Below are 114,448 nucleotides of genomic sequence, written 5' to 3' on the forward strand. Positions count from 1 at the left end.
TCGCGGCCCACTCCGACTCGTGCTGGACCTTGACCTCGTGAAACATCCGAACCGCGCGTTCCCTCAGCTCGGCGGGATAACGGCGTGTAGTCGCTCGTGCCATGACTTACCTTCCCAAGAAGCAAAGTCTCCAGACACACCAGGGCGATTCACTGTCCGTGATCTTGTGGGTGGTGGGTGATCTTGACGATGCTGGAGGGGTTGCTCCGGTGGAAAGGGTTCAAGGTTGACAAGCGAGGACACGGCGGCTGGTTCGGCCACCAACGCGACCCCGGGCGGGGATGATCTCGATGTTCGGGTCGCGCGGGAGTTGATCGATATAGCCCGCGAGGGTGGGGTATCGCTGGCCGGGCCGAACGGTCTGCTGCGACAGCTGACGAGAACCGTGCTCGAAACCGCGTTGAATGCCGAGATGGACGAGCATCTCGGCTACGAGAAAGGCGACCGGGCCGGTAAGTTCGGGCTCGACGAACGAAACGGGTCGTCGGCGAAAACGGTGCGTACCGATGTGGGCGAGGTGCGTATTGAGGTGCCGCGGGACCGGGAGGGCACGTTCACGCCGCAGATCGTGCCGAAATACGCCCGCCGGGTGGAGGGTTTCGACGACACGGTCATTTCTCTCTACGCAAAGGGACTTACAACCGGGGAGATCCAGGCACACACCTATCCGACATATATAATTCGAAGGTATCCCGTGAGCTGATCTCGAAGATCACGGACAGGGTGGTCGAGGACCTGAATTCGTGGCAGGCTCGACCATTGGACCGCGTCCATCCCGTTGTGTTGATTGACGCTATTCACGTCAAAATTCGCGACGGCGCGGTGGCGAACCGGCCGATTTACGTCGCAGTCGACATCACCCTTGCCGGCGAGCGTGACGTGCTGGGCATGTGGGTCGGGACCGGCGGTGAGGGCGCCAAGGGCTGGATGAACCACCTGTCAGACCTCAAGAACCGCAGCGTCGAGGACATCCTGATCGTGGCCACGCGGTCACGGCCCTGTGGCCGCGGGCGGAGGTGCAATTGTGCGTGGTGCACCTCGTGCGAGCAAGTCTGCGTTATGCGTCGAAGAAGTACTGGCAGGCGATCACGAAACAACTCAAGCTCATCTACACCGCCCCCGACTTGGAGGTCGCGGAAGCCGAATTCAGCGACTTCTGTGCGGAGTGGGAGGACAAATACCCGGCCATGATCCGGCTCTGGCGAACCAGCTGGGAACAGTTCACGCCGTTCCTGGCCTACCCGCCGGAGTTACGCAGGCTGGTCTACACGACGAACGCCATCGAAAGCTTGAATTCCCGATTTCGGCAAGCCACCCGACGTCGTGGCCATTTCCCTAACGAACAGGCCGCACTGAAAGTGCTCTATCTCGTGATCCAAAACCCACTCAAAAACCGTTCCAATATCACCGGGAAAGTAGTAGGGTGGAAACACGCGTTGAACACACTCGCCATGCACTACGGCGACCGACTCGACGCGCCGCACTAACGAGAGTGATCACGCTGCCGCCCACAAGATCGCTGACAGTCCCCAGTCCCGGGAATCAAACCCGGGGCGGTTCACTCTTCGGCCAGGGTCCGGCTGTAGCGTTCGACTTTGCCGTTGTGGCGTGGGGTGTGGGGCGTGATCGGCTGGTGGCGGGCGCCACGCAGGACGGTGGCGAAGTCGTTCGCGCGGTAGCAGGCGCCGTTGTCGGTGACGATGCGGTGGATGTGGGTGATGCCGTGACGGGCGAAGAACGCCCGCGCGCGGTGGGTGAAGGCGATCGTGGTCCGGGCTTTCTCATCGGGTAGGGCTTCGGTGTAGGCCAGCCGGGAGTAGCCGTCGACGGCGGAGTGCAGGTAGGTGTGGCGGGCCCGTTCGCCACGACGTTTGCCGCGGCGGGCGCGTTGGTCCTGGGTACTGCCTTTGCCGTGGCTCCGCCAGCCACCGCCGTCGGGGATCTGGCCGGTCTTCTTCACGTCCAGGTGGATCAGGTGCCCAGGCCAGCGGGCGATGATCGGTCGTGGTTGCCGGTTGGTGGCTCCAGTGGGGCCGAGGAAGCGGCGCCGGTCCAGGCCGAGGTGGAGCAGGTGGCGGCTGACGGTGCGCAGGGAGATCGTGATGCCTTCAGCGGCCAGTTCGGTGGCGATGCGGCGGGCAGAGTACTTTCGGGCCCGGCGCAGTTGCTCGATCCGGGCCACGACCTCGGCGGGGGTGGCGGTGGGCTGGTGGTGCGGGACGCTCGGGTGGTCGAGCAGGCCGGTCTCGTCGTGGCGTCGGTAGCGGTTGACCCACTTGGAGGCGCATTGGCGTGAGATGCCCATCTCGGCGGCGACGTGGGCGATCGGGCGGGTCTGGCATCGTGCGACGAGCCGGCGACGACCCTCGACGGACAGCGGAGCGTTACGGTGGTGCATGGACGGGTCTTTCTACTCGGTGGACGAGTTGGTCGCACTTCTCATCCTGCCGTCGAAAGACCCGTCCCTCAGTCTCAGACCTTCGCGGCCGACACCAACGTCATGCCCCGCAACATGCTCGTTGTGCCGGAAGCAGGGCGAGCGGGTTGACGCCCCCGGGTCCGGTGGATGAGCCTCGCGCGGTCGACGGGAGGTATCGATGTTGACTATTTTGGTCATATCATTCTAAACTGTGAATAGTTGGTTCAAAGTCTCGTCCGGGCGGAGCGAGTAAGCCGATGTCGCAGCTAGCCACTATCACACGAGCAGGTTCACCACGTCGAGCCGTCACGCAAAGCCGGCCATGGCCACGTGTTCGCAGACCGGCTGTCGGTGGCTTTGGACGATCGGGCTGCGCCGGTCACGTCCTGCTCGTGCGGCATTGATTGTCGGCTCGTCCACCATGGCGGACATGCAGCCGATCAGCCTACCCGAGGCTGCGAGTGTTGATTCGGAGTGAAACCGGACCATCGGAGAGTCCTGAGTAGACTCTGCATGGTTTCGGCGTCATCGGCGATGGCGGGCAGGCCGAGTCGGTACCCTCCCGATTTCGAGGCGGACTTCCCGGCCTGACGCCGTAATCCGGTGACGGAACGCCGCCGCAGATCGAGCTGAAGAAAGAGGATGGACAAAGTGGTCCAGAATCGTCGAGAAGAAGCTGGTGATCCGTTGCCGGGCGGTCGGTCGGTCGCCGCTACCGCGGACACAGTGGCCGAACGGGACGTCGAACGGGTTCTTGATCTGTTGGCGACAGTCGAGAAGGTTCTGAAAGACGACGTCGCCTACAGCAAACTGTCCGAGCGTGATCCCGCCACCCTGGAGGCGACGGTCGGCGCCGCGGAGCAGGCTCTGGCCGTCGGCTGGGCGCGCTGGAGGAGCGGTGACAGCGACATCCATGCGGCCAGGATGACGGCGGTACTGCTGCAGCTGGGCATGGCGCGTGCGGCGTTCAGGCAGTCTTCGGCGGCGCAGCGGGACAAGCGGATTTTCGGGTTGTCCACGTTCCTGCACAACCTCCGGTCGTACGCGACGGTGCCCGACCTGATCGACCGCGTCCCGACCGAGGTGAACAAGCTCGGGTTGTCCCGGGTACTGGTCTCGCGAGTCTTGGGTGGACAGTGGATCGCGCGGTCGGCGGCGGTCGTCGACGAGATGGAGCTCGCGCGGGACATGGTTCGGGTGGGCACCGAACATCCCGGAACCTTGACCGGAGCGATGGTCGAGACCGAAATGGTGCGGCGGCGCGTTCCCATTCTCGTGCACGAGGCGGAGGGCCACCCGCGGGTTCATCCGCAACTTCGATCGCTGATCGACTGCCATGCCTACGTGTCAGCGCCCATCATGGTCTCGGGCAAGGCCGCGGGCCTGGTGCATGCGGACCAGAACGTAGACACCGGGACGGTTGACGAGGCCGACCGGGACCTGATCGGGACGGTCGCGGAAGGTCTCGGTTTCGCCATTGAGCGCACCGTGTTCCAAGAACGGCTGATGGGCCTGCGCAAGCAGCTGGACGACCACCACCGGGCGGTGAACGAGCTCATCGATGAGTTCACAGAGGCCGACGGGGAACTGTGGCCCGGAAACGGCTCTCCTGTCGCGGCGCCCACGTCCTCGCCGCACGTGGCTCCGAGAAGTGACGACGGGATCTGCTTGACACCGCGTGAGGTCGAGGTGCTCCGACACATGGCGTTGGGACAGACGAACGCGCAGATAGCGAGTAACCTGTTCGTCTCCGAGGGGACAGTGAAGACGCACGCGAAGCACATCCTGCGCAAACTCGGAGCAGCCAACAGAGCCGAGGCCGTGTCCCGGTACCACATGATGACGCGCAGGGCTTTGAACCAGGCGGTGTGAGGGAGTTACATCCTCCCGTCGGGAGAGGGGAAACACCTCTGGCGAGTGACGACTCGTACGCGGTGTCCTCTTACCTTTGGAGACAGCCGCCGTCGAGGCGGCGTCGTTCCGCGAGGTAGGTGGAGAACCCATGAAAATCACTGTGGACCGGACCAAGTGCACCGCACTGGGCATCTGCGAGTCACTTGCGCCCGATTTGTTCGAGGTGCAGGAGGACGGCTCACTGACCATTTTGGACGAAAGCCCCGCGGGCGACCTCCGTGACGCCGCCCGTGAGGCGGTCGCGGGGTGTCCGACGGAAGCGCTCTTCCTCGAAGAGGACTGATGGGGCCGGACAGCTTCGGCGTCGTAGGCGCGTCCCTCGCCGGGTTACGCGCCGTGGAGGCAGCCCGCAAAGCGGGGTACTCCGGCCGCATCACGCTTATCGGCGCCGAGGAACACCTTCCCTACGACCGGCCGCCGCTGTCGAAGCAGTACCTCGGCGGGAAGGCGGAAGAGCCGGTGTTCCGCGACGAGCGCGCCCTGCGCGACGAGCTCGGTGTCGAGCTCCGGCTGGGTCGGCCGGCAACCGGCATCGACACCGCACGGCGCGTCGTCAGTGTCGGCGGGGACGAAGTGCCTTACGGCGCATTGGTTATCGCGACCGGAGCGCGGGCGCGCACGCTGCCCGGCGCAGACGGGCTGGAGGGGGTGTGCACGCTGCGCACGCTCGATGACGCTCGGATGGTTCGGCGTTCCCTCGAGGCCGGTGCCCGCACAGTCGTGATCGGGGCGGGATTCATCGGGTCCGAGGTCGCGTCCTCCGCTCGTGCGCGCGGGCTGCCGGTCACTGTCGTCGAAGCCGCACCGGTACCACTCACGCGATCGGTCGGCTCCGAGATGGGCAAGCTGCTCGCGGACCTGCATCTGCGGGCGGGGACCGATCTCCGCCTTGGAGTGGGCGTGGAGCGCATCACCGGGAATGGCGCGGTGGACGGGGTGGTGCTCACCGACGGCACCGAGCTGCCCGCGGACCTGGTGGTGGTCGGCATCGGGGCAGCACCGAGCACGGAATGGTTGCGGCACAGTGCGATCCGGCTGGACGACCGGGACGGTGGCGTGCTGTGCGACCGCACGCTCGCGACCTCGATGCCGGGCGTCTACGCCGCGGGCGACGTCTGCCATTGGATCAGCGACCTTTTCGGCAGCAGGCTGCGCCTCGAGCACTGGACCAGCGCCGCTGAGCAGGGTGCGCTGGCGGCGCGTAACGCGCTCGAACCGGAGTTGGCGAAGCCCTACGACACCGTGCCCTACTTTTGGTCCGACTGGTACAGCAGCAGGATCCAGTTCGTCGGCGAACCGGCCGCCGACGAGATCGCGGTGGTCGACCGGCACTGGGAAGAGGGCAAACTCCTTGCCCTGTACCGGAAAGCGGACCGGGTTGTCGGCGCACTGACGGTGGACCGGCCGACGCTCATCATGAAGTTCCGCCGGATGATCGCCAATCGGGTGACCTGGGCGGAGGCGGTCGAGTTCGGCCGCGGAAAGACGGGCAACTGAACGATCGCGAAGAGGCGGCCCCGGGAATCGGAATTCCCGGGGCCGCCTCTTCGCGTTACGGCCTCAGGCCTTGGTGAACTTCACCGGCACGCTCTTGAAGCTGGACACGAAGTTCGTCTTGATCGGCTTCGGCTCGCCGGCCAGCTCGATCTTCTTGATCTTCGGGGCGAGTTCCTCGAAGAGGATCTCCATCTCTATTCGTGCGATGTGCTGTCCGATGCACATGTGCCCGCCGAACCCGAAACCCAGGTGCTTGTTCGGCGACCGGTCCAGGTCGAACGTGTCCGCGTCGGCGAAGTAGTCCTCGTCACGGTTGCCGGACGGGTAGTTCAGCATCAACCGGTCACCCTTACGGATCTGCACCCCGTGCAGCACTGTGTCCTCCGACGCGCTGCGCATGAAGTGCTTGACCGGTGAGGTCCAGCGCACGGCTTCGTTGACCATGTTCGAGATCAGCGAATGGTCCTCGCGCACGCGCTGCCACTGGTCGGGCTGCTGTGCCATGGCTATCGCCACGCCGGAGACGGTCGAGGACGTGGTGTCGTGCCCCGCGGTGGCCACCTGCAGGTAGCTCCCGTTGACCGTGGCCTGGCCGAGGAACTTGCCGTCGATCTTGGCGTTGGCGATGACCGACATGAGATCGTCGCGCGGGTTCGTGCGGCGGTCCTCGGTGAACTGGTCGAAGTAGGCGAAGAAGTCGGCGAACGCGGCCTGGAACTGTCGTGCCGCCGCCTCGGGACTCACTTCGACGTCATCGCGCTTCTCGTCCGGATCGTTCGCGCCGAAGAACTCCTGCGTCAGCTTCAGCATCAGCGGCAGGTCGTCTTGCGGAATTCCGAACAGACCGAGGATCACGCGCAATGGGTAATACAAGGCGAAATCAGTCGCCCAGTCGCATTCACCGTCGAAACTCAGTAGCTTCTCGACGTCCTCCCGGGCGATGGCGCGAATCCGGTCCGCGAATTTCGCGACGTTCTTCGGTGTGAACCAGTTGCTGGTCGCGGCCTTGATCTGGGTGTGCTCCGGCGGGTCGAGGAACGGCAGCGCGTCCAGGTAGCGGATCGACCCGTCGGGCGTGAGCGAGCGCAGGAACGCGTCGCCGGCTTGCGTGTTCAGGATGGGGTTGTTCATGCTCGCGTTGAACAACGAGTGGTTCTTTTCGACCGTCATGATGTCGTCGAACTTCGTGATGAGCCACAACGGATCGTAGCCGTCCACAAAGGCCTGGCCGACCGGCAGGTTCTGCCGGAGCCAGGAAAACGCGGGGTAGGTGACGTTTTTCTCGTCTCCATAGGACTCCGGCAGCACTACCGCTCGCGCTATGTCGTCCGGTATCCGGGTGGTTTGCTCCGCCGAGGGGGCGCTGGTCATCATTCCTCCTGTGTGATCGGCCGATCGACTTCTGCCCGAGCCTAGGACCGGTGGCGGCCCGTGCCATCTACCGAACGAGAGGCGTTGTCTCCCTCTTCCGTCCTTCCGGTCGGTTATCCCCCGGCGGGATGTGAAACTACCCCGCAAGGAAGATGCCTCCCTCCCGCTCCGCCGTGAACTATGAGTCCGCAGTAGACGCCCTGGCGAGAAGGAGAACCCCGCGATGAAAACCAAGGCCGCGGTCATTTGGGGGCCGAACGAGAAATGGCAGATCGACGAGGTCGAACTCGACGGTCCCCGTGAGCGTGAGGTACTCGTCAAGCTGACGGCGAGCGGTCTGTGCCATTCCGATTATCACCTCGTGACCGGGGACATGCCGATGCCCTATCCGGTGGTCGGTGGGCACGAAGGAGCCGGCGTCGTCGCGGGCCTCGGGCCCGGCGTGACCGGACTGGAAGAGGGCGACTCCGTCGTGCTCAGCTTCCTCCCGGCGTGTGGCCAGTGCGCCTATTGCGCCCGCGGCATGACCAACCTCTGCGACCTCGGCGGCGCGGTGATCCTCGGGCCGCAACTGGATGGCACCCATCGGTTCCACGCGCGTGGCCAGGGCATCGGGCAGATGTGCCTGCTCGGCACCTTTTCGGAATACACGGTCGTACCTCAGGCATCCGTGGTCAAGGTGGACAACGGCACCGCCCTGGACAAGGCGGCCCTGGTCGGTTGCGGTGTGCCCACGGGTTACGGCAGCGCGGTCAACGCCGGCGAGATCCGGCATGGCGACTGCGCCGTGATCATGGGGGCAGGCGGTATCGGCGTCAACGCGATCCAGGGGGCGCGCAACGCGGGTGCGAGCTACGTCGTCGCTGTCGACCCGAAGGAGTTCAAGCGGGACAAGGCCAAGGAGTTCGGCGCGACCCACACGTTCGCTTCGGCGGAGGAGGCGCTGCCTGCGATCAGCGAGCTTACCCGCGGCAGGCTCGCCGACGCCTGCATCGTCACGACCGACAACGCCGAGGGACACCAGGTGGGCGAGGCACTGACGCTGGTCGGCAAGGGCGGTCGGGTGGTCGTCACGGCTCTTGGTCACCCTGCGGACACATCCGTGACAGCGTCACTGTTCGAGCTGACCTTGTTCGAAAAGTCCATCAAGGGTGCCCTTTTCGGCTCGTCCAACCCCCGGTTCGACATTCCGCGGTACCTCGAGATGTACAACGCGGGCCTGCTGAAGCTGGACGAGCTGATCACCACCGAGTACCGGCTCGAGGACATCAACGAGGGCTACGATGACCTGCTCTCCGGCCGCAATATCCGCGGTCTCATCCGGTACTGAGACCGTGACCGGCTCCGGTGGGGATGCCGACTCGTGGCTGCTGCTGGCCGCCGCGAGAAGGGGCGACCCAGAGTCACTGGCCGCGCTGTACCGGATGCACGCGACGGACGTGCGGCGCTATATCCAGACGCGGGTGGCCAATCGGCACCTCGCCGAGGACCTCACCAGCGAGGTGTTCGTGCGGATGCTGCGTTCGCTGGGCTCGGTGTCCCACCAGGCAGGCAAGTTCCGCGGCTGGCTGATCACCATCAGCCGCAACATCGTGATCGATCACTTCAAGTCCTGGTCCAACCGGTCCGAGATTCCGGTCAGCGTCCTGCCGGAGCTGGGGTGCTTCGAGGTGAGCGCGGAGCAAGCGGTGTTGCGGCGGCAGCTGTGCGAGCTGGTGTGGGACGGCCTCGCCAGGCTGGTTCCCGATCAGCGTGACTGCCTTCGCATGCGGTTCATCGAGGGACGCACAGTCGCGGAGACGGCGGCCGTGCTCGGCCGCAGCGAGGCCGCTGTTCGCCAGCTTCAGCACAGGGCGATGCGGAGACTTGAGACTTTCTTGGAACCACAGGAAATCTCGGCGTGAAGGAGGGAGAAAGCCTGATGCGAACGGACAATCCGGCTCGGCCACGAGCCACACTCTGGGACGGGCTCGACGGTGCGGCACTGGTTCGCGGATGTTCGAGCGGGTTCACCGTCCTGGTGCTCGGTGGGCTGGTGGCACCGGCGGCGGCGCGACTTCCTGTGTTCGGGCCGTACTGGCTCGTCGTCGTCGCGGTGGTCGCGTTCGCCGTCGCCGGGATGCGCACCGGGCACGCGGTCCGGCAGGCGACGCAGGGGATGTGCGCCGCCGTCGGGTCCTACGTCTTGGTACTGCCATTGGTGCTGGCCGGGGGAGCGAGTTCCGCGAGTGTCTGGCAGGTCGCCGCGACGCTCGCGACCGCTGCGGTGGTGGGCGGCGCGGGCGGAGCGATCGCCGGACTGCGACGGCGCGGGAAGGCGCGGGCGTGACCACGACGACAAACCCGGCCCCGGCAGGGGCGAGGAAGGCGGCGGGCAAGGCCGCAACGCGTGCCGCCTCGCCGTTCGCCCAGGCCGGGGAGATGCTGCAACTGGCCGGAGTCGTGCTGTGGTCGGCGGTGCGCCATCCCGTCGGCTACTGGGGTTCGGTGCGCGACCAGATGTTCAGCGTGCTGAAGCTGTGCTGGCTGCCCATGGCGGTCTCGACGACGGCGTTCGGGCTGGGCGCCCCCGGCCTCCAGGGCGGCAATATCTTCCTGTTGTTCGGGATTCCCGAACGGCTCGGGTCCTTCTTCATCATGGCCAGCGTGCGCGAGTTCGCGCCCTGGATCAACGCGATGGTCGTCGCCGGGGTGGTGGGTACCGCGGTGACAGCGGACCTGGGCGCGCGGCGGATCCGGGAGGAGATCGACGCGATGGAAGTGCTCGGCGTCGATCCCATCCGTGACTTGGTCCTGCCCCGTGTCCTCGCGGTGACCTTCATGACCGGGTTGATGGATCTGGTTGCTCTGGTGTTCGGCGTCGTCGGCGGGTACATCGCTGGCGTCGGCGTCCTCGGCGCGAACCAGGCGTCGTTCTTCGCGAGCTTCTTCGACAACGCCACCACGACCGACATCTGGGGCAGCGTCGCGAAGACGACGGTGTTCGGTTTCATCATTGGGATTGTCTGCTGTTACAAGGGAATCCACGTCAAGGGCGGGCCGATCGGCGTAGGTCGCGCGGTGAATCAGGCGGTGGTGAGCGCGTTCGCCGCGATCTGGATCGTCAACTACGTCTTCACGACCATCCTGCTCGGGCTCAACCCGCAGATGCAGGTCTACAAGTAGGGACTGAAGATGTCGACGGAACAGGACACCGGGCCGGCGCGCGTCTCGCGCGCGCCGAAGCCGCCCGACGTGCGGATCTCCGCGCGACACATCGGCGGGAAGATCAGGGACGCGGTCGCCACCGGCGGCGACATCGCGCGGTTCTCCGGGCAGACCGCCCGTGCGCTGCCTCAGGTCCGCCGCTACTTTTCGGAGATCTTCCACCAGGCGGGGATTCTCATCATCTCCAGCGGTCTGATCATCTGGATGATGCAGTTCGTGATGGGCTCCGTGTGCGGGCTCGAGGCGAGCTACACGTTGAAGCAGATCGGCGCCCCGCTCTACAGCGGCATCTTCAACACCTATTGCGGTACAAGGGAAATGGCCCCGTACATGTGGGGCTACATCTTTGCCGCGAAGGTGGGCTGCGGGCTGGTGGCCGAGATCGGGTCGATGCGTATCGCCGAGGAGATCGACGCGATGGAGGTCATGGGAATCCGATCACGTAGCTACCTGGTGGGCACGCGCGTGGTCGCCACCTGGATAGCGATGCCGCTGTTGTTCACCGTCGGGCTCGGCCTGATGTACCTGTCGATGTACCTGGTGACCGTCGTGCAGCTAGCCGGGGTTTCCTCCGGTGGCTATCTCTACACGTTCTGGCTGTTCCAGAACCCCCTGGACTTCCTCTACGCACTGGCCAAGGCGCTGGCGATGGGGACGGTGGTCGTGTTCGTCGGCTGCTACTACGGATACACCGCTAGCGGTGGTCCCGTCGGCGTCGGCCGGAACACGGCGAAATCGATGATGCTGTCCATGGTGCTGATCCACGTTGTGGGGCTGCTCGGCACCCAACTGTTCTGGGGCCTCAGTCCCAACGCCCCCATCGCGAACTAGGAGGTCCGGTGATGCCAGGAATTGCGAAGACCACGACAGCCGAGCAGCCCCACGATCCCGAGTCGACCGTGCAGTTCGCCCGCGCGGCTGGCCGGCCCGCGCACACGATGCAGGTGCGCGACGTGCACAAGGCGTTCGGCGACTTTCGTGTCCTCAATGGACTGAATCTCGAGTTCGCCAACGACGCGATCACGACCGTGCTCGGCCCCTCGGGTACCGGCAAGAGCGTGCTGATCAAGCATCTCGTCGGATTGCTCGAGCCGGACGCCGGCGAGATCCTGATCTTCGGGCAGGACATCTGGCGGATCAGTGAGCACGAACGATACGAGCTGCGTAAGCGGTTCGGCGTCCTGTTCCAGGATGGGGCCCTGTTCGGTTCCATGAACGTCTACGACAACGTGGCCTTCCCGCTGCGCAAGCACACCGACCTCGCGGAGTCCGACATCGAGGAAATCGTGATGGAGCGGTTGATCGAGGTGGGATTGGAAGCCGCGCTGACCAAGCATCCGAGCGAGGTCTCCGGCGGTATGCGCAAGCGCGCCGGGTTCGCCAGGGCGCTGGTGATGAACCCCGAGATCGTGCTGTTCGACGAGCCGGACTCCGGGCTCGATCCGGTGCGCACCAGCCTGCTGTGTGACCTGATCCTCGAAATGCACGAGCGGCACAAGGGCACCTACCTCGTGGTCACCCACGACATTCGCAGCGCCCGCAAGGTCAGCGACTACGTGGGGCTGATCTGGAAGGGCAAGGTCGTTCACTACGGCGAGGCCGAGGAGGCCTTCGCGTCACAGGACCCGTTCGTGCGGCAGTTTCTCGCCGGCGACTCGGCGGGCCCACTGGGAATGGACTGATCTCCGATGCGACGTGTGTTGATCATCGCCGTAGTGGTGGTGGCCGTGATCGCGGGCACAGTCTGGGCCATGCCCGACAAGAAGTATTACGTCGGCGTCGTTCTCGGCTCGGCGACGAACCTCCACGCGGGCGGCGCGGTGACGATGAACGGCTTCCCGGCCGGGACGATCGACTCGATCTCGGTCCAGGACGGCAAGGCGATGATACGGCTGGCGCTCGAGACCGACAGCCGGCCGCTGCACGACGGAGCCCAGGTGACGGTCGAGTGGAAGGCGCTGCTGGGCGAACGCTGGATCGAAATCAAGGACGGGCCGTCGGGCAACGCCCCGATTCCCGACGGGGGCCTGATCCCCGGCAAACAGGCGGACCCGATGAACCTCGACCAGGTCCTGGCCGCATTGGACAAGCCGACCCGCGACCACCTGTCGTCGCTCGTCGAGCAGCTCAACACCACGGTGGCCGGCCACGAGCAGGATGCCAACGCGACGTTGCGTTCGGCCGGTCCGGCATTGTCGGCGCTGGGCCAGGTGCTCGGCGCGGTCGGCAGCGACGGCCCGGCGATCCGCGGCCTGGTCACCCAGCTCGACACCATGGTGGGGACGCTGTCGCGGCGAGACGCCGACGTGCGGACCATCATCGACGCGCTGTCGAAGACGACGTCGGCGACCGTCCAACAGCGACAGCAGCTCGCGACCGCGCTGCAGATGTTGCCGGGAACGCTGGACACGGCGAACAAGACGCTGGGCGACGTGCCCGGTACCGCGGACAAGGCCGTGCCGTTGTTGAAGGACCTGCGTCCGGCGACGCAGCAGCTACCCGCGGTGGCCCAGCGGCTTTCGCCGGTGCTTCAGCAGGTGCCACCGCTGGTGGACAAGCTCGGGCCGACACTCGCGAGCGCGGCACAGTTGCTGGATTACACACCCGGGCTGCTGGATGCGCTGCACCAGACCGTGCCGGGGCTCGGCCAGACGACGGGCTACCTGGGCCCGGTCCTCAATTACCTGCGTCCCTACACGCCCGAGCTGGCCGGCTGGTTCTCCGAGTGGTCGTCCAACGGCGGGAACTACGACTCCAACGGGCACTTCGTGCGGTTCTACCTCCAGGAAGGCGCGACCATGTTCTCCGACAACCCGGGGGTGCTCCCACCCGGTACCCAGAACGAGCCGTATCCGCTGCCCGGAGCGAACGCGAACCAGCCGTGGCAGGACGCGTGGGGGAGCGGTGTGCGATGAGCGGAATCCGGGCCCGGCTGCGCGTAACGAGCGTCGTGGTCGTCGCACTCGTCGGCCTCGGCTGGTCGATCGTGGGAGCGGGCACGTCGGACGAGCACGCATCGCAGACGGTCGTGGCACAGTTCGCGGACGCGAGCCCGTTGCTGGCCGGCAACGACGTGAAGGTCAACGGCGTCGTCGTCGGGCAGGTGACCGCGATGTCCGTTGTGGACGGTCATGCCGACGTGTCGTTCACCGTCGACCCCCGCGCGCTTCCGCTGCACACGGACGCGACCGCGACCGTCCGTCCGGTGAGCCTGCTCGGTGAGCGCTTCCTCGACCTCGGACGGGGCACCCCGTCGGCACCCGTGCTGCCGCCCGGCGGCGTGATCCCGCTGGCGCACACTCACCAGAACGCCGACCTCGACCAGGTGCTCGACGTTCTCGACAACGACACCGGCGACGCACTCGCCGCGCTGGTGACGATGCTCGGCCAGGGTATGCAGGGCAACGGAACCAACGTTGCCGACACGGTGAAGGCGCTGGCACCCGCGATGACCGACGCGAGCGGTCTCGCGCAGATCCTCAACCAGCAGAACGCGACGCTGAACCAACTGGTGGACAACGTGGAACCCGTCGCGCAGTCGCTGGCCCAGGACGGCGGCCGCACGCTGGATTCCGTCGTGGGGTCCGCGCACGATCTGCTGAGCACGACGGCGAGCAGGCAGCAGCAGCTCCAGGCCACCCTGGCACAGCTACCCGCGACCCTGACCGAGGCGCGAACGACGCTGTCCGAGCTTGCCGGCACGGCGAATGCCGCTGTCCCGGTACTGGGCGACATCCGCCCGGTTACCGACAACTTGCAGGCCATCAGCGACGAGATCAGCCGTTTCACCGAGAGCGCCGACCCGGCGCTGACCCATGCGCAGCCCGTGCTCGACAAGGCACAGGTACTGCTCGACGCGGCTCGGCCGGTGACCCAGGAACTGCTGGCGGCGGGCCCGGCGCTGCGCGGCGACGCGGCGTCGCTGCGGGCGCTCGCCACGACGCTGGCCGGAAACATCGGCGACGTAATGAACTTCGTTCGCGGCTGGGCATTGAGCACCAACGGCACCGATGGGCTCGCGCACTACTTCCGCGCGCTCGTCGTCGTCGACCCGCGGATTCTCACCGGAATCCTGCCCGGCAACCCGGTCAGCGGCGTCGCGCAGTCCGTGACGGGCGGCACGCCCGCGCCGTCCGACGGGCCGGGCGCACCGGCGGGTGGACCTGCCGGTGCGCTCGGACTTCTGTCCCCACAGGCCGCTCCGGACGGCGGAGTCACTGGGCTTTCACAGATCCAAGAGAGCGGCGCTCTGCAATTCCTGCTGGGAGGGAACTGACCGATGGCCACGCGAAGCGGGAAATGGGCGCGCAGGCGCGCGGTCGTGCTGGGCACGGCGATTGCGGTCGTGTTCGCCGGCGCCCTGTACATCGCCCTCACCGCGAGTACGGGGTTACCCGGTCAGTCCGGGACGGTCGTGCGCGCGGCCTTCGACGACGTCGGGGCGCTGCGCACGGGCGACGACGTGCGGATCGCCAATGTCCGGGTCGGCCAGGTGAGCGCGATCGACCTGGTCGACGGCAAACCCCAGGTCACCATGCGGCTCGACGACAACCGTCCGGTCTACCGCAACGCCTCGGCGGTGACAGCGTCGGTCGGGGCGCGCTCGGCACTGGGACAGAAGTACGTCGAGTTCGACCCGGGGGCGCCGGAGGCGGGCCACCTCGATCCCGAAAGCGTGATTCCGGCGACGAAAACCGTTGGCGCGCAGGAACTCTCGGACGTGCTGGCGGTGCTCGACGCGCCGACCCGGCAGGCGCTTGGTTCCACCATCCGGCAGGTCGGCGGCGGAGCGGTCGGGCACGTGCAGGACTTCTCCGACGCCGCCGGTGCCCTGCCCACCCTGCTACCGGACCTCGGCACCGTGGCGCGGGCGCTGAGCGCCGATGGCGGGCAGGACCTGACCCGGTTACTGCAGGCCACCAACCGGTTCGCCACTGCGTTCGACGGGCGCCAGCAACAACTCGGCGAACTCGCCGGACGCCTCGACACCACGCTGCAGGCCGTGAACGCCGATGACGGGAAACCGTTGGGGGAGGCGCTGGACCGGGCTCCCGACACGCTGACGAAGGTCCGTGGCGCGCTTCAGGACCTGCAGCAGCCCCTGGCGAACACGCAAGACGCACTCACCACGCTAGGACCCGGCGCGAACTCGCTCGGCGTGGCGACCCCCGATCTCCGGGGCGTGCTGCGGGAAGGCATCCCGCCGCTGCAACACCTCACAGGCGTCGCCGACCAGGCACAGCCCGCCGTCGGGGCCCTCACCACCACGCTCACCGACGCGCGGCCACTGGCGCCGATGTTGACCCGGGCGGTCACCACAGCGCAGCAACCGCTCGCGCAGATCGCCCCGTACTCCCCGGAGATCTCCATGTTCTTCTCCGACTTCGCCGACGCCCTGCAGTACGGCGACGCGGCCGGTCACTACCTGCGCATCTACCCCCCGATCGACACCGAGTCGGCGACCGGCCTGGTCGGGCTGAAGGACCCGACGGTGGCGCGTGACCCCTATGCGCCGCCCGGGGTGGCGCGTACCGAGCAACGCACCTCACTGCTCGGTGGACAGGGGGCGGGCAAGTGATCGTGTTGCGCAGGCTGTTCGGTCGTAAGGGTGTCGACGGCCGGTACCAGGGCATCTCCGCCTTCAAGCTCGGGATCGCGCTCATCGTGCTGATCCTCGTTGCCGGTACCGCTCTGTTCGACAAGGCCCGCATCATGGCGACGCTCGAGCCGGGGGACACGATCACCGCGCACTTTGCCCGGGACTACCGCCTCGAGCCGTACCAGTCCCAGGTCAAGATCGCGTTCGCGCCGGTCGGCCTCGTCACCGGCATCGACAAGCAGAGCGACGGCAGCGAGCTGGTGAGTCTGAAGCTCGACAAGGGCACGCTGCCCAAGCTGCGTTCGCAGCCCACGGCCGTGATCCGGCCGACGACGCTGCTCAGCGGCAGCTACTTTGTCGACCTGCAGCCGGGCGGCGCCCCGGGGGAGCCGGCCGGGCGCACCATCCCGGTCGAACGCACCAAGCTGCCGGTGGAGCTGGGACAAGTGGCCAACACGCTGCAGCCGGACGCCCTGACAGGCCTGCAGCACAGCGTCGGCGACCTCGACCAGACGTTGCGAAACGGCGGGCAACCGGCGGTCGACCAATTGCTGGCCGATGCGCCGAATCTGCTCGGACCGGCCGGTGACGTGTTCGACGCTGCGCGCGGGCAGAACCCCGGCACTGACCTGCCCAACCTGGTCACGGGGCTGGAATCCACCTCGGCCCGGCTATCCGAGCAACAGGGCCGGCTCGACTCGATCGTGACGAACCTGAGCTCGACGGTCGGCACACTGGGCGCGGACTCGACTCAGCTGGCGTCGACCATCGGCGACCTGCCCGGGACGTTGCGCTCGGCCGACGCCGGATTGCAGCGCCTTGACACCACCCTCGGCAAGCTGCGCAACACCTCCGACGACGCGCGGCCGGTAGCCCGGCAGCTGGCGGACACGCTGTCCCACCTCAATCCGGTGCTGGCGAAGACTGATCCGTTCGTCCGGCAGACCAACGCACTGCTGGATGACGCCGAGCCCCTCGTGCAGCAGCTGACACCGGTGAGCAGACAGACCACGGACGTGCTCGGCGACCTTCGCGGACCGGTGCTCGACCGATTGAACGGGCCGGTGCGGACATTCCTTTACGCCCCGTACAAGGGAACCGGCGAGTACGCACAGTCCACTTCGGACGTCCCGATGTATCAGGAGATCGCCGGTGCGGTCACCAACCTCGACAAGGTGTCGTCGTTGTTCGACCCCAACGGCAGCGCGATCGCCATCCAGATCGGGTTCGGGCTGGGCAGCGCGGGCGGGCTGCCGGTCAACCTGCAGCACTTCCTCGACCAGCTCAACCAGCAGATCCATCGCAACCAGCAGGAGGGACGATGAGCACGCGACTGGGCCGGGCCGGCCGCGCCTGGCAGCGAGTCCGCACGGAACCGGGCCTGCTGCGCAACGTCGTGGTGCTGGCCGCCCTGATCGTGGTCGCCGCACTCGTCGGCGGAACCATCCTGGCCAACCAGCGGGTCACCTGGCCCTGGGATGACCGGTTCACCTTCTCCGCGACTTTCGAGGACAGTCCGGGCGTCAGCCCGGGGCACGGCCAGGAGGTGCGTATCGCCGGGGTCAAGGTGGGCGAGATCGACAAGGCCGACGTCGACGACGACGGCCACGCGCGGCTGCAGCTTTCCATCGACGCGAAATACCCGGTCTACCAGAACGCCACCGTGGTGCTGCGCCCCAAGAGCCCGCTGAACGAGATGTACATCGCACTCAGCCCCGGCGGCCCGCCCGCACCGCGCCTGAGCTCCGGCGGTGTGCTGCCGGTCGGGCAGTCGCAACGGCCCATTCAGATCGACGAAGCGCTGGGGCATCTGGACGAGAACACAAGGCAGGCGCTGGCCAGCCTGCTCCAGGAATCCGACGTCGCGCTTGCCGCCGCGCCGCAGAACCTGCCCGGCGGACTGCGGATGACCGACGAGGTCGCGCGGCGCCTGCAGCCGGTGGTCCAGTCCTTGCAGACCCGACGGGACACCCTCCAGCGGCTGGTGACCGCCTTGTCCCAGATCTCGACGGCGGTCGGCGGGGACGGTGACCGGCTGGGCCGGCTCGCGGGCGATTTGAACACCACGCTGCAAGCGCTCGGCGCGCACAACGGCGACCTGAAGGCGGTGCTGGACCAATTGCCGGACTTCACCAGCCAGCTCAAGTCCGCCACGGACGCCGTACAGGCGCTGAGCGGTCAACTCGATCCCGCGCTGGACAACCTCCGCAACGCCGCGGGCACGCTGCCGGGAGCCCTCAACAAACTGAGCAACACCGTCGACACGCTGGGCACCACCGTCGACAAAGGACTGCCCGTGGTGCAGAAGGCCGAGCCGGTGGTGCAGGACCTGCGGCCGTTCGCGAGCGACCTGGACGCGACGCTGCCGGATCTGAAGGCCGTCGCCGGGCAGCTCGACGGAGTCACCAACGCGGCGGTGCTGAGCCTGTCCGACCTGGGCGCGTTCTTCGTCAACACCCGGTCGCTGACCAGCCTCAAGGACGGCAACGGCGGCATCCTCCGCGGTTTCGCCGTGGTGGCGCCGCAGACGCTCGGCACCAACGCACTCCAACCACTGTCCACCCCGGCCGACAAGTACCGGTTCCCGCACTCTCCGCGCTAGGTGGTCCGAATGAACATCCCCCATGCCGCGCTGCCGAAGATCCGGCTCGTCATCCTGACGATCTTCGTCCTGCTCTGCGCGTTGATCTTCGGCTACCTGTGGGTCAGCTCCGGCGGACGTCTTCCGTTGGTCAGCAAGGACGGGTACCGGGTCAGTCTCGACATCCCGAAGGTGTCGAACCTGGTCGACAACTCCGACGTCACGATGGCGGGCGTCACCGTCGGCAAGGTCGCAGCCATTTCCGTGACCGGCAACACCGCGCACGTGACGATGCAGCTGGATAGCAACGCGCCGCTGCACGAGGGCGCGACCGTGCAGGTCCGGGAGAAGACGCTCGTCGACGAGACGTTCCTGGAGATCACCGAGGGCAAGGGCGCGGTTTTGCCCGACGGCGCGACACTGCCCGCCGGATCGGCCAAGCCGGCCGTCGAACTCAACGACGTCCTGGTCAGCCTGGACGCCGGTACCCGCAACGCACTCGGGTCCAGCCTGCGCTCGCTCGGTGTCGCCACCGACGGCAGCAGGCAGGACATCAGTCAAGCGCTGACCGGGCTCGGCGAGCTGGGCCGTAACGGCAAGACCGCGCTCGACGCGCTGGCCGCGCAGTCGGACGACCTGCGGCACCTGACGGGCAGCGCGGCCACCCTGCTCGCCGCGCTCGACACCCGGCAGGGCGAGATCGCCGACCTGGTCGACAACGCCAACCAGCTCGCGGCGGCGACGGCGGACAACGGAGCGAGTCTGCAAGCCGTCATGCGCAAACTGCCGGGTGTCCTCGATACGGCGCGTGGCGCGACGTCGAGTGTGTCGCAGCTGTCCGCCGCGCTCACCCCGGTGGCGGCGGACCTGCGCGCCGCGGGACCGGACCTCAACACGGCGCTCGAGCAGCTTCCGAAGGCGGTGGCCGGCCTGCGCGGTATCTTGCCGGCGCTGGACGCGGTGCTGGGCAAGGCGCCCGCGACGCTGGACCGGGTACCGCCCGCCGCGAGCGACCTCACGGCGCTCTTTCCGTCGCTGCAGAACGATCTGCTGCAGCTGAACCCGATGTTGACCTACCTGGAGCCCTACGGCCAGGACATCGCGCACCTGTTCGTGAACTGGGGCGCTTCGCTGAACACCGGGAATCAGCAGGGTCAGGCGTTGCGGCTGCTCCCGGTGCTCAACCGGCAGGCTGTGACGGGCGTGCCGCTCAACACCAACATCGGCCCGCTCAACGAACGCAACCCCTATCCGGCGCCCGGCGCCGTCAATCCCGTCCCGTTCACCGGCCAGTACCCGCAGGTGCAGCAGGACCCGGCGCCGCGATGAGGATCCCGGGACTGGTGAAGCGAAACTGGAGCGCGCGTGGCGCCTGCGTGGTCCTCGCGGTGGCATGCCTCGTGGGCCTGGCGGCCGGGGGCCTGTCCCGGCTACGGGTCGAGACGACGGTCGGCTCGTTCCTGCCCGCCGGTGATCCCACTGTCACTCAGCTCGACGAGCAAGCACGGTCCTACGGCGGTGATCCCGTCGTCGTGCTTCTCGAAGCCGATACCCCCAAGAGCCTGCTGGCCGGGCACAACCTGACCGCGCTGCTCGACCTCGAAGGACGGCTCGCGCGGCTGCCCGACGTCGCGAGCGTCTACGGGCCGGGCACGGTGCTCAACCAGCTCGCGGGGCGCGCCCAGGATCTGCTCGCCGAGCTGACCGGCAGGCGGGACGCGATGCGGGCACAAGCCATCGCCGACGCGCAGGCGAAGGGCGCCAGCGCCGCGCAAGCCGACGCGGCGGGGCAGCGCGCCCTCGACGACTTCGACCAGCGCTACGGCCCGCTGCTCGTACAGGGCATGCCCGCCGGACTGCCCACACTGAGCAACCAGCGCTTCGTGGACTCGGTCATGTACTCCCCCGACGGTGGAGTACGGGCGCAGTGGCATTTCGTCGTCCCGTCGCAGAACTCGGTCGCGGTGCTGGTGCGTCCGCGTCAAGGTATGGACCAGTCGGCCACCGCTCGCCTGGTCGCCGCGGTGCGGCAGACCGTCGGCGCCGCCCCGGCCGGGGCGAGCCGGGTCACGATCTCCGGGGTACCGGTGATCGCGTCGTCCATCGGCGACCAGGTGTTCCGCGAGATCCCGCTGATCGGGGGGATCTCGCTGGCCGCCGTGGGGCTGGCGTTGTGGCTCGTGCCGTGGACCCGGCGGCGGCACCGGCTGCCGCCGCTGCTGATCACGCTGGTGTCGATACTGCTGACGCTCGCCGTGTTCGGCTGGGCAGGCAGGCCGCTGTCGCTGGGCGTCGTGGCGTTCCTGTCGGTTTTGCTGGGCGTGGGCTGTTACTACCCGACCTACTTCACGCAACGGGCCCGCCGTCGGACGGTGCTTGTCGTGGCGTGCGCGAGCGCGGCCAGCTTCGCGATGCTGGTGTTCTCGCCGTTACCTTTCGTGCGGGACCTCGGCATGACGTTGTCGGTGGGCGTGCTCGTGTCCGCGGCGGCCGGTGCGGTGCTGCTGCGCCAGATCTCCCTGCCCGGCCCCGTGTTTACTCCGCCGAAGCCACCCGGCCGGCGTGGCTGGGCGTTCGCGGCGCCTGCCGCCGCCCTGGCGGTGGCAGGCTGGTGTGTGCTGCCCGCCCTGCCGTTGCAGTCCGATGTGGACAATTTCGCGGCCGGCCTGCCGTCACTCCAGGACGCCGCGCGCGTCGAACGGACGCTGGGCTCCGCGGGAGAGGTCGACCTGGTGCTGCGCGGGCCGGATGTCACCACGCCCCAGGCGATGGACTGGATGCGGCAGGCGCAGGACGCGATCGTCACCGCGCACGGCGACCAGCTGCGCCCGGCCATCTCACTGCCGTCGCTGCTGACCTTCCTCGGCGGTGGCGCGACCGCCGAGCAGATCGATGCCGGGATGCGTTTGCTGCCGCCCTATCTCAGCTCCGCCGTCGTGCGCCAGGACCACCAGAGTTCGGTGCTCGTCTTCGGCGCCAAGACGACCGACCTCAGCACCCTGCGAAACCTGCGCGACGACGTGCTGCGCGTGCTGCCGGTGCCGCCCGCCGGATACCACGCCGAGCTCACCGGGCTGCCGATGGCGGCGGTGCGGGGCGACGAGCTGATCTCGGGCGACCGGGTCTGGTCCAACGTGCTCGGCATCGTCGCCGCGGGCACGGTGCTGGCCGTGGGCTTGCGCCGCCGGTCCGACGCGCTGCGTGCGGTGCTGGCGGCGGCGATGGCGACCGGGCTCGGCCTGTTCGCACTGTGGCTCACAGGCACACCGCTGAGCCCGATCACCGTTGCGCTCGGGTCACTGACCGCCGCGGTCGGGGCCGAGTTCACGGTCGTGCTCGCGACGTCGGTGCGGACCGGGAACCCGGCGCTGCGCCGGTCGATGTTGCTCGCGACCGTCACGTCCGCGCTGGGCTACGCGGCGCTTGCCGCGTCGCAGCTGGCCGTGATCCGGCAGTTCGGGCTGCTGCTGGCCGGGTCCGTGGTCTTGGCCTGCGTGTCCGCGTGGTGCGTCGTCTCGGTCACCAGCCGTGTCAGACCGCCCGTGCCAGAGAAACAGCCCGTGCTCAAGACACTCGAGGAGGTGCGTTGACCATGCCGACGGACGACGAGACCGAGGACGTGACCCCTGGCGCTGTCGCCACACTGGCGGAGTCCGAGGACGGCGCCGACGAGGTCGAGGAGAACACCGAACCGGAGCGGACGTCCCGGCCGCGTGCCCTGGCGGCGCGAATCCGGCGCCTGCCGCGCTTTCCGCGCAGCCGCAAGGGCCGGGCGCTGCTGGTGGTCGTGCTCGTGCTGATCGCGGGAGGGGGTACCGGCGGCTATCTGTGGTGGAACGCCGGGCGGTTACCCGACGGCGCTGCCTTCCGCGTCGGGGACCAGGTCGTGACCGTCGACGAACTCAACGCCGAAGCAGACCGGCTGCACGCGCTCTACGGGGTGCAGGCGCCGACCGATCCCGCTCAACTGGATGCCTTCCGTCGCGCCATGGCCAAGGCTGACGCTGTGCGGATCATCCTCGACCGGCAGGCACAGCAACGGAACATCGTGATCGCCGACAAGACCGCGGAAGACGTCCTCAGCCGCTACATCTCTCAGCAGGCGGGCGACGGCGCGGACGCGCATGCGAGCTTCGTGCAGGGGCTCGGCGCGGCGGGCACGTCGGAGCAGGCGGTGCTCGACGAGATCAAGCACATGCTCGCCGTCAACCAGCTGTTCGGGCAGCAGACGCAGGGGGTCACGGTGACCGACCAGCAGGTGCGCGACGCCTTCCCAGCGCGGCAGGCGGCCCTGGGTACCCCGGAGAAGCGGTCGATCCACAACATCGTCGTGCGAACCCAGGACGAGGCCAATCAGGTGCTCGCCAAGGTCACGTCGGGAGCGTCCTTCGAGGACATCGCCAAGCAGTCCAGTTTGGACGATCAGACCAGGAACTCCGGCGGTGACCTCGGCCTGGTGACCGCGGCGCAACTCGATGACGCCTACGCCAAGGCGGCGTTCGCGGCCCCCGCGGGCGGGGTGTTCGGGCCGGTGCAGACCCAGTACGGCTGGAACGTCGGCAAGGTGGTGTCGGTCGTGCCGGCGGTGCCCGCCCAGTTCGATGCCGTGCAGGCGCAGCTGAAGCAGCAACTGATCGACGAGCAGGCGATGAACCGCTGGCAGGACTGGCTGACCCAGCAGATCCGTGCCGCCGACGTGCGCTACGCCGACGATTACCGGCCCCAGGACCCGGACGCGCCGCCGCCGTCCGCCCTCAACAGCCAGCCGTCCGCGGTGCCCGCGCCTGCGGGCAAGTGAGCACAGTCTCATGTGGACGATGGTGGTTTTCCAGCTGGCGCTGGGTATCGCACTGGCGCTGATCGGCTGGTGGGGCAGGCGCAACGCACCGGCGCTCGCCCGGGCCGGACCCGGTCACCAGCACCGGACGACCGTGCTCCGGCGCGGGGCGCTCGCCTGCCAGGTCGTGGCGCTGCTGTTCGTGTTGACCGCGGTTCCCTCGCTGATCTGACGGAAGTTCACACGTGAAAGGAGATTTCGATGAGTTTGCGGTACGAGAAGCTCTACATCGGCGGACAGTGGGTGCGCCCGCACGGCAGTGACGTGATCACCGCCGTATCCGCTTCGACCGAACAGGAGCTGGGGTCGGTCCCACTGGGCGTCGAGGCCGATATCGACGACGCGGTGACTGCCGCGCGGAACGCGTTCGACGAGCCCCGGGGCTGGGCCACCTGGGAGCCCGCGAAGCGCGCGGAGGTGATGGAGCGTCTTGCCGACGCGATTGACGCGCGCAAGGACGAAATGGTGCGGCGGATCAGCTCCCAGAACGGCATGCCGATCGTGATCGCGGAGCAGCTCGAAGGTGGGTTCCCCAGCATGCTGCTGCGTTACTACGCCGGCCTGGCCCGCCAGGCGGCTACCGAGGAGGAACGGCCCGGCTTGCTCGGCGGCACGACCTTGGTGCGCCGGAGGCCGGTAGGTGTCGTCGCGGCCATCGTGCCGTGGAACTTCCCGCAGGCGCTGACCTTCTTCAAGGTGGCGCCCGCGATGGCCGCCGGCTGCACGGTCGTCGTCAAGCCGTCACCCGAGACCGTGCTCGACACGTTCCTGCTCGCGGAGGCCGCCGAGGAAGCCGGCGTGCCTGCCGGCGTGCTCAGTTTCGTGCCTGCGGGCCGTGAGGTCGGGGCCTATCTGGTGTCCCACCCGGGAGTCGACAAGGTCGCGTTCACCGGCTCGACCGCGGCCGGCCGGTCGATCGCCGAGGCGTGCGGCAAGCTCCTGCGCCCGGTGACCCTGGAACTGGGCGGCAAGTCGGCCGTGATCGTGCTCGACGACGCCGACCTGTCCACCAGCATCGAGCAGCTGTTCGCGACGTCGTTCATCAACAACGGGCAGACCTGCTACCTCGGCAGCCGGATCCTGGCGCCGCGCGCCAAATACGACCAGGTCGTGGACGTGTTCAGCGGGCTCGCGAGCGGTGTTGCGATCGGCGATCCGCTGGAGCCCACCACGCAGATCGGCCCGATGGTCAGCGCGCGGCATCGCGAGCGCGTCGAGTCCTACATCGCCAAGGGCAAGGCGGAAGGCGCCCGGGTCACCGTTGGCGGCGGGCGGCCCGAGCACCTCGACCGCGGATGGTATGTGCAGCCGACCGTGTTCGCCGACGTGGACAACAACTTCACCATCGCGCAGGAGGAGATCTTCGGCCCGGTGCTGTCCGTCATCGCCTACGACGACGTCGACCACGCGATCCGGATCGCCAACGACTCCGACTACGGGCTGGGCGGTTCGGTGTGGACGGCCGATCCCGAACGGGGCGCTGAGGTCGCCAAGCGTGTCCACACGGGAACGATCGGGATCAACGCCTACCTACCCGACCCCACCGCGCCGTTCGGTGGCGTGAAGGCCAGCGGACTCGGCCGCGAGCTCGGGCCGGAGGGATTGGCGGCGTACCAGCAGCTGCAATCGGTCTATCTCGACCGCAGCTAGGGGGCAACGGTTGGCCGGGCCTTCGCGTCCGGGCCCGGCCACCGCCTTATCTCCCGCGGTGCAGAGCGACAAATCACCAACGATGGCCGAGAGGGCAGGCTGATGTCGCAGACAACGACGGTGTGGGACCGGTATGGCGAGGATGAGGTCCCCGCGTTCCACGCGGCCGGATTCTGGCGCGAGGAAGGCCTGTTCGACTTGGTGGACGCCAAGGCGCGGCACTATGGCGAAAGGTTTTCGCTATCGACGGCACGACCTCACTGACCTACTCCGACCTGCGCGAACGTGGTGAGCGGCTGGCGGCCGGGCTGGCCGGGATCGGCGTTGCGAAGGGGGACAGGGTCGCGGTCGAGCTGCCGAACTGGACTGAGTTCCTGCCGACTGCGGTGGCGCTGGGACGTCTCGGCGCGGTGCTCGTCCCGATCATGCCGATCTACCGCACCGATGAGGTCGGCTATGTGATGTGCCACTCCGGTGCTGAGGTCGCGATCACGTGCGAGGAGTTCAAGGGCTTCCGGTATGCCGATATGTTCGCCGCGCTGCGCGAGTCACTTCCCGAACTCGTGTCGCTGGTGGCTGTGCGCGCGGCCGATGCGGGGCGTGCCGTGCGGTTCGAGGACTTGACCACCACCTCGGTGGGCAATCTCGGCGGCTTGCCCTCACCCGACGATCCGTTCTTGATCCTCTATACCTCCGGTACCACTTCGCGGCCGAAGGGTTGCTTTCACACGTTCAACACGGTGCGTGCACGGGCGGTCTCGCGGCGATCCGCGAGCTGTCGTTCCCCGTCATCGCCGCCGCGCACGGGGCCGCGGCGGGTGGCGGTCTCGCACTGGCGCTGGCCGCCGATATCCGGCTCGCCGCGCCCACCGTGAAGTTCAACGCGGCGTTCATCCGCATTGGACTGTCGGCGGACGAGCTCGGGACGTCGTGGCTGCTCACCCGGCTGGTCGGGCCGGGACGCGCGGCGGAGATCGCCTACACGGCACGGGTCGTCGAGGCCGCGGAGGCCGAGCGGATCGGCTTGCTCAACCGCGTGGTGCCGGCGAGCGGCTGCTCGACAGGGCGCTGGAGATGAGCCGCCGGATCGCGGGCAACTCACCCGGCGGCGTGAAGCTGTCGAAACGGGCGCTGCAACGCAACCATCACCTGCCGCGTGCGCGTCGCCGCCTACAGAAGCTGATCGATCGTGCCGACCACAAGGCCACTCAGCAATCCCCGGTTACGGCCGAAAAACCACTCCGCCGGCGCCCGCCGTTCACCGAACCCGGCCGCGGCCACACCATAGGGATCATCCAGAGCGATGCTCCGGAACCGGGCATCCGGCGCGTCACCCGCGTCGGCCAGCAACTCGCGCCATTTGGTGTTGAACCGCCGCTTCCCGTGCAACAGCGCGACCTGACCGGCCACACCAGGCCCGAACGCGTCTGCCCACACGCGAACTTGGGAAAACATCGGATCGCTCGTTGCCTGTGTCGGCATTCCCACGAAAACGCCATCAGCGCCGAAGCGGGCGGCCAGGACCTCGGCCGCGGCCAGTGCGCCCTTGGTTTTGCCCTCACCCGTCGGTGCCTCAACGATTGTCAAACCCGGTGCCGGCATCTCCCGCGCGAGTTCGACCATCACGCTCTGAAAAGGCCGTGCCCGCGCACCGAACCGCACCTCGAAAAATTCACTGTCCGGAACGGGCAGCTGGCCCCAGCCGCCGCGCACGCCCAGACGATCCCACGCCGGGCGCGCCCGGTCACGAGCCGTCGCCAGGCACACGTCGTCCAACCGGTCGAGGCCGGGGAAATCCTCGTGCGCACTCGCGATCCAGTCCGCCATCACGATCAGACCCGACAACATCAGCTGCTCAGCCTTATTCGGCGCGCGCTCCGGCTCGACCTCGCCCAGATCCCGGTACCGCAACGCGCGGGTCAACATGGTCACCACGGCCCGCTGCACCTGCCGCCACGCCGGGCCACGGCCGTGATCCTCACCCTCGTCCTGCCGCCCGAATTCCTTCTTCGACGGGAAGCTCCCGTGATGGCCCGCGACCAACGGCCACACCCACTCCACGTTCCCGCGATCCCAGATACCGGCAAGAAGATCAGCCAGCACCTTGCCGCCGGCGATCCCGTGCCGCCACACCGGCTTCTGGAACCGTGCCGCACGCCAATCAAGCCCCGCAGCCCGAACGCGTTCCGCCGACACCGGATCCATCGCCTGAAACGCCGGAGTCGCCTTGCCGCAGTCATGCACCCCGCACAACCACATCAACAACCGCAACCCCTGACCATCTCCAAGATCATCCAGCAAAGCACGCGTCCGGGGCGCGAGATACCGCGACCACATCAACTCCGCCACCGCAGCCGTATCCAGCAAATGACACAACAACAAACTCATCCGCCCGCCACCCCTGGAAGCGGACTCCCCCACAACACCCCCAACTGGCCAACCACATCACGGCCATAACCCAAATCCCGGGCAACCAGATTCAAGGAGCGGAGGTGGCGTGCCTCTCACTTTCCGGACAGCGGACCTAATAGGGTTCGATACGGAATGGAGGGTGATCGATGCCGGAGCGGCGCAGGAAGTTTTCTCCTGAGTTTCGGGATGAGGAAGTGAAGATGGCGGTGGGGAGTGATCGTCCGATTGCCCAGATAGCTCGGGAATTGGGGATCAATTCGGGCACCCTGGGGAACTGGGTTGCGGCGTAGCGGAAGGCGCATCCGGTCAAGGCCAGGAGTATCGGTGAGCGCGAAGTTCGCGTTTATCGACGGCGAGAAGGGCAACTACCCGATCAGCAAGATGTGCGTATGGCTGGACGTGTCCACCTCGGGTTACTACGAGTGGAAGGACCGGCCGGCCTCGCCGGCGACCCAGCGCCGCCGGCGGCTCGCCGCGACGATCACCGCGGTGTTCGAGGCCAACCACGGGACCTACGGCTACCGGCGCATCCACGCCGTGCTGCGACGCTCAGGCGAGCAGGTGTCCGGCGAGCTGGTCCGCCACCTCATGCGCCAGCTGGGCCTGGTGCCCCGCCAACCGCGGCCGTGGCGACCGGCCACCACCGAAGCAGACCTGGCACACCGCATCCCCGACCTGGTCTGCCGGGACTTCACACAGCCTCTCGGCCTCCGCACGTTTACCGGGCGACGTCGCGAGTCGCGTCCGTAAACGTGTCACCGGCGCGGCCGGTTTCGATCCGCTCAGCCAGGCGGTTGGACCACCAGTTCGCGGTCCAGCTCGTTGAGGGCCGTCTCTGCCTCGGCACCGAGGCCACGCACGCACTGGCATCCGGCGGGATGCGCGTCGCGGTGCCAGGCGATCAGGAACTGCAGCGAGATCTGGTTGACCTGGTAGTCGTGCTCGGCCTTGATGCGGTCGCGTTCGGCCTGCCTGTTCTGCGACAACAGCAACAGCGGTGCGGCGTATGCGGCCTGTGTGGAGAACAGCAGATTCAGCAGGATGAAGGGGTAAGGATCCCACCGCAGCCAGAAGGCTGCCAGGTTCGCCCCGATCCACACGACGACGACCACACTCTGTGCACAAATGAACGTCCACGACCCGAACCGGGCCGTGACCTGGTCAGCAAGCCGTTCGCCGACGCTCCGGTGGTCGTAGCGGCGCTGGTTCGCCGGATGCCGGTGGCGGCGCATCCTCAGCGCGTTCCGCGGGACCATCACGCCCACCGGGGGCCTCGGTGGTGCCGTGTCCGCTCACCGAGTCGCGGGCACACGGCTGCCTTCGGTTTTCCGAGGTTCAGCCGGCGCGTGATCATCTCGACGCTCCCGCCTTCCGGCCGGAGTGTCCCGGTCGGAGATCAGCTGTGCACCCAAGGCGGCCTCGACGCGATCGTGAATGCTGATACGCCCTCGGTAGGTCCACGTTACGCCGGTGACGATGCGGCGATCGGGCAAGCCGACCAGCCGGAGGTGGGCATAACAGCCGGGACAGATCAACCGGGTGTCGTGTTCCTGAGTGGCGACGAGAGCACTGTCGTCACATCTTTCGCACATCAGGCACCGGAAGCGGACAACGGCGACGAGGCTATGGAGAGCCAGCCCTCGGGAGAGCGGATATGAGCCGAGAACCGGCAGACCGTCGAGTGTGACGGCCGTACGTTCGCCTGGCGATCCCAGAGCCCTCGGCGTTGTGGAACCGGAACTGCTCGCCAATGTTGTCGTCATGAGAACTCCCTGTCGTGTGAAGGGGATACCGCCAGGGGCTGGAGCAGCATCCGCGAACATCTGGTTACGACGGTCGCGGTGAACAGATTTGGCCGGGTGTCCACGTCGGCCGCGCTACGGCGCAGGATGAGGGCGGGCGCTGCCCCCGCGCACGCGCGAGCCATTTCGGACGGCCGGTCGCCCCACCCGTGAGGCTTCGTCGGTGGCTGGGTGCTGACCTCGTCCGCGTACGAGGTCAGCGTGGAAGGAATGGTCTCTACCGCAGCCGACGTCGCGGGGACGCCGGATCCGAGTTCCCGGCTGTCCGGATTACCGGTGGCGCCGGTGTGCGGTGTGCCGGAGCTGGAAGATGCGGGCGGAGCCGATCAGGGCGATCAGTAGGGCCCCGGCGACGGCGGCGAGGAGCATGGCCACCCCGACGGGCAGGGTTCCGGTGGCGCCGAGGAATGTCAGTTCGGTGCGGGTGAGGTTCTGCAGGATGAAGATCAGCAAGACGACCAGGACGAGCACGGCGATGATCATCGCGACCCAGGTGCCGCTGATCCTGGTCCGCGCCACCCGGGTGTTGCGCGGGCGCGACGTCGGCGTGGTCTGTGCCGGTGCGGGTTCGCCGGTGGCGGCCTGCGGTGTCGCCGGGGCCGTGGCAATCGGGGTTGGTGGTGCGGGGTCAGCCGCTGTGTCGGGCCGCGTCTCCGGTGGGACAGCGGGGGTGCCGGTGCTGTAGCGGGCGTGGCGAGCACGGTGCAAGAGGTTCGACATGACATGCCTCGTTCGTAGTCCCGGTGCGGGCTGGCACCACAGAACGCAATGTCGTCGTGGCCGGATGTGTTCAGTCTACGCGCTCCGTACCCGGCCGGCTATTGCCGGTGACGGTTTCCGGTGGCCCTGTTGGTCACCCGTGGCCGCAAGCTTCCAGCGGATTCTGATCATGCTGCGCAACGACCCGTAGCCGGCTTCTGCCCGTCGAGAACAGGTCGCGAGACGACTTTGGTCGAGGAACCGGGTGCGGACGCGTCGGCCGCCGTGAACGTTCCGGGTCAAACCTGTCCCCTCGCCCAAGGAGTCCAGACTTCCGGCGAGAGCCGAGCCATGCGCTCGCGGTCCGTCCAATACAGACGCTGGACACACTGCCAGGCAACGATAACCGGCCGAATTCGGCGTAAGATGGCTGTTGCCGGGAGCATTTCGTACGCGAAGCGATCAAGCGCGCGTCGTCCCCGGCATTCCAGGTCGGCCGCCTCCGCGGCCGAGGACGGGAGCATCGACATGACGTCGAGCCCGCACACACTGATCACCGCCCCACCGGCCGCTACGGTCATCGAGCAGTCTCGGCGATCTCTGCGTTTGCAGTTGAAGCCCGAGGCGCCCAGCACGGGCTATGTCGACGGTGCGTGGTGGCCCCGGTCCCGGGACCTGGCCGCCGAACTGCCCGCGCTGCTTGCTGTGCTGGCAGGTCGGCCGGGCCGGATCGAGCGGGTGACCTACAACCTGACGAGCTGGCAGGCGGCCGGACGCCGGCTCTCGATGGCTGGCGGGGCCGACGTCCGGCTGGAGGGGTTCCGTTCGCAGCACGCCGACACTGTGACGATCAGTGGGCAGGGACGCCAACGGCTGACCCTCCTTGTGGTGCCACCGGAAACCCCGGCGGCCGTCGCGCACCGTGTGTTGTCGCAGGCTGCCCACTGGGGCAATACCGCCACTGTCGCGTCGCTTCTGGCGCCCATTCCTACCGCGTCGACGCCTCCCGACGTGGTAGTCACCATGGATTTGGCCACCGACCGCTGGGAGGTCGACGGCGGCCGGATCCCTTGACGGAGCACGCGGACGGACCTCCTTCAGCCCGCCTCCCAGGCCCGTCCGCCGACGGGAGTTCTGTCCCGGTCCGGTAAGGAAAACGAGTTCCGGCTGCCGATCCACCTACCTCGAACACGGTTATGGCGCACGGTTCGGTGTGTCTGATGAGAAGTCCCGCGAGCAGTTGATCGCCGACTGCGAGGTGATCCTGCCGGCCGAATCACTGCCGGAAGACCTCGCGCGGCTGTGTCCAGAACCGCGAACTCACCCAGTTGGCGGGCTATTGCTCAGTGTTGCATGCGCTGGCGCCGCGGCGGTGGCGAACGCGACCCGGTGCCCGGTCTGACAGGTTCGGATCCCGAGTCCGATGGACAGGTGGGTCTTGCCGGTTCCTGGCGGGCCGAGGAACACCGCATTCTCTTTGCCCGCATTGAAGTTCAGCGTGCCGAGGTGTGTGATCGTCTCGCGCTTGAGAGAGCGCCGCCCTTGGTGTTCGTGGTCTTGACAGTCGTCAGGCGATCTCCTCGCTGCTGGGCAGGGTCTCGTCGCCCTGCAAGGTGATGACCACCTGCTCGAGATCAGCGACGATCTCGAGCCTGCGGCCGACGTAGTGATCGCGCGGCCCTTGGCCTCCGGATCGGCCGGACGACACTGGATGACCCTTGCTGCCGAGCGTCCCGCGGAAGGCGTTCATCGACTCGGTCAGCTGCGGCCGACCCGCCCGCCACTGCCCGACCCCAGACTCGTTGTCCCTCACCAGCGCCCAACGCCCGGCCGGCAGATCCGGGCTCTGCCGCGACGGGATCATCCGCGAGTAGCCCGACACCATCACCAGCACGGGCGGCGGCCCGGCCTGCTCGAACCCGAGCGGAATGTCGACCGGCGGGAACCACAAGTCGCACTGCGCAAGCTCGCCAGGCTGGTACTCGGGCCGGCTGGCCGGGGCCGGCGAGGTGAAAAGCGGCCGCACCCGATCCTTGAGCACGGTCATCGACCCGCTCCAGCCGATCTGTTCCGCGATCACGGTCGCAGGCATGGCCCGGCCACTGCCCCAGCAACTGCCGGATCCGAGGCTCGACCGCATCCACAACCGAGCCCCACCGAACTGAGCGATGATCGCCCTGATCGGCATCCCCTCAACTCGGCGAAGACGGCGAATCTCCGCCCATACCTCCACATTGGACACTCCCCACTGTCCACAAGGGTCCGCCTTCACCCGTCGGCAGGGGGTCAGCTTTCCCGCATCCCTGACACGATCAGCGCAGCACGGTTTTCGGGTCACCCGAGAGCCGCCCCGCGCTGACGTTGTTCGGCTGATGAGGAGCGACTTCGAGCTGACTCTGGCGAATACGGCGAGTCACGGCATACAAATTCGGGTGAATATTCACGACCCGTCCGGGTGCTATTCCCCACGCGCCTGGTGGTGTCCACCCCGGCCGGTTAGCGTCCACCGAAGTGGCGGTTGTCCCCAGAAGACACTTGGCGGCCGCTGGACACGTTCTCGTTTCTGCGTGTCCTGTGCGTGACGAACACATCTCCGGTCCAGACCTTGCCGGCCGTGGTTATCGAATCGGCGGAAGGCAAGGCGAATGGACGGCGATCCTGCCAGAGTCAACTCAAAGAGCGGATCGCGGCGTGCCCTTTGGTGCGCGGTCGTGGGCCTCGTGTCGGTGACGAGCATCCTGGTTCTGGTGGGTGCCCTGCCGACGCCACAGGCATCCGCCGCCGAAGCCCCGGTCGGGCTGGGCACTGCCGGGTCCTATTCCGTGTTGGGTGGGCAGGCGGTGACCAACACCGGTCCCAGCACGTTGGCCGGGGACCTCGGAGTAAGCCCTGGCACTGCGATCACCGGCTTCCCGCCCGGTATCACGGCTGGTGCCACGCACGCGGCCGACGCCCCCGCCGCCCAGGCCCAGTCCGATCTCGTCATCGCCTACAACGACGCGGCGGGCCGTGCTCCGACCGCGAGCGTCGCCGGGGACCTGGTCGGCCAGACGCTGACCGGGGGCGTTTACCACTCCACCGGTCCGCTCGCACTCAGCGGAACCCTTACCCTCGACGGCCGGGGCGACCCGGGCACAGTGTGGATCTTCCAGGTGGCGTCCACTTTGATCACAGCGTCGGCGAGCCACGTCAACCTCATCAACGGTGCCCAGGCGTGTCATGTGTATTGGCAGGTCGGTAGCTCGGCGACGCTGGGCACGACGTCGAACTTCGTCGGCACGATCATGGCGTTGACCTCGATCACGGTAGCGACGGGCACGGTTGTGGACGGTCGCGCGCTGGCACGTAACGGCCAGGTTTCCCTGGACGACAACGTCTTCACGACACCGGGCTGCGACACCACACCCACGACCACCACGACGCCGCCCACCACCACCGACACCACCAGCTCCACCGCGCCCACCGACAGCACCACCGAAACCACGACCACCACCGGCGAAACCACGACCACCACCGGCGAGACCACCAGCACGACTGGCGAGACCACCAGCACGACGGGCGAGACCACCAGCACGACCGGCGAGACCACCAGCACGACCGGCGAGACCACCAGCACGACCGGCGAGACCACCAGCACGACCGGCGAGACCACCAGCACGACCGGCGAAACCACCAGCACGACCGGCGAAACCACCACCACGACTGGTCCCACCACGACCACCGGGGAAACGACCAGCACGGGGCACACCACGACCACCAGAAGTTCCACGACACCGAGCAGCAATTCGTCGGCCACGACGACCCCCGGCGCCACGACGGGCACGAACTCCTCCGCCAGCAGCGTCGAGACGACGACCAGCGTGGCCGGTCTCGGTGCGACCTGGACCGACAGCGGCTCGAACGGCGGCGCCGGCCCAGGGCCCGCAAACTACCCGAGCGGCCCCTCCCGGCTCGCCAGTACCGGCGCCGGCTCGTCGCTCGGTCCGTTGGTCGGCCTCGGCTCGCTACTCATCGCGCTCGGTGGATTGCTTCTCTTACTCCTCCGCGCCCGCAAGCTCCGGAGTCAGTCCAAATGAGACGGTTACCACCCTTCTCGAAGGGCGTTGACGTGATCGATTTCGTCCGGTCGGCGCTGTGCATCACAGGTGCGGACAATCTCGAACTCGGCACCTCGTTGTCCGCCGTCGCCGCTCATCTTGTCCACGAAGTGGGCGAGCTCCGTGTACAAGGAGAGTTTCCGGAGTGTGCCTCGGTGTGCGTCGATATCGGTCCGGATCGTCGCGAGCTGGATGTCCAGATCGAAGGTCTGTCGCCTGAACGCGATCCCGACCGCACCGAGACCATGGCGGCGATCCGCCACGTCTTCGAACTCGCCAGCCACGCCAATGTCATCGACATCACCGGTTCCGCCGAGCCGCTGTTCACCGTTCGGATTCTGGCGGTCGACAGTGACGGGGTGCCCTACGCCGGGCTCATCGGCGCCGGTATCGGCGACATCCACCCAGCGGTCCCGCATCACACGCCGCGCTGATCGTGCGGTTTCCCAGCGGACCCGGCCTTCATCGACGCCGACGAGCTCGCCTGGCTGCTCAAGCATCTGGAACCGCGGCGCCGCTGGGCAGTTCGCGGCGCGTCGCGATGGTGTCGGTATCGAACAAGCCCGGCTCGATACCGTCACTCGGAGATCATCTTGTAGCTCGTCCGGGCCGTGTGGGTGCGTGTAGTGTTCGTGGTACCGGGAGCATCCCGTGTACGGGCAGTCAAGCCCGCTCCGTCCCCGGCTCAAAGCACGCCTGGCCCTCGCGCGCCCTGTGGTGACGACCGACGCGAGCGTACGACATTTCCCTCGCCGCCGGTGGTTGCCGAAGTCTGGAGTGCCATGAACGTTTTCCTGATCGTCCTGATCATCGTCGTAGTACTGGGGCTGCTGGTTTCCGCGGTGCGGATCGTCAAGCAGTACGAACGGGGTGTCCTGTTCCGGCTCGGCCGGGTGCTGGGCGTACGTGAGCCGGGGTTGCGGCTGATCATCCCGGTCGTGGACGTGCTTCGGCGGGTGCCGCTGCGGATCATCACGATGCCGATCCAGTCCCAGGGCATCATCACGCGGGACAATGTGAGCGTCGACGTGTCGGCGGTCGCCTACTTCCGGGTCCGGGACGTGGTGAAGTCCGTCGTCGCGATCGAGAACGTCACCACGGCGATCAACCAGATCGCGCAGACGACCCTGCGCAAGGTCGTCGGGCAGCACACGCTCGACGAGACCCTCTCCGAGACCGACAGCATCAACGTCGACATTCGGCGGATCCTCGACGTCGCCACGCTCGACTGGGGTGTGGAGGTGACTTTGGTGGAGCTGAAGGACATCCAGTTGCCGGAGGCGATGAAACGGGCAATGGCCCGGCAGGCCGAGGCGGAGCGTGAGAAGCGCGCCAAGATCATCAACGCCGAAGGCGAGTCGCTGGCCGCAGCCGCATTGGGCGAGGCGTCGGACACGATGATGGCGCACCCGCTCGCGTTGCAGCTGCGCAACCTGCAGAGCCTGGTGGAGCTCGGCGTGGACAAGAACACGACCGTCGTGTTCCCCGCCCCGTTGATGACGACCATAAGTGAGCTGGGTGCTTTCGTCGCCCGCGAGACCGCGGCCGCGAACAACCCGTCGCCTTCGTTCGCCGCGCCGGTCGTGACGTCGAACGGAGCCGAGGCAGCCGATCAGTGAGGAGTACCACGATGATCACCGAACTCGCTCCACTGCCGGCGTCCGTCCCGGAGACGGATGTCACCGTGTGCCCTGCCTGTCCACACGCGACCGCGAGCCACGACGCGATCGCGACCCGCTTCTGCGCGGCGACCGCGTCCGGCGTGCTCCACCGCGGCTGTGTCTGCACCCGGTGAACCCGGCGGACCTGATTCGAAGCGGCATGCCGAGCGTTGGCGGTGCGGCTACCGCACGCCATCGACGAGGCACCGGGGAAAGCACGGCGGTAGGACTTGACCATCCCGCCAGGAGGCGGCACAGGACGGGGTGGAGGTTCCGCCGAGTCAGGCCTCGGGACGTCGGCGTCGTGACAGGCTCCTCGGCGGTCTGGTCTTCGTGAAGGCTGCTTTGAACGGCGCCCGAACATGAAGTTGTCTTGAAGGTACGGCACATTTTGGGCCAGCTGCGCGAAATGTGCGGCGACGCGATCGACCTTCCTCGTGCCGCCGGCTCGACCGGCACCGGCCTTTTCGAGTAGTCGGTCCACGACTCGACACCCGGCGCGACCATGGCGCAGTTCGTTTCCTTCAACCGCAGGTCGGTCCTGCGACGGTCGGCCGGTAGCGGGCGGTAGGTGCGGGCTCCAATCGATGCAGAAGTCGCACCGCTACGGGCACCGCCGACAGCAGCAGCGGCTTGCGTGGGCGATGACCAGGATCACCACTGTCGGCTATGGCGACACTGATCCGGTCACCGCGGGCGGCCGGACCATCGCCGCGTGGCGTGTGCGAGTCACCCAGCGCCCCGAACGTGACGCCGTGAACACGACGTCATGGCTGAAATCGCGCTATGACTCGCGCGTATCGAGGCCCGGCCGGATCGCCAAAAACCAGGCGCGGACGACTGACTCCGTCCATTAACGACGGAGTCAGCCTCGCGTGCCGGGCAGCACCTGGGTGTGTTCGAGGCGCACTGCCTGCAGCGCGCCGGGGTCGAGGTTCAGCAGCGCCAGGATGGTCGGCGCGATTTGCGTGGTCTCGACAGCCCCGTCGACGACGCGGTGCCCGGTGCCACTCACCACGAGCGGGACGTCGCGGTCGTCCGGGGCGGCGCCGCCGTGTTCGGCGATCTTGCCGTGACCGCCGGTGTAGACGACTCCGTATTGGGCGATGCCGACCAGGTCCGGCACCCTGGCGTCGCCGGGCGTCACGTGGAAGTACTGGGCCGCGTCGGCACCGGCGTAGACGGTCTGCAGGCCGGAGTGGATGAACGGCTTGGGGTTGCTGTTGATGTCGTTGCCTGTGCCGGCTTGCGCCAGCAGGTAGTCACGGGCGAACCGCGTCGCCGCGGGCGTGCGGTCGTTGAGCCACAACAACATCGCGTCGTCGTCCACCGAGTGCGCGACCAGGTCGGTCGCACCGGGGTGTGTTGCGCGCCAGGCGGCGTTGAGTCCGTCGAGGAGCGGGCCGTCGTCGATCCGGGTGAGTGCCGCGGGCTGGATCGGCGACTGGCCGTGCTTCGCCGACAGGATGACGGTCGTGCTGGTGTCGAGATGCTGCCTGCGCAGTTCGGCGGTCAGGGCGCCCACCCGCTGGTCGATCCAGTCCAGGGTGTCCGAAAGCAGCGGGCCGGGGGTGCCATCAGGCAGGTAACCGCCCTGTTTCCCGTCCGAGGCGGGGAGTTTCTGCGCGGTGGACACGGCTTGGAAGTTCATCCCGAACACCGACGGGGTGCCGGTCCGGACGGCGCGGGCATGGTCGTAGCCGTCGATCTCGTTGAGCACCGCCTGGACCTTGTAGGCGTCGTAGGTGCGGGTGTCGGCGTTGTCGGTGGTCCAGTCGCCGGTCGCCGTCGCGCTGTTGATCTCCGGGGTGAACAGGTCCTGGACACCGCTGCCGGAGGGGCCGTTGAGGATGTCGTAGGCGGGGTGCTTGTCCGACCAGGCCGTGCGCAGTCCGGCCTGGCGTGCGACCTCGAAGACGGTGTTCACCTTCAGGTACTGGTAGGGGTACACCGGTGCGCACGTCTTGGGGTCGACCGGCAGCTTGGCCGGATCGATCAGCGTGCGCGGGTCGCCGGTCATCTGTGTCACCGTGGCGGGCAGCCCCGTCAGGCCCTGGCCGGCGTCGATGCTGTCCTTGTTCCTGTCCAGGTCCTCGGTGAGGTCGACCTCCGCGCCGGGCATCTTCCCGGTGCAGGTGGTGGTCCCGGCCGGCAGCAGCGCGGCGTTGTAGGTGTCGTCGTAGTACACGCCGGTGGTCGCCGGGTTGCCGCCGGTCACCTGCCCGACCATGCCGGGGAAAGAGTCGGAGGGCACCGGTGTCCGCGCGTGGGTGTACTCGGTTCCGCTGTGCACCAAGGCCGCGAGCGCCGACCCGGGGTGGGTTCGTGCGTACCAGGCCAGATCGGACTGGTGCAGCCCGTCCACGCTCAGCAGCAGAACGTGTTCGGTTCGCGGGCCGGCGCTCGCCGCCGGCGCCACTCCGGCGGTGAGCAAGGCGGCGGCACTGACAGCCACGGCACGAAACCACGGTGATGGCACGGTATTTCCTCTCGGACAGCCCAGGGGTGGGTGACTGCACGAGACTCGGCGTGGCGTGTGGCCAGGGCACGCACGCGAGAAAACGGGGTGCAAAACAGCGGGTTAACGATTCTCTTTCCGGTGGTGTGCGCCTCCTTTTCCGAGAAATTCTTGCCGTTGGTTAACTTGGGACTTTTCGCGCCAACCACCCGATTCCCGTAAATGCCGGACAGGTGGCTTTTCAGCCGAGATCGCGCCAGCGCACCGAGTCGACGATGGTGTGCCACGCGGCAGTGTTGTCAACGCCGGCCGGGCTGGACAAGGTGAGTACCACGTCGTGGCCCAGGCGCCACAACTCATACCGCTCGAAGGAAAGGGTGACCCTCGGCCCGGGGGTGAGGCCGGGCTGGGAGTCCGCGTTGTAGCTGCACAGCACGGCCGGCCCGGCCGGGGTGTCGACGGTGCGCACATCGCCGGGCACGAAATTGTCGTTGATCGCGCGCAGGGTCGGCAGTACGTCGTCCAAAGTGGATTTGACGGTCGGCGGGTCGGTCTCGACGGCGGTGTCGATGGCGACGCTGTCGAACCCGGAGGTGAGCAGCAACGAAGCACCGCCGGCCGTGCGGGTCCAGCCTCGCGGCACGGCCACCGTCGCCGACCCGTCCGCGGTCGTGACCGGAACATAGCTTTGTTCTGCCGGGATTGTCCCGATCGCCGGGGATGGCGCCGTCGCCATTGGGCGCTGAGGTGTCGCCGGGCCGGCGCACGCGGCCAGCGCCGCCGCGGCCAGCACCACAGCGGCCAGACGCCGTCCCACGCGAGGCATACCCCTGACAGTAGGTCGCGTCCGGCCCGCTCGTGGGAGGAAAGAGGTTAACCAGGGGCAAAAACGTACGGGACCGGGGGTCAGCCTGCCCGATTCGCGGGGTGGCGGCGGCGGTAGGTCGCCGAGCTGGCTTTTTCGCCGCAGGCGGCCATGGTGCACCAGCGGCGGTTGCCGGGCCGGGACCGGTCGACGAAGAACAGCGAGCAGTCGTGGCCGATGCAGGCGCGGACGCGGTGCCGCAGCGGGCCGCCGAACAGGTCGATCGTGTCGCGGGCCAGCATCGCCAGGATGCCCTCCAGCGGCGCGTCGGCCGGGGGGAGCAGGGTGTGCGCGTCCGATCCCAGCAGCGCCGGGGGCGGGGCGGCGAGCGCGGCGGCGTTGATGATCTCGATCGCGGCGGGGTCGGGGGCCCGGCCGTCGACATGGTGGCGGGTCAGTGTGTGGATCGCTTCGCGAAGTTCGTGTACGCGTGTGAGGCCGGCGCTCGTGACCCTCCGGCGCGCCGCCGGCAGTTCGGCGACGTGCAGCCACGTGTGCAGCGCGGCCGGATCGGTCAGCAGCTCGCGGTCACCCATCCCGCGTTTCGCGACCGTCGCGACGAAGTCGAGACACAACCTGCCCGACCGGAACGGGAATCCGGCACGCCTGAGGTCCTTTGTGGCCGTGAAGGTCATCCGCTCTCCCACTGCGCCGTTCGTTACCAATCCGACTACAGCCACGGCGGAAACAGGTCTCTACGAGCAGATCGGCCGCGGGTCCGCCTACTTCCGGTCGGATTACTAACAGGTCTCGTTCGAGAAGTCCAGCCCCGCAGCACGCCATCCCAGAATGCGTGAGGGGTTTGACAACTCACTCTAGCCCGAAGACGCTCCATGGTCATCACGGTATTGATGAACAGGACGTCGGAATGACTGCTCAAACCCCTCACCTCGACTTCGACGAGCCCGACGGGCTTGCCGCACGTGGCACCGTGGTCGTGCTGCCCGGACGCGGCGAGCGGCCCGGGCTCTACGCGCGCTTCGGCCGCCGGCTCGCCGCGGACGCCTACCGGGTGCGGGTCGCCGGCGACGCGACCGCCGACCTCGAAGCGGTTTCGGCGCAGGTCAAGGGTTTGGTGGCGGACGCGGTCGCGCCGGTGGTGCTGGCCGGATCGGACACGGGTGCCCTGCTGGCGCGGTACCTGGTCGCTTCCGGTGCCGTGTCGGCGGACGCCCTGGTGCTCGCCGGTCTCCCCGGGAGCCGGACGATCGTGAACGAGGAAGTGGAGCTGCGCGCCTCCTGCCCGACGCACCAGAAGCTGCTGCGCGCCGGTGAGCACGTCGAACTCGGCGCGCTGCGCGCGGAGCGGATCCCGCCCGTGCTGCGCGAGCCGGTGCCACCGCTTGCCGTTCCGGCGCTGGGCCTGCACGGGGAGAACGACTTCGTCTCGCCCTACGCCGAGGTCGCCGGTGACTACGCCGGCGCTCGGGTGTCCTTTGTGGACGATGGCAGGCACGACGTGCTCAACTCCGCACACCACCGCAGCGTCGCCGCCACCGTCGTGCTGTTCCTCGAAGAGCTGCGCGCGGAGCGCCCGCCGATCACCGGAGCCGGCGATGTCCGTTGAGTTCCTCGGGTTTATCGCCGCGCACGACGCGCAGGAGATCCGGCGCCGCACCACCAGCCCCGTAGACCGCGACTACGTGCGTGAGCTGGCCCGCGTCCAGGACGAGGCCGGTTTCGACCGGGTGCTGATCGGCAACGGTTCGGCCATGGCCGACGGCGCGCAGCTCGCGGCATGGGCGGCCGCGCACACCGAGCGCCTCGGCTTCCTCATCGCGCACCGGCCCGGGTTCATCGCACCGACCGTGTTCGCCCGCACCATCGCGACCCTGGACAACCTCAGTGCCGGCCGCACCGCCGTGCACCTGATCACCGGAGGCAGCGAAGCGGACCAGCGGCGCGACGGCGACTGGCTGGACAAAGAGCAGCGTTACGGACGCACCCGCGAGTTCGCCGAGATCGTCAAGCGGGTCTGGACCGAGCACGGCCCCATCACCTACACCGGCGAGCACTACCGCGTGGAAGGCATCGACGTGGACGTGCACCCCGTGCAGCGCCCACGCCCGAAGCTCTACTTCGCCGGCTCGTCACCCGCCGGGATCCACACCGGGGTCCGTGTCGCCGACGCGTTCGCCTTCTACGGTGAGCCGCTGGCCCAGACCCGCGAGCAGATCGCCCGCATCAGGGCCGCGGCCGTGGCAGCGGGCCGGACGGAACCGCTGGGCTTCAACGTTTCGATCCGCCCGATCATCGCGCCGACCGACGAGCAGGCCTGGGCGAAGGCCGAGCGCATCGAGAGCCGGATCCGCGCGAACGTCACCAGTGGCAGCTGGGACCGCGTGCGGCTGCGGTCGGTTACGGACAAGACGCAGAGCAACGAGGGCAGCGAACGGCTGCGGCGCGTCAACGCGTCGGCCACGAAGCTCGACCGCGCCTACTGGACCGGGACTTCCCGTGCCACCAACGCTTCCGGTATTTCCTCGGCGCTGGTCGGCTCGCCGGAGACGGTCGCGCAGGCCATTGCCGACTACGCCGAGCTGGGCGTGCGGTCCTTCCTGTTCAAGGGCTGGGACCTGGTCGAAGACGCGCGCGACTACGGGCGCTATCTGTTGCCCGCGATCAAGGACGTGCTGGCTCACCGCGGACTGGCACAGGAAAGGGAGGTGTCGTGATGCTGGGGCGTGCGAAGACGGTGCTTCTCCTGGCCCTTGCCCTGGTGGTGCTCGCCGCGTGCGGCGCCCCCGCCCCGGCGAAGCAGGCCGGCGGCGGCCCGGACCTGTCCGGGGTGACCATCACCGCCGGCCAGTCCAACAAACTGTCCAACCGGACGCTGCTGCAGGCGGCCGGGCTCGACGACACCCCATACAAGATCAACTGGGTGGACTTCAACGCCACCCCCGACATGTTGCAGGCCATTTCCGCCGGTGCCGTGGACGTCGGCGGCAACGGCGGCACCACCGGCGCGATCCAGGCGCACTACGCCGGGGTGAACGTCAAGGTCGCCGCGACCGCCGCCGGGACCGGCGCGGGCGGGCAGAGCTCGGCCATCGTCGTGCCCAAGGATTCGCCGGCGCATTCGGTCGCGGACCTGCGCGGCAAGAAGATCGCGCTGACCTTCGGGGCGGGCGTGCAGTACTACACCGTGCTGGCGCTCAAGCAGTTCGGCCTCACCACCAGCGACGTGCAGCTGGTCAACCTGACCACGAACGCGGCGCTGGCGGCGTTCCAGTCCGGTCAGATCGACGCCTGGGCGATCTGGGACCCGGTGCTGGCCACGGCGCAGACCCAGTTCGGCGCCCGCTCGATCCTCGACGCCGGGCAGATCACCGATCTCGGCGCCCAGTACACGTTCCAGTTCACCAGCCCCGCCGCACTCGCCGACCAGGGCAAGCGGGCGGCGATCGCGGACTTCCTGCACCGCGTCGCGCAGGCGCAGGACTGGGTCAACGTCCACCCCGACGCGTGGGCCAAGGCCGGGAAGTCGGTCAGCGGACTGCCGGACGCCGCGGCGAACCTCGCGGCGCAGCGGCAGACGAAGAAGTACGTGCCGATCGGCCCGGACGTGATCGCGGCACTGCAGAAGGAAGCCGACGAATGGGTCGCGCTCGGCACTTACAAGGAGAAGACCGACGTGTCGACGGTCTTCACGACGGAGCTGAACAACCAGGTGGTGACCTCATGACCCGGTACGTGATCATCGGCGCCGGCGCGGTCGGCGCGACCTTGGCCGCGCAGCTGCACGGAGCGGGCTCCGAGGTCGTGCTCGTCGCGCGCGGCTGGAACCTGGAAGCGTTGCGCACGCACGGTTTGCGGTACGTGCGCCCGGACGGGACACACACGCTGCGGCTGCCGGTCGTCGGCGGCCCGGACGAGGTGACCCTGCGCGCGGACGACGTACTGGTGCTCGCGGTGAAATCCCAGGACACCGAGGCGGTGCTGCAGGACTGGGCGTGGCGCCCGGCCGAGGACGGTGTCGCTGCCGCGCGGCTGCCGATCGTGTTGCTGCAGAACGGACTCGAGAACGAACGCGCGGCGCTGCGGCGGTTCCGCGCGGTCGTCGGCGCCGTGGTGTGGTTGCCCGCCAGCCACACCACTCCCGGGGTGGTCGTTTCCCCCGGCGCGCCGAAGGCCGGGGCGTTGTGGCTCGGCCGCCCTCCGGCGGAGCTGACCGAGGATCTGCGCGCCGCCGGGTTCGTCGTGACCGCCGTCGACGACATCCGGTCGTGGCAGGCCGAAAAGCTCGTGGTCAACGCCGCCAACGCGCTCGACGCGCTCTACCGGCCGAGCGCGTTGCGTGCCGCGGCCGCGAAGGCAGTGCAGGCCGAGGCGCGTGCGATCCTGCGCGCGGCCGGATTCGGGTTCGCCCGGCTGCCCTCGTCCCTCGATGACGTTGTCGCGCAAGAGATCCCCGGGCACGCGCGGGGCGGCAGCTCGACGTGGCAGAGCCTGGCCCGGCAGGCGCCCCCGGAGACCGACTTCCTCAACGGCGAGATCGTGTTGCAGGCCCGGCTGCTCGGCCGCCCGGCGCCGCTGAACGAAGCGCTCACCGAGCGGATCCACCGGGCGGGCGAAGCCGGCGCACTCGGTGACGACGACCTGCTCGCGGCCTTGCCGGACCTGCACCGCCGGACCGTCCTGATCGGACCCGACGAGCTGCGCGAGCTGATCGAAAACGACGACGCACCAACGATTTTGGACGTGCGCTGGGCGCTGGGCGATCCGCACGGGCGAGAGCACTACCTGGCGGGCCACCTGCCCGGCGCGGTCTACGTCGACCTCGACACGGAGTTGGCCGCACCCGCTTCGCCGGAACAGGGCCGTCATCCGTTGCCGGAACTGGAAAAGCTGCAGGAGTCCGCGCGTCGCTGGGGCGTGCGCGCCGGGAAGCCGGTCGTGGTCTACGACGACAACGGCGGCACCGCGGCGGCGCGGGCGTGGTGGCTGCTGCGCTGGGCCGGGCACACCGACGTCCGGATCCTCGACGGGGCACTCGGTTCCTGGACCGGCTCACTGCCCACAACGGACGAACATCCCGAACCCGGCGACGTCGTGCTGACCGCGGGCAGGCTGCCCACGATCACCGCCGACGAGGCCGCGAACCTCGCCGGTAAGGCGATCCTGCTCGATGCCAGGGCGGGGGAGCGCTACCGCGGCGAGACCGAGCCGGTGGACCCGCGGGCGGGCCACATCCCCGGCGCGCTGTCGGCACCAACCGGGGACAACCTCACCGAGGCCGGGAACTTCCGGTCCACCACGGAACTCCGCGCACGGTTCGCGGCGCTCGGCGCGGACGAGAGCACCGAGATCGGCGTCTACTGCGGCTCGGGTGTCACCGCCGCGCACCAGATCGCCGCGCTGGCCGTCGCCGGGCTGCCGGCCGCGCTGTATCCGGGCTCGTGGTCGGCGTGGTCGGCCGACCCCGCCCGCCCGGCGGCGACCGGCGACCGACCGAAAGGAGCAAGCTCATGACCGCCACCTCCGAAAAGGTCGTGGCCTCGCGCGAGCCCGAACTGGTCACCATCCGGCCGCAGCACACGACCCGCCGCTGGAACCCGCCACGTTCGGTGCGGCGGGCCGCGGGCCCGCTCGGCGCACTCGTGCTCTGGTGGCTGCTTTCGGCCACCGGCGTGCTGCCCAAGGACGTACTCGCCGGTCCGGGCGACGTGCTGGGCAAGGCCTGGGACATGATCGTCGACGGGGAGCTGCCCACCGCCATCGTGGTGTCCGCGCAGCGGGTTTTCCTCGGTTTCGCCATCGGTGCCGCGCTCGGCATCGTCATCGCACTGCTGGCCGGGTTGTTCCGGCTCGGCGAGGATCTCATCGACTCCACGGTGGGCATGTTCCGCACGTTGCCGTGGGTCGGGCTGATCCCGCTGTTCATCATCTGGTTCGGCATCAACGAGGAACCGAAGATCGCGCTCGTCGCGCTCGGCGTGCTGTTCCCGATGTACTTCAACATCTACGCCGGGATCCGCGGCGTGGACGCGCAGCTCGTCGAGGCCGGCCGAGTGCTCGGCCTCAAGGGCTGGCGGATGATCCGGCATGTCGTGCTCCCCGGTGCGCTGCCCGGCGCGCTGGTCGGGCTGCGCTACGCGCTCGGCACCGCCTGGCTCGCGCTGGTGTGGGCTGAGCAGGTCAACGCCTCGCAGGGCATCGGCTACCTGATGAACAACGCGCAGCAGTTCTTCCAGACCGACGTGATCGTGGTCTGCCTGATCACCTACGCGATCCTCGGCCTCGTCTGCGATCTCATCGTCCGCCTCGCCACCAAGTACCTGCTGTCCTGGCGCGCCTCGTTCGAAGGAGCCTGATGAACGTCCCCGCCGCGGTCCGGATCTCCGGGCTCACCAAGTCCTTCGGCGAACGCCACGTCCTCGACGGGCTCGACCTCACCGTGCGCCAGGGCGAGTTCGTCGCCCTGCTCGGCCGCAGCGGCTGCGGCAAGTCCACGCTGCTGCGCATCCTGGCCGGGCTCGACGCCGAGATCTCCGGCGAGGTCACCGTGCCCCGCAAGCACGCCGTCGCCTTCCAGTCCCCGCGCCTGATGCCGTGGAAACGCGCCTGGCACAACGTGGTCCTCGGCCTGCCCGGCCGCCCGGACCGCAAGCTCGCGCAGCGCTACCTCGACGAGGTCGGCCTGCCGACCAAGGCACGGGCCTGGCCGAAAACGCTTTCCGGCGGCGAGGCCCAGCGCGTCTCGCTGGCCAGGGCGCTCGTGCGTGAGCCCGACCTGCTGCTCCTCGACGAACCCTTCGGCGCGCTCGACGCGCTCACCCGGGTCACCGCGCAACAGCTCGTGGCCCGGCTGTGGGTCAAACACGGCTGCGCGGTTCTGCTCGTCACCCACGACGTCGAGGAGGCCCTGCTGCTCGCCGACCGGGTGCTGGTGATGGACGACGGCGTCATCGCGCACCAGGCGGTCGTCGACCTGCCCCGTCCCCGTGACGTCGGGGACCCCACGTTCGTCTCGCTGCGCACCGAGCTGCTCGCCCGCCTCGGTGTCGAGGAGGTTTCCCATGCGGCTTAAGCGTTTTTCGGCACTCGTGGCCGCGCTCGTGCTCACCGGCGTGCTCGCGGCCTGCGGCCAGTCCGGCGCGCAGAGCGGCGACGGCCTGACCTTGACACTGGGCGACCAGGCCAACGGCCTGCAGACCCTGCTCAACGCCGCACACGTCCTCGACGGCACCTCCTACCACGTCAAATGGGCCGAATTCCAGGGCGCCGCACCACTGTTCCAGGCGATGCAGGGCGGGCAGGTCGACACCGGCTACGCCGCGGACCTGCCGACGCTGCAGGCGATCAGCGGCAAGCTGCCGATCAAGCTCGTCGGCGCGTTGCAGGGCTCCGGCGCGGGCACCGCGATCCTGGTCCGCGACGACTCGTCCGTGCACAGCGTCACCGACCTCAAGGGCAAAACCGTCGTCGTGTCCTCGGCGCGCGGCAGCATCGCCGAGTACCTGCTGGCGAAGGTGCTGCAGGACAACGGGTTGAAGTTCTCCGACGTCACCGTGCAGTACGTGCTGCCCACCGCCGCGCAGGCCGCGTTCAACTCGGGACAGACCGAGATCTGGGCGACCTTCGACCCGTACCACTCGATCGGCCTCGCCTCGGGCGGACGGGTGCTCGTCGACGGCACGCAGGGCCGGGTGTCAGGCGTCGGGTTCGTCTCGGCGGCGGAGTCCTCGCTGGCCGACCCGGCGAAGAAGTCGGCGATCACCGACTTCCTCCAGCGCCTGGCGCGCGCGGAGGCGTGGGCTTCGGCCAACGCGGACCAGTACGCGCAGGTGTACGCGAAGACCAACGGCGTGGCGCCGGACATCGCGAAGAAGGTCGTCGAGCACGGCCAGACCGCCGCCGGGCCGGTGACCCCGCAGATCGTGACGACCGTGCAGGGCGTGGCCGACCTCATGCACGGCATCGGAGCGCTGCCGACGGATGTGCGCGTCGCCGATGTCACCGACACCAGTGTCTACCACTGAGCAAGGAGTTTCGGCGACCATGCCGGTCGAATTCATCAGTGCCGTCAACGCCAACCGCGCCTCCGACACCAACCCCGGAGCCACCGGGCTCGACGTCGAGTACCTACGCCACTACGCGCACGTGCTCGACGACGGCGGCTTCGACTACACCCTCGTCGCCTACCACTCGTCCTGGGCCGACGCGACACAGCTGGCGCAGTTCGTCGTCGGCAACACCGAGCGCATCAAGCCGATGCTCGCGCACCGGCCGGGCGTGGTGTTCCCGACCCACGCCGCCCGCACACTGGCCACTTTGGACCAGATCGCCCGCGGCAGGCTGGCCGTGCACATCATCTCCGGCGGCAACGACCCGGAGCAGCACCGCGAGGGCGACTACCTCACCAAGACCGAGCGCTACGAACGCTCCGACGAGTACATCCGCATCCTGCGCCGCGCGTGGCACGAGCCGGAAGCCTTCTCGCAGGAGGGAAAGTACTACCGGTTCGAGGGCTTCCGGTCCGACGTGCGGCCCTACCAGGACACGATCCCGGTCTCGGTCGGCGGTTCCTCGGCCGAGGCCTACCGGGTGGGCGGGCAGCAGGGCGACATCTTCGGGCTGTGGGGTGAGCCGCTCGCCGAGACCGCGCAGCAGATCGCGTCGGTACACGCGATCGCGGACGCGGCCGGGCGCCCGCGGCCGCGGATCTGGGTGTCGTTCCGGCCGATCGTCGCCGCCACCGACGAGCTCGCCTGGGAGAAGGCGCACCGCACGCTGGCCAAGGTGAGTGAAACGCACCAGGCACGGGCCGCGGCGTCGCACTACCCTGCCAAGGGGCAGGGGCGTCCGGCGAACGTCGGCTCGCAGCGTTTACTCGAGGTGGCAAGCAAAGGCGAGCTGCACGACCGTGCACTGTGGACACCGCTGGTGACCGCGACCAACGCGGCAGGCAGCTCCACCGCGCTCGTGGGCAGCTACGAAACGGTCGCCAAGGCGCTGCTGGACTACGTGGACATCGGGTGCGAGCTGCTGTCCATCCGCGGTTACGACCCGCTCAACGACGCGATCGACTACGCCCGGTACGTGGTTCCGCTGGTGCGCCAGGAACTCGCGAACCGCAAGGAGCCCGTCCATGCGTAGGCTCGCCGCCCTGCTGGCGGGTCTGGTGCTGCTGACCGGATGCGCCACGAGCGGTGCTTCCGGTGGCACCACGATCGTCCTCGGCGACCAGCAGGGCACGCTGCAGACGCTCGCGAACGCCAGCCATGCCTTCGACGGCACCGGCTACACCGTGAAATGGGCCGAGTTCCGCAGCGGCGCCACCCTGTTCCAGGCGATGGGCGCCGGCCAGGTCGACGCCGCCTGGGCCGCCGACCTCACCACCCTGCAAGCGCTTTCCGGTGGCCTGCGAGCGAAGTTCGTCGGCGCGATCCAGGGCGACGGGTCGAGCAGCTCCCTGATGGTGCGGGGGAACTCGCCGATCCGCACCGTCGCCGACCTCAAGGGCAAGGACGTCGTGGTGTCCTCGGCCCGTGGCGGCATAGCCGAGTACCTGCTCGCGAAGGTGTTGCAGGACAACGGGTTGAGCTACAACGACGTGCACGTGCGCTACCTCGCCTTCGCCGACGCGCAGGCCGCGTTCGCTTCCGGGCAGATCGACGCGTGGGCGACCAACGGCATCTACGCCGAAACGGCGAAAAGCCAAGGCGGACGGGTGCTGGCCGACGGACGCGACGGGCGCACCAGCGGCCTCATGCTCGTCTCCGCGTTGCCCGCCTCCCTCGACGACCAGACGAAGAAGACCGCGCTCGGCGACGTGCTCACGCGCCTCGGCGCCGCGTACCACTGGGCCGGGGCGCATCAGGCGGAGTACACCGCGTTCTACGCAGCCGCGAACAAGATCCCCGAGGCCACCGCGTCCGTGGTGGTGAGCCAGGGACAGGGCACCGTCGGCCCGGTGACCCCGGCGGTGACGAGCACCGTCCAGTCGGTCGACGACCTCATGACCGCCATCGGCGTGCTCCCCAAACCCGTCACGGTGGCGCCGCTCGTGGACGCGGCCGTCTATCCAGCCCAGTGAAGGAGAATCCCATGGCTGTCGAGTTCGTCGGCATGATCGGCGCGAGTTACTACAGCGAAACGGCCCGGCCGGAGGGGCCCGCGGTCGACCTGGGCTACCTCAAGAGGTTCGCCCGCGCCTACGACGAAGGCGGCTTCGACTGGACCCTCGTGCCCTACGCGTCGGCCTCGCCCGAAGCGACACAACTGGCCGCTGCCGTGCTGAGCCGGACCGAACGGCTCAAGGTCATGCTCGCGCACCGGCCGGGCGTGGTGTTCCCGACCAACGCGGCCCGCCTGTTCGCCACGCTCGACCAGCTGTCCGAGGGGCGGCTGGGCATCCACTTCCTGGCCGGCGGCAACGACACCGAACAGCGGCGCGAGGGTGACTACCTCGCGAAGGACGACCGGTACGCGCGGGCGGGGGAGTACATCCGCATCCTGCGGCGCGCGTGGGCGAGTTCCGAGCCGTTCGACCACGACGGCACCTACTACCGGTTCGAGAACTACGCCTCGTCGGTGCTGCCGGTGAACCGCGGCCTGACCGTGTCCGTCGGCGGGTCCTCCGAAGCGGCGTACAAACTCGGCGGTGAGGAAGGGGACGTGTTCGGCCTGTGGGGCGAGCCGCTCGCCGAAACCGCGCAGCAGATCGCGTCGGTCAACGCCTACGCGGACGCCGTCGGCCGCCCGCATCCGAGGATCTGGGTGTCGTTCCGGCCGATCACCGCCGCCACCGACGAGCTCGCGTGGGAGCGGGCCGGGCGGATCCTGGGCGGGATCAAGGACAACTACGTCGCCAAGTCGGTCAACCCGGCCGCGCCGCAGAACGTCGGCTCGCAGCGCCTGCTCGACGTGGCCGCGAAAGGTGAGCGCCACGACCGTGCACTGTGGACACCCACGGCGGCCGCGACCTCCGGCGCCGGCAGCTCGACAGCGCTGGTGGGCAGCTACGAGACGGTCGCGAAGGCGCTGCTGGACTACGTGGACATCGGTTGTGAACTGTTGTCGATCCGCGGGTACGACCCGCTCAACGATGCGGTCGACCTCGCCCGGTACGTGCTTCCCTTGGTACGTCAGGAACTCGCCCACCGCCGCGAGCCCGTTCATGCGTGACGCGTCGGCGCGCCTCGCCGAACGACTGCCCGCGGACCGGCTGCTGCTGGACGAAGAAAGTCTCCGCGGCCACCGGCACGACCGCTCCGGCTGGGAGCCCGCGGGCTTGCCGTCCGCGGTGGTCGTGCCGCGCAGCACGGCCGAGGTGCGGACGGTGCTCGAAATCGCCGGCGAAACCGGCACCCCCGTGGTCGTGCGCGGTGCCGGCACCGGGCTGTCCGGCGCCGCCACGGCGACCGACGGGGAACTGGTGCTCTCCACCGCGGCGCTCAACGCCATCACGGAGCTGTCCGCCGCCGACCAGCTCGCGGTCGTGCAGCCCGGCGTGGTGACCGCGGAGCTGGACCGAGCGGCCGGGGCGCACGGCCTGCGTTACCCGCCCGACCCCGCCAGCGTCGAGATCTCCACCGTCGGCGGCAACATCGCCACCAACGCGGGCGGACTGCGCTGCGCGAAGTACGGCGTCACCCGTGATTCGGTGCTGGGCCTGGAAGTCGTGCTGGCCGACGGGCGCGTGGTGCGGACCGGGCGGCGCACGGTCAAGGGTGTCACCGGCTACGACCTCACCGGGTTGTTCGTCGGTTCGGAGGGCACCCTCGGCGTCGTTACGTCCGCGGTCGTGCGGCTCCGCCCGGCGCCCGAAGCGACCGCGACCATCGCGGCTTTCTTCGACACGGTGGAGAAGGCGGCCGCGGCTGCGGCGAATCTCCGGGTGCAGCCCGCCATTGCCGAACTCCTCGACGCAGCGGCGCTCGAGGCCGTCGACGCCGCCCAGGGCACGTCGTTCCGCGCACGCGGAAACGCATTCCTGCTCGTGCAGACCGACGGTCACGGCGCGGCGGCGGAAGCGGAACTCGTGCGCGCGACCCTGGCCCGGTACGCCACCGATGTCGAGGTCACCACCGACCCCGCCGTCGCCGGAGAACTACTCACCGCGCGCCGTCTTGCCCTGCCGTCACTGGAAAAGCAGGGCCGCGTGCTCATCGAGGACATCGCCGTCCCGCGGTCACGCCTGGCCGAAGCCGTCGCCGCGATCACCGGGATCACCCGCCAGCACGGAGTCACCGCGGCGACCCTCGCCCACGCCGGTGACGGGAACCTGCATCCGATCTTCGTGATCGACCGCGGTGCGGCCGAGATTCCCGGGCCGGTGTGGGCAGCCGCCGGTGAGGTGTTCGCGACCGCGCTGCGCCTCGGTGGAACCCTCACCGGTGAACACGGCGTCGGCATCCTCAAACGGAAGTGGCTTGGCGACGAACTCGGCCCGGACACGCTGGCCCTGCAGCGGTCGGTCAAGCAGCTGTTCGATCCCCAGGGCATCCTCAACCCCGGCAAGGCGATCTGACGCACTTCAAAGTGCCTTTTGTAAGCCGCCCGTTACTCACCCATGATGGTGTTACGCACCGCTGGTGGGGTGAGGGAGGAAGATGGTTGAGGTAACGCCGCCCGAGGGATCGCAGGTCGTCATCGAGATGTGGTCTGATCTGGGCTGCCCGTGGTGCTACGTGGCGAAGCACCGGCTTCGGGCCGCGATCGCGCAGCGTCCGGACGCGGATCGGTTCAAGATCGTGATCCGGTCCTTCCAGCTGGACCCGCGCGCACCGCGAAAGCCGGAGAAGAACGAGCAGGCCTTCATCCGTGCCCACGGCGGCACCGCCGCCCAGGTCTTCCAGGCTGAGCGCCAGATGCAGGCCATCGCACGCGAGGAGGGGCTCGAGTTCTCGTTGGATCGCTTGCACGCCAACACGTTCGATCTGCACCGCGTGGTGCGGTACGCCAACGACGATGGCCGCGGGTTCGAGTTCTTCTCCAACGTCCAGGACGGCTTCTTCGCCGGCGCCCTCAACCCCTACGTGCCGGACGCCCTCGAAGGCGTCGCGGAGGCAGTCGGGCTGAGCGGGCACCGAGTCCGCGAGATCCTCGCGAGCAACGAGTACGCCGACCGTGTGCGCGCCGACCGGGCCGAGGGCCTGGAGCTGGGCGCGACCGGGGTCCCGTTTGTTGTCTTCGACCGCCGGGTGGCTGCCCCGGGCGCCCAGAAGGTCCCTGGCTACGGCCGGCTGCTGGAGCACGTGGCCGGGCCCGTGCCGAGTGAGCGTGTGTCATGAGCGCGGGCGAGCTGCGGATCGTGGCGGCCCCGGCCGACGACACCGCCGAAGAGGCGACCGGCGATGTGCCCGAGGCTACGGAGCGATGAGCGCCACCGACGGGTCAGCCTGCCGACGCGCTGACCGGGAGCTTGCCTCGGCCCACTCCGGTCCGTTCGCTGGCGGCCCGGTTGCCGGCGATTTCAGTGTGGTGGGCGGCGGCCCAACCAGCCATCGCCATCACCGCCTCCAGCAGGGACCGGCCCAGATCCGTCAGCTCGTACTCCACTCGCGGCGGGATCTCGGGATACGCGGTCCGCGTGATCAGTCCGTCGCGCTCGAGGCGTTTGAGCGTCTGGGTCAGCATCCGCTGGGAGATCCCGGGGATGCTCGCCTGTAGGTCGGAGTAGCGCAGCGGGCCGGTGCTCAGGGTGCTGATCGTCAGCACCGTCCACTTGTCGCCGATGCGGTCGAGCACCTCACGGATGAACGCGCTCTCTTCGGGCCATGCCTGGCACGGCCCGCTGATCCTCCTCGGTGTCGCCATCTCGTCCGCCTCCCGCTCGCTTCCACCACAGCATACGGGCCTGTCAGTCTGTTACCACACCAGCGGTAAGTATCAGTAACGTCAAGGAAAGGAAACTCAGCATGCCCACCATCGCCATCGTCGGAGCCGGGCCCGGTCTCGGCCTGTCCATCGCCAAGGCCTTCGGGGACAACGGATTCTCCGCCGCGCTCGTCTCCCGCACCCAGGAGAAGCTCGACACCCTCGCCGCCGAGCTGAAGGAGGCCGGGATCGAGGCCGCCGGCTTCACCGCCGACGTCATGGACCCGGCCTCGGTCGCCGCCGCCTTCGACCGGATCAAGGAGCGCTTCGGCGCCGTGGACGTCCTGGAGTACTCGCCCGCCCCGCACAACCCCGTCCCCGGCCTGAGCAGCCCGGCCCCGCTGGAGGCGAGCAGGGCCAACATCCAGCCGCAGATCGACTACTACCTCTACGGCGGGATCGCGGCCACCGAGCAGGTGCTGCCCGCCATGGTCGAGCGCGACAGCGGCACCATCCTCTACAGCACCGGCGGTAGTTCCATGGACCCGCTCGCCGGGCCCGCCGATTTCACCGCGACCGCCATCGGCAGCGGCGCGCTGCGCACCTACGCGCTGAAGCTGCACCAGGCGACGGCGGACACCGGCGTGTACATCGCGCACATCCCGATCTTCGCGTGGATCGGCGCCGGCGGGCCCGAGACCCAGCCCGACACCATCGCCCAGCACTACTGGACCGCCTACACCACGCGCGACGGAGCCGAGCAGCCCTACGTCGCCCTGTGACAGGACGGAGCACCGCTACCGGCGCGGTCCTCGCCGCGACGGCGCCGGGGTCCAGCCGAGCTGCGGCGCGACGGTGTTCGCCAGGTCGGTGAGCAGCCGGATGTTCTCCGCGAGGCCGAACGCCGGTGGCAGGAACAGCACGATCTCGTCGGCCGCCGCCAGGCCGGGGTCCGCCAGCACGGCTTCGGTGACTTCGCCGGGGGCGCCGTGGAAGACCGGGCTGATGCGGGTTCCCGCGGGGAGATCCGCTGTCACGACGGGATCCAGCGCACCCTTCGGGCGAGAGGCTTGCATGCCCTCGGTACGCCGCTGGTGGTCGTAGGCGGCGTAAACCTCCCGCAGCTCGGCGGTGGTGCCGGGCAGGATCGAGGCCGCCACGGCGACCGGAGGTGGCTCTGTGCCGTGCTTTTCACGCCAGGCGGTGCGGTAGGCGTCGACGATGCGGGCCTGGTATTCGCCGAAGGTCTCGTGCTCGGCGAGGTCGTGCAGGACGGTGCCGGTGATCAGGCCGATGCCGAGTTCGGCGGCCCGCAACGCCGAGCCGAGGCTTGCCGCGCCTTGCCGCAGTCGTCGCCGCAGGCCCGGGCTGTGCGGTGTGACCTTGAGTTCGGTACCCACCGGTGCGCCCTGGCCGGGGCCGTCGACGAGGTGCAACGTCTCCCCGGCGACGGCGGCCAGGAACCGTTGCTGCCGTTGCTGCGCCTCGGTTCGCGCGTCGGTTCCGACGGTGCCGAAGACCACGTCGAAAGCGGCGTTGGCGCCGGTGGCGACGGCCAGTTCGAGCCGGTGGCCCACGAGCAGATCCGTGGTGCCGGCGGCCTCGGCGAGCAGGATCGGTTCCTGGTACCGCATCGGCAGCACCGCCGTGCCGAGCGTGATGCGGTGCGTGTGCTGCCCGACGGCGGCGAGGAACGGCAGCGGCGACGAGAGGTAGTGGTCGAAATGGCGCTGGTACACCCAGCCGGACTGGTAGCCCAGCGCTTCGGCGGATTTGAACAGTTCGACACCGTCCCGCATCCCGTGTTCCGGGCCCGCGTCGTCGTCGAACGAGACCCGCGTGTTGAAGCCGAGCCGCTGTTTGGTCCTGAAGCTCATCGAACTCCTCCGGCGCGGGCGGGAATCGAGTCGAGCAGGGCACGGGTGTAGTCCTGCCGCGGGTCGTCGAAGATCGCACCGACCGGGCCGCTCTCCACGATCCGGCCCCGGTGCATCACCGAGACGGTGTGCGCCAACTGCCGCACGAGCGCGAGGTCGTGTGAGACGAAGACGTAGGTCAGGCCGAGTTCGGCCTGCAGCGACAGCAGCACTTCGACGATGCCGGCCTGCACGCTGACGTCGAGCGCCGAGGTCGGTTCGTCGAGCACCAGCACGTCCGGCCGCAGTACCAGCGACCGGGCGATCGCGACCCGTTGCCGTTGGCCGCCGGAGAGCGCGGCGGGTTTGCGGGAGAGCAGGTCTTCCGCCAGCCCGACGGAGTCGAGCACTTCGCGCACACGCGCCGTTCGCTCGGCGCGGGTTCCGATGCGGTACTGGTCGAGCGGTTCGCGGACCAGGCGCTCGACCTTCCACGTCGGATCGAGTGAGGTGAAAGGGTTCTGGTAGACCAGTTGCAGTTGTCTACGGATCGACCGCAGTGCCGTGTGCGAGCGGCCGGACACTTCCTCGCCCGCCACCGTGATGGTTCCGCTGCCGGGTTGCTCCAGCCCGAGCAGCAGCCGGATGGCTGTCGTCTTCCCCGAACCGGATTCGCCGACCAGCGCGTGGGTGGTGCCCGCCGCCACGGTGAACGACGCGTTGTCGACGGCGGTCAGTGAGCGGCCTTCGACGGTGAACGCTTTCGTCACACCGCGCAGCTCGATCTTGGGTAGCTCTCCCGAATCCGCTCTGCCGGTGTCGCGCAGGTGCCGGTAGCGGTCGGGGTTGAGCGCCGGCACGTCCTCGTGCAGCCGTCGCGTGTAGTCCGACGCCGGTGCGGAGAACACCGTCGCGGTGTCGCCGGCCTCCTGCACCGCACCGTCCTTGAGCACGACCAAGGAGTCCGCGCGTTCCGCGGCGATCGCCAGGTCGTGGGTGATCAGCACCAGGCTGATGTCCAGTTCCCGTTGCAGCCTCGACAAAAGGTCCAGGATGAGTTTCTGGATGGTGACGTCCAGCGCCGAGGTCGGTTCGTCGGCGACGATCAGCTCCGGCCGTGGTAGCACGGTCAGTCCGATGAGGACACGTTGCAACATGCCGCCGGAAAGCTGGTGCGGGTAGGAGTCGTAGACGCGCTGCGGGTCTTCCAGTCCCACCTGCGCGAAGGTCTCCAGGATGAGTTCCTTGCGCCGCAAGGAGCCCGGTTCGTCCAGCAGCGCGGCGGCCTCCTGCGCCTGCGCCCCGATCTTCCGCACGGCGTTGAATGCGTTGCCCGGATCCTGTGGCACGAAACCGATGCCGCGGCCGCGCAGTGGCCGGAAACGCCGTTCGGGCAGCGGAAGGATGTCCTGGCCCTGGAACTCGACCCGGCCGGTGGCGCGACCGATTCCCGGTGGCAGCAGGCGGAGTACCGCGCGGGCGATGGTCGATTTGCCGGAGCCCGACTCGCCGATGAGTGCGAGGGTCTCACCCCGCCGGAGGCCGAAACTCACGTCGTGGACGACTTCGTTCGTGCCGTAGGCCACCGAGAGGTGCTCGACCCGCAGCAAAGCACGCGCGTCACTGGCCTGGCCGGCGGGCGTCTCGGCCCGGTCGAGCGTCAGTCGGTCTTGCGGAGCCATCGGCTGATCCTGTTCACGGAGAGGACGGTGGCGATCGTGACGAGCGCGGGCGCGTAGACCAGCCAGGGCGCGAGCGGGAAGTTCTTGCCTGTCGAGATGAGCTGACCCCAGTCCGAGGCCGGTGGCGGGTCGCCATACCCGAGGAACGCGAGCGCCGCGATCAGCAGGATCGACAGTCCGAACTGGAGCACCGCGAGCGCGAGCACCGAGCGGGACGCGTTGGGCAGCACGTGGCGCGCGAGGATGTGCCAGCGGGAGCCGCCCTGGAGGTAGGAGGCTTCGACGAAGACCGCGCGCCGGGTCTTCAGCACCTCCGCTCTCATCACGCGGGCGAAGACCGCCACCGCGGAGACACCGGTGGCGATCGCCGCGTTGATGGTCTCGAAGCCGAGTGCGCTCACCACGACGATGGCGAGCAGGAAGGGCGGGATCGCCAGCAGTACATCCACCAGCCGGGAGAACACGGTGTCGACCCAGCGGCCCACGAACCCCGCGGCGAGGCCCATCAGGCCGCCGATCACGACGCCGATCCCCACCGCGACCAGTGCGCTCGACACCGAGGACGCCGTGCCGTGCACGACCCGGCTGAACAGATCACGGCCGAGGTTGTCGGTGCCGAACCAATGGGCCGCGCCGGGCGGGAGGAACTTCTGCGCCGGGACGCCGTTGACCGGATCCTGGCTGGTGAACAGGCCGGGCACGACCGACCACGACAGCACGATCAGCACGACCGCGAAGGAAAGCACGACGGTGGGCGGGATCCGGGCGCCGGACCAGCGGCGGGCAGCGGGTCGCGCGGACGAGACGGCGGAGACTGTCATGACACCGCCGCCTCCGCCCTGCCACGCCGGGCCGGTCGCCCGCCCCCGAGCCGCACGCGGGGATCGAGCAGCGGGTACACCAGGTCCGCGATCAGGTTCACCAGCACGAAAACCACGGCCGCGAGCGAGACGATCGCTTGCAGCACCGGAAGATCCTGCGTTGTCGCGGAGACCTCCACGAGACTTCCGATGCCGGTGCGGCCGAACACCGTCTCGGTGATGACGGCGCCTCCGAGCAGTTCGCCGACGGTGAGCGCGAGGACGGTCACCACCGGCAGCGACGACGGCTTGAGCAGATGGCGCAGGAACAACCGGCCCTGGCCGAGGCCACGGGAACGGGCGACCGACGCGTAGTCCTGCCGCGCCTCGTGGTCGAGATTGGTGATGAGCACCTCGGCCACCTGCGCGGAAACCGGGATGCCCAGCGCGATCGCGGCGAAGAACGTCGCCGCCCCGCCTTCGGAGTCGATCACCCGGAACAGCCCGAGTCCGAAGGCGAACAGATTGATGAGCAGCAGGCCGATCACGAAGTTGGGCACCGACAGGAACAGCGACGGGAAGGCCCGCAGCACGCCCTGTCCGTAGCGCCTCGGCACGTACTGCGTGCCGAACCCGATCGCCAGCGCCAGAACCAGCGCGACTCCCAGCGCCGACGCCGCAAGCACGAGCGTCGACGGGAGCACCTCGCCGATCATCCGGCTCACCGGCAGGTTGGTACGAAGCGAGACGCCGAGGTCGCCGGTCACGAAGCGGGACAACGACTCCCACAGCTGCACGTACACCGGCCGGTCCAGTCCGTAGTAGGAGACGAGGCGGGTGATCTGCTCCTCGGTGAACCCGTTCTGCGGGTTGCGCAGCGTGCTCGTCACCGGATCGCCCGGCAGCACGCTGATCACGAGGAAGGTGAACACGTACGCCAGCAGGATCACGATGACCGCTTGCAGGACGCGCCGCAGCGCGTAGGTCGGGTAGTCGCGGTTCACGTCGGTGCCTCAGCCGAGCCAGGCGGTGTAGTAGTCGGCATAGGCGAGACCGTTGTAGGACACGCCCTTCAGCTTCGGCGACTGCAGGTAGATCCGCTGGACGATCTGCGTGAGCGGAACGAAATACCCTTGCTGGAGCACGTAACCCTGCAGTTCGTCGAGGACCTTGGCACGGTCGTTCACGGTGCTGGCACTGGCCACGCTGTTGCCGAGCTGGACGAGCCGCTGATCGCTCTGGCCGAGGCCGAACCAGTTCTCGCCCTTGTTCGCGTCGGTGAGCACCCCGGCCACCGTGCCGGCGTCGATGAAGCTGCGGGTGACCTCGTAGGCGGGCACGGTCGGGCTCGCGACCTTGACGCGGGTGGTGTAGCTGACCACGTCGAACGCCTGCAGAGTCACCTTGAAGCCGATCTTGCCGAGCTGCTGGGCGACGAGCTCGTCGACCGACTTGGAGGTCGCGAGGTACGGGTTCGGGTACAGCGTCAGTTCCAGTTGCCTGCCGTTCTTGGCGCGGACACCGTCGGCACCCTTCACCCAGCCCGCCTCGTCGAGGAGGCGGTTCGCTTCCGCGGCGTCGTAGGCGAAGTCCGCGCTGTGGTCGGTCGCGCCGGGAACGTTGCTCTGGATGAAGGATTTCGCCGGAAGCCAGTCCGGGGTGTAGACGGTCGAGATGATCTGGGCCCGGTCGATCCCGTGCTGCAGGGCCTGGCGCACCTTGAGGTCGTCGAACGGCGCGGCCTTGGTGTTGACCGCGAAACCGTTGACGAAACCCAGGTAGCGTGGGGTCGCGGTGGTGTAGCCCTGGTCCTTGAACGACGCGAGTTCCTGCGGCGACGGGTTGTAGGCGACGTCGGCCTGGCCGGACTGGACGGCCGCGGTGCGCAGCGACGGCTCGGCGACGATCTTGTAGGTGATCGAGTCCAGATAGGCGGCGCCCTGGTGGTTCAGCGCCGCCGGGCCCCAGTTGTAGTCGGCGCGTTTCTTGAGCACGACGCTGTCGCCCTCCTTCCAGGACTCGACGACGAACGGGCCGCTGCCGATGTCCTTGGCGAGGTCGGCCTGTTCGCCGGCGGGCAGCGCGAGCGACTTCGGCGAGACGAGGATCGAGCCGTGGTACCCCAGCGTCGGGATGAAACCCAGCGTCGGGGCCTTGAACGACACCTTGACCGTGTTCGCGTCCACCGCCTGCGCGTGGTCGTAGGTCTTCGGGAACAGGCCGATCGGGTTGATGCCCCGTGCCGGATCGCCCTTCGCCCAGATGTCGAGGTTCGCGACGACCGCGGCCGCGTCGAGCGGGGTCCCGTCGGAGAATGTGACGCCCTGCTTCAGGTGCAGGGTGAACTCCGTTGCCGTGGCGTTCTGGTCCCAGCTCTGGGCGACCCACGGGCTGACCGCGCCGTTCTCGTCGACGTAGACCAGCTTGTCGGTGATCTGGCCCCAGATATGCCCCTGGAAGCTGGAAATGGAGCTGTTGTTGGGAATCCAGGTGTCGCCGAGCGAATCGATGAGGAAGGTGATGTCGCCACCGGCCTTGGGCGCGCCGGAACCGTCCGAAGAGTTCGCCCCGCCGGGCGCGCACGCGGCGAGCGCGATCACGGTGACGAGGCCTGCGATCGTCCGGAATAGGCGGCGCGCCGCGCGGGAAGTCTGCACGGCAGGAATCTAGGAGCGGGATCATGGCGCGGTCCAAGACGAGTTCGGGATCGAAACCCATCGAGGAGTCTGATGGACGATCCGGTCGGTCTCGGCCTTGGCGCACTTAACATCGGGCGGGTGAGCCGCACGCAGGAGACCAGCGCGCACTGGGGAACCTACCGGGTCGAGGCGTCCGCCGACGGCCGCGAGATCGTCGCCGCGCACAGCGACGACCCCGATGCCGCACCCGCGATCGGCAACGTCGCCGGCGCGCACCGGCATCGTTCCCGGGTGGCGCGCCCGAGCGTTCGCCGCCGCTGGCTCGAAAACGGGCCGGGCCCGGACACCGGGCGCGGTGCGCCGGCAGGGGAGTACGTCGAGGTCGGCTGGGACACCGCGCTCGATCTCGCGTCGCGTGAGCTGGAGCGGATCCGTTCCAGCGCGGGGAATCAGGCGATTTTCGGCGGCTCCTACGGCTGGGGCAGCGCGGGCAGGCTGCACCACGCGCAGAGCCAGCTGCACCGGTTCCTCAACACCCTCGGCGGCTACACCCGGTCCGTCAACGACTACAGCCGCGGCGCCAGCATGGTGCTGCTCCCACACCTGATCGGCGCGCCGGCGATGCTCGGCCTGCGGTACAAACCGGTGTCCTGGCACGACATCGCCGAGCACACGGACCTGCTCGTCAGTTTCGGTGGGCTGCGCCGCTCGAACACGTGGGTGGTGCCCGGTGGACACGCGCGGCACGTCGGGTCCGGGCTGGCGCGGAAGATGGGCCGCAGCACCGAAGTCGTGTCGGTTTCGGCCCAGCGGGACGACGCGTTCGCCGAGGTGGGCGCCGAATGGGTCGGCGTGATGCCGGCGACCGACACCGCCGTACTGCTCGCGCTCATCCATGTCCTCGTGGTCGACGGTCTCAGCGATGAGGAATTCCTCGCGAAGTACACCGTCGGGGCCGAAGCGGTCCGGCGGTACGTACTCGGTGAGACGGACGGGATCGCCAAGACCCCCGAGTGGGCCGAACGGATCAGCCGGACTCCGGCGGAGGTGATCCGCGGGCTCGCGCACCGGATGGCGGCAGGCCGTACGCTCGTCAACATCGTGTATTCGTTGCAGCGCGGGGAACGCGGTGAGCAGCCCGTCTTCGCGGGGCTCACGCTCGCCGCCTTTCTCGGCCAGATCGGCCTTCCCGGCGGCGGCTTCTCGCACGGTTTCGGGTCGATGGGGGATTACGGCGTCGGTGTCGCGGGCGCGCGGCTGCCGACCTTCCCGCAGGGCGCCAATCCGGTTCCGGACTACATCCCCTGCGCCCGGATCAGCGACCTGCTCCTGCACCCCGGCGAGGAAATCCCTTACAACGGAACACATTTGCGGCTTCCCGAGACGAAGCTGGCCTACTGGGCGGGCGGTAACCCGTTCCACCACCACCAGGATCTGCGACGGCTCCGGCAGGCTCTGTCCCGTTTGGACACCTTCGTCGTGCACGAGACACACTGGACGCCGACCGCCCGGCACGCCGACATCGTGCTGCCCGTCGCGGGCACACTGGAGCGTGACGACCTGGCGGCGGGCGCGGGTGACAGCCGTCTGCGGGCATCACCCCGCGCCGTCGCGCCGTTCGGTGAAGCCCGCGAGGAGCTGTGGATCTACACGCAATTGGCGCGGCGGCTGGGGGAGGATTTCGCCGAGGGCCTGGATTCGCGGCAGTGGCTCGAGCGGATCTACGAGCAGTGGCGGGCCCAGCCCGACGCGCCGCCCGCCCCGCCGTTCGCGAAGTTCTGGCGTGACGGTGGCGTACCGCTACCGCAGAACCCATACCAGGACACGGTTTTCGCGGCGTTCCGCGCTGATCCCGTGGCCCATCCGCTGGAGACACCCAGTGGCCGGATCGAGCTTTTCTCGGAGACGTTGGCGGGCTTCGGCCTGCCGGACTTCGCGGGGCACGCGGAATGGCGGGAACCGGCGCAGTGGTGGGGCGCGCCGCTCGCGCGGGAGTTCGGCCTCCACCTGCTGTGCAACCAGCCCTCGCATCGGTTGCACAGCCAGCTGGACATGGGCGCCGCCAGCCAGTCGACCAAGGTCGCCGGCCGGGAACCGCTCCGGCTGCACCCCGCCGACGCCGCGGCGCGCGGTCTCACCGACGGCGACGTCGCGCTCGTGCGCAGCGCGCAGGGGAGCCTGCTCGCGGGCGTGGTCGTCACCGACGCGCTCCTGCCCGGTGTGGCGCAGATGCACACCGGCGCCTGGTTCGACCCGAGCGCGCCGGAGATCGCGGATTGCGTGCACGGCAACGTGAACGTGCTCACCCGCGACGTCGGTACTTCCACACTGACCCAGGCCACGAGCGGCGCGCACGTGCTGGTTGCCGTCGCGAAGTACGACGGGCCCTTGCCGCCGGTGCGCGCACACGAACCGCCGGCCCTCTCGACCTGAACTCAGACCTCCAGCACACGCCTGCCCGCGGCGGCCAGCGCCGCGTCCTCCTGCGGCGGGTGGACACGGACGCAGAGGACGTCGCGCAAGTGGCGCTCGAGTGAGTTGCGGCGGGACAGCCCGGGGTTCCCGAGCGCGGCGACCGCCGTCTGCACGGCTGCCACGGCGGCGCGGGCGATGGCCACCTTGATCACCGACAACTGGGGGAGCACAGCCGTATCACCGGCCTCGATACGCAGGAGTACGCCGTGCAGCAAGGTTTCCGCCTGGGCGATTTGAAGATCGATCTCGCCGGCGACGGACTGGATCCGTTCGGTCGCGGCGATGGGCTTCCCGAGCGCGGCGGGTACCCGCGCCCGCGCGAACTCCGCGAACGCCCGCCGGGCCGCCCTGGCTACGCCGACGTAGAGCGCCGGATGGCCGAAGCTGCCCGGACCGGCCATGGCCGCGGGGTCCCGGTAGACGCCGTCCGTTCCCCGCGGGATCTCGACGAACGCGTCTTCGGGAAGCTCGACACCTTCGTAGACGACATCGTGCGTGTTCGAGGCGCGCAGCCCGAGATGGTCCCACGTGTCGACCCAGGTGATGCCCGGCAGGTCCCCGGGCACGATCGCGTGCCCGACGCGCGGCGCGGCGGGGTCGCCGCCCGGCTCGTCGGCGACCACCCACACCGAGTGGTAGGCGAGCGCGGTTCCTCCGGTGGCGTAAGACTTGTGGCCGTCCAGCAGCCAGCCGGACCGGGTGCGCCTGAGCCTCGTCTTCGGCAGGCCGCCGCGTGCCGGGGCGCCCAGCTCGGGTTCGGCGCGGATCGCGTTGACCGGTGCGGGTCCTTCGGCGGAGCGGCGCAGCACGTCGTGGTAGAACTTTGCCGGCCAATGCCCGTTCGCGGCCTGGGCGCTGTGTGCTGCCAGGGTGTTCGCCGCTATCAACGCCACCGAAGGATCGCCCTCGCCGAGCGCGGTGAGGATGCGGGCCGTCTCGCCGGGCCCCGATCCCCGGCCGCCGTACTGCCTGCCGACGGTCGCGGTGAGCAGGCCGGCGCGATGAGCGATCGCCAGCCCGCGGACCGGCACGTCCCCGGTGCGGTCGTACTCCGGCGCTGTCTCCGCGATCTCGGCCGCGACCGTGGCGAGCGCTTCATCCGTCAGGTCCGGAACGGGCAGGCGGGACACTGGCGCGGTACTCGTCACGCGGTGCCCGCCGTCGCGTAACGCCCGTAGTCTTCGGCGTAGTTGCCGAGATGGTCCGCCTGCAGAGTGCCCCGCCGACCGGTCGCCTCACGATGAGCGAGTTCCTGGCGCACCAACGGAAGCACGGAGCGGCCGTAGTCGACGGCGTCCGCAAGCGTGTCGTAGCCGCGGATGCTGACCAGATCCGCGCCGCGGTCGACGTAATCGAGGATCGCGGCGGCCACCGTTTCGGGAGACCCGACGAGAGCCGTGGACGCCCCGGCCCCGTTGGTGACGGCAGCGGTCCGGGTCCACAGTGCGCGGTCGTACAACTCGGCCTTCTCCGCGAAGGCCAGCGCCCGCTGCGAGCCCACGTTCTGGGGCGCACCCGTTTGGTGACGCTGCTTGCCGTAGGCGGACCGGCCGAACGTGTCGGCGATCTTGGCGACGTACTCGTGCGCCTTCCGCCAGGCCAGTTCGTCGGTCTTCGCGATGATCGGGCGGAAGGTCACCCAGATACGGGGCAGCGTGGCGCGCCCGGCGGAGCGGGCGATCGCGTGTACCCGCTCGATTTCGCCGTGCAGGTCGTCCAGCGGTTCGCCCCAGAAGCTGAACACGTCGGCCTTTTCACCGCCGACCCGGAACGCTTCGTCCGACTGGCCGCCGATGGAGACCGGGATGGGGGAGTCATAGGGCGCGAACCCGGGACCGAAGCCGTCGAACTTGTAGAACTCGCCGTCGTGGCTGAACGGTTCCGGTTCGGTCCACGCCCGGCGGAGCAGATCGATGTACTCCGAAGTGCGGGCGTACCGGCGGTCCTTGGGGAGGTAGTCGCCGTGCCGCGCCTGTTCGGCGTCGCTGCTGCCGGAGATCAGGTGCACGACCGCCCTGCCTTCGGTCAGCTGGTCCAGTGTCGCGAGCTTCTGGGCGCCCACCAAGGGATGCGTCGTGTTGGGCCGGAGTGCGACGATCGGTTTGATCCGTTCGGTGAGCTGGCCGACCGCGGACGCCACGACGAACGAGTCCGCGCTGCCGGACCCGTAGGGCAGCAGGGTGTAGTCGAACCCGCCGTCCTCCAGCGCCCGTACGTACGTGCGGAAGTACTTCAGGTCGATGCCCCTGGTCGGGACCGGGTTCAGCTCCGTCGACGGGTTGAGGTGCGACAGGCTGATGAACTCGACCTTGCCGGACGCGGTCGCGGGGATCTTCTGGTCGAACACGGGTGCGCTGGTCACGATCCGACCGTAGGACGCGATCTTCGGCGCCGTCCAAGACAAGTGCGTGATGAATATCGATAAGCCCGCGTTACCGGTCCGTCAGGCTCCCCGCGCGGCGTCGGCCGCGGGCGGGACGAGCTGGAGATGCGGTCGTTGTGAGAAGAACTCGACACCGGCGCGGAGCGCGGTCTGCTCCACGTCGGCGGCCAGCCCGCGCCGCACGACCATCCGCAGGTGGGTCGTGCCCGCGCCGGGCAGATCGGAGCGGACGCTCAACTCGGCCGGCCGTCCACCCGCGCTCGGCAGCAGCGCTACGCCGAGACCCGCCCGGACACCGGCGAGGACGCCTTCGAGCGTCGTGGACTGCGCGCTGACGGACACGTGATGCCCTTCTCCGGAGAGGACGGTGAGCGCCCGCTCGCGCAGGCCGCACGGTTCCTCGAACGCGATCAGCGGCCAGGTCTCCCCGGGTGCGGGGGGAGTCCAGCCGTGCGCCGCGTACCAGACCAGCGGCAGTTTCCCGACCAGGCGCCCGGCGCCCTGACCGCTGGGGTCGAGCACGAAGGCGAAATCGACCGCGCCCTTGCCGACGGCGTCGGTGAGCCGGGTGGACCGGCCGATCTCGAACCGCGTGGTGTAGTCGGGGAACGCGCCCTGCAGTGCCTTGATCATCTCCGGCAGGATCTGTTCGGCGCTGTGCTCGGTGGAGCCGACGACGATCGTCCGGTCGCGCTCGGCATCGAGCCGGCGCAACGACGCGTCGTGGACCTCGATGATCCGCCGCGCCTCGGCCAGCACCCGCTCACCCTCGTGCGTGAAGCGCATGTTGCGCCCTTCGCGCTCGAAGAGCTTGCGCTTGAGGCCGCGTTCGAGCAGCCGTACGTGCTGGCTCAACGCGGGCTGGCTGATGTGACGCACGGCGGCGGCCTTGCTGAACCCGCCGCACTCGGCGATCGCGATCAGCGTGCGCAAGTGTTCCAGGTCGAGCGAGTTCGTCATGATTCGATTAGAGCATTGGCCGTGGGGGCCGACCGCTATCTGGGACGGGGCCGATCGACCCTTGCGCGGCACCCGTCAGGGTCGGTCAGCTCAGGAACCTGTCGGCGGTGATCGGCAGGTCCCGGATTCTGCGCCCGGTCGCGTGGTAGGCGGCGTTGGCGATGGCGGCGGCCGCGCCGACGATGCCGATTTCCCCGATTCCCTTGGTGCCCAGCGGGTTGACATACGGGTCGTGCTCGTCGAGCCAGCACACGTCGAGCTCGTCGACATCGGCGTTGGTGGCGATGTGGTACTCGGCGAAATCGTGGTTGACCACGTGGCCGAAGCGTTCGTCCAGCGTGCTGTGCTCGTGCAGCGCCATCGACAGCCCCATCGTCATCCCGCCGAGGAACTGCGAGCGGGCGGTGCGGGGGTTGATGATCCGGCCTGCCGCGAACACGCCGAGCAACCGGGGAACCCGGATTTCCCCTGTCTCGGCGTGGACCCGGGCCTCCGCGAACTGGGCACCGAACGCGCGCATGGCGAAGCGGTCGGTGTTCGGGTTGCCGGGCAGCGAACCGTCGGCCTCGTCGCCCGGATCCGGGTCGGCGCCGTACTTGTCGCGGAAGGCGCGTGCCGTTTCGGCGATGGTGGAACCCCACGAGTTGATACCCGACGAGCCGCCGGCCACCGAGGCGGAGGGCAGTGCGCTGTCACCGATCGCGAGGTCGATCCGGCCGACGTCGACCTCGAGCGCGTCCGCGGCGATCTGGCTCAGCGCCGTCCACGTGCCGGTGCCGATGTCGGCGGCCCCGATCTCGACCCGGTAGCGCCCGTCGCCGCCGTAGCGAACGGTGGCGGCGTTGCCGGGCATGCTGTGCGTGGGGTAGGTGGAGGCGGCCACCCCGGTCCCGGTCAGCCACCCGTCTGCCAGCCGCGTGCCCGGTCGCGGATCGCGTTCCGCCCAGCCGAACCGGCGCGCGCCTTCGCGGAGGCACTGCACCAAATGCCTGCTGGAGAACGGTTTGCCGGACTCGGGATCGACGGTCGGCTCATTGCGGGCACGCAGTTCGATCGGGTCCAGGCCGCAGGCGGCCGCGAGTTCGTCCATCGCGACTTCCAGCGCGAACATGCCGGGACATTCCCCCGGCGCCCGCATCCACGATGGCACCGGCACGTCCAGCGCGGCCAGCCGATGGCTGGTGCGACGATGCGGCGCGGCGTACATGCTGCGGCTCGGGATCGCCGTCTGCTCGGCGAACTCCTTGATCTTCGAGGTTTGTTCCACGACGTCGACGCTCATCGCGGACAGCCGCCCGTACTCGTCCGCGCCGAGCCGGATCCGCTGGATCGTGGGCGTGCGATAGCCGACGAGCGAGAACATCTGTTGCCGGGTCAACGCCAGTTTGACCGGGCGGTCCGCGACGATCCGGGCCGCCATCGCCGCGAGCACCAGGTGGGCATGGGCGGTGCCCTTGGCGCCGAAGCCGCCGCCGACGTGCGGCGCGATCACCCGGATGCGGCCCGGATCCAGGCCGAGCACCGGGGCAATGGCCGCACGGACCGCGTGCGTGCCCTGCGTCGAGTCGTAAAGCGTGAGCTCGTCGCCCCGCCACACCGCGACAGTGGTGTGCGGCTCCATCGGATTGTTGTGTTCCATCGGTGTCGTGTACGTCTGATCGACCGTCACGTCCGCCTCGGACAACGCCGACTCCACGTCGCCTTCCGCCGTGTCGGTGGGAAACGTGGGGTTGACCTGCTCCGGCGCGTAGAGGTCGGCGCGGTCCGCCCGGAGTGCCACGTCGTGTGGTGCTTCGTCGTAGCGCACCCGCACCAGGCTTTGCGCGTGCCTCGCGATCTCGGACGTTTCGGCGATCACGGCGCCGATCAGCTGGCCGCGGAAGGCGATTTCCGGGGACTGCAGGATCGCCAGCTCACCGTCCTCAGTGGACGCCAGGCGCGGCGCGTTTTCGGGTGTCAGCACGGCGATGACCCCGTCCTCGGCTTCGGCCGCGCTCGTGTCCAGCTCGACGATCCGGCCGCGGGCGACGCTCGCCTGGACCGGGTGGACGTAGGCCGGGCCGGTCACCGGCTGCTCGAAGGCGTAGCGGGCGGTACCGGTCACCTTGGCCGGTCCGTCCAGGCGCGCCAGCGGCTCGCCGATGGCGTGGGCGGGCAGCACCTCGGTCATGACAGCTCCCGCAACGTGGTGATCAACGCGCCGCGGGCCATCGGGATCTTGAAAGCGTTGTCCCGCAACGGCTCGGCCGCTGCCAGCTCCGCGTCGGCGGCACGCCGGAAGGTTTCGTCGGTCGCCTGCGCGCCCCGCAGCACGTCCTCGGCGCGGTAGGCACGCCACGGTTTGTGGGCCAGCCCGCCGAAGGCAACCCGGGCATCACGCACCGTGCCCTCGTGCACCTCGAGGACAACGGCAACGGACACCAACGCGAACGCGTACGACGCGCGATCCCGGATCTTGCGATAACGAGACCGTGCGCCCGGCGGCAACTGCGGCAGGTCGACGGCGGTGATCAACTCGGCGTGTTCCAGTACCGTGTCACGCTGCGGCTCCGAGCCGGGCAGCCGGTGCAGGTCGGCGAGCGGGATAGCGCGCTCCCCATCCGGGCCACGGACCTGCACGGTCGCGTCGAGCGCGGCGAGTGCGACGGCCATGTCGGAGGGGTGGACGGCCACGCAGTGTGCGGAGGCGCCCAAAATCGCGTGGAAGCGGGTATAGCCGTCGATGGCGGAGCAGCCCGAGCCGGGCTCCCGCTTGTTGCATGGCGTGGTGACGTCCTGGAAGTACACACACCTGGTGCGCTGCAACAGGTTCCCGCCAGTGGTCGCCAGATTGCGTAGCTGTCCCGAAGCGCCCGAGAGCAACGCCTGCGCCAACACCGGATAGCGGCGCCGGATCAGCGGGTCGGCGGCGAGGTCACTGTTCCGCACCGTCGCGCCGATCCGGACGCGCCCGCCGGGCAGCGGCTCGACGCGGTCCAGCGGCAGCTTGCTGACGTCGACGAGCAGATCGGGACTGGTGATGCCGAGCTTGAGGTGGTCGACCAGATTGGTTCCGCCACCGAGGAAAGCCGCGTGCGGATGCCGGTCGATCATGGCCACGGCGCTGTCGACGTCCGCGGCGCGCCGGTAGTCGAACGGTTTCATGACGAGACCTCGGCGATGGCGTCCACGATGCCGGCGTACGCCCCGCAGCGGCACAGGTTTCCGCTCATCCGCTCCCGGATCTCCTTGCGGTCCAGCACAACCTCGCCCGCGAGGTCCTCGGTGACCGCGCTGGGCCATCCTTCGGCGGCCTCTTCGAGCATGCCGACGGCCGAGCAGATCTGGCCGGGAGTGCAGTAGCCGCACTGGAAACCGTCGTGGTCGATGAACGCCTGCTGCACGGGATGCAGGTTCGCCTCGTCACCGAGCCCGGCGGCGGTGGTGATTTCGGCGCCGTCCTCCGCCACCGCCAGTGTCAGGCAGGTCGTCGCGCGGCGACCGTCGAGCAGCACGGTGCAGGAGCCGCATTGCCCGTGGTCGCAGCCCTTCTTCGGCGCCATCACCCCCAGCCGCTCACGCAAGGCGTCCAGCAGTGTCGTCCGGGTGTCGACCGTGACGTGGTGCACGCGGCCATCGACCCGCAGTGTGATCTCGGCTTCCACCGAAACCGGCTTCCCCTTCCGGGACGAGTCGAAACCGCGCGGCGCCGGTGGCTCAGCCGGGAAGTTCGGTGACGCCGAGGGCGAAGTCCCGGTTCCCCACGCCGTGGCGGGCGAGGCCCATCGTCACCACCCCCGCTCCTTCCAGCCAGTACGCCATTTTCAGGTCGCCGACGTCCAGCGGGCGCAGCCCGAGGCTCTCGATGAACGCCGCCACGCCCGCCTTGGCCTGTGGATCGTCGCCGGCGATGAAGACGGCGGGTCGGCCCTTCTCCATGACGTGGCGGAAGATCGTGTTGAAGGCCTTCACCACGCTGGCGCCGGCGGGGGCCACCTTGGCGGCTTCTTGCGCGATCGAGGTGCCCTCGCCGTGGGCCAGCCCGTTGGCCGCGGAATTGAACGGGTTGCTGATTTCGACGATGACCTTGCCCGCGAGTGCGTCTCCGTAGTGGGCGACGACCGGAACGACGCCGGTGTACAACAAGGCCACGATGACGATGTCCCCGGCTGGGACGGCGCCGAACTCTCCCGTCGTGGCGCTGCCGCCGAGAGCCTTGGCCAGGTCGGCGGCTTTGGACCGATCGCGGCCCATGATCTCGACGGTGTTGCCGCCCGCTACCGCCAGCGCGCCGAGGGTGCGGGCCATGTTGCCGGTGCCGATGATGCTGATGCCGCTCATGAGTTGTCCCATCCTGACTGAGGATCGAAAAGGTTGACCGCGCCGCTCAGATCGCGGCGGTGCCGCCGTCGACGGCCAGTTCCATCCCGTTCACGTAGCTCGAGTCGTCCGAGGCGAGGAACAACGCGACCGTAGCGATCTCCTCGGGGCGGCCCATCTCTCCTCGCGGGATCAGGGACTCGAACTGCCGCTTCGTCGCCTCGTCGAACAACTCCTCCTGCTTCGCCGTGGCGACCTGACCGGGCATCAGCACATTCACCCGGATCCGCCTGTCCTTCAACTCGGACAGCCACACGCGGGCGTAGGCCTGCAGCACGGCTTTGCTCGCCGCATACACACTCCACTCGGGATAGCCCTTGACCGACGCGTTCGACCCGGTCATGAAGATCGAGCCGCCGTCGTTGAACAACGGCAGCGCCTTCTGCACCGTGAACAGCGTGCCGCGCGCGTTGAGCCCGAAGGCGGCATCGAAGTGCTCCTCGGTGATCTCGCCGAGCCTGCGCTGCTCGCCCGTCCCGGCACTGGCCCACAACACGTCGATCACGCCCTTTTCCTGCTTGACGGTGTCGAACAAACGGTCCAGATCCGCCAGGTCGGCCGCATCGCCCCGCACGCCGGTCACGTTCCGCCCGATCAGCTTGACGGCGTCGTCCAGCGCTTCCTGCCGCCGGCCCGAGAGGAAAACATGCGCTCCTTCGTCGACGAACAGCTTGGCGCCGGCCAGTGCCATGCCACTTGTTCCGCCCGTGATCACCGCGACCTTGCCATCGAGCTTTCCCACGATCACTCCATCCGATTATGTATACCAACCTGTGTGCTTAACGTATCCGGCGATCGGCCGGAACGCAAGCTATGTACACCGGGCGTTACCCAATGGGGCTATGCTTGCGGTATGACGGAGTTGGAGAAGGGCCCCCAAGGCCTGCGCCGCGGCAGGGGCGCGCGCGAGCGGATCCTCAGCGCGTCACAACAACTGTTCCGCGAGCAAGGCATCAACCAGACCGGCATGGATCAGCTCTGCGCGCTGGCCCAGGTGTCGAAGCGCACCGCCTACCAGCACTTCGCCGGCAAGGACGAACTTGTCGCCGAATACCTGCGCCGATTCGATCCCGACGTCATGCCGGGAGTGTTCGACCGCGCCGACGTCACGCCTCGCGAACGACTCCTCGCGGCCTTCGACCTGCCTACGACCGCGACACCGGACGAGATCACGCCACTGTGCCCCTTCATCGCGGCGTCCGTCGAAATCCCCGACCCGCACCACCCCGCACGCCAACGCGCGCACGACTACAAAAAAGCCGTCGCCGCACGGCTCGCGGAAACCGCACGCGAAGCCGGCGCCACCAACCCCGAACAGCTCGGCGAACAACTGGCGCTGCTCCTCGATGGCGCCTCGGCTCGCAACCGAGCCCTCAACACCGAAACCTTCCCGACCGCCGCCGCCATCGCCGCCGTCCTCATCGACAATGCCATTCCCACACCAGCTGCCATTCCCACACCAGCTCGGCGGTGAGGGCGTGGCTCCGGCGACGGTCGTTCACCAGGGCAGCGGTCCGGACTCGTCGAAGTAGCCCCCGCTCGGGCCGTCGTCGGGCAGCGTCGCGTAGATGATCACGGTCCGGGCCGCCTGCTCCGCCGTCCGTGCGCCGTCGTGGTGTGTCATGGCGGTGTTCGTGTAGCCGGGATCGACCGCGTTGACCTTGATCGGCGTCGAGGCCAGTTCGTTGGCGAACTGCACCGTCATCGAGTTGACCGCGGCCTTCGACGTGTTGTAGCTCAACATGCACTTCTGCGCGTGCGTGGACCCTGCGACGCCGGCCAGCGTCATCGAGGCCAGCCCGCTGGAGAGGTTGACCAGCCGCCCGGCGTCCGACCGGCGCAGCAGCGGGAGCATCGCAAGGGTGACCGCCATCGTGCCGAAGACGTTCGTGGCATACGTCCGGCGCACGACGTCGAGCGACGCCTGACTGGGCGGCGCCGGATGGAACTCGTATTTGACGCCGGCGTTGTTCACCAGGATGTCGAGCCTGCCGAAGGTTTCGTCCAGGTGCGCCGCGGCGCGCGCCACGGAGGCGTCGTCGGTGGTGTCGATCTGTACCAGATGCGCGTCCGCACCGCCGTTTCGTAGCTCCCGCACGGCTTTCTCGCCTCGCTCGGCGTCGCGGGCGCCGGCCACGACCGTGATGCCGAGCTTGCCGAGGCCGCGCGCGATTTCCAGGCCGATTCCCTTGTTGGCCCCGGTGACGAGTGCGATGCGGTTCAACGGCCACTCCCTCGGTCCGCCCCCGCCATGCACGGTGGCACCAGGGAGATCGCGGGCGCAAGATCCCGGCGCGTTCGACAGTTCGCCGAAATGCTGGCGGCCATAGCGTCGAACTTGTGACGACAGACAGCGTGCCGACAGATGCCACCGTGCCGCCGCGCGGTCTCGCGGACGTCCTCGGCTCCTACCTTCTTCCGGGCGCGGCACACGATCCGCGCGCGGGACTGGACGAGGCGGTCGCGGCCGAGCGGATGGGGCTCGGGGCGGTGTGGATCGGCGAGCGCTACGACACGAAGGACCTTCCCTCGCTCGCCTCGGCCGTCGGACAGGTCACCGGCCACGTCCGGATCGGCGCCGCCATCACGCATCCCTACCTCCGGCACCCGATGGTGCTGGCCTCGATGGGGCAGACCCTGCAGTCACTCACCGGCGAGCGTTTCCGGCTCGGGTTCGGCAGATCGGCGATGTGGCGCTGGCGGGCTTACGGCGCGCCCGCGCCCACCCTGCGGTCGCTCGGGGACCTCGCCGACATCCTGCACCGGCTGTGGTCCGGCGAGACGGTCGCCTACGACGGGCCGCTGGGCGGTTTCCCACGGTTGCGGCTGCCGGTCGTCCTCGATCTCGCCCCGCCGCCGTTGCTGCTCGCCGCGGTCGGCCCGAAGACGATCGCACTGGCCGGCCGCGCCTTCGACGGCGTGATCCTGCATCCGCTGCTCACCCCGGAAGCCGTTGAGCGGTCGGCGAAACTCCTGCGTGACTCGGCGGAAAAAAGCGGGCGCGATCCGGACAGCGTCCGCTGCATCGCCACCGTGCTGGTCGCCCCTGGCGTCAGCAAGGCGGACGAGGACGAGGCCATCCGGGCGCGGAGCGCGGGGTACCTGTCGGTGGACGGGCTGGGCGACGCCATCGCCGCGGCCAATCACTGGAGCGCGGACGACCTGGCGCGCTACCGCAACCAGCAGGCGCTCGTCGAGCTGGACGGGCTGCCCGCCGACAAACAGTTGAGCCGCAAGCAACTCGTGGAGCTGTGCGCGGGAATGCCCGCGGACTGGCTGCCCTCCGGCGCCATCGCGGGAGAGGTAGCCGGCAGCGCCCGGCGGCTCGCCGGGTATCGGCAGGCGGGCGCGGACGAGATCATCCTGCACGGGGTCGTGGGCGCCAAGCTCGGCCCGCTGATGCGGCACATCCAGCGAGTGGGGGCGTGACGATGCGGACCTCGGGCACGCTCGACGCCGACCGGCTCGCGCAATGGCTGGCCGAACGTGTCTCACAGGACGAGGGCGAACCGGCCGGCCCCGTCACCGTGGAGAACCTGCGGCGGGCCGGGGTCGGCCAGTCGAGTGAGACTCTGCTGTTCACCGCGTCGTGGAAGCGCGGTGGCGGCGCCTTCGTCCTGCGGGTGCAGCCTGAGCCCGACGGGATCTTCCTCGCACCGGACGCGGTGCGCGAATTCCGTGTCCTGCAAGGACTCGGCCGGTATCCGAAGGTGCCCGTGCCGCGGGTGCGATGGGTGGAACCGGATCCGGCCCTGCTGGGTGCGCCGTTCTTCGTCATGGAGCAGATGCGCGGCTCGGTGCCGGCGGGCAAACCGTCGATCCACGTGGTCGGCTGGCTGCCGACCTTGGACGCCGGGCGGCGGCGACGGCTCGCCGCGTCGGCGATCGACTCCCTCGCCGGGCTGCACGCGGTGGATTGGCGGCGGACACACGATTTCCTGCGCCGCGACGGAGACTCGGAACCCGATCTGGCCGCGCACCTGGCCCACACCGAGCGGTGGCATCGCTGGGCGGCGAAGGGGCGGAAGTTCGACATCATCGACACGGCGTTGACCTATGTGCTGGACCGCGCCGATTCGGTGCACGCGGGTGAGCCCGTTCTGCTGTGGGGGGATGCGCGGCTCGGCAACACGATGTTCGACGAGCAGACGCTCGCCGTCAGCGCTCTGCTCGACTGGGAGACCGCCTCGCTCGGGCCGCGCGGGATCGACCTCGCCCACTGGTTGATCTTCGACGAATTCGCGACGACGGCTGTCGGCATCGATCCGTTGCCGGGCTATCCCGGTCACGACACCATCGTCGAGTGGTACCAACGGAGTTCCGGTGTCACGGTGGCGGATCTGGACTATTTCGAGATCCTGGAATGCCTCTTCATCGCCATCACCCTCATCCGGCAGGCGGATGCCGCTGTCCGGAGTGGACGGATCGAGCCCGGCACCCGGATGGCGCATGACAACACGATGACGCAGATGCTCGCCCGGCGGCTCGGCCTCCCGGTCCCGGACCTCTCGCCCGACTACCTGAAACACCGCCGCCCGCCCACCCCCTGACACCCGCGCACCCGGCCCGCCCGCCGTTAGAAGACGGCGAGGGGGTTGACGGCGGAGCTGGTCGAGCCGGTGACGGCCAGGGGAGCGACCGTGAAGAAGAAGGACCACCGGTGCTGCGCCGCGCAATGGGCGGCCAGGCGTTCGAAGTCGGCGTTGTCGATCAGCGGCATCCCCATCGCGACCAGGCCGACGGCATGGATCGGCGACCGGATGCCGGGGTACGGCGACGGCCTGACGTCCTGCGCCGTGTCGGCGCCGCAGAGCGAGATCTGCCATTCGTGGAACAGCGGCAGACAGGAGGCGTCCCACCCGGCGCTGCCGGTTTCCGGCGGGTCGGCGCCCAGCTCGGCTCGTTTGCGGCCGTAACCCGTGCGCAGGAGCAGGGCGTCGCCCGCCCGTACCTCGACCTCCTGCTCGGCGAGAATGGCGCGCACCTCCGGCCCGGTCACGCCGTCCCCGGGCTCCAGCCACCGGACACCCCGGTGCCGCGGCACGTCGACGAGCACGCCGCGCGTCACGATCCCGTCCTGGTAGTTCTCGATGCCGTGGTGGCCCGCGCCCTGGTGCGCGTTCACCCGCTCGGCCGGGACGCCGTTGTACATGTGGTGGTCCCAGAACGCGTGCGAGAGGCCGTCGAGGTGGGTGATCCGGTAGCCGTGCGCGGCATAGCCGAGATACTCCGATGCCGCCGCCAGCCGTCCGTCCGGGGCGAAGCCCGGCGGCGGGACCCGCGCGGGATCGCGCAGGCCCTCGCCCGAACGCAGCATGAAACGGTGTGGTGGCGCCGCCCCCGGCACGTCCTCGGCCGTCGTGCCTGTCTCGATAGGACGTCCACAGGAGATCGGCACGCCCGAGGTGATCAACCGCGCAGCGTCGGCGCGGACCGCCGCCGTGATGTGGTTGATCGTCCCGAGCTGGTCGTTTTCTCCCCACCTGCCCCAATTGCTGAACCGTTCGAAGTAGTGCAGCACGTCCTCTTCGGACGGAGGTGACTTCTCCATGTGGTCAGGCGATCCCGTTCAGGGGCTGGGCCATGTCGTAGGACTTGGTCAGGGTGAACGTGCCGGCGCCCGCGTCGTACTTGACCAGGAAGACCGAGCCCATGCACGCGGACGGCGCGTTCGCGAACAGGTGCTGGCCACACGTGAAGGTGGTGTCACCGGCGAGGAACAGCGGGACCTGCTTCGCGGTCTGCAGCGTCTTCTTCACCGAAGCGGCGTCGAGGGAAGCCGGGTCGGTCGTCGTTTCGAGGGCGTTGTACAGGTCCATGATCGAGGCGAAGCCGAGCGGCGCGAAGTTCTTGGTTTCCGCGCCCGGCTGGTACGCCTTCATCGCCGCCCGGTAGAGCTGGGTGTCCTTGTTGGTCGCCACCGCCGAGGTGTCCGCGGTCAGGATGATCGTCTTGTCGGACACGCTGCTGGGCACGGTGGTGAGCGAGCCGCTGCACGGGGTGGACATGAACAGCGGGTGGGTGTCGGCCAGGGACTGCCGGGCCTTCAGCGCGGCCGCGCATTGCCCGGTGCTGGTGACCACCTCGATGGCGTCGACCTTCTTGGCGAGCAGCGAACTGTAGGCGGGTGTCAGATCGCCTGTGGTGACCGGGACCGGCACGGTGGTCAGGTTGATTCCCTCGCGGGCCGCGAACTTCGACACCACCGAGTCGACGGCGTTGGTGAGCGACGTGACGTTCGTGTAGATCACGCCGACGTTCTTGAAGCCCTGTTCCTTGGCGTAGGCGATCGGGCCCGCGAGCAGCGGCGCGTTGCCTGCCGTCAGCACGAAGGTGTTCGGGTCGGTGAGCGCGGCGGGGTCACCGGTGTTGAGGTTGATGAACGGGATGTTCGCGCCCGCCAGGATCGGCACCGCCGCGGCGCTGGCGGTGTCGGTGCCGTTGACCACGACGTCGGGCTTCGCGTCAACGGCCCTGTTGGCGCAGTTGGTGACGCTGTCCGGCGTACCGAGCGACGCGCAGTGGATCAGTTGGAAGGGCCGGCCCTTGACACCGCCGAGGTTCTTGTTGATGTAGTCCACCGCGGCCTCCGCGGCCTGGTAGCTCTCGGGCGAGCTGGCCGCGGCGGACGCGCCTTCTTCGTTGAAATAAAAGACTTGCAGCGGTTTGCCGCTCGCCGGCGCCGACGGTGTGGGAAGCGCGATCACCGGGCCCGGGTCGGTGTTCGAAGAGGACACCCCGGTCGTGCTGCCGCAAGCGGCGAGGAGAACGGCCAGGCAGGCGACGGGGAGTGCGAGAGCACGGCGTTTCACGGCGGAAACCTCCTGGTCAGGCGTCATTGCCAGCGGCAGACTTCAGTGCCGGCCTTGGGTTACCGCGGATGTTAGGTCCGGTGGCATGTCGGCCCCGTGTCGAAGTTGCGCCGCGAGCCGGGCGTGGTACGCCTCGACGTTGCGCAGCTTGATTTCCTCGAACCCGCGCACCAATCCGGGCAGTTCGGCGATTTCGCGGGCGCGGTCCACTGTGGCCGGACCGAGATCACCGAGCAGGGACTCGATGACGGCCCGGTACTCGGTGACGAGCGCCCGCTCGACCCGCCTGACGCGCGTGAAGCCGAACGGGTCCAGCGGGCTGCCGCGCAGAATCCGCATGGCGTAAAGGAACCGGAACACCCACCGGAACCACGGGCCGAACGTGATCTTGCCGGACATGCCCAGCGCTCGCAGTATCGGCGGATGCAACCGGAACGACGGACGGCCTGCACTGCCGAACTGTGCCGTGATCTGCTCGGTGAGCGCGGGATCAAGGCTCAACCGCGCCACTTCGTACTCGTCCTTGTACGCCATCAGCTTGTACAGGTTGCGGGCGACCGCCGTGGTCAGCTCGGTGCTGCCGGGGACCGCCGCGGCCTCGGCCTGCCGCGTGCGCTCGACGAAATCGGCATACTTGCTCGCGTATTTCGCGTTCTGGTAGGCGGTCAGTTCGGGAATCCGGATCCCGACGACGCGGGCCAGTTCGGTGCCCTCGGCCGGTTCGGGCCGGACGGTGGGCGCTGCCGGCGTCATGGCGCGCCTGCCGTGCTCGAACGCCAGCAGGTTCGCGTCGACGGCCGCTCCGTTCAGGCGGATCGCCTCGGTGATGGCGCCGAGCGTCAGCGGAAGCGCGCCCACCTGGAACGCCGCGCCGACCGTGATCATGTTGGCGTACTGCTCGTCGCCCAGCAGGTCACGCGCCATCGTCCTGGCGTCGAGAAGGTGGAGCGCGCGAGTCCGCCCGGCTACGGCGGCGGTGATCGTGTCGCGCGGCGGAAAGGAAACGCCGGTGTCGACGACCATGTGCCCGGTCGGCACCTCCGCAGTGGACAGGACCGCGGTGGTCCTGGCGGGTGAGGCGACGCGCAGCACCTGGGCGTCGCCCGCGACGAGAGAATCGCAGCCGAGGTACAGATCGCATTCGCCGCGCATCAGTTTCGCTCCGCGCTCCTCGGGACCGGGCGTGATCGTGAGGTCGGAGAGAACCGCCCCGCCCTTCTGGGCCAGGCCGGTCTGATCGAGCGACCGCACGGACTTGCCGTCGAGGAACGCCGCGGTGCCCAGCACCTGGGCGATCGTGATGACCCCGGTGCCGCCCACGCCGGCGATCCGCATCGTGAACCTGTCGGCGGCCGGTGCGGGAACAGGGTCGGGCAGCGGGCCCCCGGCCGGCGCGATGGCAGGGCGACCGGCCGGAACGACGGTGACGAACGACGGGCAATCGCCTTCCAGACAGGAAAAGTCGAGGTTGCACGACGACTGGTTGATCCGCGTCTTACGCCCGAATTCGGTCGGGACCGGCTCCACGGACAGGCAGTTGGACTTCCGGCCGCAATCGCCGCAGCCTTCACAGACCCGCTCGTTGATCACGACCCGCTGGGGTGGCGTGTCGAGCTTCCGGCGGCGGCGCTTGCGGCGTTTCTCCGCGGCGCACTCCTGGTCGTGCACCAGCACCGTGACGCCGGGGACCGCGGCCAGTTCGCGCTGCACGTCGACAAGCTGGTCCCGGCCGCGCACGTCGACATGGCGGCCGAGTCGCCGTCGCAGCCGCCGGGGCTGGTCGGTCGTGATCACGACGCGGGCCACGCCTTCGGCGTTCAGCAGGTCGACCAGCCGGCCCAGCGGCAGCTCACCGACCGCGGTCTGGCCGCCGGTCATCGCGACCGTCGAATTGTGCAGGAGCTTGAAGGTGATGTTCACCCCGGCGGCGACGGCGGCGCGCACCGACAGGCTGCCGGAGTGCGTGAACGTGCCGTCACCGATGTTCTGCACGAAATGCTGTTCGGTGACGAAGGGGGCCATCCCGATCCACTGCGCACCTTCGCCGCCCATCTGGCTGAGCCCGGTCACCTTGCCGACCTGCTGCTCGGGCATGAACAACGCCATCGCGTGGCAGCCGATGCCGCCGCCGACCAGCGTTCCGTCCGCGACCTTCGTGGAGGAGTTGTGCGGGCATCCGGAACAGAAATACGGCGTGCGGGTGACCAGCGGCAGCATGGTCCGTTCCGCCGGCCGGGCGGCGCGCTCCCGCAGCCATCGCTCGACAGGGCCGGCCTCGCGCAACCGGTCGGCGAGCCCGGCGGTGATGCTGTCGGGGTCGAGCTCGCCGACCATGCCGAACAAGGGCGCGCCGTCCGCTCGCCGCTTGCCGAACACCGGGGGAGCGTCCGGTACCCCGTACAGGACGGCCTTGAGGGCGTCCTCCAGGAACGGGCGTTTATCTTCCACCACAACGATTTCGTGCAGACCACGGGCGAACTCGCGGACGATCGAGGGTTCCACCGGATAGACCGCACCGAGCTTCAGCAACCGGATGCCGTGCCGGCTCAGGTCCGCCTCGGTCAGGCCAAGCGTGGTGAGCGCCTGTCGCACGTCGAGGTAGGTTTTCCCGGCCGCGACGACACCGATGCGAGCGTCGCCGCCGATGATGCGATTCAAGCCGCTGCGGCGCACGTACTCGACGGCCAGCGGGAAGCGCACCAGGTGCTGGCTCCGCTCCAGCTCGGCCAGCGGCCCGGCGAGCAGCCGCGCGCTCGGAACATGCGCGTACGCCGCCAAGTCCGTCATCGCGGGCGCTTGCCAGGTCGGACGGACCCTGGCGGTGGCGGAGCCGTCCGCGACGTTCGTCGCGATCTTCATGGCGGTCCACAGCCCGCAGGCACGGGACAGCTCGATCGCATGCCGGCCGTATTCGAGGATCTCGCCGGGATCCGCCGGATAGAGCGTGGGCACGCCGAGGTCGGCCAGCGCCGCCTCGGAGGCGGACGGCACGCTGGAGGACTTGGCGGACGGGTCGTCGCCCACCAAGGCCACGACACCGCCGGTGCCTGAAGTGCCGATCAGGTTCGCGTGGCGGATCGCGTCGGATGCGCGGTCGAGGCCCGGTGCCTTGCCGTACCAGATGCCGGTCACGCCGGCGTACTTCGCGGTGGCCACCTGCCCGGCCAGCTGGGTACCGGAAACGGCCGTCGCCGCCAGTTCCTCGTTGAGCCCTGGTTGATGGTGAATCCGGTGCTGCCGCAGCAAATCCTGTCGCCGCCCCAGTTCGAGGTCGTACCCGGCCAGCGGAGAGCCTTCGTACCCGGAGACGTAGGTCGCGATGTCCCTGTTCAGGCGGTGATCGGTGCGCGCCCGGTCCACGAGCATGCGGACCAGCGCCTGGATGCCCGACAGGTAGACGAGACCGTCCTCGACGCGGTAGCGGTCCTCCAGCGTGAAGTCGACGGGTGCTGCGGTCATGGTCGAAGTCTCCTTGGCCAGAAATATCTCGATCGACTGTGCCGTGCGGTCACGATATTTGTGCACCGGATCGAGCCGTGCCTAGAGTTGGCCGAAAAGATGGGCCAATGGCCCACTTCGACAGCTGGCCGACCGCGAACGGGGAACCGCTTGCCCATGTCGCTGGACAGACTTGACCTGGCCTTGCTTCGCCTGCTGGTGAAGCAGCCGCGCGTCGGTATGCGCGAGTATGCGCGGCTGCTCGGCATCGCCCGCGGCACGGTCCAAGCGCGCGTCCAACGGCTGGAGGATTCCGGTGTGGTGACCGGTTATGCGGCCGCGATCAGCACGAAGGCGCTCGGCTTCAGCGTGCTGGCCTTCGTGCACCTGCATCTGGCGCAGGGCAGCCTCGACGCGGTGACGGCGGAGCTCACCCGCGTGCCCGAGGTGCTGGAGGCACATTCGATCACCGGCGAGGGCGACCTGCTGTGCCGCGTGGCAGCGCGCGACAACAGCCATCTGGAGCACGTCGTGCAGGTCATCGTCGGGTTGCCGGGCGTCGTCCGGACCCGCACCGAGATCGCGCTCAACGAGCGGGTGCCGCCCCGCGTGCTACCGCTGCTGGACGGCGACTTCAGCGGGTGACGTCGATGACCACGCGGCCGCGGATCTCTCCGGCGAGGATGGCGTCGGCCAGTGCGGGCAGGTTCGACATCGGTTCCACCGTGGTGATGGCCGAAAGGACGGCCGGCTTCAGGTCGCGGGCGAGCCGGTTCCACGCGGCTTGCCGCTTCTCGCGCGGGGCCTGCACGGAGTCCACACCGAGCAGCGCGACACCGCGCAGGATGTGCGGCAGGACAGTCGCGCCGGGCAGGTCGTTTCCACCCGCCAGGCCGCATGCCGCCACCGCCGAGCCGTAGCGCGCCTGCGAAAGGACGTTCACCAGCGTCTGCCCGCCGACCGTGTCGATGGCCGCGCCCCAGCGTTCCTTCTGCAGCGGCCTTCCCGGTTCGAGCAGCTCCGCGCGATCGACGATCATCGACGCGCCGAGCCCGGTCAGGTAGGCGTGCGCCGAGGGCCGGCCGGTGGAGGCGGCGACCGGATGCCCGAGCGCGGACAGCAGTGCGACCGCGACCGAGCCAACACCGCCCGCCGCGCCCGTGACCAGCACCGGCCCGTCGGCGGGCATGCCCCAGGCCGCCAGCGCGTCCACGCACAACGCCGAGGTGTAGCCCGCGGTGCCGATCGCCATGGCCTGTTCGGTGCTGAACTCGTCCGGGACGCGGATCAGCCAGTCGCTGTCCACCCGCTGGTAGCGCGTGTAGCCGCCCGGGTTGGTTTCCGAGAGCCCCCAGCCGTTGACGACCACCCGGGTGCCCGGCCGCCAGGCGGGGTCCTCGCTCTCCACGACGGTGCCTGCCAGGTCCGCGCCGGCGATCAGCGGCGGCTTCCGTGCGATCCTCTGCCGCCCGGACACGGCGAGCCCGTCCTTGTAGTTCAGCGAGGAGTACTCGACCTCGACCAGTGTGTTGTGGCCGGGCAGGTCGCCGAGGCCGAGCTCGGCGAAGCTCGCCTTCGGCTTGCCGTCGACGTCGTCGATCACGACGGCCGTGAACGTGTCGGTCATCAGGAAATCTCCAGCAGGTCGCGTGCGGAAAGGAAATCGCGGGTGGTCGTGCTCGCTTCGGTCAGCAGCTCGGGCGTGCCCGCGTAGTAGTGGTTGGCGCCCTTGATCACGACGTAGTCCTTGTCCTTGCTCGTGGCCGCGGCGTACACCTCGCGCATGTGCGAGGGCGGTGCGCCGTCGTCGCCGCTGTTCTCGATCGCGAGGAAGGGCACCGAAATGTTCGCGGCGCACACGGCCGCGTCGGCTCGACTGTCCTCAATGGACCATTGCGACAGCCAGGAGCGGAGCGTGCAGAAACGCGCGAAGCCCACCGGGCCCGAGTTCACCGTCTCCGGATCGCCGGACAGGCACCACTGCGGCCGCCGGTCGTTCGGGTCGACGGCCGGATCGATGTACCGCGGGTCGGCCATCGTGCGATGCACGACGAACCCGCGCTCCATCTCCTTGCCGCCGCGTTCGCGCTGGATCGCCAGCAACTCCTTGACACCGCGGGTGATGCGGTCCATCCGGTCCCGTTGCGCGGCCCGGTATCCGGCGAGGAAGTCGTCGGTATAGGGCGGGGTCACGGGGTTCGCCGGGTCGTAGAGGTCCAAGCGCGGGTCGCGGTCGTCGGGGTTGGTCTCGTCGCGTACCGACGGATCGAGCGCTTCGAGCAGGAGCCGGGCCCGGGAAACGCTGCCGGCCTGGAAAACCACCGCGTCCGCGGGAATCAGCCCGGCGTGCACCACGTCCACCGGGTCGCCGTTGGGTGTGTCGGTGATCGTCGGATGCTCGGCCTGCGACTGGTAGAACAGCGCCAGCGGGCCGCCGCCGCTCCAGCCCACGATGACGATCTTCTCGTACCCCAGTACCTCCCGCGCGTGCCGCATCCACGCCCCGATGTCCAGCAGGACCTTTTCGAAGATCAGCACGGAGTCGTTGCGGTAGTAGCGATTCCTCGCGCACAGCACGTGACAGCCGAGTGCGACGAGGCTGCGCGGCACGGGCAGCACGTCCATCGAGGTGACCGGGTGCATGAAGAAGAACAGCGTCTTCGACGGGCGCCCCGGCGGCCGCATCAGCAGCGCCTCGACGTGCACGCGGCCCTGGCTGCCGCTGAACCCGTATATTTCGTTGAAAGATCTTTGTTCCGGGTAGTCGAGCGGAATCCACTCGACGTCCATCTCGCCGGTCATCCATTCCCCTCTGCTGCGCCGCGGACCACGTCCACGAGCGATCGGGCGTCCTCGGGCAGGCTGTCGCCGCGCCACGCCACCATCCCGTCCGGCCGCACGAGCACGAGCCGCCGTTCGTACAGCTTCGCGATCTCCGGCTGCTGGATGTCGATCACGGAAAGCGGCAGGCCCGCCTCTTCAGCGGCGCGGACGAACGGTCCGGTGTCCGGGGCGTCGGCTCCGAACCGCAAGAGCGTGAAGGCATCGCCGAACAGGTCGAGGATCGAACGGCCTTCGGCCAGCCAGGCGTGGGGCGCCCGGTGCCCGGGCCGCGCCGTCGGCACGTACTCGGAGGCGTCATCGGGCGTCGGGGGAGTGCCGTCCGGGACGACGATCGGCGAGGAGTCGTAGCGGTAACCCATGCCGACGCCGAGCGAATGCCATTCCTGGCGCAGCATCGCGCTCATCCGCGCGCCGATCGCCTGGCGCTGCTCTTCGCCGAGCGGGGAGTCCTCGAGCACGTGTTCGCGTCCGCCGGACTGCACCCACACGCCGTAGTTCCTGGTCGAGCTGGCGCTGTTGCGGATCGCGACCGGCCGGCGCTCGGCGTGGTACGCGTCGAGCAGTCCGGCCCCGCCCCACCCGCGCAGCAGCGCGGCGAGCATCCAGCCGAGGTCGCTGACGTCGCCGAGGCCGGTGTTCAAACCGTGCCCACCGGTCGGCGACGTCGTGTGCGCGGCGTCCCCGGCGAGCAGCACCCGCCCCTTGCGGAATCGGTCGGCCGCGAACTGGCTGCGCCGCCACGGCAGGACCCGCACGATCTCGAAGGGCACGTCGTCGCGGCCCAGCGCCCGGCGCACGAGCGCGTCCATGTCGAGTTGTTCCGGCGAAAGCCGTTCCTCGGAGCCCACCATGGTCAGCCGGTAGAGCGCGCGGCCGTCGACGGCGGTGAGGTTGGCCCAGGTCCCTTCCGTCCCGACGAACATGTAGCGCTCCCCGCGGCCCAGCGGGTGATAGTCCTCGAGGTGCTCGATCCGGATCATCGCGCTGACCGAATAGTCGAGCTGCTTGCCCTCGAAGGGGATTTCCGCCGCGCGCCGGACCGCGCTCGCGGCACCGTCGCACCCGACAAGGTGCCGCGCCCGCACGGTGAAGGGGACTGAACCGTGGCGCCGCAGTGTCACGGTGACCCCGGCGTAGTCCTCGGTGAAGGACTCGAACTCCGTTCCGTACAGCACGTTCGTGTGCCCTGCCCGCTCGACCGCGCCGGCGACCAGCGGATCGAACAGGTGCTGGGGACATTTGCGCAGCATCTCCGGCGTCTGGACCGGAGGTACGCGCTCCTTCGTCGACGGCAGCGGGTCGCGACCGAGCACGAAACCGTTCAGCGAGGTGCAGTAGACGACATCACGGGGATGATCGTCGGGGAAGCCCACGTTGATGATCTCGTCGGCGATGCCCAGCCAGCGGCAGTACTCCATGGTGCGCTCGTTGAGCGTGCCCGCTTTCGCCAGTACTTCGAGGGCGGTGCCGGCGTCGCGCTCCGCGAGGGTGCTGCGGATGCCCCGTCTGGCGAGGTCGAGCGCGAGCGTGAAGCCCACGGGACCGCCGCCCACGATCAGGACCGGGGTCTCCACGGCGCCGCTCACTGGCCGGTCCCGCGCAGCCAGGAGCCGGTGAACTGCGAGTCGCGCGCCTTTTTCAGCCCCGCGACGCCCTCCTCGCGCACGATGTCCTCGAAACGGCGGCCGTCCGGCGCCGTGGCGAGCTTCGCGGTGGCTTTGGTCGTCACGTCGTACGCCCGCCCGGCGAGTCGTCCGGCCTGCCGCCCCATGGCATCGGTGACCGCGTCGACCCCCGCCTTGTTCAGGACTGCCGCCTCCCTCGGCACCGCTGCTATCCGGCGCGCCAGCGCCGTCACCCTCGCCTCGAGTTCGGCGGCTGGGATGACCGTGAGCACCAGACCGATCCTTTCCGCGAGCGGCGCGTCGATGAGTTCGCCGGTCAGGATCAGGAACTTCGCCCACGCCCCGCCGATGATCGGGACCAGGTCGGTGGCGCCGGGATGCCCGATCCGTCCCTCGATCAGACCGAACCGCGCGTCATCGCCCGCCACGACCAGATCGCATTGGGCGACCAGCCCCATGCCGGCGCCGAGGCACAGCCCGTTCACCCCGGCGACGATGGGCTTGCGCACCTGCCGCACCGCCGCGCAGAACTCGTCGACCTGCTGGACGAACCGGAACTCGTCGTAAGCCGTCTCGGTGGGCTCGGCGCCGGTGAGATCGCCGCCGGCGCAGAACGCCCGGCCCTCCGCGGTGAGGAGTAGGCAACCGACCGAGTCGTCCTTGTCCGCGGTCGCCATCGCGTCGGCGATTTCGTCGCGGCTCGACCCGGGGCCCACTCCCAGAGTGTTCATGCGCTCGGGCCGGGCGAGCCGGATGTGCGCGACTCCGCCGTCGATCCCCAGTGTGATGTGGCTGTACATGCATCCCTCCGCGACGTGATCGTGGCACGGCGGCCATGCCGGTGAAACGCCACGGCGCAACCGACATGTTGGCGACACGTTCCGCACCGGAGAGTCAGCGGCGATGTTCAGCCCCACCGCACAGAGAGGTGCGCCGGATGAGACGGACAGGGCTTACGGCGGGTGTCGCCGCCACGATGCTCGCGGTCGTAGCGTGTGGGAGCGGCGGCGGGACATCGTCCTCGGGGGCGGGAACGGACGTGCCCACGGTGGCGCTCGGGACGCCCGCCAAACCGGCGAGCGGTGACCCGATCAAGATCTTCTTCTTCAACGAGGAGGGCGCCTCCGCGGCGGCGAGCTCACCGGAAAGCTTCCAGGCGGCCGAAGCCGCGGTCGACTACGTCAACAAGAACCTCGGCGGCGTGCAGGGCCGCCCCCTGGCCCTGACGCACTGCGCGACGCTCGGCACGCCGGACAGCGTGACGAACTGCGCGAACCGCGCTGTCGACGCGAAGCCCGACGTCGTGGTGAAGGGCGTCGAGGTGAACAGCGCTTCCGCGGTACCGATCATCACGAGCGCGGGCATCCCTTACCTCACCCAGAACGCGGGCGCACCGGCCGAACAGGCGACATCGGGCGCTTTCGTGCTCTCGTCCGGTTTCGCGGCGCTGTTGTCGCCGGTGATTCCCTACGCCAAAGCCAAGGGCTACAAGAACATCGGTGTCGTCTACACGAACGTCACCTCGCTGGCGACCGCGCTCGACGGCACCGTGCGCAAGCTCGCCGAGAAGGAAGGAGTCGGCTACACGTCGGTGCCGGTGGGGATCACCACCGCCGACATGACGCCCGCCTACAGTTCGTTGCTGGCAAAGAAGGTCGACGCGATCTACGTCGTGACGTCGCTGCCTCAGTGCGCGTCGGCGTTCAAGGCGCGGGCCTCGCTTTCGGACAAGACCCCGTTGTTCACGGCGAGTGGCTGCAACGATCCCACGGCCATCACGACCGTCACCCCGACCGCCACCGACGGAATGATCGTTTCGCTGCCCGACACCTCGTCGGTGCCGACGGATCCGGACACGAAGATCTACCGGTCGGCGATGAAGCAGTACCAGCCGGCGGCCAACATCGGTTCGTTCGCGCCGTCCGGCTTCGCGACGATCATGAACCTGTACCGGGCGATGTCCACGGTGTCCGATCCGTCGAGCCTCAACGCGAAGTCGATCACCGCGACCTTGCGGGGTGTCAAGAACACTCCGTTGTTCATGGGTGGTGGCAAGACCTTCAGCTGCGACGGTTCGGCGTTCCCCAAATCGCCGTCGATCTGCACCGGTGCTTCCTTCCTCACGCGCTATTCCCAGGGCAGCTACCAGCTCGTCGACTCCTACGACACGTCCGCTTTGCTCACCGGCATCTCCTGACCGCCCGCCCGGGCGGGGCATGGCGAATAAAGATTGCACTGTTTAAGATCAGGCTGGGCTTGGTCCGACGGTTGGCAAGGAGAACCAATGAAGCGACTCCTCGCACCCGGCCCCGCCGGGACACGGGAATCCGGTGGACACCCGGTGAGCTCCGCGACGCCGGCCGGTGTCGCGGACGCCGAACAGGAGACCGGGCGTCGCGGCACCGCGTTGTTGTTCCGGGAGACGTCCGCGGGCCCGGTGGACCACGCCCGCCGGATCACCGACGGCGGGTGGGAATGCGTGGTCGCGCACGATGTCGAACGGGCCCGCTGGCTCGCGTCGGTGCGCAACTTCGGGTTGATCGTGCTCGCCGGCGAAACCCTGCGGTGGAGCCGGGACGCGCTGAACACCATCCGCCCGCTCACCGTGTCGCCGGTCCTCGCCCTCTCGCCCGACCTCGACGAAGCGCAGGCACCGTTGCTGCGCCTCGGTGCGGACATGGTTGTCGACTCGGCGTGCCGCGCGGAGCTGTTCCGGTCCGCGGTCCAGGCGCTGGTGCGCCGCGCGGTGGCGAACGAGCCCGTGCTGCGTTACCTGGAGGCACAAGGGCTCCGGATCGACCTGTGGGGCCGTCGCACCACTTTGGACGGTGCGGACGTCAGCCTGACACCCACCGAGTTCGACATCTTGCGATTGCTGATGGCGCAGGCGCAGATCGCGGTGAAGCACCACGAGATCATCAAGGCGGTGTGGAGCTGGAAGTACACCGACGAGCGGAACGCGTTGCGGCTGCAGATCAACCGCCTGCGGAGCAAACTGGCCGACGCGTCCGGCAGGCCGCGGTTCATCCGGTCGGTCCGCGGCGTCGGGTACGTGTTCGACAAACCGGTGGCCGAGTTCGCCGACGACCGCGACACGGCCAAGAGCAGCCCGGTCCGTGAGTCGGTGAACCTGCTGCTCGAAGGCAGGTTGCGGAGCCTGACGAAATCGCTGATCGAATGCCGCAGCCGTCAGCAGGCGTGTGCCGTTCTGGTGGAGACGGTGGTCGCCGAGGGGATGTGCGACGGTGCGGCCGTCTTCGCGCGGCGGCCGGGCCTGGACATCCTGGATCTGGTCGCGCAGGCCGGTATGCCGGCCACCTGGCAACTGGCTGTGGCCGGCGGTCTTCCGCTCGCGGACCAGTTCCTGGCCACCGACACGTTCAAGACGCGGGAGATCCACCACTACGTCGACATCTCCAAGCTCGCCCGCCGGTACCGGCCGACCGTGCGCCTGTTGCGCGCCGCGCGGCTACCGGCCCAGCTCTCCATCCCGCTGATCGACGAGCACGGAGCGTGGGGACAGCTCGGTTTCGCGCGGCGTTCGGACAGCCCGTTCACGACCCCGCAGTGCATGGTGCTGGAGGCCGCCGGCGCGGTCCTCGGCGCGCTTTTCGCCGACCAGGAGCGAAGGGCCGCCGTTTCCTGAACCGGCCGGCGGCCGCCGACGAGGACAGGGCGGTTGATGAACTTCACCGATATCGCGTACCACAAGGGCGACGGCGTCGCGGAGATCCGGTTGAACCGGCCGGATTCGCGGAACCCGATCTCCGCCAACCCGGGCGGAACCCGCGACCAGATCGTCGCCGCGCTGATCGACGCCGAAGGCGACAGCTCGGTGGGTGCGGTCCTCGTTTCCGGTGCGGGCAGTTGTTTTTCGGCGGGCGGCGACCTGGCAGGCAACGCGCGGCGGGAGACCGCGGTCGAACACTTCCGGTTCCGGGAGGACGCCGACGAGTTCTACCGCCGCATCCGCATCTCGCCGCTGCCGTTGGTGGCGGCCGTCCACGGTTATTGTCTTGGCGCGGGGCTTATCCTCGCGGCGAGCTGTGACCTCGTCCTCGCGGCCGGGTCGGCGCGTCTCGGGATGCCCGAGGGCCGGATCGGGATGCCGGGAGCCAGCCATCTGGTGGAACTCGTCGGCCGGCAGTGGGCGAAGTTCCTGATGCTCACCGGAGAATTGATCGACGGCCGGCGAGCCTGCGAAATCGGTCTCGCCACCGTCACGGTCGCCGATGACGATCTCGGCGCGCGATCCGCGGACCTCGCGGCGAGGTTGGCGCGTATGCCACGCGACGCCGTGATGCTCAACAAACGCGCCATCGACGCGGTCGCCGACGCCGCGGGCACGGCAGCCGGGCGGCTCGCCGGGCACGCCCACGACGTCGTGACACTGGAGATGAGCAACCGCGCGACCGCCCCGGACGGCCGCAGTTTCCGCGAAATCCGCGACGCCGAAGGTGTCGCCGGCCTCAAGGCCGCGCGCAGTGCCCAGTACGAGCAACCTTGGCTCAGGCCATAGGAAAACGGTCCGCCGGATCGACATCACGACGACAGGTTCGGCTCCCTACGCTGGCGGTGAGCGGTTTCCAGCCGGAAAGGTGAACCCATGGACACGGCGATGTCGAGCGAAGCTTCCGCGACGGGCGCGTTGGCGGCAGCGCCACCGCAGATGCTCAGTCACTTGGCCTATGTGACGCCGGACGCGGAAGCGACGGTCGATTTCTACACGCGCGTGATGGGCATGGAGTTCGTGCTCGCGGTGATGGACGACAAGGTGCCCTCGACGGGCGAACCGTTCCCGTACTTCCACATTTTCTTCCGGCTCGGCGACGGTTCCACCATCGCGTTCTTCGAGGCGCCCGGCCTGCCGTCACGCCCGCCGGCGACCCACCCGGCGTATGAGGTCTTCGACCACCTCGCGCTGCAGGTCGACTCGACCGAGAAGGTGGACGCCTGGGCGGAAAAACTCAGGGGTCTGGGGATCGACGTGCTGGGCCCGATCGACCACCACATCATCTACAGCATCTATTTCCATGACCCCGTCAACGATCTCCGGCTGGAGATCACCACGCCGCTGACCGCCGACTGGAACGACCAGGCCGATGCCGCGAGCCGTTCGCTCGGCGAGTGGGCCGCGGCCAAGCGGCGCGCCAGGGAGTCCGGTGGCGACACGACCGAGGAACTGGTGCGGGCGATCAAGGATCGGGTGCGGCGGGCGCAACCGGCAACCGAGGTTCTCTGAAGGGATGGAACGGCTATGAGTGACCCGGGACTCGCGCTCGCACCGCGGAACGTGCGGCCGGGCGACGCCGATGCGCCGGCCCGTCTCAGCCATCTCGCGCTCGTCACGCACGACGCGGCGGCGACGACAGAGTTCTACACGACGAAGATGCGGATGCAGCTCGTCATGGCCGTGATGCACGAACAGGTGCCTTCCACCGGCGAGCGGATGCCTTACCTGCACATCTTTTTCCGGATGCAGGACGGATCGACCATCGCCTTCTTCGAGGCGCCCGGCCTGCCGCCTGCCGCGCCCGTCACGCATCCCGCGTACGACATTTTCAACCACATCGCGCTCGAAGTGCCGACACGGGACCAGGTCGACGAGTGGCACCGCTGGTTGAAGGACCATGGCGTCGACGTGCTCGGCCCGGTGGACCACACCATCATCTACAGCATCTACTTCTACGACCCGAACGGCATCCGCCTGGAGATCACCACCCCGCTGGTGGCCGACTGGAACGACCGGCCGAAGCAGGCCAGGGCGGCGGTCGACGCGTGGCTCGCGACCAAGGAGGAAGCCCTGCGTTCCGGCGACGACCCGTCCGAGGCACTGCACCGGCTCATCGCCGCCGCCGAGCCGTCGACCTTCGACTGAGCCCGGCGATGCTGTACGAGCTGAGGCGCTACGAGGCGTTCGGGCACAACAAAACCGCGCTGTACAACAGGTTCGCCGAGCACACGTCGCGGATTTTCGACCGGCACGGATTCCGGCAGGTCGGCTACTTCGAAACGGTCATCGGCGACGGGCCTGACCTCACGTATCTGCTCGGCTGGGACGACCTCGCGCAACGGCAGTCGGCCTGGGATGGCTTCCATGCCGACCCCGAATGGCGTGAAGTCAGCGCGAGCACCACCCGGGAGCACGGGCTGCTGGTCGCCAAGACACACAGCAGCATCCTCCGCCCGCTGCCGTTCTCGCCGCTCCAGTGACCGCGGCTGCCGTCACCGGCAGCCGCGGACGTGGTCGAGGAGGGCGGGCACGTCCGCGGGCAGGCTGTCGTCGCGCCAGGCGACGTGGCCGTCCGGGCGGACGAGGACCAGGGTGCGTTCGTACAGTGCGACGGCGGCGGGGTCCTCGATCGACTCGACCCTCAGCGGCAGACCACTGACGGCCGCCGCCGCGGTGAACCGGTCGGCGCTGGGAGCGTGTTTTCCCAGGCGCAGCAAGGTGAACCACGGGCCGAAGAGGTCGATCGTCGAGCGGCCGTCCGGGAGCCAGGCGTGGGGCGCGCGGTGTCCCGGCCGGGCGGTCGGGAAGTATTCGACAACGTCGTCCGCGGGCTCGGGCGTGCCATCGGCCACGATGACGGGGGAGTGTTCGTAGCGGTAACCGAGACCGATGCCCTCCCCATGCCATTCCGGGTACAGGGCCTCGGACAGGCGCCGCACGATCGAGCCACGCGTCGCGTCGCCGTCGGGGCCTTCGTCGAGCACGCCGGAGAAATCGATGTCGGCGCTGATCCATCCCTCGTAGTTGCGCGTGGACGCCTCGGCGTTGCGAATCCCGACGGGCCGCCGTTCCGCGTCGTAGGCGTCGAGCAGGCCGGGCCCACCCCAGCCCCGCAACTGGGCCGCGAGCACCCAGCCCAGCCCGAACACGTCGCCCAGCCCGGTATTGAGGCCGTGCCCACCGGTGTTCGACATCGTGTGCGCGGCGTCGCCGGCCAGCAGGACGCGGCCTTGACGGTAGGTGCGCGCGGAACACTGGCTGCGCCGCCAGGGAAGCGCGCGCAGCAGCTCATAAGGGATGTCCGATCGGCCGAACGCTTCGTCGATCCTGTGCCGCAGGTCGAGGCGGTCGGGCGCGATCCGTTCCTCGGAGCCGAAAACGGTGAACCGCCACAGGTCGCCGTAGTCGACCGAGGTCAGGTTGGCCCAGTTGCCGTGCGCGCCCACGAAGAGGTACCGTGTCGCGTTGCCGACGTCGTGATAGGTGTGCAGGGCGCGGACGCGGATCATCGCGCTGACGGAGAAGTCGAGGGTGCGGCCGTCGAACGGAATGCCCAGTTCGCCGCGGATTCCGCTCGCCGCGCCGTCGCAGCCGACGACGTAGTCAGCGCGGATCTGCTCGGTGCGCTCGCCGCGCACCAGTTCGACCGTGACGCCGTCGTCGTCCTGTGCGACATGACGCGCCTCGACCCCGTATCGCAGGTCGGTGAACCCGGTGGCCGCCACTCGCCCGGCGAGCAGCGGGTCGAAGATGTGCTGCGGGCATTTCCGGAGTATTTCCGGACTCTGCGCGGCTTTCCGGTCCCGTGCGCCGGCCACCTTCTCGCGGCCCAGCACATAACCGTTGGCCAGCGACGTCACGTAACAGGTGTCCCGCGGGAAGTCGGCGTCGGCGCCCCAGTTGGCGACGGCGTCGGCGATACCCCATCGCCGGCAGAACTCCAGCGATCGCGGGTTCAGCGTGCCCGCCTTCGCGAGCAGTTCGCTTTCGGCGCCGTCACGGCGTTCCACGAGCGTGCTCCGCACCCCGTACTGGGCGAGATCGAGGGCGAGCGCGAGACCGACCGGGCCGCCGCCGACGATCAGGACCGGCGTGTGGGCCGGCCCTAGGCGGTCCACGACTGGCCCGCGGTCGCGACCTTCTGGGCTTCGGCCTCGGAATAGCCGATCTCCTCCAGCACCTCGGCCGTGTGCTCGCCGCGGTGCGGCGCCGGCCGGCGTAGCTGAGGCGGCGTCTTCGACCAGTTGGCCGGCCCGCGAACGGTGAGTAGCGTGCCTTCGGTCGGGTGTTCGGTGCGCTCGAAGAAACCCGTCGCGTTGAGGTGCGGATCGTCGAAGATCGACTCGAGCGTGTGCAGCGGTGTCGCCGGCACGTCGGCGTCGGTCAGCAGCCGCAGCCATTCCGCGGTGGTCCTGCTCGGCATGATCTCGCGCACGAACGCGTAGGTCTCCTCGGCGTGGACCGTTCTCGCGCGCAGGTCCTTGAAACGCTCGTCTTCTTCGAGCAGGTCGGGCCGGCCGACGAGCTTGCCGAACGACCGCCAGTGCGTGTCGGTGTAGATGATCGCGCAGACGTAGCCGTCGCTGGTCTTGTACGGCCGCCGTTCGGGGGTCAGCGTCCGCGGGTAGCCGGCGGGCCCGTTCGGCGGTTCGAACGCGCGGCCGCCCATGTGATCGCCCAGCACGAACTGGGCCATCGACTCGAACATCGGCACTTCGATGTGCTGCGACTCGCCGGTCTGCGCGCGGTGGAACAGCGCCGCCAGCATCGCGGACGCCGCGAACAGCCCGACCGCGCGGTCGTTGAACGCCACCGGAACGTAGTGCGGCTCGGGGGAACCGGTGCGCATCAGCAGCGACGGCACGGCCGTCAGCCCCTGGATCAGGTCCTCGTACACGGGACGGCCGGTGTAGGGGCCGCCTTTGCCGAAGCCGACCAGGCTCACCGTGATCAGCTTCGGGTTGAGCTCGGCGAGGTCTTCCGGCGACAACCCGAGCCGCGCCATGGCGTTGGGCCGGATGCTGTAGACGAACACGTCCGCCGTCTTGAGCAGTTCGTGCATCGCCCGCAGGTGCTCCTGCTGTTTGAGGTCGAGCACCACGCTGCGCTTGTTGCGGTTGAGCTGCAGGTAGGCGCAGCCCATGTCCGAGCTGTTCATCGGCGGCACGTGCCGCGTCGTGTCACCGGAGGGCGACTCGACCTTGATCACGTCCGCGCCGTGATCACCCAGCAGCTGCGTCGAAGAAGGCCCCATCACGGTCGATGTCATGTCGACAACCCGAACGCCTGCCAGAGCTCCGGTCATTGATCTCTTTCTCCGTTCCGCTAGCGCGCGCCCTTCAGTGCTCTCCCGAAACCTACGCGCGGTCCGATGTCGGTTGGGTGTCGTTCACCGCCGCCCGCGAAACGGAAATTCGATGGCATGAAACCGACAGATACGCCGGTCTAACCTCGGCCGAGGCGCCCGGCGACGACGCGGTTTCCGGGCGACGAGAAGCGGAAAGGACACGCGGATGCCACTGCCCGCCGGACTGGAACGCGACCTGCTGGAAATCCCTGTCCCGGCATCGGGACGTGTGGACGTCTTCTCCGGTGTCGCGCGGCTCTCGGGTGCCATCTGGGCTTCCGAGGTGCGCCCGGCCGGGAAACGCCCGGACACGGCTGTGCTCATCGTCCACCCGACGGCGAACTTCCTCGGCCACTATTCCCTGCCCGCGCTCGCGAGCCTCGGCGTTGCCGCTGTGGGGATGTGCACCCGTTACGTCGGCACGGACTCCAGCCTCAACGTCGAAAACTGCCTGGTGGACATCGGTGCCGCCATCAAGGCGCTCCGGCAGCGCGGGTACGGGCGGGTGGCACTGGTCGGCAACTCCGGCGGTGGCTCGATCGTCCCGTTCTACCAGGCACAGGCCGAAAATCCGACGGTCACCTCGCCGCCGGGGGGCGTCGGGCCGGACCTCACCGCGGCCGAGTTGCCGCCCGCGGACACCATCATCCTGTCGATGGCCCATCCCTCACGGGCACGGGTGTCGATGGAATGGCTCGACCCGGCGATCATCGACGAGACGGCCCCGTTCGTCCGTGACCCGGAACTCGACGCCTTCAACTCCGAAAACGGGCCGCCTTTCTCGGCCGGGTTCGTGACCGCGTACCGGGCGGCCCAGCTCGCCCGCAACCGGCGCATCACCGCCTGGGCGAAGCGGCAGTTGAACAGCCTCACCGCGCCGGGACACTGGCCGGCCGGGCTGGACGATCTGGCTTTCGTCGTGCACGGCACGAGCGCGGATCTACGGTTCCTCGACCCGGACCTGGACGCGAGCGATCGTGCCGTCGGCACCACCCTTTGGGGCCGGCCCGAGATCGCCGGGTACCTTCCTGCCGGGCTGAACCGCTATACCAGCCTGCGTTCGTGGATCAACCAATGGTCCATTGAGGACACCAACGGCGACGCGCTGAAATGGCTTCCCGGCCTGCGCACGCCGACCCTCGTCGTCGGCGGCTCGGCGGACACCGGGTCGCCGCCGGTCGTACTGGAGCAGTTGTACAACGCCATCGAGACCGCGAAACGGGACTACGTGCTGATCGAGGGTGCGACCCACTACTTCGAGGGCCGCCCGGACCTCCTGCGCCAGGCCTGCGAAGCCATCGTCGGCTGGACCGCGAATGCCTAGCCCGAACGCGGCACCAGGCGTGACAAGGTGAGGAGCGCCCCATGCAGAACCTGACTTTCCTGGTCCTCGGGCTGGGCAACGGGGCGATCCTCGCCGCGTTCGGGCTGAGCCTGGCCGTGTTCTACCGCAGCTCGGGTGTCGTCAACTTCGGCACCGGCGCCATCGGTATGTACGGCGCTTACACCTTCAACGGGCTGCGCACCTCGGGTGACCTCTTCAACCCGATCTTCGGCCTGCCGCCGGAAGTCCACCTCGGTGGGCCGATGCCGGTGTGGGCGGCGCTGCTGATCACGCTGGCCATCAGCGTCGTGCTCGGGCTGCTGTGTTACGTCCTGATCTTCCGCCCGCTCCGCCACGCGCGGGCGGTCGCGAAAGCCGTTGCCTCCGTGGGCATCCTGCTCGTCCTCGAGGGCGTGGTCAGCCTCCGGCTCGGCACCAACCCGGTGGGCGTGACCGCGTTGTTCCCGTCCGGGACCCTCCAGTTCGGCGATCTCACCATCCCCACCGACCGCCTGTGGGCCGCGGGGCTGGCGCTGATCCTGCTCGCCGTCGCGGTCACGATCTACAACTTCACCCGGTTCGGCAAGGTCACGAAAGCCGTGGTCGAATCGGAGAAGGGCAGCGTGATCGTCGGTGTCTCGCCGGAACGGGTCGCGCTCGCCAACTGGGGTCTCGGGTCCGGGATCGCCGGTGTCGCCGGGGCTTTGGTGTCGCCGCTGGTGTCGCTGACGCCGTCGGGCTTCACGCTGCTGGTGGTACCGGCGCTGGCCGTGGCGTTGCTCGGCCGGTTCAGTTCCCTCGTCGTGATCACGATCTCCGGTCTCGTGCTCGGGATGCTGCAGTCGGACCTGAGCCTCCAGTCGACGAACGCCTGGTACCCGACCTGGCTGGGCAACGGCGTCCAGGATCTGCTGCCGCTGGTCGCCGTGCTCATCGTGCTGATCGTGCGCGGCACCTCCCTGCCCGCCCGCGGGCTGCTGCTGGTCCAGGATTTGCCGGTGACCCGGCGACCCCGTCATGTGGGCTGGTCCGCGGCCATTCCTTTCGTGCTCGGTCTGGTCGCCTTGTTCGCGCTGCAGGGCAGTTATCGCGCGGCACTGACGACGAGCCTGGTGCTTGCGATTCTCGCGTTGTCCTTCGTGGTGGTGACCGGGTACGTCGGTCAGATTTCCTTCGCGCAGTACAGTCTCGCGGGCCTGTCCGCCTTGCTGCTGGCACGAATGACCACGGACTGGGGTATACCGTTCCCGTTCGCGCCGATCCTGTCCGCACTGGCCGCGGGCGTGGTCGGCACCCTGGTCGGGCTTCCGGCGTTGCGGGTCAGAGGGGTGAACCTCGCGGTGGTCACCATCGCGACGGCGATCGCCATCCAATCGGTGTATTTCGAGAACAACGCCCTCAACGGCGGCACCTCGGGCGCCAAGGTGACGGGCCCGTCGCTGTTCGGCCTGGACCTGCGGATCGGCAGCGGGGACGGGTATCCGCGAATACAGTTCGGGATTCTGTGCCTCGTCGTGCTGACGCTGACCGGTATCGGCGTGGCTAACCTGCGGCGGAGCCGCCTCGGGGCGCAGATGCTCGCGGTCCGCGCGGACGAGCGCTCCGCGGCGGCCAACGGCATCAACGTGGCGCGCGTCAAGTTGCTCGGCTTCGCCGTCGGGTCGTGCATCGCCGGGCTGGGCGGCGCGATGCTCGGCTACCAGCAGACCGCGATCTCCGGCGACTCGTTCGACGTGCTGACCTCGATCATGCTGTTCGGTGTCTGCTACATCGCCGGGATCACGACCGTCGCCGGCGCCGTCGTCGCGGGCATCGTCGGCAGCAACGGCCTCGTCTTCGTCATCACCGACCGGCTGATCAGCTTCGGCGACTACTACCTGCTGGTCACCGGGCTGATGCTGATCTTCGCCGTGATCCGGCATCCGGAGGGCATCGGCGGCGCGGCTCAGGAACCGTTGAAGCGACTGGCAAGAGCTGTCTTCAGGCGGCGGGCGCCGGAAACGCGCGAACCCGCCGGCTCCGAACTCGTTGCCACCGAACCGGAACAGGTAGGCCGATGAACGGCGAACCACTCCTGACCGTCACGGATCTGACGGTGCGCTATGGCGGTGTGGTGGCCGTCGACAATGTCTCGCTGACCGTGCCGACGGGCAAGATCGTGGGGCTCATCGGCCCGAACGGCGCGGGAAAGACGACCCTCGTCGACGCGCTGACCGGGTTCGTCCGCTGCTCGGGCACCGTGTCGTTCCGCGGTGTGCGAATAGACCGGCTGCGCGCACACCTTCGCGCCCGCCACGGGATCGCGCGGACCTTCCAAGCCGGCGGCATCTTCGACGACCTGACGGTGCGGGAGAACATCCTGATCGGTGAGCGACGCCCCGGCGGATGGTGGTCGACCGTGCGCGCGATCGTGACCGGCCGAGGAGAACACGCGCGGCCGGAGACCCGGGCGCTGGTCGGCACGCTCGGTCTCGGTGACCTGCTGGGCGTCCAGGCCAGTGAGCTCAGCAGTGGTCAGCGGAAACTGGTTTCCGTGGCGCAGGCCCTGGCCGGCGGGCCGGAACTCGTGTTGCTGGACGAGCCCGCGGCCGGCCTCGACTCCACGGAAAGCGCCTGGCTCGGCGAGCGCCTGCGCGCGGTCCGCGATTCGGGCGTCACCATGCTGCTCGTCGACCACGACATGGAGCTGGTGGTGAACGTCTGCGACGAGATCGTCGTGCTGGACTTCGGCAAGGTCATCGCGGCCGGGGAACCCCAGGAGACACTCGCGCAGCCGCAGGTGATCACGGCGTATCTCGGCAGCGTCACGGCTGCCACGGAAGGGGACGCGGCATGAGCCCGATCCTGGTCTGCCGGGGACTCGACGCCGGATACCACCGGCGGCCGGTCGTCCGCGGCTTCGAGCTCGAAGTGGAACCCGGCGAAATCGTCGCCTTGCTCGGCGCCAACGGTGCGGGCAAGACGACCAGCCTGCTCACGATGGCCGGCCTCATGCCGCCGATCCGCGGGCAGATCGTGGTCGGCGGCAAGGTGCTCAACCATTCCCGCCCCTACCTCGGCGCCCGCGCCGGGATCGCGCTCGTCCCCGACGACAAGTGCCTGTTCACGACGCTTTCGGTGGCGGACAACGTTTCCTTCGGCCGGCGCGGAAAGGCGGCGCTGGCGGACGCGACCGCCTACTTTCCGGCGCTGGAGAAGCGGCTGAAGGTCGACGCGGGCGTCCTGTCCGGCGGCGAGCAACAGATGCTGGCACTGGCGCGGGCGCTGGTCGCGAACCCCAAGGTGATGCTCATCGACGAGCTGAGCATGGGACTCGCGCCGGTGATCGTCCAGGACATCCTCGCCGTGGTGCGGAGAATCGCCCGGGAGCGGGACACCGCGGTGGTGCTGGTCGAGCAGCATGTCCGGATGGCTCTCGGTGTCGCCGACCGGGCTGTGGTCCTCGCGCACGGGGACGTGGTGCTGGAGGAGTCCGCGACCGCTTTGCGTGCGAACCCGGAACTGTTGCGAGAGGCCTATCTTGGGCGTAACGCCGTGCACAGCCACTAGGGGGTTCGCCTTGTCCACGCCGATTTCGAGCCGGAGCGGCAGCACGCTCGGCTCGGTGCTCCAGGACGGTGCCGCCCGGAACCCGGACGCGGCTTTCCTGTGCTTCGAACGAAAGCCGGGACTGGTGGAGACCACGACCTGGCGGGAGATGGCCGCCCGCGCCGGCAGTACCGCCGGTGCGCTGCGGGATCTGGGCGTGCTGCCCGGCGACCGGGTGGGTGTCCACCTGACCAACTGTCCCGAGTTCTACGACGTGTGGTTCGGCACGGCGCTGCTGGGTGCGGCGATCGTACCGACCAACCCGCTGTCCACAGTGGACGAACTGCGCTATGTGCACCAGCACGCGGGCTGCCGCGTCGTGGTGACCGAGCCGGACCTGCGCGCCACCGTCGAGGCCGCGGGGGCCGGCGTCGTGGTCGACATCCAGGACGGCTGGGCGGAAAACGGGGAGGCGGGGGACAGCTTTCCTTTCGTCGCGGCGGATTCGGTGGCCGCGGTGCTGTACACATCGGGCACCACGAGCAAGCCGAAAGGGGTGCTGGTCACCCACGCCGCCTACCTCAACGCCGGTGATGTCGTCGCCGGGCACCTCCGGCTGCGGCCGGAGGACCGGCAGCTCATCGTGCTGCCCCTGTTCCACGGCAACGCGCAGTACTACTCGACGATGTCCGCACTGGTCACCGGCGCGTCGATCGGGCTCGCGCCACGGTTCACGGCGAGCCGCTGGTCCGCGCAAGCGGTGGCACTGCGGGCGACGGTGGCGAGCTTGTTCGCCGCGCCGATCCGGATGATCCTGGCCCACGAGGCCGCCACCGAGGACCGGGCGCACGCGCTGAGGGCGGTTTTGTTCGCCCAGAACGTTTCCGCGGCGCAGGCCGACGCCTTCGAGTCGCGCTTCGGGGTGCCGCTGCTGCAGTTGTACGGGATGACGGAAACCGTGTTCCCGCCGTTGATGAACCCGTTGTACGAGCGCCGGGACGCGGCGAGCATGGGCCGCCCGGTGGCCGGCGCGCAGGTCCGCCTGATCAGCGCGGAAGGGCATGACGTGGCGCCAGGGGAGCCGGGGCAGCTCATCATCGCGGGCGAACCGGGCCGCACGGTCATGGCGGCTTACCTCGGCGACCCGGTCTCGACGGAGAAGACGCTCGTGTCCGGCTGGCTGCACACGGGCGACGTGGCACGGGCGGACGCGGAAGGTTATCTGTATTTCGTCGACCGCGCGAAGGACATGATCAAGCGCGCGGGCGAGAACGTGTCGTGCGCGGAGGTCGAAGGCGTCGTCAACGCCCATCCCGCCGTGTTCGAGAGCGCGGCGGTCGGCGTTCCGGACGAGATGCGCGACGAGGCCTTGATCGTGTTCGTCGTGGTGCGCGACGGTCAGCAGGTCACCGAGGAGGACCTGATCGGGCTCTGCCGGGACCGGCTGGCGAAGTTCAAGGTGCCCGACGCGGTGGAGTTCGTGCACGATCTGCCACGGACGTCGGTGGGGAAGATCCAGAAGCACCTGCTGCGCCGGCGCGTCCACGAGCCGCCGACCACATAGCTGCCTGAGGCTCGCTTGAGTGCACTCTATGCGGGGTTTGCGACGGTCAGCCGTCGCAAACCCGGGCCGTGCCGACGCGGGAAGGAGCCAGATGAAGGTCTTCCGGCTGGACACCGAGGGCTATTGGGACGAGGGCGCCCGAACGGCTCCGCTGGGCCCGGGTGGGCGCCAACGCCCTGGAGCAGGGGCTGGCCCCGCACGTGCTGGGCGACGAGGACGACCCCTCGGCGGCGGTCATCGAAATGCGTCACCGAGCCGAACGAGGAGTACGGGCCACTGACCGCGGGCCCGGGGTCGACGCGACCTTCGCCATGCATACCGTCGAGCCGCCGCAGCCCGAGTTGACGAAGGCAGGGGCCGCGCCGTCACGGGGCACAAGCGGGCCGCGGCCGAGTACAACTGAGGCGGCCACGGGCCACTCGCCGTCCGTGTCGAGGAGGTGCCCGCTCCGTGACCTGGACCAGGCGAGTTCCTGCGCGACGTCGCCTACAACGGCATCTGTGGGAGTGACGTCCACGAGTACCATGACGGCCCGCTGACCACGCCGCGTTCGCCGCGTCCGCTGACGGGGTGCGCGCTGCCGCGATCCTCGGTCACGAGCTCTGAGGCACCATCGCCGCGCTGGGCGAGCGTCACCGGGCTGGCGGTGGGAGCGCGTCTCGCGGTTTACCCGATCCAGTGGTGCGGGAGCTGTGCACGGTGCCTGAGCGGGGCGCGATCGTGAACTGGGCCTCGCTGACCTCGTTTATCGCCAACCCGATCCGCGCCGGTCGGCCCCCCGCGATCCCACCGTGCACCGCCGGATCCTCGATGCGGCGTCACGAGAGCTGGCGGCGGAGGGCCTGGCCGGAGTCGCCGCCGCGCGGGCGTCTCACGGACCTTGGTGACGCGTCGACGTCGCCGCCGTGGTGTGAGCGTTCATCGGTGCCCTGCTGAACGCCTCGATCGGCTGCTCCGTGCAGGATTGACACTCCTGGCTGCGTTTGGGAGCGCCGAGGCGCTCGCCACTGTGGTCGCACCCGAACGCCCCAGCCCGGGCGGATGGCATCCACGCCCTCGGCGTTCGACTCCCGTGCCGGGTGTCAGGCTGGCTTATAGTTCCAGCGTGGCGAGGCACTCCGCGGTCCATCTGGCGAACCTGGACCTCAACCTGCTGGTGGTGCTGCGGGAGCTGCTCCGCGAGCGCAACGTCACCCGCGCCGCGGGGCGGCTCGGCGTGTCGCAGCCCGCGGTGAGCGCGGCGCTCGGGAGGCTGCGCCGGCATTTCGACGACGACCTCCTGGTGCGGTCGGGGAACGGTTACGTGCTGTCCGCCTTGGCGGCGCAGCTGGCGGACCCGGTCGAGGCGGTTTGCACTGGCGCGGAACGGCTTTTCGGCACCGGTCACGACTTCGACCCCGGTACGTCCGCCCGCGAGTTCACGCTCGTCATGGCGGACTACACGATCGAAGTGCTGGGCGCGCGGTTGTCGGCCGCGCTCGCGGCGCAGGCCCCGGACGTCCAGTTGCACGTCCGGCTGGTCCGCGAGGCGTTCGCGAGCAACATCGCCGACACGATCCGGCTGATCGACGGGATGGTGGCTCCACCGGCCAGCCGCTTCGAGCTGCCCGACGTGCGGTCCGTCGCATTGTTCACCGACCGCTGGGTCTGCGTCGTCGACGCCGCGAACTCCCAGGTACAGCACGGCGAACTCGGCCTCGAACAGCTTGCCGCGATGCCGTGGATCGCGCCGTTCCAGCCGGACCGCGGGTTCCCGCCGTCGGCTCCGATGGGCCGCCAGCTGGCATTGTTCGGCATCCAGCCGAAAATCAGCGTCCGCGTCGAGAGTTACCAGGCCGTGCCCCACTTCGTCGCGGGCACCGACCGGGTCGCGCTGCTGCAGGAACGCCTCGCCACGCGCGTCGCCGCCCGCCTCGGCTTGCGGGTGCTGCCGTGCCCCGGTGATCCGGAACCGATCGTCGAGCGGTTCTGGTGGCACGCGAGTTATGACCGCGACCCCGCCCACCGCTGGCTCAGAACCCTGGTGACGGACCTTGCCCAGGAGCTATAAACAGAACTGATTCCTGCGCAGCGCGATTGTCTATTTCCGGCGGCGGCGAACGGCGACTTAGCGTGTGAGCCATGCCGCACCCCCTCACCGCCCTGAAGGTCCATACCGTCCGCAAGCCCGCCGACGCCTGCGCCCACCAGGTCACCGCGGACGTGTGCGTAGTCGGCGCGGGGATCGCCGGGCTGTCCGCGGCCATCGAATCGGCCCGGCTCGGCCGCGACGTCGTCCTCGTCGACGCGCTGCCGGTGCTCGGCGGGCAGATGGTCAACTCGCTGATCGGGCTCTTCTGCGGGGTCTTCGGCAACGGCCCGGACTACCACCAGCTGACGCACGGGATCTTCGACGACATCTTCCGCGATCTCGACGCCACCGGCGACCTGTTCCGGCGGCCGGGCCACACGATGACCGTCGGCTACGACGAAGTCGTGCTCGGCCGCTGGGTCGAAGACACCGTGCGGGAGCACGGCATCCGGGTGCTCACCGGCGCGGCGATCACCGGCGTTGTCCGCGACGGCGACCGTATCGCGTCGGTGACCTTCGCGACCCGCTACGGCGCGGTGGACGTCACCGCCACCGGATTCGTCGACGCGAGCGGGGATGCTTCCCTCATTTGGGAAGCCGGGCTGCCGTGCCGACTGCCGGAGCGGGAGATCTACGGCTCCCAGCAGCTCGTCGTCGAGCACGTCGCCGAGGCGGAAACGCCTACCCCGGAGGATCTGGCCGAGCGGGTCGGGGCCAAAGCCGAGCAGTACGGCATGCTCCGCCGCGACGGCCTCGCTTTCTACTTTCCCGGCCGGGGCACCGCGGTGCTCAACATGACGCACATCGAGGCCCCGCTCGAGCCGATCGCCGCGGCGGCCGCGCAACTCGAAGGCAAGGCACAGGCCGACCGGGTGGTGGCGTTCCTGCGCGCCGAGTTCCCCGAGGCGTTCGGGCGCGCCCGCGTCCGGGCCTACGGGTTCCCCGGCAGGCGGCAGACCCGCTGGGCGCAGGGCGTGCACCAGTTGACCATCGACGAAGTCCGGGCGGGAAAGCGCTTTCCCGATGCGGTCGCGCGAACCGCCTGGCCGGTGGAACTGCACGACGCCCCCGAGGGCTATGTCTGGGAAACCTTCGGGGCCGACCATGTGCACTACGTGCCGCTGCGCTCGATGACCCCGCCGGACGCCCACAACGTCCTGGTCGCGGGCCGGTGCATCGACGGCGACGCGGCCGCGTTGTCGAGCGTGCGCGTCATGGGCCCCTGCGGGGGGATGGGCACGGCCGCCGCGCACGCGCTCGACCTGGCCGGAACCGGCAGCGTGCACGACATCGACCACGCCGAACTGGCCACCCGCCTCACCGCCAACCTCGACAGCTGAACGGAGCAGACGCGATGGTCCGCAGCGATTTCCCGCCCGGCTCGGTCCGTTGGGCGACCCGCCGCGCGCAGTGGCGTGCCCTCGGGCTCACCGACGACGACCTCCGCAAGCCGAAGATCGCCGTGGTCAACTCCTCCTCGGATCTGGCGATCTGTTTCAGCCACCTCGACGAAATCGCCGCACGGGTCAAGAAGGGGATCGCGGCGGCAGGCGGGCTGGCGTTCGAAGTGCGCACCACCGCGCCGAGCGACTTCATCCACTCGGCCGGGCACGGTGGCGGCTACATCCTCTCGGCGCGCGACCTCATCGTGAGCGACATCGAGGTCGGCGTCGAGGGCGCACAGCTGGACGGGATGGTTTGCCTGGCCAGCTGCGACAAAACCGCACCGGCACAGCTGATGGCCGCCGGACGCCTCGACCTGCCCACCCTGTTGGTCGCCTGCGGCTATCAGCCCAGCGGTTGTTTCCGCGGCGGCCACTGCGACATCGAGGACGTCTTCCTGCACGCCTGCGGATCGTCCACTGTGGACGAACTCACCGAGATGAGCGACGGCGCCGTCGGCGGTCCCGGGGTGTGCCCCGGCATGGGCACCGCGAACTCGATGCACGTCGTCGCCGAAGCACTCGGCATGGCCCTGCCCGGTACCACGCCCGTCGCGGCCAACTCGCCGGCGATGTGGGCCGCGGCCGACGCCGCCGCGGCCCGGATCGTGCGGATGGTCGAAGAAGACCTGCGCCCGCGCCGGATCATGAGGGCGGCCGCGTTCGGCAACGCCGTCCGCGTGGCCTTGGCCGTCGGCGCCTCGATCAACACCGTCAAGCACCTGCAGGCGGTGGCCGAAGAGTCCGATGTGGACGTCGACGTGCTCGATCTCTACGCCACGCTCGGGGCGGAAACCCCGGTCCTGTCGGCGGTCCGGCCCAACGGGCCGCATCGCATCGAAGAGTTCGACGCCGCGGGCGGCGCCCGAGCGGTGCTGAAACAGCTTGGCGAACTGATCGATCCGGAGCCGATGACGGTGAGCGGCCGGACGGTAGGCGACAACGTACGATCCGTCGACGTCGCCGACCCGGAGATCATCCGCCCGGCCGACCGGCCGTTCGCCGACGAACCGCTGATCGTGATCCTCCGCGGTTCGCTGACCCCCGAGGGCGGGATCGTCAAACTCGCGGTCGGCGACGAGCGCCCGGCCGCGTTCACCGGCGCCGCCCGCTGCTTCGAAAGCCAGGAAGACGCCGTCGCCGCGCTGACCGAAGGGAGGATCGGCGCGGGCGACGTCGTGGTCGTCCGAGGGCTGGGGCCGCGCGGCCGTCCCGGCATGGGCATGGCCTCACAGCTCGTTTTCGCCCTCGACCGCGCCGGGCTCACCGGCCAGGTCGCGGTGGTCACCGACGGCCAGTTGTCCGGGCTCGTCAACCGCGGGATCGTGGTCGGCGAGGTCCGCCCGGAAGCCGCCGAAGAAGGACCGCTCGCGCTCGTGCGCGACGGTGACACCGTCCACATCGACCTGCCCCGGCGGGTTTGCGAACTGCGCGTGGACCCCGGTGAGCTCGCCGCGAGGCACCCGAAACCCGTTGCGGACCACCAGGAAACCGGTTGGTTGTCGGTCTACCGGCGCACCGTGCGCCCCCTTGGCCACGGTGCCGTGCTGCGCACCTGAGAAAACCCGATCCCCGAGCACATCCACCGATCAGGAGGCCGCAATGGCGCCGCCCGATGTTCCTCCGTCCACCGTCATCACCGAAGCCGACGAACGGCGCTCCGCCCGCGGTGGCGCGTTCTCGATGTTCGTCGACAGCTTCGACGTCTACCTGCCCGCGCTGGTGCTGCCGGCGGCAATGGCGTACTTCATGCCCGCGAACCTGTCGCCCGCGGTCCGGGCGACGTTCACCACTCTGCTGTTCACGATCGGACTGCTCGCCCGCCCGATCGGCAGCGTCATCTTCGGCAACCTGTCCGACCGGATCGGCCGCAAGCCCGTCACCATGATCAGCGGCTGGGGCTTCACGATCGTCACCCTGCTCGCCGGGCTGCTGCCCGGGTACGCCACCTGGAGTTACGGCTCGATCGCCGTGTTCGCCGTGCTCCGGCTGGTCGGCGGCGTTTTCCTCGCGGGCGGGTATGCCGCACCCATCCCGCTGGCAATGGAACAGGCGAAGCCCTCGCGGCGCGGCCGCGTCGGCGGGCTGATCGGGGTGGGGGCGCCCGGTTCGTTCCTGGTGATCAACCTGCTCCTACTCGGGTTGCTCGATGTGTTGCCCCACGGCGGTTTCCTGGCGTGGGGCTGGCGGATCCCGTTCTTCCTCGGCTTCGTGCTGGGCCTGGTGTACCTCTGGCACTACCGCGGCGTGAAGGAAGACGACGCGGTGGTCGCCCGTCGCCGCAAGGGACGGCCGCCTGTGGTGGAGCTGTTCACCACGCACCGCTCGTTGTTCTTCGGCGTCTTCCTGTTCACCTGCGGCTACTGGTTCGCCGCGCAGATGTCGGTGTCCTTCCTCCCGACGCTGCTGGTGCAGGTGCTGGACCAGAGCCCGCGGCTGTCGTCAACGGTGGAGATCATCAGCGCGGTGCTGACGATGATCCTGATCATGGTGCTCTCCGGGATCGGCCAGCGGATCGGGCGGCGGGCGCTGCTGATGCACTGGGCGCTCGTGCTGACGTTCGTGGTGGGCGGTGCGTTCGCGCTGCTGGCGGTGGCCGCACGGGCGGGGGCGCCGGCGTGGCTGCTCGGACTGATCGCGGTGGTGGCGAAGGTGCTGCCGTCCGCGCCGCTCGGGGTCATCGTGGTGTACCTCAACGAGCGCTTCCCGGCTTCGGTGCGGGCGAGCGGTTACGGTATCGGCTACATGTTCGGGCTCATCCTGCCTGGTCTCTACACCGTGTGGCTGCTGGCGCTCAGCTCGATCATGCCGTACGAGTTCACCCCGATCGCGCTGATCGTGTTCGGCGGTCTGCTGATGTTCGCGGCCGTCCGGCGGGGCCCGGAAACCAACGGCGTCACCGAACCGGATCAGGCCGTCGAGCGCGAGGTGGCGCGGTGATCCTCACCGACGACGAGAAGGCGATGCGCGACGGTGCCGACGGCCCGGCGGTGGCGGCGGCCATGGACCTGCTCATCCGCTACGGCGACGCGTTGGGCGCGCGACGACTGTGCGACACCCGCAATGTCGCCGGGACGAGCACCCAGCCGTCCCCGGTCAAGGCGAAACTCGTGGCCGAGGGCGGCTGGAACCGGGCCTTCGCGGTGCTCAACCTCGACTGCGACGACGCCGTCGAGATCCCCGACATGCGCGTGCCCACGTGCCAGCTGCAGCAGGGGTTCGGCCCGGATTCGGTGGGTGTGGTGCCCTACCCCAAGGAGTTCGTCGAGCTGCAGAGCGACGCCGAAGCGTTCTACGGCAGGCGCGGGGTGAACATCCTGGCCACCTGCACGCCGTACCAGGTCGGCAACCTCCCGGTCCGCGGCGAGCATTGCGCGTGGATGGAGTCCTCCGCCGTCGTCTACTGCAACTCCGTGCTGGGCGCCCGGACCAACTGCGAAGGCGGAGCGTCGACCGGCGCGGCGTCGCTCACCGGCAAGATTCCGTGCTGGGGCAACCATTTGCCGGAGAACCGGTACGGCACGCACCTGATCGAGGTGGACGACGGGGTACGTGACTTCATGGACTGGGGCATGCTCGGCTACTTCGCCGGGTCACTGGTGCAGGACGAAAAGCCGGTGCTCGCCGGCGAGTTCCCGCGGCCCGATCTCGTCGATCTCAAGCACTTCGGCGCGGCCGCGGCGTCCTCCGGCGGGGTCGAGCTCTACCACCTGCCAGGGATCACCCCCGAAGCGCCGACGGTCGAAGCGGCCTTCACCGGGCGCGTACCCGAGTCCGTCCACTATGGACTGCGGGAGCGCCGGGAGATCTACGAGACGCTCAACGACCAGGGCCGCTCCACCGATGTGGACTTCGTCCTGCTGGGCTGCCCGCACGCCTCGATCGACCAGATCCGGGCCGCCGCCCGCGCGCTGGACGGCAAACGGCTGCACTCCGGGACACAGCTGTGGATCATGACGCCCCGTGCCCTCAAAGCGGTGGCGGACCGCAGCGGCTACACCGCCGTGATCGAAGCGGCGGGCGGCAAGCTGCTCACCGACTCGTGTCCGGCCATGTCCCGGGCGGCGCCCCCGGGCACCCGCGTCTTCGCCACCGACTCGGCGAAACAGGCGCACTACCTGCCCGCGATTCTCGGGATCGAGGCGTGGTTCGGGTCGCTGGAAGACTGCGTGGACGCCGCCGTCACCGGGCGCTGGCGAAGGGAGCTGCGATGACGATCCTGCGCGGCCGGACCGTCGTGCCCGGCTTCGTCGAAGGCGAAGCGCTCGTGTCGCACGAAACGATCTCCGGCTGGGGCGGTATCGATCCCGCCACCGGGACGATCATCGAACGCCGCCACGAACTGCACGGAGTGTGTTTCACCGGCAAGATCCTCGTCTTCCCCGGTGCGAAAGGCTCCTCCGGCTGGTCGGCGTTCTTCCAGTCCACCCGCCTGCTGGGGACCGCGCCGCTGGGCATGATCTTCACGGTCACGACGACGAAAGCGGCACTGGGCGCGGTCGTGACCCGGGTGCCCGCCCTCACCGACCTCGACCACGACCCGGTCGACGTCATCCGCACCGGCGACCGGCTCCGGCTCGACGCCGACCACGGACTCGTCGAGATCGTCCGGGCCACGCCGGGCTGAACGAGCCGACGTTCTCGGGTCCGATTCGGATTTCCGCGTTTGTCCGCGCACACGCGGTCGTCGCGACGGAACCCGTGCGGGCAGTGCCAGCGCGCCGGTTCCCGCGCAGACGTCGAGCACGCGTCCCTTGGCGCCGGGCGGTGCTGACCACGCGGCTCAACTCGTGGCGCCTCGGCGTTTCCGTCCGTGTCCACCGGATGTCCCTTGTGGATCTCCCGATGACCGAGCCGTTCGACCTCGTGCTGGCCGACCCGCCATACGTGCCCTGCGAGACCACCGGCGCGCCCGCGGGCCGGGACCGCGTGTGGGACGCCGGGAACGACGGCCGAACGCTGCTCGATCCGTTGTGCGCCGTGGCGCCGTGGCTGCGGTCGCCGTCCGGGACGCTGCCGCTGGTGCAGTCCGATGTGTCCGGTGCGGACACGACGCTCGGCCAGTTGAAACCGCGCCACCGGGCTGCCGCAGCGAGGCATCCACGTCCGGGCGCCCCGAGGCCTGCGCCGGCAGCCACCGCAGCTGCCGGTGGATCCGGTCCGGCGCTGCCATCGTCAACCGCTGTAGCGAGCTCGCAGCTCGGTCTTGCGGATCTTGCCCGTGGCGGTTTTGGGCAGCTCCGTGACGAAGCGGACCTGCCGGGGAACCTTGAACCCGGCCAGCCGTTCCCGGAGCCCGGCAAGAAGAACCGCACCGTCCATTTCGGACTCCGTGACGACCAGGGCCAGCCCGGTCTCGCCCCATTTCTCGTCCGGGACCCCGATCACCGCGGCTTCCACGACACCGGGCAGCTCCAAAAGGGCCGACTCGACCTCGGCGGGGTAGACGTTCTCCCCGCCGGAGATGATCATGTCCCGGTAGCGGTCGTGGATGAACAGGTAGCCCTCGTCGTCGAGCGACCCGGCGTCGCCGGTGTGGTACCAGCCGTCGACGAGGACCTCGGCCGTGCGTTCGGGGTCGTTCCAGTAGCCGGCCATCACGTTGGGCCCGCGCACGAGGACCTCGCCGACTTCACCGGCGTCCGCGTCGCTGCCGTCGGGGCGTGTCACCCGGAGGCTGGTGAAGAACACCGGCTTGCCCGCGGAGCCTGCCTTGCGTTCCGCGTCGGCCGAGTCGAGCACAGTGCATCCGGGTGCGGCTTCGGTCATGCCGTACGCCTGCTGCATGGTCACCCCGCGCTCGAGCCACGTGCGCAATGTGGGCAGCGGGACGGCCGCACCAGCCGCGCCGATGGTGCGCAGCGCGGAGAGGTCGCGGCTGCGGAACCCCGGCTCGCGGGCCATCGCGTCGAGCATCGTCGGTACCGCGAAGAACGAGGTGACCCGCTGTTCCTCGATGACCCGCAACGTTTCCGTGGCGTCGAACCGGCGCACGACGACCGCGCAACCGCCGCGCAGCAGCGTCGGGTTGACGGTGCCGTTGAGCCCGCCGATGTGGAACAGCGGCGCGAGCGCGAGGGTGCGTTCGTGCTGGGTGAAGTCGAACCCGAGAAACTGGTTGACCGCGTTCCACGTCATGTTGCCGTGGGTGAGCACGGCGCCCTTGGGTTTCCCCGTGGTGCCCGAGGTGTACATGATCAGGCAAGGATCGTCGAGGGTGACTTCGAGATCGCGGACATCGGTGTCGGCGTCGGCGAGCAAGTCCTCGTACGGCAGCGAATCCGCGGCGGTGGACGGCTCCGCGGCGATCCACGTTCCGCCGGCATCGTGCCGCAGCGCGTCGGCCAGTCCACCCTGGTCACGTCCGTGCACCACCACCGTCGCCCCGGAATGACCGAGTACGTAACGGACTTCGGGCGCGGTCAGCCGGGCGTTGACCGGCACCCAGACGGCGCCGAGCTGCCCGCAGGCGTACAGGGTTTCCAGCGCCGACGGGTGGTTGCCGCCGATCCAGGCGACCCGGTCGCCCGCGGCCACGCCGAGCGCGGCCAGCGCGGACGCCGCCCGGCGCACCCGCAGGGCGAACCCGGCGTGCGAAGTCGTCTTTCCTTCGAACCAGATCGCGTCGCGCTCGGGCGTGATCGTCCGGCGCCGTTCGGGCCACGAGCCCAGGCCGGCGTTACGCATCACGCAGCCCGAGGGCGCGGATGGCGTTCTCCTTCATGATCAGGGGCCGGACCCCTTCGCGGATCTCCAGGTTCTCGAAGTCGCGCAGCCAACGTTCGGGCGTGATCAGCGGGAAGTCCGAACCGAAGAGCACCTTGTGCCTGAGCAACGTGTTCGCGGCGCGGACCAGCTGCGGCGGGAAGTACTTCGGCGACCAGCCGGACAGGTCGACGTAGACGTTGGCCTTGTGGGTGGCGATGGAGATCGACGAGTCCGCCCACGGCACCGACGGATGCGCCAGGATGATCGTCAGGTCCGGGAAGTCCGCCGCCACGTCGTCGACCAGCATCGGGTCGGAGTAGCGCAGTTTGATCCCGCGCCCGCCGGGCAGGCCCGCGCCGATGCCGGTCTGCCCGGTGTGGAACAACGCGGGCACGCCCAGGCTCTGGATCTCCTCGTACAGCGGGTAGACCTTGCGGTCGTTGGGTTCGAACGCCTGGATCGAGGGGTGGAACTTGAACCCGCGCACACCGTGCTGCTCGACCAGCCGGCGCGCGGCGCGGACGCCGGAGAGCCCACGGGCCGGGTCGATCGAGGCGAACGGGATCAGCGTGTCCGGGTACTGTGCGGCGGCTTCGGCGATTTCCTCGTTCGAGACCGGACGGTGCCCGGTGGCCAGCTCGGTGTCGACGGTGAACACCACGGCGGCCATCTTCAGCGCCCGGTAGTGCTCCGCGATGTCGGCGACGGTCGGCTGCGGCGCGTCTTCCTTGAAGTAGCGGGCGGCGGCCTCGAGCAGTTCGTCGTCCATCGTGAGATGGCCGTGGTCGTCGGCGTGCACGTGGGTGTGGACGTCGATCGCCACGAGCGCGTCCAGGTTCAGGGTCGTCACTTCGCCTCCCGTCGCAGCGCTGCTTCCGCTGCGAACAGTAAGCGGATATCATTGAGGTTGTCAACGATTGAGGGAGTCCATCAATGACCGAGCTGACCGGCGACCTCGGTTTCCTGCTGTCCCGCACGAGCGGCCTCGTGGTCCGCGCGACGAATGCGGCGCTGGCCACCGACGGGTTGCGGGTCCGGCAGTATTCGGTGCTGTGCCTGGCTTGTGCCGCGCCGGACGGGATCTCCCAGCGCGACCTGGCCCGGACGCTGGGCCTGGACCCGAGCCAGGTCGTCCAGCTCGTCGACGAGCTGGCCCTGTCCGGGCTCATCGAGCGGCAGCCGGCCCGCGCCGACCGCAGGACGAAACTTGTTGTGGCGACGGAAAAAGGGCGCCTCGTCCGCGAGCAGGCCGCCGGCCGCGCGGACGCCGCGGTGCGCACCCGGCTGAACGCGCTCACCGCCGGGGAACAGGAAACCCTGCGGCTGCTGTTGAGCCGCGTCGTGAACGAGGACGAGCTCGCCTGACTGTGCGCAGCGCACCGCTTGATGGCGCGGGCAGTCCCCGAAGTAGTTCGAGGGTCTGCGCCGCGACGACGCGGACCCGCAGCCGGGCCGAGGACTGTCTACAGTGGATAGTGGCGGCGCACGGGGCCGGCGCGCACGTCCGGTTCCGCCGGGGTGGGAGAGCGGTGGACGCGGACCGGCACCGCCTGCCCGGCGCCGGGATCGGCGGGCCGGGCCGGGGCGTGGTCGTGGAGCAGGCGATAGGCGGCGAGGACGGCGGCGAGCCGGTCGGGGTCGTAGTCCGCAGTGTCGGGATGGCAGGCCCGCAGCGCACGCCGGTAGGCCGTGGTGATCTCGGCGGGCGTGGCGCCGGGTGCGACGCCGAGTATCCGGTACGGGTCGGGATTCATGGCGCGGGACCGAGGTGGCTGAGCGCCGTGTAGTACTCGCGGGCCGCAGCGTGCGCGGTCCGCAGTGCACGGCGAAGGGCGGCGAGTTCACGGCAGGCGTGGGCGAGTCCGGCGGTGCCGGGCGCCCCGTCGGGCAGGCGCAGCCGGCCGGGATCGGCGCTGTGGTGCGCGGTGTGTTCGGCGGGCAGCGCGGCGAGGTCGGTCAGTTCGCCGATGAGCTGGGTGACCTCCCAGCCGGTGTCGCGCAGCTCGGCCACGCCGGGAGTGCGGGCGCCGCGCAGGGTGCGCCGGACCTCCCGCGCGGCGGCCGCGAGAACGCGTGCGGTGCTCATCACCACTGTCCACTTCGGATGGTCCGGGCCTCGCCCGTGGCGACCGCGGTCGCGGGCGAGGCCGGGACTCAGGCGTTGATCTGCTTGGCTTCTTCCCCGCCGGTGATGGCGATCTTGCGGGGTTTGGCCTGTTCGGCGATCGGCATCCGCAGGGTCAGCACCCCGGCGTCGTAGTGCGCCGTGATCTGGTCCGTGTCGAGCGTGTCGCCGAGGAACAGCTGGCGCGAGAACACGCCACGCGGCCGTTCACTGACCTGTACGTCCGCGCCCTCCTCGTAGGCCGGATGGCGTTCGGCCTTGACGGTGAGCACATTGCGCTCCACGTCCAGCTCGATCGAGTCCGGCGCGACTCCGGGCAGGTCGAACTGCACGACGTACTCGTGGCCCGACCGGTAGGCGTCCATCGGCATCATCCCCGGCCGCGCCGCGGTGCCGTTGGCGCCGAAGAACTGCTGGGTCAGCCGGTCGAGCTCCCGGAACGGATCGGTCCGCATCAACATCATCAAGCACCTCCTTGCCGACGAATCACTGTGCTGGCCGGGCCCGGCCACCGTCCACATGCGACGGAGCCGGACCCGGCCGGAAGGGAACTGCCGAGACGACCAGTGCGGTATCACCACCTTTCGCGCTTACCATCACGGGAACTGAGCACAGGGCGACGCGTCGGCGGACGGAGGGGAACGTTGCCGACTGCCCGCTCGCACCGCCGTCGGCGGTTCGAGAGCGCTCTGCCCGGCCCGGCCGGTGACGGTGCGGGGTGTGCGGCCTCGCCGCCGCGGGCCGGTGCAGCCGCGCCGCGGCCGCAGGGGCGGCGGGGCCGGAGCGCCGAAGTTGGCGGCGACGATCGCGGCGAACTCCGCGCGCAGCCACTGCGTGTCGGCGCAGACCAGCTCGGCGAAACCGCTGGTGCGGACGGTATCCGGCATCTCGATCACTCCCCGGCAACGTCGTCTTCCCGAAACCAGGTCATAGACCGCAACTACATAATTTCTATAGCGCGCACTGGAGATTGTGTCAAGTGTCCGCGCTGGATATCGTGCGGGATGTGGCGGATTTGAGCAGGCTCGACGACCAGGACTATCCGGCCTTCACCACCGGGCAGGCCGCGGAGCTGGTCGGTGTGCAGGAAGCGTTCCTGCGCAGCCTCGACACCGCCGACGTGGTGCGCCCGCAGCGCTCGGCCGGCGGGCACCGCCGCTACTCGCGCCGTCAGCTCACCTTGGTGGCGCGGCTGCGCGAACAGCTGGACGACGGCCACACCCTCGCCGCCGCGGCCCGGATCGTGGGCCTGCAGGACCAGCTCGCCGACGCGGAGAACACCATCACCGAGCTGCGCGCGCAGCTCGGTGAAACGGACCCGGACGGAAGCTAGCTCTTGAGTTCGGGGAACTGGTCGTCCCGGAATTCGCCGGTGGGCCCGGTGGACCCGGCGATGTGTTCTTCGCGGGTGCGCAGGTCGACCCGGCGGATCTTGCCGGAGATGGTTTTCGGGAGTTCGTAGAACTCGATGCGCCGCACCCGCTGGTAGGGCGCGAGCTTGTGCCGGGCGTGGCGGAGAATCTCGAGGGCGGTTTCGCGGTCGGGACGGTAACCGGGGGCGAGGGCGATGTACGCCTTGGGTACCGCCAGCCGTAGCTCGTCGGGTGCGGGGACGACGGCGGCTTCGGCGACGGCGGGGTGTTCGATGAGCACGCTTTCCAGTTCGAACGGGGAGATCTTGTAGTCGGATGCCTTGAACACGTCGTCGGTGCGGCCGATGTAGAAGATGTAGCCGTCCTCGTCGCGGCCGGCGACGTCGCCGGTGTGGTAGTAACCGCCCGCCATCGCTTCGGCGTTGCGCTCGGGGTCGTTCTGGTAGCCGGTCATCAGACTCATCGGGCGGCGGGAGAGGTCGACGCAGATCTCGCCTTCCGGGGCTTGTTGTCCGGTCAGCGGGTCG

General features: G+C 69.0%; 105 protein-coding genes and 4 pseudogenes (1 of these 109 cut by a window edge). 68 read left to right on the top strand and 41 right to left on the bottom strand.

Going from position 1 to position 114,448, the window contains the following annotated elements:
- Window positions 1-226 precede the first annotated feature (226 nt).
- Window positions 227-1,487: pseudogene (locus tag VHD82_RS36705) on the top strand (IS256 family transposase).
- A gap of 74 nt (window positions 1,488-1,561) precedes the next feature.
- Here VHD82_RS36705 and VHD82_RS03520 read toward each other — a convergent pair.
- Window positions 1,562-2,398 (bottom strand): annotated as a pseudogene (locus tag VHD82_RS03520) (helix-turn-helix domain-containing protein); the annotation flags it as partial.
- A 747-nt stretch (window positions 2,399-3,145) separates the two neighbouring features.
- Between VHD82_RS03520 and VHD82_RS03525 the strand changes: the two are divergent.
- The 3 genes from VHD82_RS03525 to VHD82_RS03535 all read left to right on the top strand — a co-directional run bounded on the left by VHD82_RS03525 (window position 3,146) and on the right by VHD82_RS03535 (window position 5,830).
- Window positions 3,146-4,291, top strand: a complete 1,146-nt coding sequence (locus VHD82_RS03525) for a LuxR C-terminal-related transcriptional regulator (RefSeq protein ID WP_325696916.1) — start codon at window positions 3,146-3,148, stop codon at window positions 4,289-4,291.
- Between the two features lie 130 nt (window positions 4,292-4,421).
- Window positions 4,422-4,616 (top strand): ferredoxin, encoded by a 195-nt coding sequence (locus VHD82_RS03530; RefSeq protein WP_325696918.1) that lies wholly within the window; start codon window positions 4,422-4,424, stop codon window positions 4,614-4,616.
- A complete protein-coding gene (locus VHD82_RS03535; protein ID WP_325696920.1) occupies window positions 4,616-5,830 on the top strand; it encodes an NAD(P)/FAD-dependent oxidoreductase in 1,215 nt (404 codons plus the stop codon). The genes VHD82_RS03530 and VHD82_RS03535 overlap by 1 nt, the downstream gene beginning before the upstream one ends.
- 63 nt (window positions 5,831-5,893) lie before the next feature.
- Here VHD82_RS03535 and VHD82_RS03540 read toward each other — a convergent pair whose 3' ends face one another.
- Window positions 5,894-7,201 carry a cytochrome P450 gene (locus tag VHD82_RS03540; protein WP_325696922.1) on the bottom strand — a complete coding sequence of 436 codons (1,308 nt, stop codon included), beginning with the start codon at window positions 7,199-7,201 and terminating at the stop codon, window positions 5,894-5,896.
- Window positions 7,202-7,424: 223 nt separating this feature from the next.
- Between VHD82_RS03540 and VHD82_RS03545 the strand changes: the two genes are divergently transcribed.
- The 18 genes from VHD82_RS03545 to VHD82_RS03630 all read left to right on the top strand — a co-directional run bounded on the left by VHD82_RS03545 (window position 7,425) and on the right by VHD82_RS03630 (window position 26,153).
- On the top strand, window positions 7,425-8,531 hold the full coding sequence (locus VHD82_RS03545; protein WP_325696924.1) for an NDMA-dependent alcohol dehydrogenase: 1,107 nt from the start codon (window positions 7,425-7,427) through the stop codon (window positions 8,529-8,531).
- Window positions 8,532-8,535: 4 nt separating this feature from the next.
- Window positions 8,536-9,105, top strand: coding sequence for an RNA polymerase sigma factor (locus VHD82_RS03550; RefSeq protein ID WP_325696926.1), 570 nt, complete (start codon window positions 8,536-8,538; stop codon window positions 9,103-9,105).
- A 17-nt stretch (window positions 9,106-9,122) separates the two neighbouring features.
- Window positions 9,123-9,530 carry a hypothetical protein gene (locus VHD82_RS03555; protein ID WP_325696928.1) on the top strand — a complete coding sequence of 136 codons (408 nt, stop codon included), beginning with the start codon at window positions 9,123-9,125 and terminating at the stop codon, window positions 9,528-9,530.
- 92 nt (window positions 9,531-9,622) lie between these two features.
- On the top strand, window positions 9,623-10,366 hold the full coding sequence (locus VHD82_RS03560) for an ABC transporter permease (RefSeq protein ID WP_325696930.1): 744 nt from the start codon (window positions 9,623-9,625) through the stop codon (window positions 10,364-10,366).
- A 9-nt stretch (window positions 10,367-10,375) separates the two neighbouring features.
- Window positions 10,376-11,239 (top strand): ABC transporter permease, encoded by an 864-nt coding sequence (locus VHD82_RS03565; RefSeq protein WP_325696932.1) that lies wholly within the window; start codon window positions 10,376-10,378, stop codon window positions 11,237-11,239.
- A gap of 11 nt (window positions 11,240-11,250) precedes the next feature.
- Window positions 11,251-12,090 (top strand): ABC transporter ATP-binding protein, encoded by an 840-nt coding sequence (locus VHD82_RS03570; RefSeq protein WP_325696934.1) that lies wholly within the window; start codon window positions 11,251-11,253, stop codon window positions 12,088-12,090.
- Between the two features lie 6 nt (window positions 12,091-12,096).
- Entirely contained in the window at window positions 12,097-13,323 is a 1,227-nt protein-coding gene (locus VHD82_RS03575; protein WP_325696936.1) for an MlaD family protein, read from the top strand.
- A complete protein-coding gene (locus tag VHD82_RS03580) occupies window positions 13,320-14,684 on the top strand; it encodes an MlaD family protein (RefSeq protein WP_325696938.1) in 1,365 nt (454 codons plus the stop codon). Before VHD82_RS03575 ends, VHD82_RS03580 begins: the two co-directional genes overlap by 4 nt.
- Window positions 14,685-14,687: 3 nt before the next feature.
- Entirely contained in the window at window positions 14,688-15,986 is a 1,299-nt protein-coding gene (locus tag VHD82_RS03585; RefSeq protein ID WP_325696940.1) for an MlaD family protein, read from the top strand.
- A complete protein-coding gene (locus tag VHD82_RS03590; RefSeq protein WP_325696942.1) occupies window positions 15,983-17,332 on the top strand; it encodes an MlaD family protein in 1,350 nt (449 codons plus the stop codon). The genes VHD82_RS03585 and VHD82_RS03590 overlap by 4 nt, the downstream gene beginning before the upstream one ends.
- Complete coding sequence (locus VHD82_RS03595; RefSeq protein WP_325696944.1) at window positions 17,329-18,609, top strand: MlaD family protein; 1,281 nt, start codon at window positions 17,329-17,331, stop codon at window positions 18,607-18,609. Before VHD82_RS03590 ends, VHD82_RS03595 begins: the two co-directional genes overlap by 4 nt.
- 9 nt (window positions 18,610-18,618) lie before the next feature.
- Entirely contained in the window at window positions 18,619-19,917 is a 1,299-nt protein-coding gene (locus VHD82_RS03600; RefSeq protein ID WP_325696946.1) for an MlaD family protein, read from the top strand.
- 14 nt (window positions 19,918-19,931) lie between these two features.
- Window positions 19,932-22,178, top strand: a complete 2,247-nt coding sequence (locus tag VHD82_RS03605; protein ID WP_325696948.1) for an RND transporter — start codon at window positions 19,932-19,934, stop codon at window positions 22,176-22,178.
- A 2-nt stretch (window positions 22,179-22,180) separates the two neighbouring features.
- Window positions 22,181-23,386, top strand: coding sequence for a peptidyl-prolyl cis-trans isomerase (locus tag VHD82_RS03610; RefSeq protein WP_325697502.1), 1,206 nt, complete (start codon window positions 22,181-22,183; stop codon window positions 23,384-23,386).
- Between the two features lie 19 nt (window positions 23,387-23,405).
- Window positions 23,406-23,597, top strand: coding sequence for a hypothetical protein (locus VHD82_RS03615; protein ID WP_325696950.1), 192 nt, complete (start codon window positions 23,406-23,408; stop codon window positions 23,595-23,597).
- 29 nt (window positions 23,598-23,626) lie between these two features.
- On the top strand, window positions 23,627-25,075 hold the full coding sequence (locus tag VHD82_RS03620; protein WP_325696952.1) for an aldehyde dehydrogenase: 1,449 nt from the start codon (window positions 23,627-23,629) through the stop codon (window positions 25,073-25,075).
- A gap of 242 nt (window positions 25,076-25,317) precedes the next feature.
- Window positions 25,318-25,950, top strand: coding sequence for an AMP-binding protein (locus VHD82_RS03625; protein ID WP_414637447.1), 633 nt, complete (start codon window positions 25,318-25,320; stop codon window positions 25,948-25,950).
- Entirely contained in the window at window positions 25,866-26,153 is a 288-nt protein-coding gene (locus VHD82_RS03630) for an enoyl-CoA hydratase/isomerase family protein (RefSeq protein ID WP_325697504.1), read from the top strand. The genes VHD82_RS03625 and VHD82_RS03630 overlap by 85 nt, the downstream gene beginning before the upstream one ends.
- Before the next feature lie 92 nt (window positions 26,154-26,245).
- On the opposite strand, the gene VHD82_RS03635 is transcribed toward VHD82_RS03630, so the two are convergent.
- Entirely contained in the window at window positions 26,246-27,463 is a 1,218-nt protein-coding gene (locus tag VHD82_RS03635; RefSeq protein ID WP_325696954.1) for a CRISPR-associated endonuclease Cas3'', read from the bottom strand.
- Window positions 27,464-27,633: 170 nt separating this feature from the next.
- Here VHD82_RS03635 and VHD82_RS36710 point away from each other — a divergent pair, with 170 nt between their 5' ends.
- Both VHD82_RS36710 and VHD82_RS03640 read left to right on the top strand, forming a co-directional pair.
- Window positions 27,634-27,777, top strand: a complete 144-nt coding sequence (locus VHD82_RS36710) for a transposase (protein WP_414637431.1) — start codon at window positions 27,634-27,636, stop codon at window positions 27,775-27,777.
- 34 nt (window positions 27,778-27,811) lie between these two features.
- Entirely contained in the window at window positions 27,812-28,237 is a 426-nt protein-coding gene (locus VHD82_RS03640; RefSeq protein ID WP_325696956.1) for an IS3 family transposase, read from the top strand.
- A 32-nt stretch (window positions 28,238-28,269) separates the two neighbouring features.
- Here VHD82_RS03640 and VHD82_RS03645 read toward each other — a convergent pair whose 3' ends face one another.
- Window positions 28,270-28,743, bottom strand: coding sequence for a DUF1003 domain-containing protein (locus VHD82_RS03645; RefSeq protein WP_325696958.1), 474 nt, complete (start codon window positions 28,741-28,743; stop codon window positions 28,270-28,272).
- Between the two features lie 816 nt (window positions 28,744-29,559).
- A complete protein-coding gene (locus VHD82_RS03650; RefSeq protein WP_325696960.1) occupies window positions 29,560-30,009 on the bottom strand; it encodes a lipopolysaccharide assembly protein LapA domain-containing protein in 450 nt (149 codons plus the stop codon).
- Between the two features lie 507 nt (window positions 30,010-30,516).
- Between VHD82_RS03650 and VHD82_RS03655 the strand changes: the two genes are divergently transcribed.
- Window positions 30,517-31,062 (top strand): DUF5994 family protein, encoded by a 546-nt coding sequence (locus VHD82_RS03655; protein ID WP_325696962.1) that lies wholly within the window; start codon window positions 30,517-30,519, stop codon window positions 31,060-31,062.
- A 246-nt stretch (window positions 31,063-31,308) separates the two neighbouring features.
- Here VHD82_RS03655 and VHD82_RS36715 read toward each other — a convergent pair whose 3' ends face one another.
- Together VHD82_RS36715 and VHD82_RS03665 are read right to left on the bottom strand one after the other, a co-directional pair.
- Window positions 31,309-31,659, bottom strand: coding sequence for an ATP-binding protein (locus tag VHD82_RS36715; RefSeq protein WP_414637448.1), 351 nt, complete (start codon window positions 31,657-31,659; stop codon window positions 31,309-31,311).
- 12 nt (window positions 31,660-31,671) lie between these two features.
- Window positions 31,672-32,176, bottom strand: a pseudogene (locus VHD82_RS03665) (IS21 family transposase); the annotation flags it as partial.
- A 457-nt stretch (window positions 32,177-32,633) separates the two neighbouring features.
- On the opposite strand from VHD82_RS03665, the gene VHD82_RS36720 reads away from it, so the two are divergent.
- The 5 genes from VHD82_RS36720 to VHD82_RS03690 all read left to right on the top strand — a co-directional run bounded on the left by VHD82_RS36720 (window position 32,634) and on the right by VHD82_RS03690 (window position 36,603).
- Window positions 32,634-34,064 (top strand): ice-binding family protein, encoded by a 1,431-nt coding sequence (locus VHD82_RS36720; RefSeq protein ID WP_414637432.1) that lies wholly within the window; start codon window positions 32,634-32,636, stop codon window positions 34,062-34,064.
- 32 nt (window positions 34,065-34,096) lie between these two features.
- Complete coding sequence (locus tag VHD82_RS03675) at window positions 34,097-34,519, top strand: hypothetical protein (protein WP_325696966.1); 423 nt, start codon at window positions 34,097-34,099, stop codon at window positions 34,517-34,519.
- Between the two features lie 348 nt (window positions 34,520-34,867).
- Window positions 34,868-35,704, top strand: coding sequence for a slipin family protein (locus VHD82_RS03680; protein ID WP_325696968.1), 837 nt, complete (start codon window positions 34,868-34,870; stop codon window positions 35,702-35,704).
- 11 nt (window positions 35,705-35,715) lie between these two features.
- Entirely contained in the window at window positions 35,716-35,880 is a 165-nt protein-coding gene (locus tag VHD82_RS03685) for an RGCVC family protein (RefSeq protein ID WP_325696970.1), read from the top strand.
- 453 nt (window positions 35,881-36,333) lie between these two features.
- Window positions 36,334-36,603 carry a potassium channel family protein gene (locus VHD82_RS03690; protein ID WP_325696972.1) on the top strand — a complete coding sequence of 90 codons (270 nt, stop codon included), beginning with the start codon at window positions 36,334-36,336 and terminating at the stop codon, window positions 36,601-36,603.
- Between the two features lie 8 nt (window positions 36,604-36,611).
- Here VHD82_RS03690 and VHD82_RS03695 read toward each other — a convergent pair whose 3' ends face one another.
- From VHD82_RS03695 to VHD82_RS03705, 3 genes are all read right to left on the bottom strand, one after another.
- Window positions 36,612-38,201 carry an alkaline phosphatase family protein gene (locus VHD82_RS03695; RefSeq protein ID WP_325696974.1) on the bottom strand — a complete coding sequence of 530 codons (1,590 nt, stop codon included), beginning with the start codon at window positions 38,199-38,201 and terminating at the stop codon, window positions 36,612-36,614.
- A gap of 244 nt (window positions 38,202-38,445) precedes the next feature.
- A complete protein-coding gene (locus tag VHD82_RS03700; RefSeq protein WP_325696976.1) occupies window positions 38,446-39,030 on the bottom strand; it encodes a hypothetical protein in 585 nt (194 codons plus the stop codon).
- An 80-nt stretch (window positions 39,031-39,110) separates the two neighbouring features.
- A complete protein-coding gene (locus VHD82_RS03705; protein ID WP_325696978.1) occupies window positions 39,111-39,704 on the bottom strand; it encodes a CGNR zinc finger domain-containing protein in 594 nt (197 codons plus the stop codon).
- A 233-nt stretch (window positions 39,705-39,937) separates the two neighbouring features.
- Here VHD82_RS03705 and VHD82_RS03710 point away from each other — a divergent pair, with 233 nt between their 5' ends.
- The 12 genes from VHD82_RS03710 (at window position 39,938) to VHD82_RS03765 (ending at window position 52,307) form a co-directional block, all read left to right on the top strand.
- A complete protein-coding gene (locus tag VHD82_RS03710) occupies window positions 39,938-40,636 on the top strand; it encodes a lysophospholipase (RefSeq protein ID WP_325696980.1) in 699 nt (232 codons plus the stop codon).
- Window positions 40,626-41,744 (top strand): LLM class flavin-dependent oxidoreductase, encoded by a 1,119-nt coding sequence (locus VHD82_RS03715; RefSeq protein ID WP_325696981.1) that lies wholly within the window; start codon window positions 40,626-40,628, stop codon window positions 41,742-41,744. Before VHD82_RS03710 ends, VHD82_RS03715 begins: the two co-directional genes overlap by 11 nt.
- On the top strand, window positions 41,744-42,754 hold the full coding sequence (locus tag VHD82_RS03720; RefSeq protein WP_325697505.1) for an aliphatic sulfonate ABC transporter substrate-binding protein: 1,011 nt from the start codon (window positions 41,744-41,746) through the stop codon (window positions 42,752-42,754). The genes VHD82_RS03715 and VHD82_RS03720 overlap by 1 nt, the downstream gene beginning before the upstream one ends.
- Window positions 42,751-44,541 (top strand): rhodanese-like domain-containing protein, encoded by a 1,791-nt coding sequence (locus VHD82_RS03725; protein ID WP_325696983.1) that lies wholly within the window; start codon window positions 42,751-42,753, stop codon window positions 44,539-44,541. The genes VHD82_RS03720 and VHD82_RS03725 overlap by 4 nt, the downstream gene beginning before the upstream one ends.
- Window positions 44,538-45,383 (top strand): ABC transporter permease, encoded by an 846-nt coding sequence (locus VHD82_RS03730; RefSeq protein WP_325696984.1) that lies wholly within the window; start codon window positions 44,538-44,540, stop codon window positions 45,381-45,383. Before VHD82_RS03725 ends, VHD82_RS03730 begins: the two co-directional genes overlap by 4 nt.
- A complete protein-coding gene (locus VHD82_RS03735; RefSeq protein ID WP_325696986.1) occupies window positions 45,383-46,099 on the top strand; it encodes an ABC transporter ATP-binding protein in 717 nt (238 codons plus the stop codon). The genes VHD82_RS03730 and VHD82_RS03735 overlap by 1 nt, the downstream gene beginning before the upstream one ends.
- Window positions 46,089-47,051 carry an ABC transporter substrate-binding protein gene (locus VHD82_RS03740; protein WP_325696988.1) on the top strand — a complete coding sequence of 321 codons (963 nt, stop codon included), beginning with the start codon at window positions 46,089-46,091 and terminating at the stop codon, window positions 47,049-47,051. The genes VHD82_RS03735 and VHD82_RS03740 overlap by 11 nt, the downstream gene beginning before the upstream one ends.
- A 19-nt stretch (window positions 47,052-47,070) precedes the next feature.
- Window positions 47,071-48,168 (top strand): LLM class flavin-dependent oxidoreductase, encoded by a 1,098-nt coding sequence (locus tag VHD82_RS03745; protein ID WP_325696990.1) that lies wholly within the window; start codon window positions 47,071-47,073, stop codon window positions 48,166-48,168.
- Window positions 48,161-49,108, top strand: a complete 948-nt coding sequence (locus tag VHD82_RS03750; protein WP_325696992.1) for an ABC transporter substrate-binding protein — start codon at window positions 48,161-48,163, stop codon at window positions 49,106-49,108. The genes VHD82_RS03745 and VHD82_RS03750 overlap by 8 nt, the downstream gene beginning before the upstream one ends.
- Before the next feature lie 11 nt (window positions 49,109-49,119).
- On the top strand, window positions 49,120-50,199 hold the full coding sequence (locus tag VHD82_RS03755) for an LLM class flavin-dependent oxidoreductase (RefSeq protein ID WP_325696993.1): 1,080 nt from the start codon (window positions 49,120-49,122) through the stop codon (window positions 50,197-50,199).
- Window positions 50,192-51,544 (top strand): FAD-binding oxidoreductase, encoded by a 1,353-nt coding sequence (locus tag VHD82_RS03760; protein WP_325696995.1) that lies wholly within the window; start codon window positions 50,192-50,194, stop codon window positions 51,542-51,544. The genes VHD82_RS03755 and VHD82_RS03760 overlap by 8 nt, the downstream gene beginning before the upstream one ends.
- 82 nt (window positions 51,545-51,626) lie before the next feature.
- Window positions 51,627-52,307 carry a DsbA family oxidoreductase gene (locus tag VHD82_RS03765; protein WP_325696996.1) on the top strand — a complete coding sequence of 227 codons (681 nt, stop codon included), beginning with the start codon at window positions 51,627-51,629 and terminating at the stop codon, window positions 52,305-52,307.
- Window positions 52,308-52,410: 103 nt separating this feature from the next.
- Here the strand turns inward: VHD82_RS03765 and VHD82_RS03770 are convergent, their stop codons facing one another.
- Window positions 52,411-52,833 (bottom strand): helix-turn-helix domain-containing protein, encoded by a 423-nt coding sequence (locus VHD82_RS03770; RefSeq protein ID WP_325696997.1) that lies wholly within the window; start codon window positions 52,831-52,833, stop codon window positions 52,411-52,413.
- 101 nt (window positions 52,834-52,934) lie between these two features.
- On the opposite strand from VHD82_RS03770, the gene VHD82_RS03775 reads away from it, so the two are divergent.
- Window positions 52,935-53,615 carry an SDR family NAD(P)-dependent oxidoreductase gene (locus VHD82_RS03775; RefSeq protein WP_325696998.1) on the top strand — a complete coding sequence of 227 codons (681 nt, stop codon included), beginning with the start codon at window positions 52,935-52,937 and terminating at the stop codon, window positions 53,613-53,615.
- A gap of 15 nt (window positions 53,616-53,630) precedes the next feature.
- Here the strand turns inward: VHD82_RS03775 and VHD82_RS03780 are convergent, their stop codons facing one another.
- From VHD82_RS03780 to VHD82_RS03800, 5 genes are read right to left on the bottom strand one after another with little or no spacing between them, the layout of a single operon-like run.
- On the bottom strand, window positions 53,631-54,710 hold the full coding sequence (locus VHD82_RS03780) for an LLM class flavin-dependent oxidoreductase (protein ID WP_325696999.1): 1,080 nt from the start codon (window positions 54,708-54,710) through the stop codon (window positions 53,631-53,633).
- A complete protein-coding gene (locus VHD82_RS03785; RefSeq protein ID WP_325697000.1) occupies window positions 54,707-56,371 on the bottom strand; it encodes an ABC transporter ATP-binding protein in 1,665 nt (554 codons plus the stop codon). Before VHD82_RS03785 ends, VHD82_RS03780 begins: the two co-directional genes overlap by 4 nt.
- Window positions 56,350-57,192, bottom strand: a complete 843-nt coding sequence (locus VHD82_RS03790) for an ABC transporter permease (protein WP_325697001.1) — start codon at window positions 57,190-57,192, stop codon at window positions 56,350-56,352. Before VHD82_RS03790 ends, VHD82_RS03785 begins: the two co-directional genes overlap by 22 nt.
- A complete protein-coding gene (locus tag VHD82_RS03795) occupies window positions 57,189-58,175 on the bottom strand; it encodes an ABC transporter permease (protein WP_325697002.1) in 987 nt (328 codons plus the stop codon). Before VHD82_RS03795 ends, VHD82_RS03790 begins: the two co-directional genes overlap by 4 nt.
- A 9-nt stretch (window positions 58,176-58,184) precedes the next feature.
- Window positions 58,185-59,828 carry an ABC transporter substrate-binding protein gene (locus VHD82_RS03800; RefSeq protein WP_325697003.1) on the bottom strand — a complete coding sequence of 548 codons (1,644 nt, stop codon included), beginning with the start codon at window positions 59,826-59,828 and terminating at the stop codon, window positions 58,185-58,187.
- A gap of 120 nt (window positions 59,829-59,948) precedes the next feature.
- On the opposite strand from VHD82_RS03800, the gene VHD82_RS03805 reads away from it, so the two are divergent.
- Entirely contained in the window at window positions 59,949-62,243 is a 2,295-nt protein-coding gene (locus tag VHD82_RS03805; RefSeq protein WP_325697004.1) for a molybdopterin-dependent oxidoreductase, read from the top strand.
- A gap of 2 nt (window positions 62,244-62,245) precedes the next feature.
- On the opposite strand, the gene VHD82_RS03810 is transcribed toward VHD82_RS03805, so the two are convergent.
- From VHD82_RS03810 to VHD82_RS03845, 8 genes are all read right to left on the bottom strand, one after another.
- Complete coding sequence (locus VHD82_RS03810) at window positions 62,246-63,433, bottom strand: acyl-CoA dehydrogenase family protein (RefSeq protein ID WP_325697005.1); 1,188 nt, start codon at window positions 63,431-63,433, stop codon at window positions 62,246-62,248.
- A complete protein-coding gene (locus VHD82_RS03815) occupies window positions 63,430-64,647 on the bottom strand; it encodes an LLM class flavin-dependent oxidoreductase (RefSeq protein ID WP_325697007.1) in 1,218 nt (405 codons plus the stop codon). The genes VHD82_RS03810 and VHD82_RS03815 overlap by 4 nt, the downstream gene beginning before the upstream one ends.
- A gap of 81 nt (window positions 64,648-64,728) precedes the next feature.
- Window positions 64,729-65,628 (bottom strand): LysR family transcriptional regulator, encoded by a 900-nt coding sequence (locus VHD82_RS03820; protein WP_325697009.1) that lies wholly within the window; start codon window positions 65,626-65,628, stop codon window positions 64,729-64,731.
- 85 nt (window positions 65,629-65,713) lie between these two features.
- Window positions 65,714-67,798, bottom strand: a complete 2,085-nt coding sequence (locus VHD82_RS03825; RefSeq protein ID WP_325697011.1) for a xanthine dehydrogenase family protein molybdopterin-binding subunit — start codon at window positions 67,796-67,798, stop codon at window positions 65,714-65,716.
- Complete coding sequence (locus tag VHD82_RS03830) at window positions 67,795-68,772, bottom strand: xanthine dehydrogenase family protein subunit M (RefSeq protein ID WP_325697013.1); 978 nt, start codon at window positions 68,770-68,772, stop codon at window positions 67,795-67,797. Before VHD82_RS03830 ends, VHD82_RS03825 begins: the two co-directional genes overlap by 4 nt.
- Complete coding sequence (locus VHD82_RS03835) at window positions 68,769-69,272, bottom strand: 2Fe-2S iron-sulfur cluster-binding protein (protein ID WP_325697016.1); 504 nt, start codon at window positions 69,270-69,272, stop codon at window positions 68,769-68,771. The genes VHD82_RS03830 and VHD82_RS03835 overlap by 4 nt, the downstream gene beginning before the upstream one ends.
- Window positions 69,273-69,324: 52 nt before the next feature.
- A complete protein-coding gene (locus tag VHD82_RS03840; protein WP_325697018.1) occupies window positions 69,325-69,948 on the bottom strand; it encodes an NADPH-dependent F420 reductase in 624 nt (207 codons plus the stop codon).
- 46 nt (window positions 69,949-69,994) lie between these two features.
- Complete coding sequence (locus VHD82_RS03845; protein WP_325697020.1) at window positions 69,995-70,729, bottom strand: SDR family NAD(P)-dependent oxidoreductase; 735 nt, start codon at window positions 70,727-70,729, stop codon at window positions 69,995-69,997.
- Between the two features lie 111 nt (window positions 70,730-70,840).
- Between VHD82_RS03845 and VHD82_RS03850 the strand changes: the two genes are divergently transcribed.
- On the top strand, window positions 70,841-71,461 hold the full coding sequence (locus VHD82_RS03850) for a TetR/AcrR family transcriptional regulator (RefSeq protein ID WP_325697022.1): 621 nt from the start codon (window positions 70,841-70,843) through the stop codon (window positions 71,459-71,461).
- Window positions 71,462-71,485: 24 nt separating this feature from the next.
- Here VHD82_RS03850 and VHD82_RS03855 read toward each other — a convergent pair whose 3' ends face one another.
- The gene (locus VHD82_RS03855) at window positions 71,486-72,211 is read right to left on the bottom strand and encodes an SDR family oxidoreductase (RefSeq protein WP_325697024.1); all 726 of its coding nucleotides are present in this window, start codon (window positions 72,209-72,211) and stop codon (window positions 71,486-71,488) included.
- 116 nt (window positions 72,212-72,327) lie between these two features.
- Between VHD82_RS03855 and VHD82_RS03860 the strand changes: the two genes are divergently transcribed.
- Complete coding sequence (locus VHD82_RS03860) at window positions 72,328-73,416, top strand: TIGR03857 family LLM class F420-dependent oxidoreductase (RefSeq protein WP_325697026.1); 1,089 nt, start codon at window positions 72,328-72,330, stop codon at window positions 73,414-73,416.
- A gap of 2 nt (window positions 73,417-73,418) precedes the next feature.
- Window positions 73,419-74,537, top strand: a complete 1,119-nt coding sequence (locus VHD82_RS03865) for a phosphotransferase family protein (RefSeq protein ID WP_325697506.1) — start codon at window positions 73,419-73,421, stop codon at window positions 74,535-74,537.
- A gap of 26 nt (window positions 74,538-74,563) precedes the next feature.
- Here VHD82_RS03865 and VHD82_RS03870 read toward each other — a convergent pair whose 3' ends face one another.
- Genes VHD82_RS03870 through VHD82_RS03880 form a run of 3 tightly spaced genes read right to left on the bottom strand, consistent with a single transcriptional unit; the run spans window position 74,564 to window position 80,258 of the window.
- Window positions 74,564-75,538 carry a cyclase family protein gene (locus VHD82_RS03870; RefSeq protein WP_325697028.1) on the bottom strand — a complete coding sequence of 325 codons (975 nt, stop codon included), beginning with the start codon at window positions 75,536-75,538 and terminating at the stop codon, window positions 74,564-74,566.
- A 4-nt stretch (window positions 75,539-75,542) separates the two neighbouring features.
- Window positions 75,543-76,799 carry an ABC transporter substrate-binding protein gene (locus VHD82_RS03875; protein WP_325697030.1) on the bottom strand — a complete coding sequence of 419 codons (1,257 nt, stop codon included), beginning with the start codon at window positions 76,797-76,799 and terminating at the stop codon, window positions 75,543-75,545.
- Between the two features lie 42 nt (window positions 76,800-76,841).
- The gene (locus VHD82_RS03880) at window positions 76,842-80,258 is read right to left on the bottom strand and encodes an indolepyruvate ferredoxin oxidoreductase family protein (protein WP_325697032.1); all 3,417 of its coding nucleotides are present in this window, start codon (window positions 80,256-80,258) and stop codon (window positions 76,842-76,844) included.
- Window positions 80,259-80,414: 156 nt separating this feature from the next.
- Between VHD82_RS03880 and VHD82_RS03885 the strand changes: the two genes are divergently transcribed.
- On the top strand, window positions 80,415-80,882 hold the full coding sequence (locus VHD82_RS03885; protein ID WP_325697034.1) for an Lrp/AsnC family transcriptional regulator: 468 nt from the start codon (window positions 80,415-80,417) through the stop codon (window positions 80,880-80,882).
- On the opposite strand, the gene VHD82_RS03890 is transcribed toward VHD82_RS03885, so the two are convergent.
- Genes VHD82_RS03890 through VHD82_RS03905 form a run of 4 tightly spaced genes read right to left on the bottom strand, consistent with a single transcriptional unit; the run spans window position 80,872 to window position 85,506 of the window.
- Window positions 80,872-81,864, bottom strand: coding sequence for an MDR family oxidoreductase (locus VHD82_RS03890; RefSeq protein WP_325697036.1), 993 nt, complete (start codon window positions 81,862-81,864; stop codon window positions 80,872-80,874). The genes VHD82_RS03885 and VHD82_RS03890 overlap by 11 nt on opposite strands.
- A complete protein-coding gene (locus tag VHD82_RS03895) occupies window positions 81,864-83,039 on the bottom strand; it encodes a hypothetical protein (protein ID WP_325697038.1) in 1,176 nt (391 codons plus the stop codon). Before VHD82_RS03895 ends, VHD82_RS03890 begins: the two co-directional genes overlap by 1 nt.
- The gene (locus tag VHD82_RS03900) at window positions 83,036-84,667 is read right to left on the bottom strand and encodes an FAD-dependent monooxygenase (protein WP_325697040.1); all 1,632 of its coding nucleotides are present in this window, start codon (window positions 84,665-84,667) and stop codon (window positions 83,036-83,038) included. The genes VHD82_RS03895 and VHD82_RS03900 overlap by 4 nt, the downstream gene beginning before the upstream one ends.
- Window positions 84,664-85,506 (bottom strand): enoyl-CoA hydratase/isomerase family protein, encoded by an 843-nt coding sequence (locus VHD82_RS03905; protein WP_325697043.1) that lies wholly within the window; start codon window positions 85,504-85,506, stop codon window positions 84,664-84,666. The genes VHD82_RS03900 and VHD82_RS03905 overlap by 4 nt, the downstream gene beginning before the upstream one ends.
- Before the next feature lie 239 nt (window positions 85,507-85,745).
- Here VHD82_RS03905 and VHD82_RS03910 point away from each other — a divergent pair, with 239 nt between their 5' ends.
- The 6 genes from VHD82_RS03910 (at window position 85,746) to VHD82_RS03935 (ending at window position 90,919) form a co-directional block, all read left to right on the top strand.
- Complete coding sequence (locus VHD82_RS03910; protein ID WP_325697045.1) at window positions 85,746-86,903, top strand: ABC transporter substrate-binding protein; 1,158 nt, start codon at window positions 85,746-85,748, stop codon at window positions 86,901-86,903.
- 87 nt (window positions 86,904-86,990) lie between these two features.
- Entirely contained in the window at window positions 86,991-88,352 is a 1,362-nt protein-coding gene (locus VHD82_RS03915; protein WP_325697047.1) for a winged helix-turn-helix domain-containing protein, read from the top strand.
- A gap of 36 nt (window positions 88,353-88,388) precedes the next feature.
- Window positions 88,389-89,225, top strand: a complete 837-nt coding sequence (locus VHD82_RS03920) for an enoyl-CoA hydratase/isomerase family protein (protein WP_325697049.1) — start codon at window positions 88,389-88,391, stop codon at window positions 89,223-89,225.
- An 87-nt stretch (window positions 89,226-89,312) separates the two neighbouring features.
- A complete protein-coding gene (locus tag VHD82_RS03925; protein WP_325697051.1) occupies window positions 89,313-89,948 on the top strand; it encodes a VOC family protein in 636 nt (211 codons plus the stop codon).
- A 15-nt stretch (window positions 89,949-89,963) separates the two neighbouring features.
- Window positions 89,964-90,584 carry a VOC family protein gene (locus VHD82_RS03930; RefSeq protein WP_325697053.1) on the top strand — a complete coding sequence of 207 codons (621 nt, stop codon included), beginning with the start codon at window positions 89,964-89,966 and terminating at the stop codon, window positions 90,582-90,584.
- A gap of 8 nt (window positions 90,585-90,592) precedes the next feature.
- Window positions 90,593-90,919, top strand: coding sequence for an NIPSNAP family protein (locus tag VHD82_RS03935; RefSeq protein WP_325697055.1), 327 nt, complete (start codon window positions 90,593-90,595; stop codon window positions 90,917-90,919).
- 12 nt (window positions 90,920-90,931) lie between these two features.
- Here the strand turns inward: VHD82_RS03935 and VHD82_RS03940 are convergent, their stop codons facing one another.
- Together VHD82_RS03940 and VHD82_RS03945 are read right to left on the bottom strand one after the other, a co-directional pair.
- The gene (locus VHD82_RS03940; protein WP_325697057.1) at window positions 90,932-92,557 is read right to left on the bottom strand and encodes an FAD-dependent monooxygenase; all 1,626 of its coding nucleotides are present in this window, start codon (window positions 92,555-92,557) and stop codon (window positions 90,932-90,934) included.
- Window positions 92,545-93,744, bottom strand: coding sequence for a CoA transferase (locus VHD82_RS03945; protein WP_325697059.1), 1,200 nt, complete (start codon window positions 93,742-93,744; stop codon window positions 92,545-92,547). Before VHD82_RS03945 ends, VHD82_RS03940 begins: the two co-directional genes overlap by 13 nt.
- A gap of 208 nt (window positions 93,745-93,952) precedes the next feature.
- On the opposite strand from VHD82_RS03945, the gene VHD82_RS03950 reads away from it, so the two are divergent.
- The 12 genes and pseudogenes from VHD82_RS03950 to VHD82_RS04000 all read left to right on the top strand — a co-directional run bounded on the left by VHD82_RS03950 (window position 93,953) and on the right by VHD82_RS04000 (window position 108,342).
- Window positions 93,953-95,110: a hypothetical protein gene (locus VHD82_RS03950; protein WP_325697061.1), complete on the top strand. Its 1,158-nt coding sequence runs from the start codon at window positions 93,953-93,955 to the stop codon at window positions 95,108-95,110.
- A 41-nt stretch (window positions 95,111-95,151) separates the two neighbouring features.
- Window positions 95,152-97,170, top strand: coding sequence for an ABC transporter permease (locus VHD82_RS03955; protein WP_325697063.1), 2,019 nt, complete (start codon window positions 95,152-95,154; stop codon window positions 97,168-97,170).
- The gene (locus tag VHD82_RS03960; RefSeq protein ID WP_325697065.1) at window positions 97,167-97,946 is read left to right on the top strand and encodes an ABC transporter ATP-binding protein; all 780 of its coding nucleotides are present in this window, start codon (window positions 97,167-97,169) and stop codon (window positions 97,944-97,946) included. Before VHD82_RS03955 ends, VHD82_RS03960 begins: the two co-directional genes overlap by 4 nt.
- Window positions 97,943-98,659, top strand: a complete 717-nt coding sequence (locus VHD82_RS03965; protein WP_325697067.1) for an ABC transporter ATP-binding protein — start codon at window positions 97,943-97,945, stop codon at window positions 98,657-98,659. The genes VHD82_RS03960 and VHD82_RS03965 overlap by 4 nt, the downstream gene beginning before the upstream one ends.
- A gap of 10 nt (window positions 98,660-98,669) precedes the next feature.
- Window positions 98,670-100,202 carry a class I adenylate-forming enzyme family protein gene (locus VHD82_RS03970; RefSeq protein ID WP_325697069.1) on the top strand — a complete coding sequence of 511 codons (1,533 nt, stop codon included), beginning with the start codon at window positions 98,670-98,672 and terminating at the stop codon, window positions 100,200-100,202.
- Between the two features lie 469 nt (window positions 100,203-100,671).
- Window positions 100,672-100,926 (top strand): annotated as a pseudogene (locus tag VHD82_RS36725) (alcohol dehydrogenase catalytic domain-containing protein); the annotation flags it as partial.
- Between the two features lie 381 nt (window positions 100,927-101,307).
- Window positions 101,308-102,252 (top strand): LysR family transcriptional regulator, encoded by a 945-nt coding sequence (locus VHD82_RS03975; RefSeq protein ID WP_325697071.1) that lies wholly within the window; start codon window positions 101,308-101,310, stop codon window positions 102,250-102,252.
- 71 nt (window positions 102,253-102,323) lie between these two features.
- Entirely contained in the window at window positions 102,324-103,613 is a 1,290-nt protein-coding gene (locus tag VHD82_RS03980) for an FAD-dependent oxidoreductase (protein ID WP_325697073.1), read from the top strand.
- A gap of 14 nt (window positions 103,614-103,627) precedes the next feature.
- The gene (locus VHD82_RS03985; protein ID WP_325697075.1) at window positions 103,628-105,274 is read left to right on the top strand and encodes a dihydroxy-acid dehydratase; all 1,647 of its coding nucleotides are present in this window, start codon (window positions 103,628-103,630) and stop codon (window positions 105,272-105,274) included.
- A 43-nt stretch (window positions 105,275-105,317) separates the two neighbouring features.
- Window positions 105,318-106,655, top strand: coding sequence for an MFS transporter (locus VHD82_RS03990; RefSeq protein WP_325697077.1), 1,338 nt, complete (start codon window positions 105,318-105,320; stop codon window positions 106,653-106,655).
- A complete protein-coding gene (locus VHD82_RS03995) occupies window positions 106,652-107,929 on the top strand; it encodes an aconitase X catalytic domain-containing protein (RefSeq protein WP_325697079.1) in 1,278 nt (425 codons plus the stop codon). Before VHD82_RS03990 ends, VHD82_RS03995 begins: the two co-directional genes overlap by 4 nt.
- On the top strand, window positions 107,926-108,342 hold the full coding sequence (locus tag VHD82_RS04000; protein WP_325697081.1) for an aconitase X swivel domain-containing protein: 417 nt from the start codon (window positions 107,926-107,928) through the stop codon (window positions 108,340-108,342). Before VHD82_RS03995 ends, VHD82_RS04000 begins: the two co-directional genes overlap by 4 nt.
- A 548-nt stretch (window positions 108,343-108,890) precedes the next feature.
- On the opposite strand, the gene VHD82_RS04005 is transcribed toward VHD82_RS04000, so the two are convergent.
- Together VHD82_RS04005 and VHD82_RS04010 are read right to left on the bottom strand one after the other, a co-directional pair.
- Window positions 108,891-110,402, bottom strand: a complete 1,512-nt coding sequence (locus VHD82_RS04005; protein ID WP_325697083.1) for a long-chain fatty acid--CoA ligase — start codon at window positions 110,400-110,402, stop codon at window positions 108,891-108,893.
- Window positions 110,395-111,273, bottom strand: a complete 879-nt coding sequence (locus tag VHD82_RS04010) for an amidohydrolase family protein (RefSeq protein WP_414637435.1) — start codon at window positions 111,271-111,273, stop codon at window positions 110,395-110,397. The genes VHD82_RS04005 and VHD82_RS04010 overlap by 8 nt, the downstream gene beginning before the upstream one ends.
- Window positions 111,274-111,356: 83 nt before the next feature.
- Between VHD82_RS04010 and VHD82_RS04015 the strand changes: the two genes are divergently transcribed.
- Window positions 111,357-111,788, top strand: a complete 432-nt coding sequence (locus tag VHD82_RS04015; RefSeq protein WP_325697085.1) for a MarR family winged helix-turn-helix transcriptional regulator — start codon at window positions 111,357-111,359, stop codon at window positions 111,786-111,788.
- 98 nt (window positions 111,789-111,886) lie between these two features.
- Here VHD82_RS04015 and VHD82_RS04020 read toward each other — a convergent pair whose 3' ends face one another.
- The 4 genes from VHD82_RS04020 to VHD82_RS04035 all read right to left on the bottom strand — a co-directional run bounded on the left by VHD82_RS04020 (window position 111,887) and on the right by VHD82_RS04035 (window position 113,435).
- A complete protein-coding gene (locus VHD82_RS04020) occupies window positions 111,887-112,177 on the bottom strand; it encodes a J domain-containing protein (protein WP_325697087.1) in 291 nt (96 codons plus the stop codon).
- Entirely contained in the window at window positions 112,174-112,509 is a 336-nt protein-coding gene (locus VHD82_RS04025; protein ID WP_325697089.1) for a hypothetical protein, read from the bottom strand. The genes VHD82_RS04020 and VHD82_RS04025 overlap by 4 nt, the downstream gene beginning before the upstream one ends.
- A gap of 68 nt (window positions 112,510-112,577) precedes the next feature.
- Window positions 112,578-113,009, bottom strand: a complete 432-nt coding sequence (locus VHD82_RS04030; RefSeq protein ID WP_325697510.1) for an Hsp20/alpha crystallin family protein — start codon at window positions 113,007-113,009, stop codon at window positions 112,578-112,580.
- A gap of 135 nt (window positions 113,010-113,144) precedes the next feature.
- Window positions 113,145-113,435, bottom strand: a complete 291-nt coding sequence (locus tag VHD82_RS04035) for a hypothetical protein (RefSeq protein ID WP_325697091.1) — start codon at window positions 113,433-113,435, stop codon at window positions 113,145-113,147.
- A 92-nt stretch (window positions 113,436-113,527) separates the two neighbouring features.
- On the opposite strand from VHD82_RS04035, the gene VHD82_RS04040 reads away from it, so the two are divergent.
- Window positions 113,528-113,881 (top strand): MerR family transcriptional regulator, encoded by a 354-nt coding sequence (locus VHD82_RS04040; protein WP_325697093.1) that lies wholly within the window; start codon window positions 113,528-113,530, stop codon window positions 113,879-113,881.
- Here VHD82_RS04040 and VHD82_RS04045 read toward each other — a convergent pair.
- Window positions 113,878-114,448, bottom strand: partial view of an AMP-binding protein gene (locus VHD82_RS04045; RefSeq protein WP_325697095.1) — the 3' portion only. The gene runs 1,127 nt beyond the window's last position; 571 of the gene's 1,698 nt are visible here — the last part of the coding sequence; the start codon falls outside the window, past its right edge — the gene reads right to left on this strand; it ends in the stop codon at window positions 113,878-113,880. The genes VHD82_RS04040 and VHD82_RS04045 overlap by 4 nt on opposite strands.

It is taken from the genome of Amycolatopsis sp., assembly GCF_035546795.1.
Lineage (GTDB): Bacteria > Actinomycetota > Actinomycetes > Mycobacteriales > Pseudonocardiaceae > Amycolatopsis_E.

Coding starts and splice junctions, on each gene's coding strand:
- VHD82_RS03530 (WP_325696918.1), top strand. CDS start 4,422: ATGAAAATCACTGTGGACCGGACCAAGTGCACCGCACTGGGCATCTGC.
- VHD82_RS03535 (WP_325696920.1), top strand. CDS start 4,616: ATGGGGCCGGACAGCTTCGGCGTCGTAGGCGCGTCCCTCGCCGGGTTA.
- VHD82_RS03540 (WP_325696922.1), bottom strand. CDS start 7,201: ATGACCAGCGCCCCCTCGGCGGAGCAAACCACCCGGATACCGGACGAC.
- VHD82_RS03545 (WP_325696924.1), top strand. CDS start 7,425: ATGAAAACCAAGGCCGCGGTCATTTGGGGGCCGAACGAGAAATGGCAG.
- VHD82_RS03555 (WP_325696928.1), top strand. CDS start 9,123: ATGCGAACGGACAATCCGGCTCGGCCACGAGCCACACTCTGGGACGGG.
- VHD82_RS03560 (WP_325696930.1), top strand. CDS start 9,623: ATGCTGCAACTGGCCGGAGTCGTGCTGTGGTCGGCGGTGCGCCATCCC.
- VHD82_RS03565 (WP_325696932.1), top strand. CDS start 10,376: ATGTCGACGGAACAGGACACCGGGCCGGCGCGCGTCTCGCGCGCGCCG.
- VHD82_RS03570 (WP_325696934.1), top strand. CDS start 11,251: ATGCCAGGAATTGCGAAGACCACGACAGCCGAGCAGCCCCACGATCCC.
- VHD82_RS03575 (WP_325696936.1), top strand. CDS start 12,097: ATGCGACGTGTGTTGATCATCGCCGTAGTGGTGGTGGCCGTGATCGCG.
- VHD82_RS03580 (WP_325696938.1), top strand. CDS start 13,320: ATGAGCGGAATCCGGGCCCGGCTGCGCGTAACGAGCGTCGTGGTCGTC.
- VHD82_RS03585 (WP_325696940.1), top strand. CDS start 14,688: ATGGCCACGCGAAGCGGGAAATGGGCGCGCAGGCGCGCGGTCGTGCTG.
- VHD82_RS03595 (WP_325696944.1), top strand. CDS start 17,329: ATGAGCACGCGACTGGGCCGGGCCGGCCGCGCCTGGCAGCGAGTCCGC.
- VHD82_RS03600 (WP_325696946.1), top strand. CDS start 18,619: ATGAACATCCCCCATGCCGCGCTGCCGAAGATCCGGCTCGTCATCCTG.
- VHD82_RS03610 (WP_325697502.1), top strand. CDS start 22,181: ATGCCGACGGACGACGAGACCGAGGACGTGACCCCTGGCGCTGTCGCC.
- VHD82_RS03615 (WP_325696950.1), top strand. CDS start 23,406: ATGGTGGTTTTCCAGCTGGCGCTGGGTATCGCACTGGCGCTGATCGGC.
- VHD82_RS03620 (WP_325696952.1), top strand. CDS start 23,627: ATGAGTTTGCGGTACGAGAAGCTCTACATCGGCGGACAGTGGGTGCGC.
- VHD82_RS03635 (WP_325696954.1), bottom strand. CDS start 27,463: ATGAGTTTGTTGTTGTGTCATTTGCTGGATACGGCTGCGGTGGCGGAG.
- VHD82_RS36710 (WP_414637431.1), top strand. CDS start 27,634: ATGCCGGAGCGGCGCAGGAAGTTTTCTCCTGAGTTTCGGGATGAGGAA.
- VHD82_RS03645 (WP_325696958.1), bottom strand. CDS start 28,743: ATGGTCCCGCGGAACGCGCTGAGGATGCGCCGCCACCGGCATCCGGCG.
- VHD82_RS03650 (WP_325696960.1), bottom strand. CDS start 30,009: ATGTCGAACCTCTTGCACCGTGCTCGCCACGCCCGCTACAGCACCGGC.
- VHD82_RS03655 (WP_325696962.1), top strand. CDS start 30,517: ATGACGTCGAGCCCGCACACACTGATCACCGCCCCACCGGCCGCTACG.
- VHD82_RS36720 (WP_414637432.1), top strand. CDS start 32,634: ATGGACGGCGATCCTGCCAGAGTCAACTCAAAGAGCGGATCGCGGCGT.
- VHD82_RS03680 (WP_325696968.1), top strand. CDS start 34,868: ATGAACGTTTTCCTGATCGTCCTGATCATCGTCGTAGTACTGGGGCTG.
- VHD82_RS03685 (WP_325696970.1), top strand. CDS start 35,716: ATGATCACCGAACTCGCTCCACTGCCGGCGTCCGTCCCGGAGACGGAT.
- VHD82_RS03690 (WP_325696972.1), top strand. CDS start 36,334: ATGCAGAAGTCGCACCGCTACGGGCACCGCCGACAGCAGCAGCGGCTT.
- VHD82_RS03700 (WP_325696976.1), bottom strand. CDS start 39,030: ATGCCTCGCGTGGGACGGCGTCTGGCCGCTGTGGTGCTGGCCGCGGCG.
- VHD82_RS03705 (WP_325696978.1), bottom strand. CDS start 39,704: ATGACCTTCACGGCCACAAAGGACCTCAGGCGTGCCGGATTCCCGTTC.
- VHD82_RS03710 (WP_325696980.1), top strand. CDS start 39,938: ATGACTGCTCAAACCCCTCACCTCGACTTCGACGAGCCCGACGGGCTT.
- VHD82_RS03715 (WP_325696981.1), top strand. CDS start 40,626: ATGTCCGTTGAGTTCCTCGGGTTTATCGCCGCGCACGACGCGCAGGAG.
- VHD82_RS03720 (WP_325697505.1), top strand. CDS start 41,744: ATGCTGGGGCGTGCGAAGACGGTGCTTCTCCTGGCCCTTGCCCTGGTG.
- VHD82_RS03725 (WP_325696983.1), top strand. CDS start 42,751: ATGACCCGGTACGTGATCATCGGCGCCGGCGCGGTCGGCGCGACCTTG.
- VHD82_RS03730 (WP_325696984.1), top strand. CDS start 44,538: ATGACCGCCACCTCCGAAAAGGTCGTGGCCTCGCGCGAGCCCGAACTG.
- VHD82_RS03735 (WP_325696986.1), top strand. CDS start 45,383: ATGAACGTCCCCGCCGCGGTCCGGATCTCCGGGCTCACCAAGTCCTTC.
- VHD82_RS03740 (WP_325696988.1), top strand. CDS start 46,089: ATGCGGCTTAAGCGTTTTTCGGCACTCGTGGCCGCGCTCGTGCTCACC.
- VHD82_RS03745 (WP_325696990.1), top strand. CDS start 47,071: ATGCCGGTCGAATTCATCAGTGCCGTCAACGCCAACCGCGCCTCCGAC.
- VHD82_RS03750 (WP_325696992.1), top strand. CDS start 48,161: ATGCGTAGGCTCGCCGCCCTGCTGGCGGGTCTGGTGCTGCTGACCGGA.
- VHD82_RS03755 (WP_325696993.1), top strand. CDS start 49,120: ATGGCTGTCGAGTTCGTCGGCATGATCGGCGCGAGTTACTACAGCGAA.
- VHD82_RS03760 (WP_325696995.1), top strand. CDS start 50,192: ATGCGTGACGCGTCGGCGCGCCTCGCCGAACGACTGCCCGCGGACCGG.
- VHD82_RS03765 (WP_325696996.1), top strand. CDS start 51,627: ATGGTTGAGGTAACGCCGCCCGAGGGATCGCAGGTCGTCATCGAGATG.
- VHD82_RS03770 (WP_325696997.1), bottom strand. CDS start 52,833: ATGGCGACACCGAGGAGGATCAGCGGGCCGTGCCAGGCATGGCCCGAA.
- VHD82_RS03775 (WP_325696998.1), top strand. CDS start 52,935: ATGCCCACCATCGCCATCGTCGGAGCCGGGCCCGGTCTCGGCCTGTCC.
- VHD82_RS03780 (WP_325696999.1), bottom strand. CDS start 54,710: ATGAGCTTCAGGACCAAACAGCGGCTCGGCTTCAACACGCGGGTCTCG.
- VHD82_RS03785 (WP_325697000.1), bottom strand. CDS start 56,371: ATGGCTCCGCAAGACCGACTGACGCTCGACCGGGCCGAGACGCCCGCC.
- VHD82_RS03790 (WP_325697001.1), bottom strand. CDS start 57,192: ATGACAGTCTCCGCCGTCTCGTCCGCGCGACCCGCTGCCCGCCGCTGG.
- VHD82_RS03820 (WP_325697009.1), bottom strand. CDS start 65,628: ATGACGAACTCGCTCGACCTGGAACACTTGCGCACGCTGATCGCGATC.
- VHD82_RS03825 (WP_325697011.1), bottom strand. CDS start 67,798: ATGACCGAGGTGCTGCCCGCCCACGCCATCGGCGAGCCGCTGGCGCGC.
- VHD82_RS03830 (WP_325697013.1), bottom strand. CDS start 68,772: ATGAAACCGTTCGACTACCGGCGCGCCGCGGACGTCGACAGCGCCGTG.
- VHD82_RS03840 (WP_325697018.1), bottom strand. CDS start 69,948: ATGAGCGGCATCAGCATCATCGGCACCGGCAACATGGCCCGCACCCTC.
- VHD82_RS03850 (WP_325697022.1), top strand. CDS start 70,841: ATGACGGAGTTGGAGAAGGGCCCCCAAGGCCTGCGCCGCGGCAGGGGC.
- VHD82_RS03865 (WP_325697506.1), top strand. CDS start 73,419: ATGCGGACCTCGGGCACGCTCGACGCCGACCGGCTCGCGCAATGGCTG.
- VHD82_RS03870 (WP_325697028.1), bottom strand. CDS start 75,538: ATGGAGAAGTCACCTCCGTCCGAAGAGGACGTGCTGCACTACTTCGAA.
- VHD82_RS03880 (WP_325697032.1), bottom strand. CDS start 80,258: ATGACCGCAGCACCCGTCGACTTCACGCTGGAGGACCGCTACCGCGTC.
- VHD82_RS03885 (WP_325697034.1), top strand. CDS start 80,415: ATGTCGCTGGACAGACTTGACCTGGCCTTGCTTCGCCTGCTGGTGAAG.
- VHD82_RS03890 (WP_325697036.1), bottom strand. CDS start 81,864: ATGACCGACACGTTCACGGCCGTCGTGATCGACGACGTCGACGGCAAG.
- VHD82_RS03895 (WP_325697038.1), bottom strand. CDS start 83,039: ATGACCGGCGAGATGGACGTCGAGTGGATTCCGCTCGACTACCCGGAA.
- VHD82_RS03905 (WP_325697043.1), bottom strand. CDS start 85,506: ATGTACAGCCACATCACACTGGGGATCGACGGCGGAGTCGCGCACATC.
- VHD82_RS03915 (WP_325697047.1), top strand. CDS start 86,991: ATGAAGCGACTCCTCGCACCCGGCCCCGCCGGGACACGGGAATCCGGT.
- VHD82_RS03920 (WP_325697049.1), top strand. CDS start 88,389: ATGAACTTCACCGATATCGCGTACCACAAGGGCGACGGCGTCGCGGAG.
- VHD82_RS03925 (WP_325697051.1), top strand. CDS start 89,313: ATGGACACGGCGATGTCGAGCGAAGCTTCCGCGACGGGCGCGTTGGCG.
- VHD82_RS03930 (WP_325697053.1), top strand. CDS start 89,964: ATGAGTGACCCGGGACTCGCGCTCGCACCGCGGAACGTGCGGCCGGGC.
- VHD82_RS03935 (WP_325697055.1), top strand. CDS start 90,593: ATGCTGTACGAGCTGAGGCGCTACGAGGCGTTCGGGCACAACAAAACC.
- VHD82_RS03945 (WP_325697059.1), bottom strand. CDS start 93,744: ATGACCGGAGCTCTGGCAGGCGTTCGGGTTGTCGACATGACATCGACC.
- VHD82_RS03950 (WP_325697061.1), top strand. CDS start 93,953: ATGCCACTGCCCGCCGGACTGGAACGCGACCTGCTGGAAATCCCTGTC.
- VHD82_RS03955 (WP_325697063.1), top strand. CDS start 95,152: ATGCAGAACCTGACTTTCCTGGTCCTCGGGCTGGGCAACGGGGCGATC.
- VHD82_RS03960 (WP_325697065.1), top strand. CDS start 97,167: ATGAACGGCGAACCACTCCTGACCGTCACGGATCTGACGGTGCGCTAT.
- VHD82_RS03965 (WP_325697067.1), top strand. CDS start 97,943: ATGAGCCCGATCCTGGTCTGCCGGGGACTCGACGCCGGATACCACCGG.
- VHD82_RS03980 (WP_325697073.1), top strand. CDS start 102,324: ATGCCGCACCCCCTCACCGCCCTGAAGGTCCATACCGTCCGCAAGCCC.
- VHD82_RS03985 (WP_325697075.1), top strand. CDS start 103,628: ATGGTCCGCAGCGATTTCCCGCCCGGCTCGGTCCGTTGGGCGACCCGC.
- VHD82_RS03990 (WP_325697077.1), top strand. CDS start 105,318: ATGGCGCCGCCCGATGTTCCTCCGTCCACCGTCATCACCGAAGCCGAC.
- VHD82_RS04000 (WP_325697081.1), top strand. CDS start 107,926: ATGACGATCCTGCGCGGCCGGACCGTCGTGCCCGGCTTCGTCGAAGGC.
- VHD82_RS04005 (WP_325697083.1), bottom strand. CDS start 110,402: ATGCGTAACGCCGGCCTGGGCTCGTGGCCCGAACGGCGCCGGACGATC.
- VHD82_RS04015 (WP_325697085.1), top strand. CDS start 111,357: ATGACCGAGCTGACCGGCGACCTCGGTTTCCTGCTGTCCCGCACGAGC.
- VHD82_RS04020 (WP_325697087.1), bottom strand. CDS start 112,177: ATGAATCCCGACCCGTACCGGATACTCGGCGTCGCACCCGGCGCCACG.
- VHD82_RS04025 (WP_325697089.1), bottom strand. CDS start 112,509: ATGAGCACCGCACGCGTTCTCGCGGCCGCCGCGCGGGAGGTCCGGCGC.
- VHD82_RS04030 (WP_325697510.1), bottom strand. CDS start 113,009: ATGTTGATGCGGACCGATCCGTTCCGGGAGCTCGACCGGCTGACCCAG.
- VHD82_RS04035 (WP_325697091.1), bottom strand. CDS start 113,435: ATGCCGGATACCGTCCGCACCAGCGGTTTCGCCGAGCTGGTCTGCGCC.